At 48.5% G+C, this 115,343-nt stretch carries 86 protein-coding genes (1 of these 86 running past the window's edge); 25 read left to right on the plus strand and 61 right to left on the minus strand.

Annotated features, from left to right (window positions below; all coding sequences use genetic code 11):
- Nucleotides 1–393: 393 nt before the first annotated feature.
- Both C3B51_RS14300 and C3B51_RS14305 read left to right on the plus strand, forming a co-directional pair.
- Nucleotides 394–1,755, plus strand: coding sequence for a hypothetical protein (locus tag C3B51_RS14300; RefSeq protein WP_130245474.1), 1,362 nt, complete (start codon nucleotides 394–396; stop codon nucleotides 1,753–1,755).
- Between the two features lie 276 nt (nucleotides 1,756–2,031).
- Nucleotides 2,032–2,904: a bile acid:sodium symporter family protein gene (locus C3B51_RS14305; protein WP_130245475.1), complete on the plus strand. Its 873-nt coding sequence runs from the start codon at nucleotides 2,032–2,034 to the stop codon at nucleotides 2,902–2,904.
- A gap of 164 nt (nucleotides 2,905–3,068) precedes the next feature.
- Here the strand turns inward: C3B51_RS14305 and C3B51_RS14310 are convergent, their stop codons facing one another.
- From C3B51_RS14310 to C3B51_RS14350, 9 genes are all read right to left on the minus strand, one after another.
- On the minus strand, nucleotides 3,069–3,461 hold the full coding sequence (locus C3B51_RS14310; protein WP_125717234.1) for a hypothetical protein: 393 nt from the start codon (nucleotides 3,459–3,461) through the stop codon (nucleotides 3,069–3,071).
- On the minus strand, nucleotides 3,452–10,600 hold the full coding sequence (locus tag C3B51_RS14315) for an FG-GAP-like repeat-containing protein (RefSeq protein WP_130245476.1): 7,149 nt from the start codon (nucleotides 10,598–10,600) through the stop codon (nucleotides 3,452–3,454). Before C3B51_RS14315 ends, C3B51_RS14310 begins: the two co-directional genes overlap by 10 nt.
- A 230-nt stretch (nucleotides 10,601–10,830) precedes the next feature.
- Complete coding sequence (locus C3B51_RS14320) at nucleotides 10,831–11,181, minus strand: hypothetical protein (RefSeq protein ID WP_125717236.1); 351 nt, start codon at nucleotides 11,179–11,181, stop codon at nucleotides 10,831–10,833.
- Nucleotides 11,182–11,326: 145 nt separating this feature from the next.
- Entirely contained in the window at nucleotides 11,327–11,728 is a 402-nt protein-coding gene (locus C3B51_RS14325; RefSeq protein WP_130245477.1) for a hypothetical protein, read from the minus strand.
- Complete coding sequence (locus C3B51_RS14330; protein ID WP_130245478.1) at nucleotides 11,725–12,039, minus strand: hypothetical protein; 315 nt, start codon at nucleotides 12,037–12,039, stop codon at nucleotides 11,725–11,727. Before C3B51_RS14330 ends, C3B51_RS14325 begins: the two co-directional genes overlap by 4 nt.
- Nucleotides 12,040–12,510: 471 nt before the next feature.
- Nucleotides 12,511–13,272 carry a sel1 repeat family protein gene (locus tag C3B51_RS14335; RefSeq protein ID WP_130245479.1) on the minus strand — a complete coding sequence of 254 codons (762 nt, stop codon included), beginning with the start codon at nucleotides 13,270–13,272 and terminating at the stop codon, nucleotides 12,511–12,513.
- A gap of 3 nt (nucleotides 13,273–13,275) precedes the next feature.
- Nucleotides 13,276–24,207: a PQQ-binding-like beta-propeller repeat protein gene (locus C3B51_RS14340; protein ID WP_130245480.1), complete on the minus strand. Its 10,932-nt coding sequence runs from the start codon at nucleotides 24,205–24,207 to the stop codon at nucleotides 13,276–13,278.
- Nucleotides 24,204–25,580, minus strand: coding sequence for a hypothetical protein (locus C3B51_RS14345; RefSeq protein ID WP_125717241.1), 1,377 nt, complete (start codon nucleotides 25,578–25,580; stop codon nucleotides 24,204–24,206). The genes C3B51_RS14340 and C3B51_RS14345 overlap by 4 nt, the downstream gene beginning before the upstream one ends.
- 506 nt (nucleotides 25,581–26,086) lie before the next feature.
- Entirely contained in the window at nucleotides 26,087–27,529 is a 1,443-nt protein-coding gene (locus tag C3B51_RS14350) for a chitinase (RefSeq protein ID WP_125717242.1), read from the minus strand.
- A 286-nt stretch (nucleotides 27,530–27,815) separates the two neighbouring features.
- Between C3B51_RS14350 and C3B51_RS14355 the strand changes: the two genes are divergently transcribed.
- Nucleotides 27,816–28,373 (plus strand): GNAT family N-acetyltransferase, encoded by a 558-nt coding sequence (locus C3B51_RS14355; RefSeq protein WP_130245578.1) that lies wholly within the window; start codon nucleotides 27,816–27,818, stop codon nucleotides 28,371–28,373.
- On the plus strand, nucleotides 28,373–29,707 hold the full coding sequence (locus C3B51_RS14360) for an NAD(P)/FAD-dependent oxidoreductase (protein ID WP_125717243.1): 1,335 nt from the start codon (nucleotides 28,373–28,375) through the stop codon (nucleotides 29,705–29,707). The genes C3B51_RS14355 and C3B51_RS14360 overlap by 1 nt, the downstream gene beginning before the upstream one ends.
- Nucleotides 29,708–29,748: 41 nt before the next feature.
- Here C3B51_RS14360 and C3B51_RS14365 read toward each other — a convergent pair whose 3' ends face one another.
- The 8 genes from C3B51_RS14365 to C3B51_RS14400 all read right to left on the minus strand — a co-directional run bounded on the left by C3B51_RS14365 (nucleotide 29,749) and on the right by C3B51_RS14400 (nucleotide 38,301).
- Entirely contained in the window at nucleotides 29,749–30,441 is a 693-nt protein-coding gene (locus C3B51_RS14365) for an SDR family oxidoreductase (RefSeq protein ID WP_125717244.1), read from the minus strand.
- Nucleotides 30,442–30,505: 64 nt separating this feature from the next.
- Nucleotides 30,506–30,886: an STAS/SEC14 domain-containing protein gene (locus C3B51_RS14370; RefSeq protein WP_046007260.1), complete on the minus strand. Its 381-nt coding sequence runs from the start codon at nucleotides 30,884–30,886 to the stop codon at nucleotides 30,506–30,508.
- Nucleotides 30,887–30,893: 7 nt separating this feature from the next.
- On the minus strand, nucleotides 30,894–31,499 hold the full coding sequence (locus tag C3B51_RS14375) for a LysE family translocator (protein ID WP_130245481.1): 606 nt from the start codon (nucleotides 31,497–31,499) through the stop codon (nucleotides 30,894–30,896).
- 53 nt (nucleotides 31,500–31,552) lie between these two features.
- Nucleotides 31,553–32,731, minus strand: a complete 1,179-nt coding sequence (prpF, locus tag C3B51_RS14380; RefSeq protein WP_130245482.1) for a 2-methylaconitate cis-trans isomerase PrpF — start codon at nucleotides 32,729–32,731, stop codon at nucleotides 31,553–31,555.
- 92 nt (nucleotides 32,732–32,823) lie between these two features.
- Nucleotides 32,824–35,412: a Fe/S-dependent 2-methylisocitrate dehydratase AcnD gene (acnD, locus tag C3B51_RS14385; protein WP_130245483.1), complete on the minus strand. Its 2,589-nt coding sequence runs from the start codon at nucleotides 35,410–35,412 to the stop codon at nucleotides 32,824–32,826.
- Nucleotides 35,413–35,509: 97 nt separating this feature from the next.
- Nucleotides 35,510–36,631, minus strand: a complete 1,122-nt coding sequence (gene prpC / locus C3B51_RS14390) for a bifunctional 2-methylcitrate synthase/citrate synthase (protein WP_054013548.1) — start codon at nucleotides 36,629–36,631, stop codon at nucleotides 35,510–35,512.
- Between the two features lie 88 nt (nucleotides 36,632–36,719).
- Nucleotides 36,720–37,598, minus strand: coding sequence for a methylisocitrate lyase (prpB, locus tag C3B51_RS14395; RefSeq protein WP_125717407.1), 879 nt, complete (start codon nucleotides 37,596–37,598; stop codon nucleotides 36,720–36,722).
- 31 nt (nucleotides 37,599–37,629) lie between these two features.
- Nucleotides 37,630–38,301, minus strand: a complete 672-nt coding sequence (locus C3B51_RS14400) for a GntR family transcriptional regulator (protein WP_046007265.1) — start codon at nucleotides 38,299–38,301, stop codon at nucleotides 37,630–37,632.
- 227 nt (nucleotides 38,302–38,528) lie between these two features.
- On the opposite strand from C3B51_RS14400, the gene C3B51_RS14405 reads away from it, so the two are divergent.
- Entirely contained in the window at nucleotides 38,529–39,248 is a 720-nt protein-coding gene (locus C3B51_RS14405) for a substrate-binding periplasmic protein (protein WP_125717408.1), read from the plus strand.
- A gap of 168 nt (nucleotides 39,249–39,416) precedes the next feature.
- On the opposite strand, the gene C3B51_RS24085 is transcribed toward C3B51_RS14405, so the two are convergent.
- From C3B51_RS24085 to C3B51_RS14455, 11 genes are all read right to left on the minus strand, one after another.
- Nucleotides 39,417–39,539 (minus strand): hypothetical protein, encoded by a 123-nt coding sequence (locus C3B51_RS24085; RefSeq protein ID WP_276313858.1) that lies wholly within the window; start codon nucleotides 39,537–39,539, stop codon nucleotides 39,417–39,419.
- Between the two features lie 66 nt (nucleotides 39,540–39,605).
- Nucleotides 39,606–39,953 carry a hypothetical protein gene (locus tag C3B51_RS14410; RefSeq protein ID WP_130245484.1) on the minus strand — a complete coding sequence of 116 codons (348 nt, stop codon included), beginning with the start codon at nucleotides 39,951–39,953 and terminating at the stop codon, nucleotides 39,606–39,608.
- 337 nt (nucleotides 39,954–40,290) lie between these two features.
- Entirely contained in the window at nucleotides 40,291–41,124 is an 834-nt protein-coding gene (locus tag C3B51_RS14415) for an ADP-ribosylglycohydrolase family protein (RefSeq protein WP_130245485.1), read from the minus strand.
- A 329-nt stretch (nucleotides 41,125–41,453) separates the two neighbouring features.
- Nucleotides 41,454–42,281, minus strand: a complete 828-nt coding sequence (locus C3B51_RS14420; protein ID WP_165389162.1) for a PKD domain-containing protein — start codon at nucleotides 42,279–42,281, stop codon at nucleotides 41,454–41,456.
- Between the two features lie 242 nt (nucleotides 42,282–42,523).
- Nucleotides 42,524–44,002, minus strand: a complete 1,479-nt coding sequence (locus C3B51_RS14425; protein WP_125717251.1) for an internalin — start codon at nucleotides 44,000–44,002, stop codon at nucleotides 42,524–42,526.
- A gap of 10 nt (nucleotides 44,003–44,012) precedes the next feature.
- Nucleotides 44,013–44,882, minus strand: coding sequence for a GEVED domain-containing protein (locus C3B51_RS14430; protein ID WP_130245487.1), 870 nt, complete (start codon nucleotides 44,880–44,882; stop codon nucleotides 44,013–44,015).
- Between the two features lie 9 nt (nucleotides 44,883–44,891).
- A complete protein-coding gene (locus C3B51_RS14435; protein WP_130245488.1) occupies nucleotides 44,892–46,139 on the minus strand; it encodes a hypothetical protein in 1,248 nt (415 codons plus the stop codon).
- A 53-nt stretch (nucleotides 46,140–46,192) separates the two neighbouring features.
- A complete protein-coding gene (locus tag C3B51_RS14440; RefSeq protein WP_130245489.1) occupies nucleotides 46,193–48,148 on the minus strand; it encodes a Hint domain-containing protein in 1,956 nt (651 codons plus the stop codon).
- A 90-nt stretch (nucleotides 48,149–48,238) separates the two neighbouring features.
- Nucleotides 48,239–51,067: a M4 family metallopeptidase gene (locus tag C3B51_RS14445; protein ID WP_130245490.1), complete on the minus strand. Its 2,829-nt coding sequence runs from the start codon at nucleotides 51,065–51,067 to the stop codon at nucleotides 48,239–48,241.
- Nucleotides 51,068–51,645: 578 nt separating this feature from the next.
- The gene (locus tag C3B51_RS14450; RefSeq protein ID WP_130245491.1) at nucleotides 51,646–52,149 is read right to left on the minus strand and encodes a DUF4240 domain-containing protein; all 504 of its coding nucleotides are present in this window, start codon (nucleotides 52,147–52,149) and stop codon (nucleotides 51,646–51,648) included.
- A 132-nt stretch (nucleotides 52,150–52,281) separates the two neighbouring features.
- The gene (locus C3B51_RS14455; RefSeq protein ID WP_010380108.1) at nucleotides 52,282–52,491 is read right to left on the minus strand and encodes a cold-shock protein; all 210 of its coding nucleotides are present in this window, start codon (nucleotides 52,489–52,491) and stop codon (nucleotides 52,282–52,284) included.
- Nucleotides 52,492–52,959: 468 nt separating this feature from the next.
- Here C3B51_RS14455 and C3B51_RS14460 point away from each other — a divergent pair, with 468 nt between their 5' ends.
- On the plus strand, nucleotides 52,960–53,634 hold the full coding sequence (locus C3B51_RS14460) for a hypothetical protein (RefSeq protein ID WP_125717257.1): 675 nt from the start codon (nucleotides 52,960–52,962) through the stop codon (nucleotides 53,632–53,634).
- Between the two features lie 22 nt (nucleotides 53,635–53,656).
- On the opposite strand, the gene C3B51_RS14465 is transcribed toward C3B51_RS14460, so the two are convergent.
- The 12 genes from C3B51_RS14465 to C3B51_RS14520 all read right to left on the minus strand — a co-directional run bounded on the left by C3B51_RS14465 (nucleotide 53,657) and on the right by C3B51_RS14520 (nucleotide 65,311).
- On the minus strand, nucleotides 53,657–54,883 hold the full coding sequence (locus C3B51_RS14465; protein WP_130245492.1) for a GAF domain-containing sensor histidine kinase: 1,227 nt from the start codon (nucleotides 54,881–54,883) through the stop codon (nucleotides 53,657–53,659).
- A 78-nt stretch (nucleotides 54,884–54,961) separates the two neighbouring features.
- Nucleotides 54,962–55,624 (minus strand): hypothetical protein, encoded by a 663-nt coding sequence (locus C3B51_RS14470; protein ID WP_206076637.1) that lies wholly within the window; start codon nucleotides 55,622–55,624, stop codon nucleotides 54,962–54,964.
- A gap of 46 nt (nucleotides 55,625–55,670) precedes the next feature.
- The gene (locus C3B51_RS14475; RefSeq protein WP_130245494.1) at nucleotides 55,671–56,399 is read right to left on the minus strand and encodes an iron transporter; all 729 of its coding nucleotides are present in this window, start codon (nucleotides 56,397–56,399) and stop codon (nucleotides 55,671–55,673) included.
- Complete coding sequence (locus C3B51_RS14480) at nucleotides 56,389–56,727, minus strand: cupredoxin domain-containing protein (RefSeq protein ID WP_125717261.1); 339 nt, start codon at nucleotides 56,725–56,727, stop codon at nucleotides 56,389–56,391. Before C3B51_RS14480 ends, C3B51_RS14475 begins: the two co-directional genes overlap by 11 nt.
- Nucleotides 56,717–58,027: a sensor histidine kinase gene (locus tag C3B51_RS14485; RefSeq protein WP_130245579.1), complete on the minus strand. Its 1,311-nt coding sequence runs from the start codon at nucleotides 58,025–58,027 to the stop codon at nucleotides 56,717–56,719. The genes C3B51_RS14480 and C3B51_RS14485 overlap by 11 nt, the downstream gene beginning before the upstream one ends.
- A gap of 6 nt (nucleotides 58,028–58,033) precedes the next feature.
- The gene (locus C3B51_RS14490) at nucleotides 58,034–58,690 is read right to left on the minus strand and encodes a response regulator (protein WP_125717262.1); all 657 of its coding nucleotides are present in this window, start codon (nucleotides 58,688–58,690) and stop codon (nucleotides 58,034–58,036) included.
- A complete protein-coding gene (locus C3B51_RS14495) occupies nucleotides 58,687–59,340 on the minus strand; it encodes a tetratricopeptide repeat protein (protein WP_125717263.1) in 654 nt (217 codons plus the stop codon). The genes C3B51_RS14490 and C3B51_RS14495 overlap by 4 nt, the downstream gene beginning before the upstream one ends.
- The gene (locus tag C3B51_RS14500) at nucleotides 59,337–60,152 is read right to left on the minus strand and encodes an SDR family oxidoreductase (RefSeq protein ID WP_130245495.1); all 816 of its coding nucleotides are present in this window, start codon (nucleotides 60,150–60,152) and stop codon (nucleotides 59,337–59,339) included. Before C3B51_RS14500 ends, C3B51_RS14495 begins: the two co-directional genes overlap by 4 nt.
- On the minus strand, nucleotides 60,152–60,832 hold the full coding sequence (locus C3B51_RS14505) for a TenA family transcriptional regulator (protein ID WP_130245496.1): 681 nt from the start codon (nucleotides 60,830–60,832) through the stop codon (nucleotides 60,152–60,154). Before C3B51_RS14505 ends, C3B51_RS14500 begins: the two co-directional genes overlap by 1 nt.
- A complete protein-coding gene (locus C3B51_RS14510; protein WP_165389163.1) occupies nucleotides 60,829–62,319 on the minus strand; it encodes an AMP-binding protein in 1,491 nt (496 codons plus the stop codon). The genes C3B51_RS14505 and C3B51_RS14510 overlap by 4 nt, the downstream gene beginning before the upstream one ends.
- The gene (locus C3B51_RS14515; protein WP_130245498.1) at nucleotides 62,312–62,986 is read right to left on the minus strand and encodes a thermostable hemolysin; all 675 of its coding nucleotides are present in this window, start codon (nucleotides 62,984–62,986) and stop codon (nucleotides 62,312–62,314) included. Before C3B51_RS14515 ends, C3B51_RS14510 begins: the two co-directional genes overlap by 8 nt.
- A gap of 87 nt (nucleotides 62,987–63,073) precedes the next feature.
- Nucleotides 63,074–65,311, minus strand: coding sequence for a putative bifunctional diguanylate cyclase/phosphodiesterase (locus C3B51_RS14520; RefSeq protein WP_130245499.1), 2,238 nt, complete (start codon nucleotides 65,309–65,311; stop codon nucleotides 63,074–63,076).
- 216 nt (nucleotides 65,312–65,527) lie between these two features.
- Between C3B51_RS14520 and C3B51_RS14525 the strand changes: the two genes are divergently transcribed.
- Nucleotides 65,528–66,133, plus strand: a complete 606-nt coding sequence (locus C3B51_RS14525) for a chemotaxis protein (protein ID WP_130245500.1) — start codon at nucleotides 65,528–65,530, stop codon at nucleotides 66,131–66,133.
- Nucleotides 66,130–66,861, plus strand: a complete 732-nt coding sequence (locus C3B51_RS14530; RefSeq protein ID WP_130245501.1) for an MBL fold metallo-hydrolase — start codon at nucleotides 66,130–66,132, stop codon at nucleotides 66,859–66,861. The genes C3B51_RS14525 and C3B51_RS14530 overlap by 4 nt, the downstream gene beginning before the upstream one ends.
- A 3-nt stretch (nucleotides 66,862–66,864) precedes the next feature.
- Here C3B51_RS14530 and C3B51_RS14535 read toward each other — a convergent pair whose 3' ends face one another.
- Complete coding sequence (locus C3B51_RS14535; RefSeq protein WP_130245502.1) at nucleotides 66,865–67,215, minus strand: VOC family protein; 351 nt, start codon at nucleotides 67,213–67,215, stop codon at nucleotides 66,865–66,867.
- Between the two features lie 172 nt (nucleotides 67,216–67,387).
- On the opposite strand from C3B51_RS14535, the gene C3B51_RS14540 reads away from it, so the two are divergent.
- The 4 genes from C3B51_RS14540 to C3B51_RS14555 all read left to right on the plus strand — a co-directional run bounded on the left by C3B51_RS14540 (nucleotide 67,388) and on the right by C3B51_RS14555 (nucleotide 71,398).
- Complete coding sequence (locus C3B51_RS14540) at nucleotides 67,388–69,172, plus strand: glycoside hydrolase family 3 protein (protein WP_130245503.1); 1,785 nt, start codon at nucleotides 67,388–67,390, stop codon at nucleotides 69,170–69,172.
- A gap of 64 nt (nucleotides 69,173–69,236) precedes the next feature.
- Nucleotides 69,237–70,034, plus strand: a complete 798-nt coding sequence (locus C3B51_RS14545) for a D-glutamate cyclase family protein (protein WP_130245504.1) — start codon at nucleotides 69,237–69,239, stop codon at nucleotides 70,032–70,034.
- Nucleotides 70,035–70,119: 85 nt separating this feature from the next.
- Entirely contained in the window at nucleotides 70,120–70,851 is a 732-nt protein-coding gene (locus C3B51_RS14550; RefSeq protein WP_125717273.1) for a 5-oxoprolinase subunit PxpA, read from the plus strand.
- 25 nt (nucleotides 70,852–70,876) lie between these two features.
- Nucleotides 70,877–71,398: a GNAT family N-acetyltransferase gene (locus C3B51_RS14555; RefSeq protein ID WP_206076639.1), complete on the plus strand. Its 522-nt coding sequence runs from the start codon at nucleotides 70,877–70,879 to the stop codon at nucleotides 71,396–71,398.
- A 55-nt stretch (nucleotides 71,399–71,453) separates the two neighbouring features.
- On the opposite strand, the gene C3B51_RS14560 is transcribed toward C3B51_RS14555, so the two are convergent.
- Entirely contained in the window at nucleotides 71,454–73,538 is a 2,085-nt protein-coding gene (locus C3B51_RS14560; RefSeq protein WP_130245506.1) for a beta-propeller domain-containing protein, read from the minus strand.
- A 159-nt stretch (nucleotides 73,539–73,697) separates the two neighbouring features.
- Between C3B51_RS14560 and C3B51_RS14565 the strand changes: the two genes are divergently transcribed.
- Genes C3B51_RS14565 through C3B51_RS14580 form a run of 4 tightly spaced genes read left to right on the plus strand, consistent with a single transcriptional unit; the run spans nucleotide 73,698 to nucleotide 77,021 of the window.
- Nucleotides 73,698–74,672: a MipA/OmpV family protein gene (locus C3B51_RS14565; RefSeq protein WP_125717276.1), complete on the plus strand. Its 975-nt coding sequence runs from the start codon at nucleotides 73,698–73,700 to the stop codon at nucleotides 74,670–74,672.
- Nucleotides 74,662–75,060, plus strand: coding sequence for a DUF3019 domain-containing protein (locus C3B51_RS14570; protein WP_130245507.1), 399 nt, complete (start codon nucleotides 74,662–74,664; stop codon nucleotides 75,058–75,060). Before C3B51_RS14565 ends, C3B51_RS14570 begins: the two co-directional genes overlap by 11 nt.
- A complete protein-coding gene (locus C3B51_RS14575; protein WP_125717278.1) occupies nucleotides 75,060–75,749 on the plus strand; it encodes a response regulator in 690 nt (229 codons plus the stop codon). Before C3B51_RS14570 ends, C3B51_RS14575 begins: the two co-directional genes overlap by 1 nt.
- 6 nt (nucleotides 75,750–75,755) lie before the next feature.
- On the plus strand, nucleotides 75,756–77,021 hold the full coding sequence (locus tag C3B51_RS14580; protein WP_125717279.1) for an ATP-binding protein: 1,266 nt from the start codon (nucleotides 75,756–75,758) through the stop codon (nucleotides 77,019–77,021).
- On the opposite strand, the gene arfB is transcribed toward C3B51_RS14580, so the two are convergent.
- The 5 genes from arfB to C3B51_RS14605 all read right to left on the minus strand — a co-directional run bounded on the left by arfB (nucleotide 77,018) and on the right by C3B51_RS14605 (nucleotide 82,068).
- Nucleotides 77,018–77,431: an alternative ribosome rescue aminoacyl-tRNA hydrolase ArfB gene (gene arfB, locus C3B51_RS14585; RefSeq protein ID WP_130245508.1), complete on the minus strand. Its 414-nt coding sequence runs from the start codon at nucleotides 77,429–77,431 to the stop codon at nucleotides 77,018–77,020. The genes C3B51_RS14580 and arfB overlap by 4 nt on opposite strands.
- Nucleotides 77,432–77,487: 56 nt before the next feature.
- A complete protein-coding gene (locus C3B51_RS14590) occupies nucleotides 77,488–78,699 on the minus strand; it encodes an ABC transporter permease (RefSeq protein WP_130245509.1) in 1,212 nt (403 codons plus the stop codon).
- A 9-nt stretch (nucleotides 78,700–78,708) separates the two neighbouring features.
- The gene (locus C3B51_RS14595) at nucleotides 78,709–80,037 is read right to left on the minus strand and encodes an ABC transporter permease (protein ID WP_130245510.1); all 1,329 of its coding nucleotides are present in this window, start codon (nucleotides 80,035–80,037) and stop codon (nucleotides 78,709–78,711) included.
- Nucleotides 80,038–80,125: 88 nt separating this feature from the next.
- Complete coding sequence (locus C3B51_RS14600) at nucleotides 80,126–81,394, minus strand: efflux RND transporter periplasmic adaptor subunit (protein ID WP_125717283.1); 1,269 nt, start codon at nucleotides 81,392–81,394, stop codon at nucleotides 80,126–80,128.
- Between the two features lie 371 nt (nucleotides 81,395–81,765).
- Nucleotides 81,766–82,068 carry a hypothetical protein gene (locus tag C3B51_RS14605; protein ID WP_125717284.1) on the minus strand — a complete coding sequence of 101 codons (303 nt, stop codon included), beginning with the start codon at nucleotides 82,066–82,068 and terminating at the stop codon, nucleotides 81,766–81,768.
- Nucleotides 82,069–82,206: 138 nt separating this feature from the next.
- On the opposite strand from C3B51_RS14605, the gene nhaR reads away from it, so the two are divergent.
- Complete coding sequence (gene nhaR, locus C3B51_RS14610) at nucleotides 82,207–83,127, plus strand: transcriptional activator NhaR (protein ID WP_125717285.1); 921 nt, start codon at nucleotides 82,207–82,209, stop codon at nucleotides 83,125–83,127.
- Nucleotides 83,120–83,401 (plus strand): SelT/SelW/SelH family protein, encoded by a 282-nt coding sequence (locus C3B51_RS14615; protein WP_125717286.1) that lies wholly within the window; start codon nucleotides 83,120–83,122, stop codon nucleotides 83,399–83,401. The genes nhaR and C3B51_RS14615 overlap by 8 nt, the downstream gene beginning before the upstream one ends.
- A gap of 11 nt (nucleotides 83,402–83,412) precedes the next feature.
- On the opposite strand, the gene C3B51_RS14620 is transcribed toward C3B51_RS14615, so the two are convergent.
- Together C3B51_RS14620 and C3B51_RS14625 are read right to left on the minus strand one after the other, a co-directional pair.
- Entirely contained in the window at nucleotides 83,413–85,440 is a 2,028-nt protein-coding gene (locus C3B51_RS14620; RefSeq protein ID WP_125717287.1) for a methyl-accepting chemotaxis protein, read from the minus strand.
- Nucleotides 85,441–85,602: 162 nt separating this feature from the next.
- Nucleotides 85,603–86,526, minus strand: a complete 924-nt coding sequence (locus tag C3B51_RS14625; RefSeq protein ID WP_130245511.1) for a hypothetical protein — start codon at nucleotides 86,524–86,526, stop codon at nucleotides 85,603–85,605.
- 106 nt (nucleotides 86,527–86,632) lie between these two features.
- Here C3B51_RS14625 and C3B51_RS14630 point away from each other — a divergent pair, with 106 nt between their 5' ends.
- Nucleotides 86,633–87,466: a hypothetical protein gene (locus C3B51_RS14630; RefSeq protein ID WP_130245512.1), complete on the plus strand. Its 834-nt coding sequence runs from the start codon at nucleotides 86,633–86,635 to the stop codon at nucleotides 87,464–87,466.
- Here the strand turns inward: C3B51_RS14630 and C3B51_RS14635 are convergent.
- From C3B51_RS14635 to C3B51_RS14650, 4 genes are all read right to left on the minus strand, one after another.
- Complete coding sequence (locus tag C3B51_RS14635; protein WP_130245513.1) at nucleotides 87,418–89,550, minus strand: EAL domain-containing protein; 2,133 nt, start codon at nucleotides 89,548–89,550, stop codon at nucleotides 87,418–87,420. The genes C3B51_RS14630 and C3B51_RS14635 overlap by 49 nt on opposite strands.
- 101 nt (nucleotides 89,551–89,651) lie before the next feature.
- Nucleotides 89,652–90,536: a CheR family methyltransferase gene (locus C3B51_RS14640; protein WP_130245514.1), complete on the minus strand. Its 885-nt coding sequence runs from the start codon at nucleotides 90,534–90,536 to the stop codon at nucleotides 89,652–89,654.
- Nucleotides 90,514–94,677: a response regulator gene (locus C3B51_RS14645; protein ID WP_130245515.1), complete on the minus strand. Its 4,164-nt coding sequence runs from the start codon at nucleotides 94,675–94,677 to the stop codon at nucleotides 90,514–90,516. Before C3B51_RS14645 ends, C3B51_RS14640 begins: the two co-directional genes overlap by 23 nt.
- Before the next feature lie 93 nt (nucleotides 94,678–94,770).
- Nucleotides 94,771–95,706 (minus strand): LysR family transcriptional regulator, encoded by a 936-nt coding sequence (locus C3B51_RS14650; protein WP_130245516.1) that lies wholly within the window; start codon nucleotides 95,704–95,706, stop codon nucleotides 94,771–94,773.
- Between the two features lie 99 nt (nucleotides 95,707–95,805).
- Between C3B51_RS14650 and C3B51_RS14655 the strand changes: the two genes are divergently transcribed.
- Nucleotides 95,806–96,276 carry an OsmC family protein gene (locus C3B51_RS14655; protein ID WP_130245517.1) on the plus strand — a complete coding sequence of 157 codons (471 nt, stop codon included), beginning with the start codon at nucleotides 95,806–95,808 and terminating at the stop codon, nucleotides 96,274–96,276.
- Here the strand turns inward: C3B51_RS14655 and C3B51_RS14660 are convergent.
- A complete protein-coding gene (locus C3B51_RS14660; RefSeq protein ID WP_130245518.1) occupies nucleotides 96,258–97,442 on the minus strand; it encodes a HAMP domain-containing histidine kinase in 1,185 nt (394 codons plus the stop codon). The two genes, C3B51_RS14655 and C3B51_RS14660, sit on opposite strands and share 19 nt — an antisense overlap.
- Nucleotides 97,442–98,119, minus strand: coding sequence for a response regulator transcription factor (locus C3B51_RS14665; RefSeq protein WP_130245519.1), 678 nt, complete (start codon nucleotides 98,117–98,119; stop codon nucleotides 97,442–97,444). The genes C3B51_RS14660 and C3B51_RS14665 overlap by 1 nt, the downstream gene beginning before the upstream one ends.
- 71 nt (nucleotides 98,120–98,190) lie before the next feature.
- Here C3B51_RS14665 and C3B51_RS14670 point away from each other — a divergent pair, with 71 nt between their 5' ends.
- Nucleotides 98,191–99,930, plus strand: coding sequence for an amidohydrolase (locus C3B51_RS14670; RefSeq protein ID WP_130245520.1), 1,740 nt, complete (start codon nucleotides 98,191–98,193; stop codon nucleotides 99,928–99,930).
- A gap of 43 nt (nucleotides 99,931–99,973) precedes the next feature.
- Here the strand turns inward: C3B51_RS14670 and C3B51_RS14675 are convergent, their stop codons facing one another.
- From C3B51_RS14675 to C3B51_RS14690, 4 genes are all read right to left on the minus strand, one after another.
- Nucleotides 99,974–102,541, minus strand: a complete 2,568-nt coding sequence (locus tag C3B51_RS14675) for a family 20 glycosylhydrolase (protein ID WP_130245521.1) — start codon at nucleotides 102,539–102,541, stop codon at nucleotides 99,974–99,976.
- Nucleotides 102,538–103,413: an ROK family protein gene (locus C3B51_RS14680; protein ID WP_130245522.1), complete on the minus strand. Its 876-nt coding sequence runs from the start codon at nucleotides 103,411–103,413 to the stop codon at nucleotides 102,538–102,540. Before C3B51_RS14680 ends, C3B51_RS14675 begins: the two co-directional genes overlap by 4 nt.
- Entirely contained in the window at nucleotides 103,410–104,672 is a 1,263-nt protein-coding gene (locus C3B51_RS14685; protein WP_130245523.1) for an MFS transporter, read from the minus strand. Before C3B51_RS14685 ends, C3B51_RS14680 begins: the two co-directional genes overlap by 4 nt.
- 568 nt (nucleotides 104,673–105,240) lie before the next feature.
- A complete protein-coding gene (locus C3B51_RS14690) occupies nucleotides 105,241–108,213 on the minus strand; it encodes a TonB-dependent receptor (RefSeq protein ID WP_130245524.1) in 2,973 nt (990 codons plus the stop codon).
- A gap of 376 nt (nucleotides 108,214–108,589) precedes the next feature.
- Between C3B51_RS14690 and C3B51_RS14695 the strand changes: the two genes are divergently transcribed.
- Together C3B51_RS14695 and C3B51_RS14700 are read left to right on the plus strand one after the other, a co-directional pair.
- Nucleotides 108,590–109,456: an AraC family transcriptional regulator gene (locus C3B51_RS14695; protein ID WP_125717302.1), complete on the plus strand. Its 867-nt coding sequence runs from the start codon at nucleotides 108,590–108,592 to the stop codon at nucleotides 109,454–109,456.
- A 76-nt stretch (nucleotides 109,457–109,532) separates the two neighbouring features.
- Complete coding sequence (locus C3B51_RS14700; protein ID WP_130245525.1) at nucleotides 109,533–110,321, plus strand: class D beta-lactamase; 789 nt, start codon at nucleotides 109,533–109,535, stop codon at nucleotides 110,319–110,321.
- Nucleotides 110,322–110,385: 64 nt separating this feature from the next.
- On the opposite strand, the gene C3B51_RS14705 is transcribed toward C3B51_RS14700, so the two are convergent.
- Both C3B51_RS14705 and C3B51_RS14710 read right to left on the minus strand, forming a co-directional pair.
- Nucleotides 110,386–112,887, minus strand: a complete 2,502-nt coding sequence (locus C3B51_RS14705; protein ID WP_130245526.1) for an ABC transporter permease — start codon at nucleotides 112,885–112,887, stop codon at nucleotides 110,386–110,388.
- Nucleotides 112,877–113,596: an ABC transporter ATP-binding protein gene (locus C3B51_RS14710; RefSeq protein WP_125780589.1), complete on the minus strand. Its 720-nt coding sequence runs from the start codon at nucleotides 113,594–113,596 to the stop codon at nucleotides 112,877–112,879. The genes C3B51_RS14705 and C3B51_RS14710 overlap by 11 nt, the downstream gene beginning before the upstream one ends.
- Between C3B51_RS14710 and C3B51_RS14715 the strand changes: the two genes are divergently transcribed.
- Nucleotides 113,595–114,227, plus strand: a complete 633-nt coding sequence (locus C3B51_RS14715; RefSeq protein ID WP_130245527.1) for an arylesterase — start codon at nucleotides 113,595–113,597, stop codon at nucleotides 114,225–114,227. The genes C3B51_RS14710 and C3B51_RS14715 overlap by 2 nt on opposite strands.
- A 364-nt stretch (nucleotides 114,228–114,591) precedes the next feature.
- Nucleotides 114,592–115,343, plus strand: the beginning of a protein-coding gene (locus tag C3B51_RS14720) for a M4 family metallopeptidase (protein WP_130245528.1). The gene runs 2,539 nt beyond the window's last position; the window shows 752 of its 3,291 coding nt (coding positions 1–752); it begins with the start codon at nucleotides 114,592–114,594; its stop codon lies beyond the right edge, outside the window.

The raw sequence follows: 115,343 nt of genomic DNA on the forward strand, positions 1-115,343 counted from the left end.
AAAAATTTTGCTATTTAGTTATTCTAAATGAGAAATTTTTAACACAGTTAGCGTCATATTTGCTCCTTCAAATTGAACAGGTATTCAGTGAAATTGGTATGAATACGTAATTACCTCTCGGTAGGCCGTGCAACAACACCTGAGCAAAGCATAACTTGTGTGAACACGGGTGCATGCGGCGAATGTTAAAAGCAATGAAGATCGCGCTTTTATAGCAATCCGTCTGTTTTGTTTCACATGCTTCATGCTCTGCCTTCACTTACATTTAAAAATAAACCAGCGACTTCGAACACACATTGGCCCTTTTGTACACAAGACAGTGACATCACTCTCTGTTAGAATGCTGTTGGCTTTAATATGTACGGATATAACTATTTATAAATTGGAGAAAATATGAAGTTTAAAGCACTCTGTTTGGCTACCAGTGCCGCACTGGCACTCAGTGCATGTGGTGGTTCATCAAACGATAAACCAGTTACAAGTAAAGAACAACAAACCACAACTACTACTTCCAAGCCTGAGCCAGAAAAACCAACTCCCGTGTTTTCGGTAGCAGCCACACTCATCAACGACTGCAGCGCTGTACCTAACCCTACTGTTGCTGATGTTATTTTCCACAGTGCCAGCGGCCAGGTTATTGCCAGTGCCAAAACGGGTGAAGACGGCAAACTCGCTCAAGCACTACCAGAAAACACACATCACGTTTCTTTAGTTACCAAGGCTATTGGTGGCCAGATACTGGATACACAGCTTTATACCCTGCTGGATGTTACCAACACGGATTATGGCACCATTGAGTTTGACCTGAAGCCAAGCTGTGACTGTGCAATGAAAAACGTAGATCTGAGCGCGCTTTCTGCCAGTCAGCCAGACTACTATATCAGCGGCCTTGTGAGTGAGGAGATATCGTTACGCGATCCTAAAACGGTCGAGCTGTGTGCCGAAAGTAAAAACACCATATTGCATATCAGTAATGAAGACTACAGTGATGTGCGTGGCGGTTTGTTTAATCTCGAAGGAGACGGCCCGCTTGAACTGACCGATGACGCCTTTAATAGCCAGGGTGTAAGGGTAAATATTGCTGCTTTACCATTCTCAAACGAAAATTACCCTAAATCCCGTGTATTTCTGAGATCATTCAATGACAGTGAGGAACTCAGCACTCAGATTATTACAAAACGTTACCTGCGACATAAGTTTATCTTCCCAGATCTTGCTACCACCAGCTATGCATACAACTCAATTACTGAGCATACCGTTTTGCCGGGCTTTGATATGTACACTTCATCGGCAGCTATAAACACCATTGCTGATGACGGTCAGCCAGTCATCACTGAGCCTTTGCTCTTCAACAGCGCTTTTCAAAATGCATTTGAGCAATTTGCCCAGTCTATGGCAGAGCAAAACAGTGGCAACCTGTTCGACTATGATTTTTCGGGCGTGGATCCGCGAGTTAACATGGTCGCCATTACCTTGCTGTGGGAAGACACTGTCAATGGTAATGTCCGATGGGAAGTCATGAGTAAACCTAAGGCAGTCATTCCCGACTTCGAATTTGGTACCAGTGTAAATACCAATATCACTACAGTTGAGGGGATTGAGATAAACCTGGATGTGGCCGCTCTGAACTTTTCGGGTGAATTTGACGCGCTCAGGCAGGAATTTCAAAAAGGGAACGTGGGTAACATATATACCGATACCTCGCTCCTAAAAGGTGCAGCCATTTACAGTTTTGAGATTAAAGAGTCTCAATAATTGCATGGCGGCAACGATATACATGATATTTCCCGGCACCCGTGGCGTTGTTAAACACACAAGCAACACCCACCAGTGACGGTATAAAAACGGCCAATTCGCGCAAAACAGATTGGCCGTTTTACTATATCTACCCCCAACCGCTTCCAGCAAAGCTCAAAATGGCTCATTGCCTCACTTCAAAATATCTCAACGCCAAAGATTTAAAAATCAATGTAACCATGTGCTGTTACGCTTGCTAAGATTAATCGAACCGGGCGCAACAAGGACAAAGACATGCCATCTGCATTAATTGAAATCGGCTTACCTGTCGCACTGATATTTATTATGGCGGGCGTGGGGCTCAGCCTGAAACCAGCAGACTTTCAGCGCGTGTATTTACAGCCCAAGAGCTTTTTTATTGGCGCGCTGTGTCAGTTGATCCTGCTTCCCTTGCTAGCAATGGCTGTCATTGCAGTCACTGGGTTAACGGGGGAACTGGCAACTGGCTTATTTATTTTGGCTTTGTGCCCGGGAGGAACTACCTCCAACCTCTATTCATACCTGGCCAAAGGAGATGTAGGCCTGTCGGTGTCTTTAACTGCCGTAATAGGATTTATCACCCCATTTAGTTTGCCATTTTTGGCCGCATGGGCAATCGGATACTATGGCCAAAATAATACCTTAATCGAGTTTCCTATCTTTAAAGCCTGGTTACAGCTTATTGTGGTCGGTGTTCTGCCAGTTTTGGTTGGCATGGCGATTAATGTCAGGTGGCCCGGCTTTGCTAAAACAGCCAGCCCCTATACCAGCTGGTTCTCAGTCGCAGTATTACTTCTGGTGATAATCAGCATCTGTTTTAAACTGGGCGATAAGTTGGTGAGCTATCTGGTACTGGCTGGGCCCTCAGTTATCACCTTAAACCTGATTTCAATGCTCGTCGGATTTGTGGTGGCGCACACTTTGTTGCACTGCACTACACAGACTCGCACCATTACTCTGGAGGTTGGCCTGCAAAATGGTACGCTCGCTTTGCTGGTGACCACAGGTCTGTTGGGAAATGAAGTAATGTCTATTGCACCGAGTATCTACAGCTTGTTTATGTTTATCAGTGCAGGCTTATTTACTGCCTGGGTGATTAAAGGACCTTCAATGTCCTCAAGCGGATAAGTCGGCTGCTCTGTTTAAATGCATTAAACCAAATTGACCAATTGCAACGAATTCAAGTTTAAACAACCAATGGAACTTACTTTAGGTATCAGGAATGCTCCATCACCGAAGTACAAACCAGAACAAGAACTCGAAGAGTGTCCTTGTTCTGGTTTGAGTGTGCTTTATTTTATTTTCAGCACATTCAGTTTACTCAGTTTCATGTCATTGAATGTTCCCACAGCATAAACATAACGTTCAGTATTAGATTTAGCATATTCCACAAAGGACTGATTACCTTCAAACTCTAACTCTACCGCTTCATAGAAACGGCGGTGCACAAGTGCTTCTTTGTTGTAAAACACGTAAGCTTTTTGTTCAAACTTTCCTTTCCCCATATGCTCTTTGCCTAACCACAGATAACCTTCAATCCAAATTACCTGCCCTTCATAAACAGAGGGCTTTGGTAGCAGTTCAAAAAAGCTTACTTTTTTACCATAGTTCTTACTAGCACTTGAGTCACAAGCAAGCAGTAAAAAGGTTAGGCAAAGTGCCTTAAGAATTATCGTTAATTGCATTTATTACCACATAATTTAGTTGTCGTACCACCAGTCTTGTAAGACCACAATGAAACATCTCCGCCCGAAGGTCCTCGGCTCAGAAAGACGGAACTCATACTACCACTTGTAACTGTTGAAGTGTCAGCCCCAGCTGTAAAACCGACATTTGAAAACCCATGAGAATGCCAGTCAGAGACTGGTTTAAAGTTACCAAATGTCGAATTACTTACAGTCACTGAGTCATGCATAAAATCAGTCACTATAGAACCACCATAGAATTTAGTTTCGACTTGTCCTAGCTTGGGATTGTAAACCATGTCATTTTTAAATATCTCGGCGCCGATTTCCATATCGTATTTTTCGGAGAGCGGGTGGACATTATCATGGAACCACTCAGCCACTTCTTCTGCCGTGTTAAAGCCACCAGAATTATTTTTCTTGTCGAGTTTAGACTGCAAATCCGACAGAGTTTTATTAATGTCGTTTACTTGCTCTTCCGTTAGATCTTTTACAGGTCCAGTAGACGACGCAGAGCGAGTTTCTTTCACTTCAGTTGTTTGTTCATTCTCTCTTTGCTTTGGTGGGTTCGGATTACCATCCGTGTCAGCACTCCCCTGCTGCTTTGTTTCAAGACCGTCAACACAACCACCACCTGCGGCCATATTCAGCATACAGGTTACTGCCTGACCTTTTGCAAACCCTTTGGCCCAGCCACCCGCAAAGTTCGCCAGTGCCGTACCGCCCTGATTGGCTGCCTGGATAATACCCACCGCCAGCTTTGCGTAACCATAATATGAGTAGGCTGTCAGCAACCCGCTGAGCACAGTCGCCGTCACACCCGTAATAATCCCTTGAGTGATTGCCGCATTCAGTGCCCAAATTGCTATCGTCGCAAAGATATAACCACTGGGGTCTGTTTTATTCAGCGGGTTATTTACCACATACGAATAACGGTTCAGGTTCTGAATATTCTCCGGCGCCTGTACCATAGGGTCTGCCTGTAAGAAGCGCCCCAGGATTGGGTCGTAAATACGCCCGCCCATGTGCACCAGGCCCACTTCATCCATTTGCTCATGACCCGTATAACCTCGTAACGTCAGTTTGCTGGTGAACTTATTCTGGTCGCTATAGTCTCTCGCCCAGGTGGTTGCATTTCGGCGTGCTCCAAACACATCAAAGCTCATCACCTGCTCTTTCTTACCACTGGCATCCGCAATCACATGTGTTGAACCCAGATGGTCGTCCAGCATAAAGCGTGTGGTCGCCTGGTTGTTCACTGTGGTGATCAACACCTTGCCTGCAATATAGCGCTTGCTCACCCAGGTACTCTGACCGCCATAGCGAATGAACTCCACATTGCCCACATAACGGGTTTCCTGTGCGATTGGAATAAAGGTCGTGATGTCCTCATGGAGGAGAGGTAGCAGCAGGCCTTTTTCACCGCCAAACTCCGTACGCTTATAACGCTTACCCGAACCTGAGTAGGCAAACTCCATCCAGTAGTCATCTTTTTTGATATAAACCGGCTTATGGAAGGTGTTGTACACCAGCTCACGGGCGTTGTCTTTCACCATATTACCCGCCGTATCGTACTGGTAGGTATTGGCTCTGTCACCCGTAACCTTGGTCACCGCATGCGGACGACTCGACTGATAATGATAGTGACCCACCCCCGTTTTATAGGTGATGTTACCCAGCTCATCGTAGTTGATGGTGGTGCTCGGTCCCCCTGAAATCGCGCTGCTCGTGACCCGGTTCAGGCTGTCGTACCCAAAGGTTTCTTTTTTACCAATTGTATGGTCCTGACGATAATTCAGGTTGCCCAGCTTACTCCAGTTGTAAGTCCAGTTCTGTAACGTGCCGTTACCCGTTGACTTCAGACTGGTCAGTAAGCCTGTGTTCTCATCAAACACTTTAGTGCGGGTAATACGACTGCCCAGCTTCTCAGTGGTGATATTACCAAAGGCATCACTCGCCGTGGCCTGCCAGACCGTACTGTTAGTCTGCAAGTCTTTAAGGTAACTCAGGTGCTTGTGGGCATTATAGTGATACGTCACTGACTTGCCCGAGGCATCCGTTTCCTTAGATAGCTGACCGGCGTTGTTATACGTCCAGATTTCCTTATAGGTGCTGCCATCAATCACCGTGTGTTTTTCACGGGTGCGACCAAAGGCATCGTAATAAAAGCGCTCAGTAAAGCCGCTGACCTTATCTATGGAGCTTGACACTTTCCCCTTGGCGTAACCACCAGAATCATATGTGTAGACCACATGGTGCTCAAGCTTAGTGCCATTTCGCTTGCGCTGCACCTCTGTCGTCCGACCCAGCACATCGTACTGATAGGTGATCACATTACCATTGCTATCTGACTCGCGCGTTAACTGATGGTAGGCATTATAGCTGTAATTGATGGTCCCCTTGTCAGGATCGATAACCCGGGTTTTATTGCCATACTTATCAAAACTGACCTGAATTTTATTGCCCTTAGGATCAGTCAAAAGACGCGTCTTACCCTTTTCATCATACTCGTAGTAAGCTGACTTGCTGTTTGCATCTGTGACTTTGACCAGCAAGCCCATCGTATTTTTCAGCTGAGTATGCTTCTGGTTTGACGGGTTAATCGTTGTGACACTTTCACCGTTGTACTCGGTTTTCCAGATAGAGCCATCGGCCTTAGTGACCTGCACAACCCGGTTTTGCTTATCGTATTTATACACATTCCAAAGTGGTGTACCACCGTGGAAATACGGCATGGACTCTTTGTACTTACGCCCTTTTGTATCGTACACATAGTCAACATTGATAAATGTGCCGCTCAGAGACATACTGGACTCACGCAGCACACGACCGTACTTATCAAAATACTGTCGGCTGGTTGGGCCACTTTCCGAGACATTTTCCTCGTAATAGGCAGCGCCACTGACACAGCCACTGGTGCACCAGTATTTACTCTGACTACTGCTCAGCGCAACCGAGCTGCTTTTACTGGTATTATTCGCCGGGGTCGAAATCTCTCCTGTCAGACGACCTAGTTTATTGTAAGTATAGTAAGTACGCTGACCATTGGTGGACTGGGTGTAAGACTTGCGACCCAGGCTGTCATATCCGATGGTGCTGCGATGCCCCAGACTGTTTTTCTCACCGGTCACCAGGCGATAGTTACTGTCGTAAAAAGTTTCTACCGTTTTAGTCGGCAAACCTGATTTAGAGACTGTTTTCTTGCTAACTAGCCCATATCCATTGAGGGTATAATTTATGACAGCTCCGTTGTCAGCGTTAGACTTGATCAATCGCCCTTTGCTGTCATACGCAAAAGTGGAAGTATGGGTGTTCTGATAGTTCCCTTTATTTGTGCCGTTCAGACGGTTCAGATAACGCTTGGTTTCCACCGTTTTAGTGAGTCGGCCACCATAGTAGCTGTCACTATAAGTATTTGTTGTCTCTGTTTTCGCATAGCCGTTTTTCGTATCAACCACACTACTTTGCTTCAGTGGATTACCAAAACGGTCCACTGAGGACACCGTTTTGGTTTTGGTTGATATGAGCGTCAGGCTGCTAACATCCGTATTATAAGTTTTAGTGATCGTGGTCGATGGATACACCAGGTAAGGTTTCGTGCTGTTGGCGGTCACAAAGCTTGTTTCCTGCTTGCGACCATAACTCGACGTCATATCTGATTTCAGACGCCAGATGCTGGTGTTGACAGACGCCGTACTCATAGTCGCAAACTGGGCGCTGTCCGCACGTACCGGTGACGCCAGCGCACCATTAAAGCCTTCTGCTGCACTGAATGTCTCTATCGGCGCAATTCTTGGTAACTCACAGGCTCGGTCTGCTTCCCAGCGACAGTTACAGGTCTCAGGGAATACTTCACACGGGTCAACAGGCCCGCCACCTGAGCCACCGCCAGAGCCGCCACCTGAACCACCACCGGAAGACGTATCACTGCCATAACGCACATACGTCTGAACCCGCTCCGGACTACCCCGATAGTCGCCATCCTGACGATACGTCGTGACTATCTTTGTGCCGCCATTAACGCTTTCTACTTCTATCTGACGGAAGCCCAGCATACCACGGCCCACCTGCGCCTTCGCACCATGGTACTTGTATTTAATGGTGTCGCCATTTTTAATCAGTGCACTCACAACCCGTGCTCCTGACTTCATGTCCGTTACACGGCCATTGCCCCAGCTCTTGGTGCGGGCATCGCTGTGTGGTGTATAGATATTGCGATTATTCAGCGTCGAGTACGACACCGTCGTATACGCACCAAACCCGTCGCGTACCGATGTGATCAGGTTGGTCGGTGCATCCGAGTTCTGATACAGACCCATACGCCCCTGAAATACCAACTTGTCCGCTGCACCGTCACCGGTGACATCCATAAAGGTCGTAAAATCATAGTTCGACCCATGGGTGGTCAGTTTGCGATACGTGAAGTTTGTTCCATTGTAGAAGTAAAAATGGTCACCATGATCTTCCCGGTATACCTCGGGGATCCCGTCACCATTGATATCAAACACTTTCAGGCTTGGCTTGTCATAGTTAAATAACTTAATCCCGCCAGCAAACCCTGTGCCTGTGTTGATCCGTGCATACCAGTCATTGTTGCTGTTACGGTACAGAATATCTGCCAGACCGTCGCCATTGAGCTCAACCGCCTGGATGTCTTTATACGAGCTGGTACTGCCTAAAGAATAAAGCTCTGTGAAAGTGTCATTCCCGGTTGAAACCAGGATTTTCCAGTAATAACTGTTACGATAGCCCTGAGTGGTAATGGGGCCTGATGTCCGGCTCAACGACTGCATCTGCGCGGCCTGCTGCTGCGCCTGCTTTTCCGCCTGCAATAATGCTGTGGCTGCCGGGCCCCCCACCATATTCACCGGATTAAGCTGACTCATATCAACCGGTGTAATGGGCGCTGACTCACTGCTGGAAGCGACTGTACCACCGCTCAGGCGCTCCACCTTGCCACCAAATCGGTCTGCCAGGCTTGAAGACGCCGTCAAACGGCTGCTACTGGTCGCCATTGGCGTCGGTTCAATCCCCCTCGGATCTTCACAAAATGGCGGCCTTCTACATGGAGGATCAATATCATCGTAATAGGTACTGACTCGCACTTTTGCTAAGAAATCAGCACGACCGTCGCCATTAAAGTCCATCGCCTGAAAGGTGTTGTCTTCTTTATCATACGACATCATGGTCGCCGTTGAGCCACTTGGGGCCGACAAGTTAAACTTCAGCGCTTTTGCAGCCCCACTGGCCAGGCCATTTTTGGTGCCTTTCTGATAAGACAGCTTGTTGCCCACAAAGTGCAGCAGCTCCGGATAACCATCCGCGTCTATATCTAAAAAGCGCGTGTTGTCGTCCGAACTCGGCTTACTGATCCCGGTCAGTTGTGTAAACGTGAAGTTCATTGCTGACGTATGACGCATCAGTTGCCAGTACTGGCTGCTGCCCTTCATATACAGGATGTCGTCTTTGCCATCCTTGTCATAGTCAATCACTTTCCAGGTTTTGCGGAAAGTTTTCGTGGCAATATCATGAAAACGGCGCTCATCGCCAAACCCGCTGCCCGTGTTCGGGATCATGTATAAATGATCTGACGAGCTGCCGCGGTCATTACGCACATAAGCGATATCCGTCAGGCCATCCCCATTGAAGTCCATAAACTGGTGCGCTTTATAACGGCTGTTTCTGGAGTAATCACGACCAATGTCTGACCCCAGACGAATGCTGCCGCGCGTCTTCCAGTTAAATACAGTGGGTGACAGACAGCTGTTGTCCGACGAGCAGGCCTGCACTTTTTGCAGCGCACTTTGTGTGACGCCAGTGCCGATATAGCTGTACGTCAGCTTATACTTACGCAGCAGGTTTCCTGAGTAATAGGAATCGATTTGCTTCAGACGTTTGGTCAGGCCAACCTTGTTTCCTTTCAGATAAGAAACTTTGTGCTTATCGACACGGTCTTCCCAGATAAAGCGAATTTCATTGCGGGTGCCGCCCGTGCCGTGGCCTGAGTACTTCACCGCCGTTGGGTAATATTCCAGGCTGCCACTGACCTTGGTGTAGTGATACGTATAGTAGTTGCCCGAGGCATCCTCAACACGCTTCAATGCCCAGGTAAATGCCTTACCCTGACTTGCGTTAATCAAAGCGTCCGAGGTGCTGCTGTACTTACCATAGGTATATTTATTGCCTTCTACGTCCGTCACCGTGAAGGCATACGGGCCTGTGCTGGTGCTGGAAGTATGGGCAATGATTTTTTGACCACTGTTCTGACGGGTACGGTATTCCGTGTTGTTGGCACCATAAGTCTGACCGGATTTCACAATCAGGCGCTGACCGTCCAGACAAAAGCGGTCATTGGTGTCAAAGTTGACCGCCCCGGCCTTGCCGTCGGTTTCCATGTTCTGCTCACAGCGGGTAATGGCACTGAGCCCGCCAATCGCAAACCCCACGCCCACATGACCATTGTTGGGGTTAGACGCATAACTGAGCGACACTGATGGCTTCAGTCCGCCCGTTGATTCGCCCGTTGTGATGGGAATGGAATAAGTAAACTCACCACTGGGTGACACGTTACTCTCTGCCGGCAGTGAGCCCACATAATCGTTGGTGTTAATGGCCGAACTCAGACCCGTCGCCTGAGCATAATGCACCAGCTCGGCTGACGGGTTAACAAAGTCACTACGAAAATCATAGTTCACATCGCGTACCTGCATCTGTGTACCGATGTCACGCAGGTCAATGCCAATACGGTAAGGGCGCACCTGGCCATTTGAAATGAGCAATTCATGTCCAAGGTCGGACTGCATCAGAATATCGGGCTGACCATCTCCGTCAAAATCGCTGCGCAGACGCTTACCGATCACATCCAGTTCGTTGCGCAGTGCCGTAAAATCTTTTTTTGACAGATATTCCAGTCTGTATCCGTTTGCCGTTTCTACCACTCGCACATAAGGCATGGCGTTGTGGACACGAATACTGACCGGGGCGTCGTCCGCCGTGGTCACCTGTTTAACAGGCTGCTGATAATAGAGATGGCCGTTGCTGTCTCCCCAGACATCACTGCTGGGGGTGACCGGACTGGCCTGTCCCGACACACTAAAAGCCCCTAGCATCAAGGCCAGAGTTCCTTTGTACTTAAACATGTTTGCTCACTTTGATTTTTATTTTTATCTCGCGTTGATACCTGTCTGCACTGGCACACATTCAATTTGAAGCCGCCCTGCAATTAGCGCGAACAAAGTGCGCACTTTTCTCGCCTGAGCCATGACCAGTGTTATAAAAAGACTAACCGAGTCTTACGCACAAATGCCTGAATGCAGTACTCTGAATTGAGCAGATAGGTATAGCCGTATCGACAATTAAGCCGGTGATGTTATTCAACCACCTTCACTTCAACTGCATCGATTTGGCAGCTGGCTGAGGCCTGATTAAAAGTAAGCTTAACGGGCAAGTTAGCAGCAACCGCAGTGAGTAGCATAGACTGCATATTACGGTAATTCTCACTGGTTTTATTCAGTGCCGCCGCTTCATCTTGGTCAAGGTTACATGCCAAAGTGGCATTGGTGCCCTGAGGGAATTTCACTTTTACCTGCGTTGTATTCGCAACCACAGAAGAAAATACGACATTCGACACGCCTTCACAGCTGTATTTGTTGCAGCTTGCCGCCGCCTGTCCTGCGAAAGTGACGAAAAAAGCAGAGAGTGCAAGTGTAGAGAATTTCATTATTATAATGTCCTATTGAGAGTTATCGGTACAATGATACCTAAAAAGGAACATTAAAAAAACTTTAAATTCACATTAACAACAACAAGAAACCAACCTTTCAGCTAACTAAATGGCTTCTTTATCAAATTTAGTAGTAGGTGCCTTACCTTACTTCTTTTTGTAACAAGCACCTTAGTAGTCGTTGTGCTGATTTAGCCATCATTCTGCCACTCGCTGTCATATAAGTGTTACGTGTGGTCTGCTGGATATCTGATGGGCTCAGTAAACGATAAAAAGACGAGCTATGGGAGTGTACATCAGCGACTGCACCGGAAACAACAGACAGGCTAACACTTTCAGATTCAAATTGCGTTTGTAGTTCACCTGTAACAGCTTTACCATTTAACTCCGTAATCATAGCGCCAATTTCAATACTGTTTTCAGCGATAGTATCGATTTCAAGCGCAAAGTCACCTACAGCATCATCTACATTGTACGACTCGGTACTCTCACGTATAGAACCTAAAGCAGATACAGACAACGCGGGGTGTCTGCGCAGCTTCATTGAATAACATATAACGTTGAAGGCTCTACGAAATCATGAAAACAACGAACGGAGCCAACTTCTAATTTTTTCCCCGCCATAAATGCGGCTAAAGCGACAGAAAACTGTCCTTCGGTGCCCGGTTTAGTGGGATCCATACGCAGTTGGCTCTTGTTCGGACAAGTTCCACTTGAAAATGGTTCTTTTAGCTTAACAAAACAAATACCTGAATCAGTATCACAGCCAACCGCTGTAGGCGTTACCTCTTCAGCTACAGCTGAGGAAACAACAAAAATGAATAGTGATACCAAATAAAATTTTAAATTTAACATTTAGACTCCAGTGTTTAGTGAGATTATAACGCACGTCCTGAGACCCAAGCATTTATCTTTAAAATCAATATACTGGACAAAAACAGCATTGTTTTATCCAATTGATTTCGCCAAATACAAACCTGATAACAACACCATGTGTGATGCCTCCATCCTACACGATATGCTCGGAAAAAACGGCTCCCTAATTTATGCTCGGCGTCTTGAATCACTAGGGATAACGCAGGATGTCCGTATTTTTCCCGCTCCCATACACGTAACGAAAACAGATTAAGTTGGGTGTTTTTGCTTGTCAGAGCAACACATTTATAGCAGACTGGACTAAACACCATGCATGGCAAAGCGGATACAAAACAAACGAGATAACGACAACTCGCTATCTCGCAGGCCTACTCGCTGACATCGCTGGAGCGTCCATATATGTCATCTTAATTCTTGGCACTTCAGAGTTGAATTCGGGATCTATTAAATTTACTTATCAACAGGTAAAATTGGTAGCATCCCCATTCCTTTCAATAACTTTTCTGCAGCATCATACCCATTTTCATAAGAGAGCATTAGGTAGTAATCTCTTTTTTCTTCATCGTATAGCGGTGTATTCGAATAACCATAAAACCCGGCCAATACATAATAGTACTCTCCTTCATGCCCTTTAAAGCTGATTCTGCTCAAATTATCCAAAACTTTTAGCATTCTAATTTTATCTTGCTTCTCAATAAGCACATCCATCATCACCTTACCGTATTGCAGTGCGATTTCCTTACTCCCTTTATTATAGTTTCTGGCCAGAATATCCCCAAGTTTATTCTTGTTACTATAACGCCCATGATCATACAAAGAGTATAGATTATATAATGCATCCAGATCCCCTTCCTCAGCAGCTCTCTCTAGCAACACCACTCCTTTTTTAAACTTTTCTGGATTACTGGAGTTAGACCAAAAAGTGCCAGCCACAAAGAAAATATCTCTATACTTCAAATCTAACAAGGGCAAAAAGTAAGATTCTGACTTTTCAATATTTTTCTCTACACCATAAAGTCCATAACCATATACTAAAGATAATAAGTAGTTAGATAAATTCTCGTCCTCATGAGAGTCTGACAACAACAAGTCCATTACGTCATCTTGCTTTAATTTCCCTTCTCTAAAAATATCAACTTCAACATCCTCCAAAGTCAATTCGGCTTTCAAAGAAAAACTAAAAAAAATAAAGAACAACATTATTAATTTCACAACCTACCTCCTCATTGGGGACTGTGACTGCAAAAACATAGCCTCTGCCAAAGAATTTAAATGCACCATCACATTATTATATAAAGAGCTTTCCACTTGAATGTAACTCTCCGTACCATTTATATTCACAGCAGCTTCAACACCTACGCTACCCTGATTATTTAAAAAAGCCTTAGCTCCAGCACCATTGAGATCATTAATATTAACACCATAACCTACCGACGCTTCCACCCCTCCTTGATTATCTACAGAAACCATCAGTGGAGTTCTCACCCCAATAGGTTGGTCATAAGTTATCTTTTTACCTTCAATACTTACATTTGCAATTTTACTTCTCTGCCCAACTTTTATCTCTGCTTCTTTATAATTATCATTAAAGTAGTTTGCTGGTGATTTTCCTTTGGTAAACGAGAACTTATGCTTCATGTTCTGCAACTCATTAACCACAAACTGTATAGCTGCAGTCGTAGCACCATTTGCAAACTTTCCACCAGTCACCTTTGACAAGGTACCACCAGCAACTGCTTGAACGACTGTAGCAGCATAGCCATTCTGAAGCTGTTGAGTAAACTTACCCACACCTTTCATGATACCCGCAGATACAAATCCATGCCCAAAATTACCCCCCTGCACGTCAGCTAAAATACCACCAGCAACACCGTGAATACCCATCTGAGCGACTGGGTTTACAATTTCAGCAGCAAACATAGCTTTACCAATACCACCAAACACTGCACCGGACAAAGCACCTTTCCATGCACCTTTACCTGAACCAGTTGCCACATAACCACCTATGGCACCTGCAATTGCACCGGAGACTGCCCCTACGAAGATACTACCGGCTGTAGATAACATTAAGCTAGAAGCTCCAGCGATAGTAACTGAAGTCGTCATTCCCATGCTTACAGCCCAGCTTGTAGCCCAGCCAGATGCAGCACCTGCGGTAAAGTACGTAATTGCAGCCGCCGCAATGACCCGCCAATACTTTTTAATCCCTTTAAATAGCTTCTTAAAGAAATATCCACTCGGGTCCGTATATGACATCGGATTATTCAGCACATAGCTATATCGGTTATAGTTTTGCAAGTTCGTGGGTACCTGCACCACCGGATCCGCCTGCATAAAGCGGCCGGTGCCTGAGTCGTACAGGCGACCATTCATATGAATAACCCGATTATCATCGCCCAATTTTAACGACTCATGACCTGTGTAACCGCGCACGTTACCAAACAAGTGGCCAAGTAGCGTTGCGCTTTCAGCGAAGTTTATCTGCCGCTCGGTGTCTGAGCCAAACACTTCACTTTGTTTACCAAAGGCGTCATATTTAAACCGCTTGAGCAGTTCAAACTTGCTGTTGGTGATCGCAACTATCGAGCCCTGATAGTTGGTGAATAACCACTTAAGGTTGCCCTGACCTTGTGCGTTATAGGTCTGGATCACATCATTGCCAACATATCGCTTGATGGCTGTGTGCTCACCCGACTTAGGTGTTGTCAGCTCCAGTGCGCCCACATAATAAACAGTTTGTTCATTGTCCGTGCGTTTATAGCGGCGATTATTGGCATCGTATTTAAATGTAACGGTTTCACCATTAGCGCTGATACGGATTGCTTTATTTCTGCCGCTGTATACAACGTCACGATAGCGACTGCCATTTTTGTCAACGCTGGTCTGATTACCATTGGCATCATACCCGAAGGTTTCTTGCTCATACTGGCTGGTCACCGGGTTAACTCTGCTGCGACTGGCAATGGCGTGAAGCGGTTTACCTGCCTTGCCATACTCCTGCACCCAACCGTCTTTAAGGATCAGATTACCATTAGCATCGTAGTCATAGTCATGCGTTACATTTGTGCCGTGAGTGACTTCCTGCAGCCTGTTGAGCGTGTCATAAGTATAAGTCAGGGATTGGTTGTCGTATCCCGTTTGTTTGCTGGTCAGATTGCCCAGTCCGTCAAACGTATACGCCTCGGCCATAATTGCGGCATTGCTGGCACTCTTATTAGTCAACCGGCCTCGCTCATCATAGGCGATGGTCATAGTCTGGCCACCTTTGACATAACGAGTGACCTGACCAAGCGCGTTGGTTGCGGCCACACGGTAGTAAGTACGGCCATATTCACCTTCACGTGCCTCAACCCGGGCGACGGGCCGCCCTTGTTGGAACACAGTCCGGGTACCGCGTGCATCAACATAGTCCCCATTGGCCAGGCGGCGGTAATCGTCAAACTGCTGCACAGCGCGACCATAGCCATCGTAAATGGTTTGCTGGATCACGCAGCTACTGCTGATTGGATCCCTGAGCTCTTGAGCCGTCTCGGTATCCTTAATCCGTAAATCATTGATACCGGGCATCAGCATAACGTGGTCGGTACAATTGAGTGCGCTTTCAAGATCGGTGACAGCACCGATTGCACGACCAAAACCGTCATAATAGTAGGATTTACGCCACTGCCCTATTTGCTCATATTCAAGCTGATGTGGCTTGGCCGTGCTGTAGACAAACTCACTGGTTAGCTCACCGGTGACAGAAGATGATATGCGGCGGCCAAGCTGATCATAAGAAACCTCTGTGATAACGCCCCGAGCATCTTTTTGCCACACCAGCTCACCATAGGCGTTGTACTGATATTCCCATGTACCGGAGTCTTTGTCGATCATTTTGGTTTTACGACCCAGATAGTCGTACTCAATTTTCGATACTATCTGGTTGTTGTCAGCACTGGACTGAACCGTCAGGCGATTACCGCTTATGTCGTAAGTATAAGTAAGCGTGTTACCTTGCGCATCGTCCACCTGCACCACACGACCAAAGTCATCGTAAATGGACTTATTTTTCTGTATGCCGCCAGGCAGGTCGCCACTGAGAGTGACTGTAGCCACATTGCCATCACGCGAGTAGGTGGTTTTAATCCCTGCGTTTTGGTCGTCCGTCATGTGTAGCTGGTCAAACTCATTGTAGCTGTGCACTGTAGGTTTAAGGTTACCCGTTGATGACATCAGCACGCGACCGTGGGCGTCGTAACTTTGGATACTTTCAACGCCCTTACCAAGCACATCGTATTTAATGGTTTTATAAGGTCGACCAAACTTATCAATAAACTGCGTGCCCACCAGAGTGTTGTTCACATACTTTTGTTCACTGTAAGCACAATACCCTTGATCATTGGTACCACACCCAACCCTGAGCGTCTTACTCTGGCTGCCAGTGGCATTGTATTTGCCCACCAGCGCACCCAAAGCGTCATAATAGAAATATGTCGACACGCCATTACTGTCTTTCACATGGCGGGGCTGCCCAAAACTGTTCACCGACACTATGGTTTGCTCGGTAAATACACCGTTTTCAGTTGAAGTTACGTAGCGCCCTTGCGCATCGTAATTGGTGATTGATACGCGTGCAGGGTAATCTTTACACCCCAGCGCATTGCCGCTGCTCAATGTCGGCGCTGTCGACACTTTGGTTTTGTTGCCAAAACCATCATATTCATGCGTGGTGGTGGTTTCTATTGTGCACGCTTCATTCGTATCTTTATATTGCTCTGGTAACACGATTTTTTCGTGCTTTAACATGCCTTTTAACGGTTCCGAACTGTAATATGCAAATTCAGAGCGTTTTGTCAGGCTCTCTTCCTGACTATTGTGACCCTGAGTGGTTGTCACTTCCGTCCACTGTAAGCGGCCTAGCTTTTGCTCTGATACAGTGCCAAAGTTACTGGAGGTTACCACACTCTCCAGCTGTTTCGACGCGTAAGGCGACTTATCTTGAGATTCAACAAACGCGGTTGCTTCAGCGCTATCGGCGAGCAAATAAGTGGTATTGGAGATCGATTTTGCGTTGCCAAATATATCTTGAACCGTCTTAGTGGTGCTACAACGGAACTGAGCAATACTCCATTCGCCAGCGTCGTTATTATCCATCTCTGCCTGGCACTCACTCACGCTATCGTTGTACACCTGATAACTTTTCACGCCTGTAAGCGCAGGTGTGCTGTGATAATAAGTGTTAGATGAGTAGCTAATCAGCGTATCATTAACGTACTTAATTGTGGCACGTGGCATACCTACAAAAGGAAAACCCTGGTTGTACTGAGTCGTGGTAGTAAAAATACTGCCGTCTTTTTCAGTACTCGTTGTTAAATTCGCAAAGCCCAGTGAGCCTCGTCCACCAAACTGGACACGGTTACCCCCATAGTGATAATTCACACTGACTTTGTTGTCAGGCGTCGACATGGTGGGGGCATCGGTTGTGACTTTTCTTACCAAGGGCATCGCCCCAACCAGAGTTTGAATTGATAACCTCGATTCAGGCAAGTCTGAATCACCAGCCTCTTTAGTGTACAGGTTGGTGTCGTTCATCAGGCCATATTCTATCGACGTCGTTATACCAAAGCCCTGTGTCACAGACGTTAGCAGGCCCTGCTGAAAACGTTCAAAGTGGTTAAGCTTAACCTGCAAGCCTTCACTACCATGATGGATTAAGTCGGTAATACCATCAAAATCGTAATCAGCAAAGTAAACCCCTTCTCCCTCTTTGGGGTCAAACTCTGGCAGTTCGAGCGTGTGATCGGTTCGTTCAAAGGTAAGTGCGGCCGGATCCCAGTCATAGCGCTGCCAGCTGGTGCTGCTGCGCTGCTTAAAGTACAACTCCACTCGACCATTCCGGTCCAGGTCAGCTGCCAGCGGGCGAACTTCACCTTTATTGTCGTAAACCTCATGAACTTTGGTAAAGCTCACATTGAGTACATCCTTATCACTTGCACTGGTCGAAGAAGTGTTGATCTCAAGCTGCCAGTACTTGCGTGTGATATCGTAATAAATCAGGTCCACTAAGCCGTCGCCGTTAAAATCTATCGGCATCAGGTGCTTGGCCCGCACTTTGCGCATAACTGCCTGCTCAAAGTAAGTGCTCCCGGTTGAATTGGAATGATTGCTATTCAGATACAATACAAAACCATCAATATCTTCTACATCATCACACTTGCCAAAACATACCATAGACAATAAGTCACTCAGGCCATCAAAGTTGAAGTCCAGTGTGTGGTAAGCGTTGTTGTCCAGTTTTTGATGGATCACGCGCTCGAATGATTCAGAGCCAAAACTATACGAGTCCTCGGTGTTTGGTACCACTATCTGATTAGCACCATCTGTAATGCGCTTTCTGGCAAGAAAACGCTGCGTACTCGTGCTCCAGTATCTGACATAAAAGTCTTTGGATTTGTCACCGCGCTTGTGGATGATGTCCGCATGTCCATCGCCATTGACATCGGCCAGGCGAATATCGGTCATGTATTCATCTGATCGAGAAAAATCAAAACTGGCGCTGCTAGTCAGTGCAGGATCATTGCCGAATAAAAAGTCATCACCGCCGCCGCCGCCGCCACCACTGTGGATGGATTTAGTCAGAGGTAATGAGCGCCACTTAATCGCGCCATGCTCATAGTAGTACTCACGCCAGTAGGTGTCTGTCTCGCTTGTGTAGTCGTCCTTAATGTTCACCCACAGAGACTGCTTACCGTCCTGGTCGTAATCTACTACGGCCATAGGCACATACTCTGCACGATGGCTGCGACGAATACTGGTACACACATGGCCTACCCGCTCAGAATCCAGACACAAGTTGTAAACCTTATCATCAATGATGCTGCGAGAAAGCGTTGCCAGTGCCGGCTTTCCATCTCCCAGTACATCGACAAAGGTGTGACCTACCTTACTTTGCCACGCCAATACGTCACTTGCTGCAAAACTAAGGTTATTATTGCGTGCTTCATAATCAAACACGATAGGTCGACGACATGTACCGGATGAAGTACATTCTTTGACTTCTTTCAGCTGTCTGACCTGATTATTCCGATCGCGCTCAAATGCAAGTTTATATTGCCTCAGCAGCGTACCTTCATGATTTCTCACTTTAATTGCAGTCAGCTCAGCCGACTGCCGTTGCAGGAAGCCTTGGATATACGAGGCATTGCGCACCGGACCACTTTGGTAGTCAAACACAACCTTATTACCGCTGTATTCAATGTGGTGTAAAACCACATCGGTACTGGTGTCGGCAGTTGCATTTTCAAGTGTGCCATACGTGTACTTAATTGCAGTTTTTCCATCTCTATCGCGGATCCCTGTCTCTGAATGACTGACATTGTCATATACACTGCTGAGCATCCAACTGATCACAGGGGAAGTTTTATCATACGGATCGAGATGCCCGAGTGAGTCTTCTGTGCCACCATAGTATCTGGTACTGCCATCTTTACCCCGCACACGGAAAGCCTTTAAACCCGATTCAGGATGACTAACAATTTTGATCTCACTGAAATCTCTAATTTCCGTGACGTACTCAGCCCCTGTCTGCCCTTGCTCACCGGATTGTAGGATCAGTCGCTGCCCGTCCAGACAAAAACGGCTGTGCTCGTCAAAGCTCAAAGCCCTGAACTGTCCATCTTGTGCATAGGTCTGACGACATCGTGAAATACTGGATGTTGCATTAAGTGACCAACCCATACCCAACAATGACTCCGGCGCCTGCGAGCTATATCCCAAGCTCACTTCTGGGGTATTACCAGCAATACCAGCCGGTAGTGCAATAGGCACCTGGTAGGTCGCTGCACCGCTTTCGTTCACCCTAAAGTTGCCAGGCGTACTGGAAAGCAGGACTGACTGCTTTAACTGGTAGTCGCTAACCCTATGGTAATCAGCAATCGCATATCTTTTGTCCTCAGGTTTTATCGGATCGGCATTGCTCTCCTGAAGGCTGTCAGTGATATGAACGGTGACACTGTCAGATAGCGCAGTACAAGCTGTATATTCTTGCCCCTCAATGGTGGCAGAGAAACACCCCTGAGCCTGGTAAGTATAGATACCGTTTGGTCGTGTCAATGCTACCTGTTGTTTATCAAGCTTAAACTCTTTGCGTTGATTATCAGGTGAAGTTTGCTCAAACAGCTGATAAGTAAGCTTGTTGTTGAAGTTGTCTAGCGACAGATTAAATGAGCCAGCTAGGTTATTGTCTGATTTAACCAAATAAGGCTTGCGAATGCCGTCTGCTGGATCCTGCGGATCTGAGCCGACATGAATTTCAATGTAGTCACTCACACCATCCAGATCACTGTCTGCCACTTTGTTCTGATCACAATCAGAATCCGCTAAGCAATGGCCATAAAAATAGTACAATACGCTGTGTGTAAAAGGGGTTAGCCTGTTTGTTACCTGAGCCGTTGTAACCCACTTTTCGATCAGGTCTGCTCTTTTACCGCCCTGTGACAAGTAAGCGGCCCACTGAGCTACAGTCTTGCCTGCTATAATTTGTGGTGCGCCAGCCGGGAAAAACCTGGAAAGCATTAAGTCAACAAACTGCTGACTGGTCAACGTACCAGGAAGTTCAGCAATCAGGTGTTCACTGGTCAGAAGCGCATTAATAATTTCCTTCAGCGGGATCTGATTGCTATACGCAAACGCCATGAAGGTGAGTTCTTCTTTGCTCGGCGCACGCTTAAACAGAATATAAAAAAGCCGGGTTAAGGTTTGAACACCACTATGACTTTCATTGGGTTGCCAGCCAACGGATGACCCTTCTAGTAGTTCTCGAAGTTTAGAGGTCGCAGTGCCATCAATATCGTCCCAGCGCAGTGCATTTAAACCAATGGTTTCTCTGTCTAGTACATATACAATGGTAGAGCCAATATCACTAGGATCCTGCTTATCGGCCTCAATGGTGACATAAACATCCTCACCGACCAGCGTTACCTGCTCTTTTACAGGGTAAGGGAATTCATAGCTCCACAACACCGCCCCAGACTCGGCGTCAACAGAGTACAGCGCTTTGTCTGTAGAGCCAATGTATAAGTCACCTTCCCTCGATACTAAGGGAGTTGCTTCAATTGGACCCCGCGTTTGCATTTGCCATATTTGCTGACCTGCGTGATTCACCGCATAGGCAGAGTGATCGCTGGAGCCAATATACAAAGTGTCTTTAAAAACATTTGGAGACTGTTCGTGATCCAATAGTGCAGGCGTCGTCACTGTGCCACCCGCTTTAAACTCCCAATAATCATCACCCAGCGCAATCAATTTGTCTGACTGCGTTGTGTAGGTACGCCCAGAGCGAGAAGTCACAATGGGATTATCAATGAGAGCCGTAGAGGAATTAGGTGTATCAGCATGAGTATGGAAGAGCTGTGTAAATTCACTTTTCACCCCATTAGTCGCACTGAGTGTCAGGCCGCCAGCTTCAAAGTTGCTTATTACAGACTCGTTCACGTTTATCGCCAGCGTATAATTATCCAGGCGCTGCGCCGTAGTTGCGCTGTAACTGAATACTGTGGCATCAAGTTTAGCCCTAATACTGAAACGACCAGCTTCAGTGCTCAGGCCACTCCCCTGGACCTCAAGGCAGTTCCTGGTTTTGCAATAACCTGTGCGAGTTACATTGGAGATCAGTGCCCTGTTGTGACTAACCGTTTGATATGCTCCATCCACACAGGTCCCATGTGAATTACATGCGGCTATCTGGTAGGTGTATTGCCCAAGCTCCGGCTGATTCATTCTGAAATGATTTGCAGCCCCATCATATAGCTTTACGGGAGAAGCTGGCTTATGAGCGGCCGTTCCCGCCCAGCCATACAAGATATAACGCACAGTATGCGCATCTGAATTAGCCTGCCAGGTGACATCATAAGGTGCTGAAAAGCCAAATCCAAAAGCACTGCTGAATAACGGCTTATTCGGGGTCGGCTCTGGGTTGTCAACGGTGCGCTCAACACTGCAGGTTTCACCGCTATCTCCCTGCGCATTGTATGCCACAACACAAACTTTGACTTTTGAACCATGATCACTATAACCGTAGCTATAGGTGTTATTGAGAACGGTTGCACCTTGGGGAAACTCATTACGAAGGGTAAAGGTGCCGCTACCCGGCGTCTTCACATACTCACGCCAGCGATATCCCGTTGCATACTCAGCTGGGGTTGTTGATGCCAGATAAGCTCCTTGACTCTTTGGATCCAGAGAAACGGATGAAACAGCCTCAGGGGCAGGCGGTATCACACGCGTAGAGAACAGTTCTGACGTGGAAGTTTTACCTTTGCTGGTACGCCCATACAGACGTAGCCCCACATCTCCGGTCAGGCTTGCAGACCAACTGGCATTAACTGTTATGGTGCCGCCAGTCGCATTGTCGTGCACTGTCGGCAGCGCCAGCGGCGAAGACAGAAGCCCATCGCTTGCAACGTGGTAGGTCTTTCCTCCAACATTAAACTGGTAGGATTGAGCGACTTCATTCGTCTTAAGTTGCAGGTGCGTTAACGTGTGTGCGGTGCTACTAAATCCACCGAGCACAATTCTAAAATTGACATTTCCTCCGAAAGGAACATTTTGACTTACGCCCGACCCAACCCGAATACCATATGGCGGGCGAGTGACAATCATTATTTTATCTGCATCGGCCAGCCCCATGGTATCTTCGATGTAAGCATAATATGTGCTCGTATCCTGATGCTCGGGTGCAGTGAGTGCCCAACTACAGCCACTGGTAACATTCGTACAGGTTTTGTAGCTTATGTGCCGGTTCAAATTGCCATTATTATCCAAAGCACAATCACGCGGTACATCGGTATTTACGTCACCACGTGCTATTTTACAAATTCTGGCGTACTTGATGTCATTTGACTGAGTTTCCAGGTAAACAGTGAATGCTTCCCCGGCAAAAACATGACTACCTGGTTGCACCTTAATTGCAACGTGAGGTTTAACATTCACCGTGATATCAACGCTTTTTTGCTCGGACTCCAGGTTGCCACCGTCTTTTGCATAGGCTGTGAATTTAGTGTTGTTTTCGACAGTTCTTTTAATGTTACAGGTATATTGTTTGCCACTCAGGCTACAGATATTTGTGTCTTTGAAGGGGATATCTGAACAGCTATTAGCGGCACAGAAAACCAATTTACTCAGCTTGTTGCCTGAAACATTGTCATTGTCTTTTGCTGTGAGCGTAAAAGATGCCTCACTATTTTGGTTAACAATGTTACTTGCGGCAGAAAGAGAGACTACAGGGGCCGTGTTTCTCTCCAACGTTCTGATATATATGCTCGATGAACCAGTCAACCCATGTGCATCTGTAGCACTAAACACAATAGCCTGTGTCCCTGTCCAGTCAGAGGGCGCTGTATATTTAACCTCACAAGAGGTCTTTGACTGACACGCATGAGTTGAGTTGCCAATTTTATAGGTGAATGACGCGATGTCATTAGCAGCGTCTGTCGCAGTGAACTTTATGTTTACCACGTCACCCTGATATACGTTATGCGGGTTATTCGTTGGGATGACCCGGGAGATCACGGGTCGAGTGCGCTCTATAACAGTCACTTTCCGCTCGCAGGTATCCGTCTGTTTGTACTCCCAACTGCCATTGTTCCATTTAGAAATGGTGTGTTTCATATAAGCTGTGAATGTACCGGTCCGTGGCGGCAAAATAACGGCATTAGAGATCACGCTCGCTCTGGTTGCAGTACGTATACTTGTCTTTATTTCCTGACCATTGAATCCTATTGACAATTTACTCCAATAGATAGGTTCTTTACCTCTCATTTGCCTGACAATATTCCACGCATCCGAATGAAAACGAACACGCGCTTCCTCATTTCGGAACAGTGTAATTGGAGCTTTGATATCACAAGAGATATACGGTACGGTTGCGACTAGGCCACCTCCACCACCGCCACATCCTCCCTGAGGAGTGAGCTGTGAAGGCTGATCCAGCCCTGCTCCATGGACATCACATGGTCGTTCGCTGTATAACGACTGTAAGGTAACCCCTTGGTTTTCCAGATAGTTGGTACCCGTAACCCCTTCCAACTCATCAGCTTTAGGAACCGTTGCATCGGCATTGGCCTGAGCCATACCCCCAAATAACAAACCTATTAGAAGTAACTTCTTCATCGCGCAACCTCCTTGAACCACTCCAGTTTTATGACAGGCTCCGCGGGCTCGTCGTCTTCCATTCCAAACACCGACATCACAGAGCGGGTGCAAGTTGATAAGTTGTGACAGCCATCATCGGGTGGATTAATTGACAATGCCGCATACTGGTTATTTGATACCCGCATCACAAACCGCGAAGTGCCATATTCCGCTGCAATATTGGCAGTGATCTTCTGCTGTCTGACCTCTGCGGGCAGTAAGGCTGAATGTTTAACGTTCAGGGTGTCTTTGTCTGCCAGATATAGCCGACCATTCATATCTACAACAGCAATAACTTTTTGCGTAGGCTCTGTACCACTAGCGGCGCTTTGGTTTTCTCTGCTAGCGAAGCTGCTGCTCGCCACATCGAGCATAAAGGGTTTGGCAATGGCAGGTGACTCGGTAGCGATGCACTTAAAGTTATTACCCGTATTAACATCTAATGAACAAAGCCGCCCGGTTCCATCAAGCTTGCTCACACTGAAGCTCAACACTCCATCAGACACGTTAAAATGACCTTGGTTTGCCACAACACCGTCGACCTCCCTACGCCAAACAATATCTCCCGACTTGTTGACTAAGGCAACGTGCTCATCATGCGTGCTAAACACCACCCCTAAAGGGAGCTCCAATAAGGTTCTGCCGATAACATCAAACCCCTTATTACGCAATGGCTCAAGGTATGCCGTTTGTGGCGTGCTTACCAACGCCCTTGGCTTTTCTACAACAACAGTCGCACTGACCGACACACTGCTGCCAAACCCGTTGGCATTCAGAGTATAAATGCCAAAGTCATGTGGGCTTACCCGCATAGAGCCGACAGCTGGCAAACCTCGGTAGACCTGACCAAAATTCGTTGTAATGTACACGTTACTTGCATTGCTGGTATGCCAGCTAAGCGTTGTCTGCTCACCCTGCAAAACCTGATCTGATGATGAACTAAAGCGTTTCACAGCAACAGGCCCATCAACAATGCTGTTGCGGATCGCCGCGCTTCCACAACCATAACGACCACATGCCGTTACTCTGAAATTGCTGCCTAGTTTATTTGTTACTGTAAGCCTGGTCGCCGTAATGTCGCCTCCAACCTGCTGCCAGTGACCATTGACCAACTGCTCTACAATATAAAACTCAGTGCTGTCGATTGGAGACCATTCTAGCTCATACCCAGACTCAGTCTCGCGCAAAGTAACCAATTTTGAGCTGGCCGGCAAAATTGTAACTGGAATAGGGACTTGAATTTTACCAACACTGACAAGAATATATGCCTGTTCAAAATCCCGGGCGTAAGAATTTGAGATAGAATGAAAAAAGACAAACAATAGGGCTGCCAGTCGCACTGAGTTGCTCATAAGCCAACTTCCATAAAAAAATTTGCGCGATTATCGATCAAACTCATTTTCAAAACAACAAGCCGTATACAAACTTTCACATAACGTTAAGCATTTGGTACCAATACAGGGAAATAACTACCAAGACCAAATAAGAATTACGATTGAGCGGGATATTGGGTCAGTAATTTAAAGCCAATCCAGATATGATAACTTGCGCTGTTCGCATGGCTCTAAGTGTTAGGAGGACAGAAGAATGAATAATCAAAATGTATATCTGTCGTGATACAGGAATAGTACAACCAGAGTTTCAGCCAAAGCCGATTATGGAGTAGGAAAGAACCATAAAGGGAGTTAAGCTCTGATTATAATTTAGCTTTTGCAGCCAATATGTATCTCAATAGGTAATACCGGAGTTATTTATTGAGATACATGGTCATAGTTGACTATAAAGCCTCTGGAGCGGCATACTGTCTTTCGCTACATTACGCGTCAGACAGTAAACCTGATACCCGACCGACAAGACATTATTGTGCCGCCGTCACCAACTCCCAGGGTCCGGTGCCGTTTGGCTCATCACCGCGAGTCCACCACTTTGCTACATAGACTTTGCCATTAAAGCTGGCTTTATCGCCCTTAAGATAAACCTTATTTGCCTCCCATGCAGCCACGTTATCAACAGGTGGTTTGTCATCCGGCGGCGGTAGGTTATCAACCACAGTCACAGCGGGCCATCCAGTGTGAGAGCCATAGAAGTTAGTGACACATTTTTCGTAATCACCTTCGACAAGCGCAGAGTAAGCCGTTTGATAACCCACAAGTTTACATTCAAACGAAAAGCCACCGGGACGGTCTGCGTAATACTCCCAGTTTGCTTCCCAGTTGGTGTAAAGCACTTCACCGGCGCCATCCAGATTCAAGCTACCAAATGGCGTTTGCTGCCAGCAGGTGTTTTCCTCATCGCTTTCTACCGGAATATTGTAATAGTGAGATAAGCCCTCCCAGTAACGAATACGATTAACCGGTTGGCCTTTATTTTTGTTGTGCTCACCACATTCAATACCGCCATTAATGACGTTGATTGTGGTGCCAAAGCCGTAGCCAATTCCGGCGTTCAGCTCAGTCTGAGAAGGCACCCAGGTACGATCGATCACGTGCAGCATGGCCGGCTTTGGTGCCTGTGGTGTCAGGAAAAACCAGATTGCAGAGGCCAGGTTAAGCCAGGAGTCGGCAACCAGTGCTGGATTGTTTAACAGCACGGTCGCATCACCGTCAAACATGGCTTCAGAAAACATGCCATAGTTAAAGTGGTAAGACAGCTGTTTGGCACCACGCCCAAAATACCCTTGCCCGTCGGCACACGGCCAGCGACGGTTTTGCCAGTCATTCTGGCCACAGCCTGTGGTATAGCCAGGTTGCCCTTCAGACCAGCCCATTTCGCGCACATGAACCAAGGCTTGTTGCCACTCTTCTAATCTCAGCGGGTTATCCGACACATTGTCTTTCGCAATGTGACCGCCGGTTTCCTGTGCAAAATGAGCAAACGCGGTGACGATAGACTTTTTACAAATGGCGTCTGCATTGCGGCCATCTGTATACTCTCCACAAAACGCCGGAAACTTACCTATTGCACGCAAAAAGCGCGTATAAGTGTATTCTGGCGCAGCCATTTGAGTCAGAAAATCCCATTCGCTTTGGCCAAATACCCGCTCTACGCGTTTCACATTGTCCGGGTTACTGGCCGCGCCCGGAACAATCGCGTCCACCACGGTATTACTGCGAGTTTGTAACGCTTTTGCCCAAACCGCATACATAGGGTCGGCAGTCAGCGCAGCCTCGGCAGCATCAAGACCCGCCCGATCGATAAGATACGCTCCGGTATTATTCGGGTCAGGTTGTACATTCAGCGCCAGTGCCGGGGCACTCAGGCACCCAGCCACTGCCAGGCTGACAAAGTTAAGTTTATTCATAGGACATCCTTTACATGTTGTTGTGTTTTGGGTGCATCATACGCCCCCAGATTTAGGTTGTTATCGTTATGTTGCACAGCCTGCCTTCTAAGATCACCGTAATAACCTCATTCGACACACTGCTGTCACAATTATTACCAAGATGACATCGCTGTCAACAACACCTGGGCATAAAACGAACTAATTTCGTACCGATTTTGTTCAGTTTTTTTGCAACGACTTTGTTTTAATTTGAGAAATGCTGCAAAATGGTGTTTCTGTAAATGACTATTGGCGGTAGCGTATGATCTCAATTCTCCCTCTCGACACATCTCATTACCCGGCAGTTATCGAGCTTGGCAACCTGGTACATGGCGAGAACTACCTGGATCTGGACGGCATCAAAATGATGCATAACTTAGGCACTCAGCATGGGCTCAATGCCTCATTTGTTGCCATTGATGAATCAAATCAGGTGGTCGGGTTCAGAACGTCATACAGTGCCGGTCAATGGCCTATTGATAAATGGTGCACCCCGACATTGTGGCCAGTGGATGAGCAGCATATGGCGTACTTTAAATGTATTGCGATCCACCCGGATGCGCAGGGACAGGGGATTGGACCCAGATTGCTTAAAGCGTCTGTCGAAGTGCTGAAACAACAAGGCGCAAAAGCAGGTGTATCGCACCTTTGGCAGCAAAGCCCCGGTAATGGTGCCGTGAAGTACTTCACCAAAGCGGGGGGTAAACTAATCAAGCTGCACAACGATCGCTGGTTAGATCTTACCTTGTATCAAGGGTATCGATGTCCTCTTTGCGACACAGAATGTCATTGTCAGGCCGCTGAAATGGTACTGGAGTTCTGATGCACGCTTTTGATCCACTCCACGCCCCCCATTGTCAGGGCCAGCCGTTTGCCCCCAGTTACTGGGCTGCCACACAGCCTTTACCTGAGGCCCTGAGCGCCCCACAAACATCAGAGCACTTTGATGTTGCCATTATAGGTGGTGGTTTTACAGGGTTACTGAGTGCTTACTATCTCGCTCAAAACTATCAGCAAAAGGTGTGTGTACTTGAAGCCAATCAGGTGGGCTTTGGCGCCAGTGCCCGCAATGCCGGTTTTGCTTTGCCGGGCTCAGGAAGGCTTGGTTATGGCGATTATGCAAAACGATGGGGACTGGACGTTAGCCGTGGCATTTACGATGAGTTTCACGGTGGCGTCGACCGAGTCAGGTCACTCATTGATGAACACAAAATCGACTGTGATGCACAGGCATCGGGTTATCTGAAAATAGCGCATAATGCTCAGGCTTATGCCAACTTGCAAAGTGCAGCGCAGTTTATCTCAGATAATTTTGGCGGTGAAAGCAGCCAATTGCTCAGCAAGGCAGAACTTGACGCGCAGTTTATGTTGAATCACCACGCCCATGGTGCCATGCGCTACGAGAATGGCTTTGGTTTGCACCCGCTCAAACTCCTGCTCGGCTATCGTGACATGGCTATTAAAGCCGGTGTTACCTTGTTTGAACAGAGCCTGGTCAGCCAGGTTAAACACGGTCAGCGCCACACGCTGAGTGTAAACGATCAGCAAATCAGTGCAGATAAGCTGCTTTATACTGGAAATGCTTATAACAACAAACACAGCCATCCTTTAATCGATAACCGCTACCTGCCTATCCTCAGCAGTATCTTTGTTACCCGCCCGCTCAGCGAGGATGAGCTGACACAAACAGGCCTGAGGACGCATCAGGTAGTAATGGATACGCGCAGGCTAAAGTACTACTACCGACTGCTGCCAGATAACCGCCTGCTGTTTGGTGGACGAGGCGCAGTTTTTGCCAAAGATCAGCACAAAACCAAGTACCTGGCTCACCTCAAAACAGCACTTGCAGAGTGTTTTCCATGCCTCGAAGGTATAGCACATGATTATTACTGGCACGGTTATATTGCCGCAGCTCTGGACGATATGCCCCATGTCTTTTTTGAGGACAATGTTGGATATATTTTAGGTTACTGTGGCTCAGGCGTATCGTTTAGCTCCCAGGCGGCCTATCGACTAGCGCAACTGGCAATGAAAGACACCGTGCCTGATTTACCCCTGTTCCAGCGCCCTTTGCCCAAGATCCCCTTTCCTCAGCTTCGCCGCTTCGGGCAGTTGGGTTACTATCATTTGGCGCAAGTACAGGATAAGTTCTCCTGAGCAAGTTGGCTGGCAAAACTTTGTATTCAGGCTTGTTAACATTACCAGGGAATAGCCAGTCCCTGGTAATCATAGAACCCGCCGCTTTGCGCTTCATGTAGCTCATCCAGCACCTGTTTTAGGCCTTGTGCAGATTCTTCGGCAGAGATCAGGGCATTAGGGCCACCCATATCGGTTTTAACCCAGCCCGGATGCAGCGCCACGGTTTTTATTCCTTCAGGTAACAGGTCATTGGAAAGGCTCTTGATCACCGAATTTAACGCCGCTTTTGAGCTACGATAGATATACCCGCCACCTTTGGTGTTGTTGGTCATGCTGCCAACTTTAGATGACAGCACCGCAAAGGTCTTTAACTTACCCAGTCTTAGTTGCGGGGTGAATGCCTCTGCCAATTTTAGCGGTGCAATCACATTGACTTCCATAACACGCTTCCATTGCTCCACATCACAGTCGCCAAATGCATAGCCTTTTGGGCCATAGACACCAGCATTGTTTATCACCAAATCAATGGGCACATCAATAAGCGATGCGGCGAGTTTTGTCATTTGCGCATAGTTAGTGATATCCAGCGCGACTATCTGTAAATGGCTAAACTGCTGCTCCAGCTGCCACAACGCGTCGGCAGATTGCGGCGCTCTGCAACTTGCTAATACTCTCCAGCCCTGCTCAAGATACAGTTTAACGAGCGCAAGCCCAATGCCACGATTTGCACCTGTGATAAAAAGTGTGTTCATAAATTTATATCAGCCTTTTCTTAGCACCCCAGTGATTATTATATACGTTTAAATCTTGCCGGGATCACTCACTTTGCAGCCAGGACAGGGCATGAGCTTTGTCCTCAAAATAGCGAGATTCCCCATCTACAAACCAGTTTCCAACCATAGCAGCCAGTTTTTGCCAACGACTGTTGCCTAATACCGCTATTTTATAAAAGTCATGGCTGTGGCGCAGTGCCAGTGCTACATCGTCCCAGGCTGCATGCAGCTCCCAGCCCTCAAATTCAGTAACGTCGACCAGTACTCTGATTTGCTGCCCGGCGGCCGCTCTCAGCGCGCTGTCAATCACGGCCTTAATAGCCATATAATCTGCATGACTAACCTTGCCAAGCGCTTTAAAACTCATTAACAGACCGCCATTCAGGCGTTCGGTATCAACAGAGATAGAATGAAAGCGCTCCATGGCAGCCTCAGTTCTGGATATAGGTGGTACTTATCCAAACTAGCAGAGAGGTTAACAAAAAGGCAAAAAATAAACGCAAAATACGCAACTGTTTGGGGGTTTTAATAAAACGGTGTAATACCCCACCAAACACCAGCCACAGGCTATCCACCAAAATGGCAATTGCAAAACACGTTAGCGCAGCCAACACGGCTCCCATCACAGGGCTCGCATCAGGCACACTGTTGTTGGCAAAAATGGCAATACAGGCTGCGTATGCCTTTGGGTTAAGCAAATTCAGAATAAAACCATCCCGAAAACCCACTTCTCCCCCAGACACGTCAGATAAACCACTGCGATTGGTCGCAATTTTATAGGCGACATAAAACAGGTAAGCGATGGCCACGCCCTGACACACAGCACTGAGATTCGGATAGCTTAACAACAGCGCCCCCAGCCCCGTAGCAGCCGCAATAATTGCCACTAACAAGCCCAGCAGAATACCGGATAAAAATGGCACTCCACGGCGCACACCTGAGCTGGCACCAACAGCGGCCAATGCTAAGGGTGCCGGACCTGGCGAGCCAAGCAACAATGCTGTGGTCAGGGCAATAGAAAATAACGCTTCGTACATCTTTTTCGTTCCTTAAAAAACAAGGCCCGGATTAACCGGGCCAATTTTCATCACTAAATTTGTTCTTGCGGGACTCGAACATGTCCCTCCATCACCACTCGGGCGCTGCGGCTCATCACCGCTTTTTTTGCCAGCCAGCGGCCATTTGCCAGTTCGGCTTCTGCGCCCACTTTCAAAGTGCCCGAAGGATGGCCAAAAGTAACGCTGTTGCGCTCACCACCGCCTGCCGCCAGGTTCACCAATGTACCGGGGATAGCAGCAGCCGTGGCAATCGCCACTGCGGCCGTGCCCATCATGGCATGGTGCAGCTTACCCATAGACAGCGCTCGAACAGACAAGTCAATGTCCTGCTGCGAAATAGCCTTGCCACTGGAGGCGGTATACGCCTTAGCACCGCATACAAAAGCAATTTTAGGGGTGTGCTGACGCACCTTGGCTTCGTCAATGTGCTCAATCAGGCCCATTTTTACAGCACCGTAAGCGCGGATCTGCTCAAATCGGGCCAATGCCGCGTCGTCACTATTGATCGCTTCTTGCAGTTCCACACCTGTGTAACCTAAGTCCTCGGCGCGGAAAAACAAGGTTGGGATCCCGGCATTGATCATAGTTACATCAAACGTGCCAATCTCTGGCACTTCCAGTTGGTCGACCAGGTTGCCACTTGGGAACATATCTGCATCGCCGTCGGCTGGATCTATAAATTCCACCACCACTTCAGCGGCAGGAAAGGTCACGCCATCAAGCTCAAAGTCGCCACTTTCCTGCACTTCGCCATTTGCCATAGGCACATGAGCGATAATGGTTTTCTCAATGTTTGCCTGCCAGATCCGTACGACGGCAATGCCGTTTTCGGGTATTCTGCTGGCATCTACCAGGCCATTGCTAATGGCAAAGGCACCTACCGCTGCGGTCAGATTGCCACAGTTGCCACTCCAGTCGATAAAAGGCTTGTCTATCGCGACCTGACCAAATAGATAATCCACATCATGGTCCGCTTTTTCACTTTTCGACAGGATCACGGTTTTGCTGGTACTGGAAGTCGCACCGCCCATACCATCGGTTTGCTTGGCATAAGGATCCGGGCTGCCAATCACTCGCAGTAGCAGTCTGTCGCGTGCTTCCCCAGGCACTTGTGCCGCCTCGGGAAGATCGCTGAGATTAAAAAACACGCCTTTGGAAGTGCCACCGCGCATATAGGTCGCTGGCACACGTAGTTGAGGTTTGAAAGTCATAGTTTTCATCCTAAGTAGCAGAGTGAACACCCTTTGTGGGTGCACTCTGCTCAGACAGGCTCCACAGTTAGTGCGGAGCAAGAATGCAGTGGTTAAGCGTTTGCTTCCAAAAAGTCTTTGGCAAAGCGCTGTAGCACGCCACCGGCTTCGTAAATAGACACTTCTTCTTCTGTGTCCAGACGACACAACACCGGCACTTCAAGCTGCACGCCATTACTGCGGTGGATGATCAGATTCAGCGTTGCGCCTGGTGTGCGTGTGCCTTCGACATCGTAGGTTTCAGTGCCATCCAGCTCCAGCGTTTTACGCGTTGTACCATTTTGGAATTCCAGCGGTAACACGCCCATTCCAATCAGATTGGTACGGTGGATACGCTCAAAGCCTTCAGCCACAATCACTTCTACACCCGCTAAACGCACGCCTTTGGCTGCCCAGTCGCGAGACGAGCCCTGGCCATAATCCGCACCGGCTACGATGATCAGCGGTTGCTTGCGCTCCATATAGGTTTCGATGGCTTCCCACATGCGAGTGACTTTGCCTTCTGGCTCAAGACGCGCCAGTGAGCCCTGCTTCACTTCGCCGTTTTCCAACACCATTTCATTCAGGAGTTTGGGGTTAGCAAAGGTAGCACGCTGTGCCGTTAAATGGTCGCCACGGTGGGTTGCATACGAGTTAAAGTCTTCTTCAGGCAAACCCATTTTCGCCAGATATTCACCAGCGGCACTGGAAGCAAGAATCGCATTCGACGGAGACAAGTGATCTGTGGTGATGTTGTCACCCAGAATCGCCAGTGGTCGCATGCCCTTCATGGTACGCTCACCTGCTAACGCGCCTTCCCAGTAAGGCGGACGGCGGATGTAGGTACTCATCTCACGCCACTGATAGAGCGGGTCGTTGTCTTCACCATAGTCAACGCTCAGGTCAAACATAGGTTCGTAAACGGCACGGAATTGCTCCGGTTTCACGCTCTGCGCGATGACTGCATCAATCTCTTCATCGCTTGGCCAGATGTCTTTTAACGTTACCGGGTTGCCAGCCTGGTCATGACCCAGCACGCCATTTTCGATATCAAAACGCACTGATCCGGCAATCGCATATGCCACAACCAAAGGCGGTGATGCCAGGAAAGCCTGCTTAGCGTAAGGGTGTATGCGACCATCAAAGTTGCGGTTGCCCGATAGGACGGCTGTAGCGTATAGGTCGCGGTCGATCACTTCTTGCTGAATTTTTGGATCTAGTGCCCCACTCATGCCGTTACAGGTGGTACAGGCAAATGCCACGATACCAAAGCCCAGTTGCTCAAGCTCAGGCAATAACTGCGCTTCTTCCATATAAGAACGCACCGCTTTAGAACCCGGCGCAAATGAGGTTTTAACCCACGGCTTGCGGCTCAGGCCCAGTTTGTTGGCATTACGTGCCAGCAAACCAGCGGCCACCACATTACGCGGATTACTGGTGTTGGTACAGCTGGTGATGGCTGCGATGATCACCGCACCGTCTGGCATTTCTCCATCACGCTGCTCGTAATCTGCCACAATGCCTTGCTTGGCCAAGTCTGCCGTTGCAACACGGCGATGCGGGTTTGACGGACCGGCCAGGTTACGGCCAACCGAAGATAAATCAAATTTCAGCACACGCTCGTACTGCGCACCAGTCATGGCATCGGCCCATAAACCAGTGTGCTTAGCATATTGCTCAACCAGCTTGATTTGCTCATCATCACGACCGGTCAGGCGCAGATAATCAATGGTTTGCTGGTCAATATAGAACATGGCAGCCGTGGCGCCATACTCAGGTGTCATGTTCGAAATGGTTGCCCGGTCACCTAAAGACAAGCCCTCGCAGCCTTCGCCGAAGAACTCAAGGTACGAAGAAACCACGCGCTCCTGACGTAAAAATTCCGTGATGGCCAGCACTATGTCTGTGGCGGTGATCCCTGGCTGACGTTTGCCAACCAGCTCTACACCCACAATATCCGGCAGGCGCATATAAGAAGCACGACCCAGCATTACGCTCTCGGCTTCAAGACCCCCTACACCCACGGCAATTACGCCCAGTGCATCCACATGCGGGGTATGGCTGTCGGTTCCAACCAGGGTATCCGGGAATGCCACGCCATCACGCGCCTGGATAACCGGCGACATTTTCTCCAGATTGATCTGGTGCAAAATACCATTGCCCGGCGGGATCACATCAACGTTTTTAAAGGCCGTTTTGGTCCAGTTAATAAAGTGGAAGCGGTCGTCGTTACGGCGGTCTTCAATCGCCCGATTTTTCTCAAAGGCGTTCTCTTCATAACCGGCGTGCTCTACTGCCAGGCTGTGATCAACGATCAGCTGAGTTGGCACCACCGGGTTTACTTTGGCAGGGTCGCCGCCTTTTTCAGCAATGGCATCACGCAAACCGGCAAGGTCTACCAGCGCCGTCTGGCCTAAAATATCATGACAGACCACACGCGCCGGAAACCAGGGGAAATCCAAGTCACGACGACGCTCGATAATTTGGCTCAGATAATCGTTGAGTTTTTCAGGCTCGGCGCGGCGCACCAGGTTTTCTGCTAACACTTTAGAGGTATAAGGTAAGCCATCATACGCACCGGGCTTGATGGCTTCGACCGCTTCGCGCGTGTCGTAATAACACAGCGAAGAGTCAGGTAATTTTTTGCGAAATTGGCTGTTCATAACTACTTCCAGGATTGCTCATTGGCTCAACGGCACAGATCTTTATGATTATTGTCGGTGATCTGTGCCATACAGTGACGAATGTTAAGTTGGGGGATTAACGCTCAGACATAGCTGGAACCGGACGCAGTTCCTCACCCGTATATTCCGCTGACGGACGGATAATACGGTTGTCTGCTCTTTGCTCCATCACGTGACCTGCCCAGCCTGTCAGACGCGACATTACGAAGATAGGCGTAAACAGCTTAGTTGGGATCTTCATAAAGTGATAAGCCGATGCGTGGAAGAAATCCGCATTACAGAACAGCTTCTTCTCGCGCCACATCACCGCTTCGCAACGTACAGAAACCGGATAAAGCACGGTATCACCCACATCAGCTGCCAGCTTTTCAGACCAGCCTTTGATGATTTCGTTACGCGGATCAGACTCAGAGTAGATAGCGTGACCAAAGCCCATGATCTTTTCTTTACGCTCCAGCATGCCCATCATTTCCTGCTCTGCGTGATCGGCCGACTCAAAACGCTCAATCATTTCCATTGCCGCTTCGTTCGCACCACCGTGCAGAGGACCACGTAGCGAGCCGATAGCACCTGTGATACATGAATGCATGTCAGACAGGGTAGAAGCACACACACGTGCAGTGAAGGTAGAGGCGTTAAACTCATGCTCTGCATACAGAATAAGTGAAACGTGCATTACGCGCTCATGCAACTCGCTTGGCTTTTCGCCATGCAACATATGCAGGAAGTGTGCGCCGATTGAATCGTCGTCTGTTTCAACATCAACACGTACACCATCATGGCTAAAGCGATACCAGTAACAGATGATGCTTGGGAAACATGCCAGCATACGATCTGTGATGGCCTGCTGTTGTTCAAAGTCGTGCTCACCTTCCAGGTTACCCAGCATAGAACAACCGGTGCGCAGTACGTCCATTGGGTGTGCGTCGGCCGGAATGCGCTCCAACACTTCTTTTAGTGCCTGTGGCAGACCGCGCTGAGATTTTAGTAGTGCCTTGTAGCTGTCCAGCTCCTGCTGGTTAGGCAATTTACCTTTTAGGATCAGATATGCGACTTCCTCAAACTGACAGTGTTCAGCCAGGTCTTTTACGTCGTAGCCACGATAAGTCAGGCCTGAGCCTGATTTACCCACTGTTGAAAGTGCTGTTTTACCCGCAACCTGACCGCGAAGGCCTGCACCGCTTAATACTTTAGCCATTTTGTTGTCTCCTGAATTTTACCTGCTGGTTAATTTCATTGTGATAAAAGCCGCAGGAACGCGGCTTTATCTTTATCCTTTAAACTTTTTATTTGTTCTTACCTTGCGCAAACAATGCGTCGAGTTTTTGCTCGTACTCGTGATAGCCAAGATAATCATACAAGTCCATACGAGTTTGCATGCTGTCGATGACGGCTTTCTGATCGCCGTTTTCTAAAATTGATTGATACACCATCTCTGCGGCTTTGTTCATTGCGCGGAACGCACTCAGCGGGTAAAGCACCATATCGACGCCCCACTCACCCAGCTCTTTTTTGTTCCACAGCTCTGTTTTACCGAACTCGGTGATATTCGCCAGAATGGGCACATCCAGCGCTTCGGCAAATGCACGATAATGTTCTTCTGTCTGCACAGCTTCTGCGAAAATACCGTCTGCACCGGCTGCAACATAGGCTTTGGCACGCTCAATGGCCGCTTCAAGGCCTTCCTGTGCAAACGCGTCGGTACGCGCCATGATGAAGAAGTCTGGATCGGTACGCGCATCGACTGCTGCTTTGATGCGGTCGACCATTTCGTCTGTCGACACTATCTCTTTGTTAGGACGGTGACCACAGCGCTTTTGCGCAACCTGATCTTCCATATGCACAGCAGCGGCACCCGCTTTTTGCATTTCCTGAATGGTTTTAGCAATGTTAAATGCTCCACCCCAGCCCGTGTCGATATCGACCATCAGAGGCAGGTCACAAGCAGACGTAATACGCTGGACATCCGCAATGACATCGTTTAAAGAGGTGATGCCTAAGTCCGGCAGACCATAAGAGGCATTCGCAACGCCACCGCCTGAAAGGTAGATAGCCTGATGACCGATTTTTTTCGCCATGATGGCGCTGTAAGCATTAATGGTGCCCACAATCTGTAGTGGCTGATTGGCTTTGAGCGCGTCACGAAATCTTTTACCTGCGCTGATGATCCCTGTACTCATAAGTGTGTCTCCCCGATTATGACTGATGCTGTTTGGTTAACTTGGTGGCAATATTATTTTTAGAATATTGAATATGGCGGCGCATCAGCATTTCTGCCAACTCGGCATCTCGATTTGCGATGGCACGCACTATGTGTTTGTGTTCGTCGTAGGCCGTTGTAACGCGTGGCCCGGCCATGCCGAGTTGCACCCGATACATACGCGCCAGGTGATAAATGCCATTGCTCAGCATGGCAATAAGCTGCTGATTCTGACTGCCGACAATAATGCGGTAATGAAAGTCCAGATCGCCTGCTTCCTGATAATAAGATTCGCCGCCTTTGACTTCGTCAAACTGCTCGTTCAACAAGCTGTTGAGCTTAGCAATTTCTTCGTCAGGCATATGCTGTGCTGCCAGACGCGCAGCCATGCCTTCGAGGGCTTCGCGCACCTGATACAACTCCATCAGGCCTTCTTCGCTCAGCGAGACCACTCTGGCCCCCACATTCGGACGACGTTCAACCAGATGGCAGGCCTCAAGGCGGTTTATCGCTTCCCGAACAACCGCTCGACTTACCTCATACTTTGTCGACAATTCCATTTCGCTCAGCTTGGAGCCAGCCGGAATATCACCTTCAACAATCTCTTTTCTAAGCCGGAAAAATGCTTTATCAGAAGCAGTTACGGCACTTTCATGCATAAAGCTCATTATGTCTTTGCCTTCCGGTCTTGTTAAAAGTTGTAGACAATATAGTGCTGCTTTACGTGTACGTCAACCCGATCTGGACCAGATTGTCGACAATTTACAATATAGGGGGTATTCATGAAATTTATAGCTATTCAGCGCCACACTGGCTGACACCTTGAATAATAAGGGCAAGATGACCTGACCCTGCTACACTTTTATCCGTATGCAGATTAAAAGGTATGTTTTTGATGGTAAAAACAGTCGTTACCCTGATGCTGGTCACGCTGCTGAGTAGCTTTCACAGCTGGGCTAAGTTCACCGTAGTCACGGAATTATCTCCGCCCAATCAAACCTGGGTTAACAACCAGGTTGCCGGTGTAAGCACCGAACTGGTTAAAGCCATTTTAGACATAGCTGCACTTGAGGGGGAGTTTTACATGTATCCCTGGGCACGCGCTTTAAATACAGCGAAAGATAAGCCAAACACCCTAATCTACAGTATGGCAAAAACCCCGCAACGAGAAGCCTTGTTTCACTGGATTGGCCCTGTGGCGCTCTTTCACCTCGGTTTTGTAACAAACCAATCGCCCCGAAACATCCAAATTGAAACACTGCAAGACGCCAGGCAATATCGGCTTGCCGTACAAAGAGATGATGTGGCTGCCCAGGTATTGCATAGACTGGGCTTTGAATTTATCGAGACCGCAGATATTCAACAATCCTACCACTTACTGGCGGCTAACAAAGTAGACCTGGTTGTGGACGACCCACGCTATATCAGCGCCATGGCGCAAGCAATGAGGTTACCCGACGGTCACTTTCGCTATGTGCTGGATATTGAACCGCTCAGTGTCAGGGGCTATCTGGCGGCCAGCTTAGCCACTAGCCCGGAGCGGGTTGCTCAACTGCGCGCCGCCTACCAGCAGTTGGTTGATACGCCCTTATATCGCAGAGCGCTTTTTGAGTAGGAGAAGCTGAATTGTAACTCCACCCAAAATAGCAACGGCAAATACCTACGATGAAAACGCCCATTTACCATAAAACAAGATTGAGCTAGTAAAATAGAAGAATACACAGTGAAAATGACAAGACCAGCTAAAAGGCTGGCCTTGTCAAAATGCAAGATGGCTCCTGCATTATTTCATCACACTGTAATCCAGTAGCGATAAATCACCCGATGTGGGCTCTTTATAGCCTGGCAGGGTCTCACCGGGAAATAGTACATCCCACATGCAGCGTTTCACCATGAGTTTTAGCATATCGATGTGGTACTCTTCTTCCGGGTCAATACTATTGTTTTCAATTTCATCGAAAAATACTTCTTCTCAAACACTTACTGCGTAAGGTTGAATGCCATTGTAGTCAGGATCTTCCTGCTTTTTATCTCCAATCAACCCAGAGTCGGAATTCATCCCCAGCCAATGTACCTTATCCGCATTGAACAGCTTAATAAGCTCCTGTCTAAGACGTCCTCTATCTTCATCACTGCGATAATGTTGGTAGCATAATTCCTGCATTTCATAGATACACAAAGACAGCTCACCTAAGAAAGCCTTAGATGGGAATTGGCTCTTAAATTCACCTTCATAGCATATCCCAGGACCCCACTCACCTCTAAACGGTTTGGAGATATGTTTTGTAATAGGATAAATTTCTGAAAAATATACATGCATATTAAAACCTAAACTATTTAGTCTGTCTTTGTTGGGAACATGGTGTCAATGTACCAAGATTTAGTTGAACTATCATAGGCATAGCTGACCTGTACTTTATCCAAATAATGTCGGTTTGCCGGAGTAGCGGCTGGTGCAGGTTTAGTTTGGCCAGCTACTGGTGTATGTCATTTCCCAATACGTTTCATCAATACCTTGTACGGAAAGACGCAACGCACCTGTGCCGAATCCCTGAGACCCAGCAGCTTATTCACAAATGCTTAGGGCTCACCCATTTACCATGTTGCCTTTCAACACAACCCTGTAGCGATGTTATTTTTCTTCTACGCCAATAAACTCATCGCTTCAATGCTTCGAGGCGCAAATCAATATTGGCCAGGTATTCAAGGCCGTAATGAGGATGATCAAACTGAGCAATTAATCCCTGGGGCAGATCTTTTTCGACCTTGTCATAGCAGCTTGCTATACCACAACTGATTGCCGCTACACTGTCTGTGTCTCCGCCTAAGTTTACAGATAGTTCGAGTATATGACTCAGACTACGCGACTGGCTCAGCACCATCAAAACCGCGCTCAGTGTGTCTTCTGAAATAGCTCGGACTGGCCCTTCCCACTGAGCATCAAACACACAACCGAAATCAGTAAGATAATCAGGCAAAGTATCTAGCGTTGCCTTTTTATATAAGCCCGCATGAGTCGCCAGAGCAATACACCTGGCCGCGTTGACCGCAATATCGTGGTCGTGTGTTACCCGGGCTTGCAGCTCAGCTCTACTCATAATTTTTTGCTCATCAGCCAGATAACCCAATGGCAGAGCACGCATCATAGCGCCATTACCAAAGCTATCGGTCTTAACCAGCCAGGCAAACGCTTTAGCATTAGGCGCCTCGGCAAAAGCCTGTTGCAATCGCTTGGCATAGCCATGAACCGGATCTCTGTGGTACGTATCGTAAAAAGCAGCGGCAATCGTTTCGCTGTCCCAGGGTTTATCACTTACCATCAGCTCAGCCAATGCCAGGGACATTTGCGTGTCGTCAGTGTAGCAGGCTGACTCACCAGATAATGCATGTGCCCGGTAGCCACTAAGATCATTGTGTGTACGAATAATATCTTTTGCAACAAACTCAAATCCGGCACCGTATGCATCAGCAATTGCCATTTCAACCAACATCTGGCCTCCTTGTATATTCAAAACAGCTCTGTTTTAGACCCATTCTACTATGTCTAACAAACTCTGCTGCCTCTGGGCTCGACTAAAATGACAGTCTCAAATCACAATATGCTACGTATGAATGCTATTTACAGACAATATGGCGAAATTGACGCTTAAATTCCGATGAGAGAACCTACCGGCTTATTACTTGGTATGAACTTCGTTTTTAATCCTCTCAGCAGGCTACGAAAAACCTCGTCTGCAGAGTTGTATCTAGATGGTGTATTGGAGCTGAAGCATATAGCTGCCAATGGCTGGCAGCTATATGTGTAGGTAGGGCTACTTAACTAGCGACGCCTGCGTATGACACAGGCACCAGCGAGCAATAAGCTCAGGAAATGAAGGCTACCGCCGGATCCTCCTTCATCAGACTTGCCGGTGCCTGGTGTTTTATTGTCGCTTCCTTTGTCGCTACCGGGGTTGTCACCGCCGTCACCTGGGTTATCACCACCGTCACCTGGGTTATCACCACCGTCACCTGGGTTATCACCACCGTCACCTGGGTTGTCACCACCCTCGCCTTGGTTGTCATCACCATCACCTGGGTTGTCATCACCATCACCTGGGTTGTTATCACCATCACCAGGGTTGTCATCACCATCGTCCGGCTTATCACCGTCGTTATCAGCTTCGATGACTTCTATCTGAGCGCTGGCACTCGAGACCACGATTTGCTGCCACAGTGCATCAACCGACAACTCTACAATACCAGATTCTGCAAATTTAGTTGTAAATTTGACGTGGTCTGCTTCTACATTGACAGGTTCACCAGCAACGTACCATTGGTAGTGCAAATCAAGTGGCTCGCTGGACGTCAGGTTTGCCAGAAATTCTACATTTTGCCCCTGTACCACTTCACCGGGCTGTAAGATAACCAGTCCAACAATTTTTGGAGAAATAAGATCAATTTGCTTTTCAGAGGACTCCAGTAGCTTTCCATCCTGATAGACTTCTCGAGTCACGGTATAAATACCAGGTTGTGCGTACTCATGTTCAGGTTCTGCTTCATGAGAAACAGAACCGTCACCAAATCGCCAAAAATACTGCGCATCATTGGCAGACGCTGATACAGTGCAAGTCAGTATGAATAATAGGCTGGTCATTAATTTGTACATAGTCACTCCCTGATAGTGATATTGGACCATACGTGATACCCAAGCTTCATTGATGAAGCCAACGTATGACGGCTCTCATTGTAACATAATCGTTAAAAAATAAAATATAATACGCTAACTAATCCATCTGATAGTACTACTTCAAATGCGTAAATGTACTCACTTGTATTAGGCAATAATTCGGTGCCAGACAGTAATTTTGCGATAGGGCGTATGCCTGCAATCAGACATACGCGTTGATACTACTGCTGAAATGCCACACCGTAAGTGCTTAAAGCAGCCTCACACAATCGCCAGTTCAATATCCCACGGGCAGGCGCACTTGCATCAATAAAAGTGGGCGCCCATCTTAGGTTGCGAAACAGAACACTGTGTGCTTGTGAAACAACCCCTGAGCGAACAGCCTCTTGGCGGGCTAACTCACATTGTTTCCAATCCTGACCATCACTCGAAGGCAATTGCAAATCCGTTATGTCGTAACTGGCAGGACAAGACTTGCCTCGCTGAACACACGCATTTTTCATTTCCTGTACCTTATTTTCACAGGCATAACCAAAAGGGTTATCACGGCAAAACTGGGCAGCGTTGAAAGAAAACCAGGCATTATCGTAGGCAAGCGTTTTGATACGTTTTACAGCCAGGCGCTGCGTCTCAGGTAAGTATGCGTAATAGCTGTTAAGCAGGTTGGCTGCTCTTTGCTCGTCCAGAATAGCTTGTTTAAAGTCATCCTCAAGTTCAGTGATCAGCCACTTAGTCGCATTTCTGACTACCTGATAGTCGGGTACCAATGCGCGCAGTGCCAGAGAGGATTTGTCGTAACGGGTTGTATAATAACGCACAACATTGTAATCACTCAGCGATGACAGCTGGCTATTAAAACCCGTTTTTGCGTACTTAACCGCCTCATAAAACATATCAAAACAAGGTTTTGGGTTATCCAAAGAGCAAGTGATAATATTGTTGGGTATGACCGACAACAATTGTTTTGGGTCGCCGCCCTGTTGCACTGCTCTTACCGTTATTTTGACCGACGATTTTGTGTCATTCTGCAAGTACTTGAGCTGCCCGCCTACATTGAATACACCACCATACAAGTCCACATCCAGATAACCGCCTATATCTGACTTGTCTTTATTACTACCATAATCAATTTTCAAATTAACCAGTACGTTTGCGCCATACTCGATTCCTGTCACAAATTCATCGCCCACCAAAGCCTGCAATTGAGTCTGGTGATTGTTGGCAATACTATCGCCAACTTGTGACAAGGTATATCCCTTGTTTTGGTCCACAGGTAGAAATAGACGCTTTTTCGGAGTACTGGACGCACTAAAAGTATAGGAGCTTGAATAAGTGCTGGATGCCATTTCCTTAGCAAGCGAAGCCCCGGCAGATACGCGTACCACGGGAAAGTTAACATCGGTATCCACGCTGCCATTGAGAATACTCAACATGTCGTCATAACCCATGTCGATACCCGTTTTGAACTGCAACTCAGTGTTACCAAAGCTTTCATCAATAACACCGCTTATTGGCTGAACATTTAGAAAGCGTTTCTTTTGGCTGTCGTAAGCCGTTCCGACTTCGATATGGTCATTAATCAGCCCTGAAACAACCGAGCCAGTCAATACGCTATTGCTCAACTGTGGATCTGCACTTTGTGCATAACCACTTACCAGAGTGAGCTGCATCATTAATAATGTAGAGTAAATTGGATTCATATCATCTTCCTTAACGAACAGTGACCAAGTAATCTTCTACTTCACCGTAGTGGACACGAGTACACGCATTATTTGACCCACCACCGGCGTCCGTTGCAACGCGCATCAACGTCAAACCTTCGGGCACTGTTGCCGGTACGTCTAATAAAAATTGGAAAACACCCATTGATGCAGAACGATACACCATTTCCGAAGACTCAAACTGACCATTGTGATTCCAGTCAACCCATACGCGTGCGGCAACATATGATGGGAACTCCGGATCTTTGTTACCCGGCTTAATCGTGACTTTCGATGCCTGATTCGCTCGCAGCACAAACACTTTGCCCGAAATCATGCTGTGCCCGTGCTTTCCAGATTGGTGCGTGAAATCATCCACTGTGACTTCTGAGATCCACTCCCACTCATGTTCATAGCTACGATTCTCACAATAGGATCTTGGTAGCACGGTGGTTTTAAGCGCTACTGGCTCATATTCCGCTGGCATAATAGAACATGCTTCATCCGCACTGATCCCCGCATACCACTGATATGGGTTGGTAAAATCGGTATTTGCAAAAGTCACGTACTGAGCTTTACCTGCAGCCAACGCAGTATCGGAAAGCCACAAGGCTTTGAGTTGTCGAAGCTTTTCCTCTTTATCGACAATATCGGTTGATGCATGCATCCGCTCCCACAGTTCAACCAGTACATCATCGTAACACTTACTTAGCCAGGCAAATCGGCCTTGAGCTTGTTCAACCGTGAGTAAATCACCTAATTCACTGTATCTGGCTTGTTGGTGATTATCATTGTTTTGCTCTGATACCGAAGCGACGGCCTTTATACCAAAAGCCATCATCAGTACTAGTAAGACTAATAAAAATCTGAGTATGTTCATGAGATATCCTTATCTGAGTACGTCACTGATGGCGCTGTAATCATGGAAGTAAATCAGATTATCTGCCTCGTAATTAATACAGTGATTGCCTTCCGGGTTGCGCTCACAATAGTCGACCAAATCAGCAAACAAGTTCGCGTTAGCCCGGCTTTTGCGCTCAATATCCTGCAACTGTAAAAGTTGCTCTGCAGAAAACTGGGCCGCATAGTAGCGCTGCAAATTTTTGGCACGTCGATACACCAGCCTTTCCTCTATCCAGCGCGCAGTCAGCTCCTTTATAACTAAGCGCGTCAGATAATTTACCGGTGTATAACCATTGTCAGGGATAAGCTGCTGAAGATCAGCACCAGAATCCAGATAGCTGGCAGTATAAACATCGGTAATGTTGTAATCCGCCAATGAGTCAAACTGGTTGATGTAGTCCGTTTTTAGGTAATGTATCGCTGCCTCAAATAAGTTGAAACAGGGCTGAGGGTTGAGTAATGTGCACTGCATGATACCATCAGGTATGACTTGAAATAACCTATTTGGATCTCCCCCACTTTGCATACCACTTATCGTGATATTCACTGAGTTTCGCTTTTCTTCACTTATCTTCTGAAGTTCGCCGTCGACTTTAACTTTGCCTATCCAGTCAACACTCAGGTATCCGCCTATTGCGCGTTTGTCTGTTTCATTTCTGTACTCAATTTTCATGTTAATAACTACATTCGAACCATAGGCAAAGCCCTGAACAAACCCATCTCCCAGGTTGCTCGCTTTATTGCCGGGATACGCAGTCGCCAGCTCCTTCGCGGCCAATGTCGGCTGATAGCCGATATCATCGCTGGGAACCAATATCCTGGATTTAGGTTTGATAGAAGAATAAACCGTGTATGTACCTGTATACCTGTCTGCACTGATGTCTTTGGCATAGTTCGAGCCAGCATCAACACGCACTGCTGGCAGTTCAAAACCAGCATCTACCTTACCATCAATCAACTTAAGGGCTTGCTGATAGCTCAGGTCAACACCTACTCTGAAATCAATGTGCGTATTACCCAAGTGCTCAACTTGTTTATCAAGTACTGATTGCAGCCCCAAAAATAGTTTACCTTTGCTTTGGTAGGCTGTGCCAAGCGGGACAAGATCTGTACTCTGACCAATGGACGTTCGTTCTTCTACTTCATGGACAGCTAAAGTGTGGGCATGTGCCTTGACCAATAGAAAGAGCGCCCCCAATACCAACATAAACGAAACCACATTACGTATTTTCATTATCATATCTCCATGAAAGGCCCGTCTGGGCCTTTAGGTTTGTCAATCCATGACTACTGCTTAATGCTATTCAGATAATCCTGATGCCAGGCCTGAGGCAAGCGATTAAGCACATCTTCTGTCGTTTCCACCTTGTTGTTAAACTCATGCTCACTTTGCATTGCCAGGTCACCCACTTGCAGGCCATTGGCAAACATACTGAAAGACTCTCCTGGTTGATAATCCGGGTCATCTTTACCGCGGCCCAAACGGAGATTGTATACCTTATCGGTAAACTCAACCTCCTCAATAAGAGTAATCATTTCTAGTCCGCTTGCGGTTAAAATCTGCGCTCCTTGCTCAACCTTGCTAGCCCATACCGCTTTGCCTGATTGCATCACAACAGGGTGAGATTCAGTTAACAACAGTGTTTTGCCCGACTTGGTCGTGAGCTGAACCATGGGAATGGTTTCAACACCCACGGATATATCCTCAATCGTCAGGGCTATATGATTAGCGGGTGTAAACTCACTGGCACCCAGCACCTGATCGCCCACTTCAAGCTGCTCTATAGGAAGTTGCTTACCGTTTGGTAGCGTGATTAAAGAGCCTTCGGCCAGACAACTGTAGACAATTTGCAATGTCGGGTGGCCTATATCAGACCAGCTACTACTGTCCATTTCGGTAGAGCCAATCACATAAGAAGTCGTTGATGGCGCTCTGCCTGGACGTACTACATGATCAAGCGCAAAATGCATTATCCAGTGGGAATCCTGGTATCTGCCAAATAAAGTGGCATCTCCGAACACCCCTTGACGCTGCGGGATATCCCAGGATATTTTTGTCATATCCATGACACCAGAATTGCTATAGGTAAGTGTTAAGCTTTTCGCAAAGATGTCGCTGATATCCTGATAACCAGACCCGCCAATAGGTACCGCCCCCCCACCCTCTTTAGTCTGAATAAAAATATTCGTGCCATGGTTCACGAAAACTGGTTTATCAATCACAGGATTCTCGACTAGCGTAACTTTTCCGTTTTCTTCTACCGTCTCTAGTGTGGTAAAATCAGGAAGGTAAATACGTGTTACTTTCCCCACCACGTCAAAGCTCCCTTTGAACGGCACTTTTAGTTTGGTTTCACTATTGGGCGTTCCTGTTGGGTAAATGTTTTCATAGTCACAATTTCCATAATTCCGATTCAAGCACATAACAATCCTGCCATCAGGCACGTCTGCACCGGCTTCAGAGCGGTTGTCTCTTGGCATCTCAACCTCTGTCTCGAATCCAACTCGTCCGGCTAAAGGCAGTAATGTGCTAATTACCTCACCGGAGACACCCGATTTCGACTGAGAAAAATAACCTAGTTTAGCAAGCAAAGTATCCTTTGAATATTCCACTACAACATTTCGATCTTCCAAAACCTGCTTGTTGTTGGAATCCTTGTATACTACGGTAATCCAGCCATCTGCAAAGATACGATCTGAAGCTGCAAGTCTGGAAAGAACATCTTGTGCCTTTGCGAAGGAATATACAGATTTGCGTTTAGCCTCCTGCCCGTCGCCAAAATATTCATTGTATGCAGACAAGGTCAACTGCTCGCCTTTTTCATTGATCAGACGAAGGTCTATCAATGTATAGTCGGTCGACACAGTTTTACTGTTTAACGCAGATAACACAACATAGGGCTCACCAGTAGCACTACTAGTTGCAACTTCAACCCCCATATGTTTAAAAAAAGAGCACAGTTCAGGCCTGCCGCTTAAACAGTTTTGTAGTGAACTGGAACCCGAATTGCCCGCTACTGATACTTCTTGATTCAGCCTTTGTTCAATCAGTGAATACAAGTGAGGTCGATTGCTTTTACTCAACCCATGCTGTGCCAGTCGTGCTTTTAAACGCTCATTTTTAATCTGTATATCTTGTTGGTAGGCAACATTGCTATCGGCTTTTAGTGGATCCGCAAAGGCATCAGGCATAACGACAGCCGTCCCCAATGCAAGTGCAATGGATAAATACAGAGGTTTCATATTTTATTCCCTTAATATGGAGAGTTATTTGAGCAAACGCTCAGGTCCCGCCCGCGATATGCTGGCGAAACCCTACAGCAATTCATTCAATTAAGTCGGGTGGAGCACGTTGTAGGTTGTAGGTGTGGCTATTTTTGTTTGACATGCTAATAAATTTGATAATTCTCTATATGTATAGAGCTGCGAACTCGTTTCAGGTACTGATTCTAAGCAAGTCGGAATATCAAAAGGATACAAGATGCCGTTTGAGAGTGGTACATGCACTGCACTATCTGCGTTCACCGGTTGCTCAAAGTCACCCGAGGACTGCACATTGTCTGGCATAGGGCTGTTAGTGAATTTAACTTTGTTACCGCTTTGAATTTCCAGGCTGAAATCAGTGCGCGACCACTGGCTTGTGCCTAAGGTGTCGACTTTAACATCGAAAACTTGGCCTTCATCTAAATTGCCGCATGAAAAGAAAAAACCATATCTGGAACCGACAACCACTCGCATCATGATTTTGCCCGGCAGGAAACCCTCGGGCAAAGAAAAAGTGACCTGCCCAGTACTTGTAATCTTCTCTTCGAGATACACTTCTTGTTCTTCGTACGCACCATTGCGGTTAGTATCCAGTAATACAGTCACATTTTGACCGACAACATCAGTGTCTAACTCAATCGAGTTCTCCTGATTAAGATACATATCTAGGGGCTGGTCCAATATCTCCTGATAGTTCTGTGGTAGTAACGGCAAATTGTGACCATTAATCAACAAATGATTCATCAGGCCTGCATTTTCTTCTCTAAATAACGGTGGACAAACCACACCCAGAGAGCGCGAATAATAATCTCTGTAAGCAAACAACTCTTCACCATCAGTTTTGACTACGTTGAGCTTAAAACGCGTCAGCAAATCAGGTTCAATAACATGGGTCCTTTGTAAAAACGGGTAAATAGCGGTACCTGAATTACGCGACCAGTCTTCAGTGAGCCCATTCCCCCAATCAACAGCAATACGCTCTATTTCACCAATAGGTAAGGTCCCGATTAAATACCTGAACTCGTCATACTGCGGTACCGCCGTGACTGCCAGACTGGAAATCTCCGATGATTGCGCCACCAACCCCACGAGGTGCAGCGCACCATCGACATTACTCTGCGCTTCCTGTACCGACTTATTCACAACATCTGAATCTGCAACCAATATCAAGCAGGCTGCTGCATCATCAAAGCTGGCATTGGTCGGCAGGCAGGATACATTCGCTTTCAGAAATAACTTAAACGCCTCTTTAATTGTCCAGTCGTAGGTTTTCACTAGCTCATAAAACGCTTTTCTGAAAATACCACCCGCGTTGTAGCTTGACATATTCGCGCGATACATGCTCAGGTGGTCAATGCCACGGCCATCCATTGACGGAAGTGCAAAATAGCGATGCCCTATGTCCTGGGTTTTAACATCCCAGCCAAGCCACCACTTTTTATCGTCTTGCGGGCGCCCTGTACCATCCAATATTTGCGTTAAAAATGGCTCTGAGGTGCTAAAACTGCCAAATACTCTGCGCTGTAAGTAATCCAGTACGGCAAGGCTCGCAATATCAGAAAATGCTTGATAAAATGCACCTCCCTTCTTACGACTTTTCAGCTGACTATTCCAGTGTGTCAATGCATACGCAGCTTCGTGGGCGACTACGCTTGATACAGTTAGCGAATAACTAGAATAGCTGTCGCCACTTCCAAAATTAGTATAGGTACCATCCCAATAAGCATTGTTCATACCAAGAAAATTATGATGTACCCTCTGTTTTAGTATATGGAGACAGTAACCGTTTTCCGAGCAATGAGTGTCCTGTTCAGGAAATAGCTCACCCAGCTGTTTGTGAAAAAACTGCATTGTCAACCCGCCATAAAAGTGGGCTTCATTCACAGGGCCGTAACTAAACCGGTGGTAGTACAACTTATCGACCATAGTTCGATCAAAATTTTCAAGCTTATCATTGCAGTCAAATTCACTAGGCTTTGTTTCATGAATTAGATTGTCAATTGTCTGCACATATGGATTTTCTAAAAAACAACGTCCCCCCTCTTTTCTGACAACAAAAGGGTAGCCATTAAACTCGGAAAAGATAAGAGGGCGATCCGTGCCGCTGGTATCATTAAAAAGTAGTTCCGTTGAGGGGCTGGTCGTTTCATCATATTGATACCTGAGGCAAGCCTCCATTGTTGAAGGCTGTGGTGAATAACATATAGCCCCCATTTTCTCGTTGCCACCGATGCCACCAGCAGCAACGTATTGCCCGTCATCTGAAAGACGTTTTGCATCTTGCTCATCACTAGCAGAGTGAATAACACCTTGCTCAGATTTTAGGATGTTTAGTGTATCCGCGTCGATGGTAAGTAAGCGTATACCCTCTTTCGAAGTGGTGGTGACCTGAAACACGCCAATTAAGCGGCCTTGCCAAGTCAAATAACCACGCTTAAGATCTTGCAACTTTGTCTCGGACGTTAAGCCCGAACCTGCCGCCAGTTGTTGCTCTATGTCAGCCGGGGGTAGATGAAAAAAACGTCCATCAGCTGCACTAGTTACCTCTTGTGCTCTCAAAGTTGCACCCAGCCCCTGCAAGACTTTACCGTTACTGTCTCTGACGAGTACAAACTGGCCTTCAATTACTGGTATACCACGATAATAGACTTGGTAATGTTCAAAACGCTTGGTTTTTCCTATCGTTTTTATCCGCTGATAACGTATTCCGTTATCCGTGAGCGCACTGCCCATTGCTGCGGGTAAAGCTCGAGGCTGTTTCTTGAGCTGCGCCTCAACTTCGTGCCACAGGTGCTTTTGGTTTAATAATGAATGTGTGTCAACCCACTGTGTTTCGGCGTTGCTCAGACAGCTGACCCCGAACAGAAAGGCCGCTAAAGAGGCATTTTTTATAGGCATTCACTCTCTCCCTGAATACTTAGAATCTAAAAATTAGGCATTTTCCTTTTAGGTTTGATACTTTTCTCTCATTAACACCTTGGAGATACAGTTGCCTTTACTCAAGCGATACAAACCTAACGTATTGCGTAATAAAAGCGTAATTGACTAACGACCAAATTGAAACAAAAAACAAACAACCTGTTAAATTTTCATATTCACTTCTGAACTCTCAACACTATCTGATGATGCAGACAAGCATAATACGAAAGAACCATGTGATACGGTACTTTTTGTATATAAATAAGATTATCTCTGATATTTAAATATTAGATATTAAGGAAATGGTAATTTATATAATATTTCAATAGGTTAAAAAGAGCCTGTATGATTTTTCTGAAAGTCTATTTGCTTTTTCTGCACGCTGGTACAAGCAAAGGCCTATGCGAGGTTGCAAAAAAGCGCATTTAGTCACGTGCGCTTTTAATCACAGCGACCGGCTTGCAGTTAATAATCCGCTTGTACCAGCGCTTTACACATCACATTCGACTGGCCCACAACTAAAAATACAGTGTCAGACCCTTTAAGGCCAAGGTAAATTACCCCTGCCAGTACTTAGCAAACAACTGTGGGTAAGTTTGCTTTAACACTTTGGGTTTATTTTTAAACTGTTTGCCCTGTGGCGCATAGTTCACTGTGTTGTGATAGGGCAGCTCCTGCTCCGTTTTTTGCTCGTAGAGCAGCCCGGCTGTCAGGTCCAGTTCGTCGCAATAAGGATAAGGCAGGCTGTCGCGCAGGGGCATATCTTCAATGCTTGCCAGGGTATCTGGCTGGGCCAGCACCTGCTCTACCACAGCTTCGCCTTGAGTCAGCAACCAGTTGCAGAAATCCAGAAAGTCATACTCACTATTACAGCCACAAGTAACATAAGCTGCGCCCCAAAGATCCCAGTGCCATAAACGTCTGAGTTGCTTGCTGTAGTGGCTGTCAAACTCGGCCAGTTCGTTATCAGGCAGTGCTTCTAGCCTGGTTTTTAATAGCGCCGCTTTATCTTTAGTTTGGTTGTCGATGGCAATGAGCTGCCAGAATTGAGTCAGGTCCATGGAATAAAACACATCAGGGGATAATGATGCGATCTTACCACAGCCAGCTAAATGAAAGGTATGTTGTGCCGGGTTACAGACACAAAAAAAGCAAGCCTTAGCTTGCTTTTTCTCTTAAGCAAAAACCGTCAATTATAGCTTAACGATTTCTTCTGCCTGAGGACCTTTCTGGCCTTGAGTCAGTTTAAACTCAACGCGCTCGCCTTCAGCTAGTGTGCGGAAGCCATCGCCTTTGATTGCACTGAAGTGTGCGAATACATCTGGGCCATTTTCCTGAGCGATGAAACCAAAACCTTTTGATTCGTTAAACCACTTTACGGTACCTGTTAAAGTATTAGACATAATAGTAAATCCTGAATATTAAAATGATGCCAATCCTTAAAAGCTAACCTCTGCCCTGATGCAAAGGATCCTTCTATACAAAAAACTGGCAAACCTATGCCCATGTGGGCGCATAGACCTAAATTTTGCCGGTGATAAAACTTCAGGACGGTACTACTACAAGCAAAAACTTATACAACAACGTAATGGAGATTTATAAACACTGACCCAAATTCTGTCTACGTTCATCTTATCGGGCTGCCCCTCTAAGTCAACTAATTTTTAATCATATTTGTTAATTCTTAATGACACTAACAAGTCGCTTTCAAGGCAGAGCTGGTAAGGGTGTACCTTTTTTAATTTGTCTATTTAGCAGGATTATGATCGAGGGCAAATTGTGGTTAATTTAACCGAATATAACACCTTTGGAGACTATGCTTTGCAACTAAACTGGGTATAATTCGGCGCAGATCCACTAAGGCGCTTTTTATGCTCAAAGATATTTTTCTGCGATTGACCCAGGTTGTTGTATTGTGCGCTATCAGTGCGCCGCTGAGTGCAGCCCCATTAACCATATCTTATCTGCAACATCCCAGCGTCCGCGATCAGGCCCTGCCATTAGTTCAGGCTGCGTACGCCCAGGCAGGCATTAAAGCGAACTTTATCGCGATGCCCGCGCACCGGGTGTTACACGAAATTACCGCAGAGCATACCGATGGCGACGTTATTCTGGCACAGGAGATATTTGCTCCCTTCAAGGATGTTATTTCTGTGGGTCCGGCGTTAACGGAGGTGGAGTTTGTGCTTTTGTGTGTGGCAAATGTGCCTTGCGATAACTCTGTGCTGGTAGCAACACCCAGTACCATAGTCGCGACCGATCAGTCCAAACGCGTGCTGCTCACTAAGTACCCGCAGGCGCAGCGAAACCACTTTTATCAGATCAACAATTTAGGCAAGTTACCTGAGCTGCTAAATGTAAACCGCTTTGATTATGCTATTTTTGTCGTCTCAACTCAGTGGCCGCTGCCCGACTCGCTCGCGCATTTGAATGTACATCACTTATTTAGCTCTAAAGCCTATCATGTGCTGCATAAAAAGCATGCATCAATGGCTGCACAACTGTCACTGTCTATTGCAACGGTCAAGGCACAAAAAGGGCTTTAACAAAGTATCGTAGGCTATCCGCTTACGGTTGCGCGATTGGCCCGGACACGGGAAAACGTAGTACTATACTCAAACCATTTTCATAGCGGCTAACATACACAGTGCCAGCTAAGTCATTCAGGGCAATGCGTTTAACATGTGCCAGACCTAGCCCCGACCCTGCAATTTGCTTTTTAGTTGAGTAAAAGGGTGCAAAAATATCTTCCGGATGTATTAGGTTTACACCTGCACCATTGTCACTCACTCTGAGTTTAAGCTCCTGATTTTTTACCTTAGCAGCAATTCTGATGGTCGGCTGCTCAACGCCCTCGAATGCGTGCTCAATGGCGTTGGTGATCAGGTGGTTAAGCGCTTCAATCAAACTGGCGGGTTTCAGGTGGAGTAAAACGTCTGCACTTGGATCAGTATCGATTTTAAGCGCTACCTTCTTCTGGGCTAAAGACGGCACCCATACCTCTGCCAGCGAATTAAAAACGTCTGAAATACGGCACACCGTTGAAACCCCGTTGTGACACTGCACAATAGACTGCTTAAGCCGGTCAATTTTGTCGTCCATCTGATAAAGATTGCGCGACAGCAGAGCTGCCGCCTGACCAATACAACCAGCCTGTTTACGAACCTCCTCCATACCCTCTGGTCCCTCATCCAGTGCACGCAAAAGCAGACTGGCCGACTCGACCAGCATAGAGGCAGAAGTTACACTCACACCCAGCGGCGTATTCAGTTCATGAGCCAGCCCCATGGTCATTAAAGTCTGCTCTTTGAATGCTTCTTTGTGGTCCTGCTCCTTTTGCTCAGCCAGCATTCTCAGTTGTAACTCAAACAAATGCTTTAGTGAGCTAAGCATGGCTCTGGTTTTGCCATCAAAGGTATTTTCTTTGTCATCCAGCACACACACAGTGCCAAACACAGAGTCGTCGACATTTTTAATAGGCAGGCCAAGGTAGGCAATCATGCCCAGTTTAATATCCGGATTATGATCCCAGACTGGGTCTTTGAGTGCATTAGGAACAAACAGCGCTTGTTGGGTTTTGATCACGGTTTCACAATACAGCCCTGACTGATCCCAGCATTCACTTTCGCCAATCTCGTAGGGGTTTTGACTGTTGAGGCTTTTATTAAACACACTCAGGTGGGCACCATTGAGTTTCATGATCAGGGCCACAGGCACCTCCAGTAACTCCGCCACCCGAGTGAGTAGTTCATTCCATTGTGTAACCAGTTCGTCTGATAAAGTGTTGGTGTTCACGTGCCAGCTCCTAACAAGCCCTCTATTAGCAACATACCTTGCAGGCCTGCTCTTTGAGTATAGCCTGAACGCACCAATTTAAAATTCAAACTCCAGAGCCAATCGCACGCTGTGATCTTTGCTTACCTGACTTAACTCAGTCACAAAGCCCACTTCCCATTTCAGTTGTTTCTGACCCTGAAACCGATGCAACCCTATCACCGCAGGGCCTACTCCCACAAAGTCTTCCCCTGTATACACTTCAAACGCGGGCTGAAAAGCACTCATCCAGCGATAACGATACTGGGCACGAAATTCAGACTCCCACTCGTTGCTGATCATTTTCCCCCATTCTCTGACGATAAAGGCGTTCAGCGTCAGGCTATTGCGGCCAAACTCTTTTTCGAATAACAGGCCAATCGTTGCTTCATAAGCAGACTCTTTGTGGCGTTTTTCATATTCAAATAACAAACCCCAGTCAGCCCAGTAGCGACCTTGTTCGACCAACTGCCAGCGTACCTCGGCTTCATAAGCTGCCATATCAAAGTTATCATCCTGGTCACGCTCACCAATGGCGTAGCCCTCAACAGTCATGGTTTCAGTAAGGCTCCATCCCAACCCCAGTCTCTGAGCCAGGATATTGCCTTGATCACTTTGTCTGGATAGTAATCGCCACTCGACCTCGCGCTCTAAAGGCAACACGTAGGGGTGGTAAACTTTATCAACCACCATGCCATCGGCCATCGCAACAGATGGCATCATCACTAGCCAGGCAAGGCACCCTGTCAAAACTGTATTCAAGACTAAGTTATGCCTCACGCCCGCGCCTCCAGTTGTCCGCAATCCAAAAAATTCCTGTACCCACTGCCAGCGCCAGAATAGACCATACGCTAGGCGTTGCTTCATAGCCGAACAAGACCTTCAGGATCCGACCGCCGACACTGTCCTCACTTACCCAGTTACGCAGATCAAACAGCGCGGGATATGCTGGCATAATGTCGATTTGTGCGGCCAAATCGCTGGCAAAAACCAGTTTGCTGGCACTGTGCAACGCGACAAACATACTTACTAAAGCCATCGCATTCCTCGTCGCCCAGAGCAGTGAAAAATAGAGCAATATGGCAAAGCTGGCACAAATACTAAGACCAAGACCGGCTCCCAAGGCCAGCGCAAATGCGCCATCAGCCTGCCAGTAGCCGCCAAAATAAGTAAAAAAGTTACTCAGATATAAGGTCAGTGCCGCCGCCAGGCTAAGCACCCGGGCCTTATCACTTCCCTGAATGTAATGACCTGATAAACCAGCAAACAGTGCCATCAGGAGCATTATCTGGACCAGCTCCAGCCCCCGGTAATCCCACCAGGCGGAGATATCCGCAGCCATTAGCAGTAGCGCAATACAGCCTAAAGCACCCAACGTAATGCCCAGCACAGCTTGTTTTGTGGTTAACACGGTTTTACCTGTTGCACATAGCAGTACGCATACAACTGCTACCGGTAAACACTGGTTAAGTGTGATCACAACCGAATTAAGGAGCATGTATTTCCTCCCTGGCAATCACCACACCTCGCGCCGTGTTGGGAGAAAACTCGCCAAAAAAACTGTACTCTCCGGGTTCAAGCGGGCCGATATAAATGACGCTTTTTCGCCCCGGGAATAACACCTTCTCGCGATTCAGATCGAAGCTATCAAACTCTTCTGCTGCAGGGTCTTGATTTTCAATCACCAAACGGATTTTTTGTCTTGCAGGAACGACTATCGACTGAGGACTAAACAAATGGTTTTTCAGCACTATGCTGCGCGTTTCCAGCGCTATCGCGGGTGCACAGGCCAGACATAAAGCCAACGCCAGACGATTACGACTCATCCTGCACTCCGTTGAATGCGACGCATACCCGTAACCCTCCCAACTCGGCGCGCGATAAGGTTAGTCTGGCAGCGTAAATGTCACAGATCTGCCGCGCTATCGCCATACCCAGTCCGGCCCCTTTTTCCCCACTGGGGTGGGAGTCGCCACCAACCCGATAAAATCGGTCAAACACACGTTCTATCTGAGTTTGTGTCATTCCCGGGCCTGAGTCTTGTATTTGCCACAAGACTTGTGTTGAATCACGCGTGATGTCAATACGGATCTCACCATGAGCAGGCGTATATTTTATGGCATTACTCAACAGGTTGCCCAGCAAGGTTGTAAGCGTAAACTGACATCCCAATACTGAAGAGGGCTCACAGTGCAGGCTTATCTGCTGGTCTTTGTCTGCAATCTTGCCGTACATTTCTGCCACCAGCTGCTGGGTCACCACCTCAATATCCAGCACTTCAAACTGCTTACGCCAAACTTGCGGCTCAGTTCGGGCCAGTATCAGCATTTGCTCTACAATGTGATTAAGTTGATCGGCACTTTGCTCTATGCCCTGAATACTGCTTTTAGAAGGACTGGATTTGAGGTTATGCAAGTGAATTTTTAGCGCAGCAATAGGGGTTTTTAATTCATGTGCCGCATCTGAGGCAAAATAACGCTCACGCAAATAAGCCGCTTCTACTTTGGCAAACAGCGCATTCATCATGGTAATCACGGGGGCAACTTCTTTATCCTGGCTGTGCGTTGTTAATGCCGTAAAATCGTCCGCCCGGCGTACTTTTAACTCAGCACTCAGCTGAGTCAGCGGGCGCAGTGCACGGTAGATATACCAGGCGATGAATGCCGCGAGCAAAGGCATGATGATTACCAAAGGCAGCATCGCCGATAACACCAGACTTTCAGCAAGAGCAAAGCGCTTACTGACTGGCTCTGCCACCAATACCAATCGGGTGTCTTGTTTGTCGGTGTAGGTGCGCAGCCGCATTGCTGCAATATTTTGCGTTTGCCAGCCAGGAGATAAATCCAGTGGTGCAACCGTATTACTGAGTCGCTTGCTGGCCGCGACCAACACACCATCTTGCCAAATCTGAAAGTACAAGTCATGAGTCGTAATAGTGTGTGTTAGCTGTGTTTTCATCAGCAACCCGGCCATTTCCCTGAGCTGTTCATCAAGCTGTTGCTCTGCCTTGGTCATGCTAGCCTGATACCCATTCAGCAAAGCCCAGAAAGTTGACAGTATCAGGCATGAAACCAGGATCAGCGTCAGTTTTCGATTAATTGAAACAGGGCGCAGGGCAGGATGCATCGTCAATCAATTACCTACTACATAGCCAATACCGCGCAGGGTTTTGATAAACCCATTCGGTAACTTTTTACGCAAGTGATGGATATGCACTTCAATGGCATTGGAACCTAGCTCTTCCCCCCAATGGTACAGCTTGTCTTCAAGCTGACTTTTAGACAAGACTCGCCCTTTGTTCTCCATCAGGGCCTTAAGCAACATATATTCTTTTCGTGGCAACTGTAACGTGTTTTGTTCAAATTCCACCTGGTGACTGGCGAGATCCAGAGTAACCGGTTCAACATTCAGGCGGCTGTCTTGCTGCTTACCAAAACGCCGTGCCACGACCCGCAAGCGGGCAAACAATTCAAGTGGTTCAAATGGTTTTGCCAGATAATCATCGGCGCCGTGATCCAATCCGATGATTTTATCATCCAATTCATCGCGTGCAGTCAGGATGAGTACACCAACCTGCGCTTTTTGCTGTTTAAGCGCTTTGAGCACAGTCAACCCATCACCATCGGGCAGCCCCAAATCCAACACCACTAACTCAGGGGGCATGGTTTCGATGGCTAGCAGTGCACTGGCACAAGTATCAGCATGCTCAACCGCATAGCCTTCCTTTTTTAATGACTGGATGAGACCCTGTGCAAGCAGGGCATCATCTTCTACTAATAATAATCTCATTTTTTACGTTTAAGCTTTTTCTCAATCCGAGCTAACAGCTCTGTGACTTCAGCCTGGCGATATTGATCCGCTTTTTCGCGGCCTGGACGCTTGGGTGCAGCTTGTGCCTGCTTTAAGTGTATCAGAGCCTTGCCGTATTCGCGCTCATCATATAGAAATTGCGCGTAAAAGTAATTAATATCAAGGCCCTCAGGGTTGATTGCCAGCGACTGCTCAAACAGAGTTCGTGCTTTCTTATCACTGCCAAAACCGATTGGCCAGCCCGGAACCTGACTATACAAGGTACCCAGACTGGTTAAAGCCGAGCCATTCAGTGCTTCTTTATCAATTTCAATTGCCCGTTCAAACTCGGCTTTAGCTTCCTTCGCCAGCCCTAATGCGCCCAGTCCGCCTTTCGCGCCCGCATAGCTGGACTTGATAATGCCATGCCAGATATGGCTCTGCGCACTGTCTGGGTAGCGTTCAACTACGCTCTGGCTGTCATTTATCAGAGCCTGAAAAGCTTTTTCCTGCGCATCGTCTTTCAGCTCATAATTTACTTTGGCCCAGGACTGTTGCAACGACGCAATGTCATCTTTCAATGCAGCCTGGCAAGTGGCACTAAATACAAGACCAACCGACAAACTCAATGCGATATATATTGATTTCATACTGAATCCTCCGAAGATGAAGAAAATTTTGCACACTGCGCGGCAAAATGAGCCCGAATAGTGGCACACTGCTTAATGATGCTACCATCCACTAGTTCGGGCAGCAGACCATTTAGTCTGGCGAAAAACTTTTCAGGGAAGCCAACCCCCTTACGTATGGCTTTGCTCTTTAGTAAGTCCATAAATTCATCGGCAACAACTTGAGGGCTATCCATTTGATTGCCCAGCTTCTGATTCAGCTGACGAATCGACTCATCATTGATGGCGGTGTCCGCAGCGCGCGGAGCAAGATATTTCACCGCCACTGTGCCACTGAACTCACGCGCTAACGCCTCGCTGAAACCTCGTAAACCAAACTTACTGGCACAATAAGCGCTTTGATATGGAAACCCGATGGCGCCGAGCGCGGAACCTATATTCACAACAGTGCCCCGATTAGATTCAAGCTGATTTAACAAGGCATGGGTAAGGCAGGCTGGTGACACCAGGTTCACTTGTAACATCTGAGTGAGTTCATCCTGCGCCATCTCTGCAAAGGCCACCATTCGATTAATCCCGGCATTATTGACCAGCAGACTGGCACCTCCCATCATCGCAGCCTGATGCGCGATCTGAGCAGGTGCTTTATCATCACTTAAATCCACTGCTATGGCCTGATGTTCAGGCCCAAACTGCGTGACCATGGTCTGTAGCACCGACCGATCCCGGGCTACTAAAAGTAAACGCCAACCATCCTGAAGCAATCGATGTGCAAACACTCGCCCAAGCCCTCCGGTAGCGCCTGTCAGCACCGCTAGTTTTTGCTTGCTCATTAGCTTGCCTCCCGAGTGAATGACCCCTGCTGCGTGTCCATCTCGTGAAATATGGCACCATAAAGACGATAAAAGCATCTGGCAGCATGAATGATGATCTGCTGCTCTTGTGGGTCTTCAATGCGATTCATTAACCCGGCAAAGAAGTCAATATGCTCCAGGTCGAGTGCTCCGTGTGATGTCAGATAGCTGAAGGCATTTTTAGGTAATCCCAGCTTAGTACGTATGGCCGTAGCCGCCTTGTCTGCCAGCACAATAGAAGTCCCTTCCAGCACATTCACCATGCCAAAGAAGCTCAAGGGAGAAACACGTTGAATGCTGTCATAGGCATAACTAACCATCATTTCGGTCTCAAAGCCGGGCTGACTGCGTCGCACTGCTTCTTTGTCGAACCCACATGCAGCAATATCATTGAGGATCCACTCCTGGTGTCCCAGCTCTTCTTCAATGTAATGCGCAATGGCTTCACGCAGCCATTCTTTTTCCTCGTTTAACTGGCTACCGCATGCCATCAATAGCGGCACGGTGTGCTTCACATGATGATAAGCCTGGGTTAAAAACCCAACATACTGCTCAATACAGATCTCCTCTTCAAAGACGGCTTTGAAAATTGGTGCACTTAAAAGGTATTCACGTTCAGTCTGGGTCGCGTCTTGTAATGCCTGATAGAAATTGTTCATATGCTTTTCTCCAATAATATCTGCGGCTGCAAAGCCTGCGCCTCTGTGCCAGTGCGGTAGAGCGCGTTTAATTCAGTTTGATAGTGGCGGGCAATGGCATCACGCCTGGGCCGACCGTTTGATGTCATTAACTCGGCTTCTGCCGACAAGGGTTGAGTCAGTCGATGCCAGGATGCAACTCTGGCGTAGTCCGGTAACAGGTCATTGGTCTGGGAGATCAGCTTCGTCAGCTGATTGTCACTGAGCTGCGAAGCGGCATAGATCAATGCAACCAGATGCGCCCTGGCATCACCAAAAACGACGACCTGTAATACACCTGTTTGCGCTAGCAGCATCGATTCGGGCCACTCTGGTGACACATTTCGCCCGTTACTCAGGATCAGCTGGTTTTTAAGCCGTCCATTAATGACCAAGCCACGACCGTCTTGCCTGGCTAAGTCTTCAGTCGCCAGCCAACTGTCGGCTCTGTGTTCAGGTCCGTTGAGGTAACCCAAAAAGAGTGGGCCTTTGAGATAAAGCTGTCCTTGTTCAATTTTGTACTCCAGATGCGGTAACACCTCTCCGACACCTGTGAGCTGTCCGTCTACATTGTTCAGCGCCACCACAGATCCGGCTTCCGACAGCCCATAGCCCTGAAAAACCGGCAGCCCGAACGCGATGGCCTGAGCGAGTAAATGGCTATCAACCCGGGCGCCACCGACAGCGATAAAGCGCAAACTCTTCGGAGCTTGCCACCCCTGCATGCAGGCATGTACTAGCAGCTGCAGTAATTCGGGGACCAGGATCAGCGTATTCGGCTCGAATTGACTGATACAGGCTAATAGTTTGTCGGGGGCCTGTAACTGACTCCCCAGATATCCCAGGCTCTTCAAAGAAGGCACAATGATCTGGCCATCACTCAGTAACGGGGCGTACACACCAGCGACATTTTCAAGCAGCACGGCCAGAGGTAACAAGCATAGGTGTCTGGGCTTTTCGAGGCTCAAACGCTGACCGAGACTTCGGGCCACCTGCATCATACTGGTTTGCGACAGGCAAACTCCTTTGGGTAACCCCGTGGAGCCCGATGTAAAAGTGATCTTACGCGTACCAGCAAAGTAGTGCGTCGCTTTACTATTTATTCGGTAAACATAGAGTGTGCACTCACATACGGTGATGGTTCTGAACGGTGTATCATTCCTAAGCTCCGTGTCGCTGAATAACCAGCTTGCGCCTGACTCACTCAATGCATGCTCACACTGAGCCGGGGTAAAAAACAAAGGTAAGGGCAGCGCAACTTTGTTGCACTGCGACAGTACCAGGTCAACGGAAATCCAGGCTGGCGAATTATCCATTTGAAAAGCAATACAGGCTCCGTCAAGCTCACTCACAAGCGCTGCCAGCGCATCGCATTGCTGTTGAAATGCGTGCTTGGTCCAGCGAGCCTGTTCGCTTGCTAAAACAACCTCGTGCAGCTTATGTGATATACGACTGAGAAGTTCACGCATAACGCAGTCCCTCCAGCAAGTATTCTGTCTCACTGCGATAGTCCTGTGCATAGCGTCTGAACAATGCCGTTGCGCGGATCAGCTGAGTCGCATCCAACAAGTCAACCACACAGACCTTAGGTTGTCGCTGGTAATAAGACCCGTAATCTGCGGCATCTTCAATATTATTAGCAGCGTCCGCGAGAATGTGGACCGGCACCTGCAGTAAAGACAACAGCGCCCTGACCTGGCTGGTTGCCGAAAAGGTCAGATATCGAATGCCGTAAGCGGTCAGTGCCTGCGTCACGATTACAAAATGCAATAAGCTGGCTTTGCGATGCGTCGATACCAGATTGCCCAGCTCAGCGATTTCAAAGCGCCCATACTGGTCTGATAGATGAGCGCCAGCTTGATGTGCCACGATAGCCTGCTCAATATTTTGTTGCAGGTATTGTTCAACAAACAGCTCGTGCTTGCCAGCCAGTCGCAATCCGAGGCAACACTGGCCGCACGTCAGCTTCAGCGCACTCAGTAACGGGTAAAAATGCTTGATCTCAGCATCAAATGCTCTGCGAAAGCCGCTGCGAATGTCTTCTTCCAGCATGGCGCGTAATTCAGAGTGATTATCTGCCCAACTCAACTGCCGGGGAGAAATCGCGGTTCCTTGTGTTTGAACTAGGGCGGTCATACGCTGCTCCGTATTGTTAACTTAGGTGCAGAGTAGAACTGGAATATTAAGACAACCTTAAGGTTTTAAAATGCGGCATTTTAGCCATTATGACTTGAGGTGGTGCGCCAGGTGGATTTCTATTTCTTTTGCACTGAGTGGCTCGCCAAGATGGTAGCCTTGTAACAAAGGGCACCCCATTTGGGTGAGTAAGCGGGCCTGTTCAGCCGTTTCTACGCCCTCTGCGCAGCAAACAACACCGAGGTTATTGGCCAGGGTGAGCACCGAACTCACCACACCCGCGGCCTCAACTTCTGTTAGTCCGTCCAGGAGCCCGGGGTCCAGTTTTAGGGTATCAAAATTGAACGCATGAAGCTGCCCGATGCTGGTGTGACTGGCATCAAAATCATCGATGGCCAGAGTAAATCCCGCCTCGCGCCAGGCTCCAATCACTGAGTTTAACTCGCTGCCCAATATCGATAGCTGTTTTTCAGTCACTTCCAGTTCGATATGCTGAGGCTGGAGCCCGTGCCCGGATATACTGTGTTTCAGTGCGTTCAGTGCTTCTTCTTGCTGTAGTGTTTTAACCGCCAGGTTCAGGCTCAACCTGAGTTTTGGGTGTTGCGATTGCCACCTGGCAAAATGGCTTAATGCTTGCTCCCACAATTTAACCTGCAAAGTCATTAGCGCTTTCACATCATTTATCTCGGCGATAAAACGACTGGCTTCGATCAAACCGTCCTCTTTGTGCCAGCGCGCTAACATTTCGAGCTTAGCAATTCGCCCATCCATCGCGTTTACAACGGGCTGAAAATGAGGCACAAACTGGTCCTGCGATATGGCCTCTAAAATGGCTTGCTCCAGTGCCTGATTCTGTTCGACCTCATCATCCAGTTGTGCGCAGTAGAACTGCATGCCGCCTTTGCCGGATTTTTTTGCCCGATACATCGCGCTGTCTGCTCGCTTCATTAATACCTCAGCGTTATCACCATCATCTGGATACAAAGCCACACCGGCACTCAATGTCGCCTGTACTTCAACACCTTTGATTTCATACTGTCCGCACACCCTGTCGAGTACTTTCTTGATAACGCTGCCAACATGCCGTTTGTCTTCAATAGCATCGAGCAACAAAACAAACTCGTCGCCGCCCATCCGGGACACGGTGTCACAGGCTCGGATAGCGTCCGTTAGCCGGTGCGCAATCTGCTTCAATAACAAATCTCCAAAGTCATGTCCCAATGAATCATTGATTTTTTTGAATTTATTAAGGTCCATAAACACCACCGCAAACTGGTGGCGGTTACGCAGCGCCCGTTTGCAGGCCTGGATCAGCCTATCCTGTAGCAATAACCGATTCGGTAGGCCAGTCAAGGCATCGTGGTGGGCCAGGTGGTTCATTTTGCGCTTGAGTGCGCGGGATTCGGTCACATCCTGAAAAATCATCACAGCGCCTATCACTTTGCCCGCATTGTTGTATACCGGCGAGCAGGAATCATCAATTGCAAACTCCAATCCGAGATGATTCCGAAAACAGGTCGAATCCGGCAAACTAACCGTTTGCTGGCTGCGCATGCACACCGCCATCTGATCTTCTATGGGCCGATCGCTGCCTTCATGGTATAGAGGCATCACCTCGCTGATGGGCTGCCCTTTCACTTCTTCAGTAAGCAGCGCTAAAACGGCCTCGGCAACCGGGTTCATAAAGATCACCCGGCTATCCACATCGCAACAGATAACGCCATCACCAATCGAACTCAGGGTGACTGCCAATAGCTCACTGTCGGTGTCTGCCTGACCAAGATGAGGGGACAGCGGCAGATAGCGGGCAAGGTGGAGATTGCGGTGCTCAGAACTCTGCAGTTCAAATAAGCCTGTCACTCGCTCGCTAAGCGCACTGACCAGCGTCAATTTAACCACCTGACCTGCTTTTGGTTGCTCCAGCCACGCCGCAAGCCTTGCCCAACTATCTGGCTCAAGTAATTCGTGCAGGTTATAAGCAAACAATTCGGTGTGACTCTTGTTCAATGCTTTAGTCAAGCCGTCACTCATACTCACTAGACTGGCATCTGAGCTAAACACAAACTGATACCCGGCGCTTGCCTGAAATGCCTCCAGGTAAAAATGATGTGCCTCGTGATGTTTATTGCTGCGGATAACGCCTTGTTTGCGACTTAACCCCCACACGACCAGACCTGCCATCAAAGCAAATACGCCCCCCATGACCAGCGCAAACACCATAGGGTTGGCCAGAAAACTAGCAGACGATTGAGTTGCCGCACTTACCGGCCAGCCAACGGCCGAAAAACACAGACAAACGATTGATTGCAACGCAGAGGGTTTCATCAGACTCCCGGTTATTTTTTATGTCGCACCTGACAAGCTTAGTCGTTATCCAGTTACTTTGGTAATGCCGAGTAGTACTTTTGAAGCCGTTGTTAATGAAAGAGTTTAAGGTTATCGGATTATTTGCCATGCGCCTGCAATTATGCCGATTTCTGGAATTTCAGCGAATTTTATTCTAGTGTCTTGAAAGCAGCCCGTTGACAGTGGAGTTTCGCATTGAGCGACAAAAATATCGTAGACAGCTTCATTCGCGTTGCGCGCATTATTGCCAACCTCGATGCAATCCTGGCCGAAGCGAAAAACCTCTCATTAACCGCTAAAAATGCCCGTGTTGTTGCACTTCGAGCCGGGGATTCGGCGTCAGGCTTTAAGCCCATTACTAATTTCATTGATGAGTTTTCAGAGCAAACCATCAAAACCACAACCCATATCTCCGCCTTATCCAATCAGTTGTTCAAAATTGCCCTTGAAGCGGTCAGAAGCACTCAGTTCGATGTGCATGTCGGCAAAGCCGCCACCTTAGTATCTACCCCGCAACTGATAACCTTGCAGCATAAGGCCAAACTGGATAGACAACAGCAGACCAAAAAGCTGGAAATTGCCCTGCTGGAGCTGGAAAGTTTTTTTGAAGAAATCAATAAGCAAATGCGCAGTGCCGAATACATTGCGGTCACAAGCCGGGTCGAAGCATCCAATGCCGGTGAGTTCAGTGATAGTTTGCAATCGGTCTCTGATTTTATTGCTACTGCAGCTAAAACCATTAAGCAATCGGTCACCGTCAATCTAAACGAAATCCATACTCTGAGAGGCACCTTGCATTGAAAGCAACACCATTATACCAGGCTGCCAGTCACAGCTGGCTCATGTTCGGCCGCGACGAAGGCAAGCCGGAAAAAATCATTGATACCAACCAATATCTGGTCAAGGGTAAAGGGCAGGCCGTGCTGCTAGACCCCGGCGGTACTGAGCTTTTTTCACCTATGCTGGCAGCTATATTGCAGCATATTGACCTGCAAGAACTCACCACCCTGTTCGCCTCACATCAGGACCCGGATATTATTTCTTCACTTGGGCTGTGGGATAAGGCCTTACCCGGCGCCACACTGCACGCCCCCTGGTTATGGGAAGGGTTTATTCGCCATTTTGGTATGAGCAACATAAAATACCAAGGGATCAAAGATGAAGGCGGCGAGATCCGGCTCAATGATATCAGCCTTAAACTTGTGCCCGCCCACTACCTGCACTCCTCTGGCAACTTTCATGTGTATGATCCTCAGGCGAAGATACTGATGAGTGGCGACGTGGGTGCGGCACTGGAAAAAGCCGGTGCGCCAATATTTGTCGATGACTTTGGCGCACATATTAAGCATATGGAATATTTCCATCGCCGCTGGATGCCATCCAATCGGGCCAAAGCCAACTGGATTGCCCGGGTAAAAGAACTCAACATAGAGATCATGGCGCCTCAGCACGGCCGCTTATTCAAAGGAGAGGCCGTGGCTGAATTCCTTGAGTGGTTTGCAAAGCTGGATGTCGGTATCGCTACCTGAGGCTCACTTATCGCTCCACACCGCTAATTCATTGCCGCTGGGCTCAATAAAATGAAACCGTCTGCCACCGGGAAAGCTGAATATTGCTTTGTTAATGGTGGCACCGGCCTGCTCTATGGCCTGTTGTGTTTGCTCCAGGTCGTCACTGTAGAGCACCAGCAATGGCGCACCTTGTGCCTGACTGGCCGCTACATCGCCTAGAAAAAAGCCGCCTTCCAGGCCTGATTCGCTGAACGCCACATATTCGGGGCCATATGACTGAAACTGCCAACCAAACACAGATTCAAAGAAAGTTTGTGTCGCCGCTAAATCTGCTGCGGCAAATTCCACATAGTTCAGAGTGTGATGTGTCATAGTCTCTCCTTTTCGTTTTTATATTCAACAGGTGTTCATCGGGTATTGCTATAACCGACAACCGTTTGAACTGAATTGGCTCCATCTTAGCGCTGTGGCATGATAGAGTGCCAGAAAAAATAGCATATTTATAATGAATACCTTGTTTCGCTTCACGTTAATAGGTTTGCTCATGACCCTCACAACCCCGAGTATCAATGCTCAGCCTGTCGCTGATTTGCGCGCCCTGATAGGGCAAAAACTGATGCTCGATTTACGATATTTTTGTCAGCAAGGCACAGGCGCTCAGTGCCGCACGCCCATGACGACTCTGCCGCCGGAATTAAAAGCGCTGCTACACGAATACCAGATTGGCGGTGTGATCTTATTTGCTGAAAACGTTCAGGACGTTGAGCAAATTGTGACACTAACCGAACAATTGCATAGCGCAACGGCGCAACCGCCGTTTATTGCCATTGATCAGGAAGGTGGCCGGGTTGCCCGAATTAATCGCTCAGAAGCGACTTCCTTCACCGGTAATATGAGTATTGGCGCCAGCTATGCCCAACATGGCACGCACTATGCGCATCAGGTCGCGTCAGTCATAGGCAAAGAGCTGGCGGTACTTGGGATCAATGTCAACTTTGCTCCTACCGTTGATGTTAATGCCAATCCGGATAACCCGGTTATTAATGTCCGCTCTTTTGGTGAAGATCCGCATATGGTTGCAAAACTGGGCGCTGCCCAAGTTAAAGCCTTCGAGCAACAGGGAGTGATCTCTGCCATAAAGCACTTCCCAGGCCACGGCGATACCAATGTTGACAGCCACACCGGTTTACCACGTGTAAACCATACTTTGAGCCAAATCCGCCAGCAGGACATCGCGCCCTTTGCCACCATCATCAAGCAACAGGCGCCGGGCATGATAATGACCGCACACATCCAGTACCCTGCGCTCGACGAGACCCAGATAGTCAACAAACACGGCGAAAAAATGCTGCGCCCGGCCACGATGTCACGCAAAATTATGCACGACTTACTCAGAGGTGAACTAGGATATCAGGGTGTCACCATCACAGATGCACTGGATATGGCCGGGATCAGCGACTTTTTTGAGCCCGAGCAGGCCGTCATTGAAACCTTTGCAGCAGGCGTAGACATTGCTCTGATGCCCTTCGCTGTTCGCAGCACGCAAGATATCCAGGCATTCAGAGCGTTTATGACGAAGCTGTACCAGCAAGCCTCAAGCCAGCTTGATGTCACCGAGCTGCGAACATCAGCGCAGAGAATACAGGCGCTCAAGGCTCGCTTTTTGCCGCCAAAACGCCACCTGTCTGTAGCGATTGCGCAATCTGTGTTGGGTAACCCTCAGCACCGCAAACTGGAAGCTGAGCTGGCGCTGGCAGCCATCACTGAGGTGAAAAATGATAACCTGCTGCCACTGGCAATTCGCGCCAATCAGCGCATTCACCTGATCATGCCGGACAAACAAAAAGCCATGGCACTTAAGCAAGCTTTGCAGGCTCACACTGCTCACCCGCTCACCATCACGCTGTCGAGTTTGCAAGGTTTTAACCCCGCGCAGGCCAGGGCCAACATAAAAAAAGCGGACTGGATCATTGCCGGTCACGCGACGCCTGCACAAAGCGCGGTAGAAATCGGCGGTATGGAGGATGTTGCAACGCTGGCGCAATTCTCGTTGGCAGCCCGTGCCCAGCCTGATGCCCTGGAGGAGCTGCTGAGCTTTGCGCAATCGCAACATAAATCCACCCTGTTCATTAGCTTGCGTGCCCCTTATGAAACAACCCGGTTTGCGCCCTACAGCCAGGCAGTGCTGGCAAGCTATGCCTATAATGTTGATGTTGAAACGACACAGGAAGTGAGTGGGCCTGCCTACACCGCACTTGCCAAAGTCATTTTGGGCCTGGAAAAAGCCAAGGGGAAACTGCCTGTCAGCGTAAACAAACAGGCAGAATAGCACCAGCGGCCTATAATATTGGTGAGGTGTTGTTGAATCCGCCTGTTACCTGATGAGGACATGTATGGACCCAAAGGCATCACTCACTGCTCCCAACGCCATTCGCGCCATGATCCGGGCCGGAGATTATTCCGGCCCCACCAACGGCTTTGTACCCGGCTTTGCCCAATGTGATATTTTAATCCTGCCCGAGGCCAATGCATTTGAATTTCAGACTTATTGTCAACACAACGCAGACTGCTGTCCTTTGCTTGCCACCAGCATCGCGCCGGGGAGCTATCACCTGGATCAACTGGGCCAGAATATAGATATACGCACAGATCTGCCCCGTTACCGCATTCTCAAACACGGCCAGCTCACAGAAGAAGTGTCTGATATCACCCATTTGTGGCGTGACGACTTTGTTATCTTTGCGCTGGCCAGTCATCTGGCCTTTGATACCGTGCTCAACTCCTTTGGTATTCCAAGTCCGCTGACTAATCCCACACACTCATTGCCTATGTATATCAGTCACCTCGAAAGCAATCAGGTCGGTCCGTTTGGTGGCAATAAAGTGGTTTGCATGCGCCCAATGCAAAAACAGGAGTTAATCAAAGCCATTCAGGCCGGTTCAGTAAGCCGGGTGCCACACGGTATCCCGGTCCATTTCGGCGAGCCGGGCGAGATAGGAATAAAAAACCTCGGCAAGCCAAACTTTGGCGAGCCTCTTGCTTTGGCCGCGCCTAAACTCCCGGTATTTTGGACGACCAGTTTAACGGCTCATCTGGCCATCACCCGTGCTGCGCCGGAGTTGTGTATAATCAATAGTCCGCAACATTTGCTGGTCACCGACAAAGCTGACCTCAGCCTGGTGATTGACTGAGGCCTGCTTTCACTGAACATGTCGTTCTAACCCTTGCGCTTCAATCCGTGTTAAGGTCTGAGAAAAACCAACAGAAGGGCAGTCTATGCTGTTAAATTGTGACCTTGGCGAGAGCTTTGGTGCCTGGAAAATGGGCCTGGACAGTCAGGTAATGCCCCATATTGACCTGGCTAACATTGCCTGCGGCTTTCATGCCGGCGACCCCACCGTTATGGCAAGCACACTCTCGCTAGCCAAAGCACATGAAGTCGGCATTGGTGCGCATCCCGGCTACCCCGACCTGCAAGGGTTTGGACGCCGCTCCATAACTTTGAGCGACACCGAGCTTAGAAACACCCTGCATTACCAAATTGCCGCACTGGATGGCATGGCGCGGGTACAGGGTATGGCGCTGGGCTATGTAAAACCCCACGGCGCACTGTATAACGACATGATGCGTGATGAAGCAATCCTCCTTCAGGTGCTCAAAACCCTGTCTGACTATCCGGCTCCGCTAAAACTCATGTTGCTGGCAACGGCTCAGCAAGCAGAGCATGCACGCCTTGCGTCACAGTTCGGAGTCGAGCTACTGTTTGAAGCCTTTGCAGACAGGCTGTATACAGACGAAGGGCACCTCTGTGCGCGAAGCCAGCCAAATGCCGTTCACAACGAGGCCAATGTACTGGCACAGGTAAAGCAATTGCTGGCGCACGGTACAGTCACTACGGCCAGTGGCCAGGCTTTGCCACTAAAAGCAGATACACTCTGTGTCCATGGCGACAACATGGACAGCATTAAGCAAATTGTTGCCATTAAAGCCTTACTCAAAACCCAATAGCACCTAGTATTAAAAGGATTGCATTATGATTGAAACCTCCCGACTGCGCCTCAGGCCGCTCACCCAACAGGACTGGCCGTTTTTTCTTCGCCTCCATCAGCACACTGAGGTCATGCGTTTTATCAGCGACCTCTGTGAGCAAAGCCAAATCCGTGCGCAATTTGACGGTCGCCTTATCGACTGGAATAAAGAGTGTGGTGCATGGCTGACTTTGCTTATTGAAGAAAAAGACTCGGGGGAGCCCGTCGGTTTGCATGGTTTTTTGTCGAGCTGGTTGCCTTACCAACAGGCAGAGCTTGGCTTTATGCTCACCCCTGAGCATCAGGGTAAAGGATACGCCAAAGAATCAACCCGCGCAGTGATTGATTTTGCGTTTAATCAGTGTGGTTACCACAAACTGACTGCCACCGTAACAGAGGGCAATGAGGCGTCTTTCAACTTGCTAACCAGGCTTGGATTTGAGCATGAAGGCACGCTCAGGGATAATTACCAGCTTGGCGGGCAATGGTGCCATGACCAAAAGCTCGGCTTAATCAGCTCCCGTTGAGCGAGGTAACGCAGCCAGCGCTCAATGCCAGCTGCGTGACCGTCACTAACTCATCTTAGAAAGGCCCGCTGGTATCCTGTGGCGATTGCCAAAGGCTTGACCAGACAAAGTTACCGTGCACGTAGTAAATGTGTTCATCATGCAAAATACCTCTGTCGTCGCCGGCCCAGATATATTGCGATGTGTCTGCGTCTGGTTGCTGTTCAGCCGTACTGCTACCCATATACAGTAACTTGGGCGTTTCGCCTGTATGTACTTCAAATGAGGCCAGCTCATTGCGCTTGTACCAGCTCACGCTGTTTTCACTGTCGTTCTCAGTCAGCCAGCTTTCCACGGACAATGTCATTCTGAACACCTCATCGCTGTGTTTGATGTAGCTAAATGCGTGATAGTCAAATTCAACCGGGCTAAACCCGCCACTAAACACTTTTTCATCAACCAGTAAAGGCGCACTGATATCACTGACATCGAACAAACTCACTTTGGCACCAAAGTCATCTTCGCTTTCCAAAGGCCCGTCGAGAAACCAGTTTTGCACGTTCTGACCAATACCTATGAGTAACTGTTCAGACACAGGATGAAGATACGCAGAATAACCCGGGATCTCCAGTGCCCCGGTGATCTTAGGGTCGCTCTTGTCACTCAGGTCCAATACATACAAAGGATCTATCTGGCGGAACGTTACGATGTAAGCTTTGTCAGCAAAAAAACGTACCGCATAGATGTCTTCCTCTACCAGTCCATTGTCAGATACTTTTCCGATTGGCGTGGTGCGCGTCTGATTAGGTAACTGGGCCACCACCGCAAGGCTATCATCTTGCTTTTCCAGCAGATAAAGCTTATGAAGCATACCCTTGGTCTCAGTAAAACGAGACGTCACCACACGCAATATCCCTGCATGCTCACTGAATCTCAGGTTCTGGTTGCTGCGCCCCAAATGACCGGCCACTTTGCCAGATACAGTGTAACTGACCGCCTGTTCACCCAAATTAAACTGGTGGATCACCGTCTGAGTTGCGTCATCAAACGAGGCTTCCTCAGAGTCATAATAATAACCATAAAGATAGACATTATTTTCTGACATGTAGATCCCTTCGGTCCGACTGGCGATACAGGTCGTGGTCAATGAATCGGGGTCGTTGAGTGACACACGAGTCACAGATGTAATGTGATGATACCCATTCAAATTGGATGCATTCTCCGGCATATAGCAAGTTGCCGGGTCGACCAGTAAGCGCTCGGTGCCGGTTTTAATGTTGGTCACTTTAGGCAGCAGTTCAGTGACATCTGTCGCTGTTATCTTTTGGTAATTAACGACATCCAGGTCCTCACCTTCTTGTTCAAACCCGGTAAAACTGGCCGAGAATTCGCTGATCAAATAAAGTGAGTTACCGATAACGCGTGAGTCAACCAACTCGCCGTCAAAACGAAACTGATGGGTGACTTGAGCCTGTGACGGGTCTTTGACATCAGCCAGGGTCAGCGCAAAGTCTTGGGAACCCGAGAAGGGCATAGATGTTGCATCTACGGCTATCTCAGCCGTTAGTAAGGGCTCTACCATAAACCCACCCCGGTCATTACTGAGCAGGGCGGCCAGATTATTCTCCTGCAGGTACAATTGCTGTCTAGCGTAAAAATCTGAACTGGTGACCAAAGTGGTTAATGGTCCAAGCGCGCCATTTTCTTCACGCTTCAAGATGCGAACAGACTGCTTGTGCTCATCCTGTGCAGCCTGAAAATCAGCGGTATTAGCAATATATAAGTGCGCACCGTCGTATTTCACTCTGTCACTTTCATCCACCGCTTGTTCCTGCACATTGGTGCTGGAATACGCCGGTATAGCAGCATCAGAATTCGGCGCGCTTACCTGCTCACCGCTATCCTGAGGAGTCGTCACACCTTGTGCCAGGTAAATGCCATTTTTGAGATACGTTGCAAAATCCGCGGCACTTGCCTTACGCAGTTTTTGCGCGCTTGCCTCACCCGTCGACAAATCTGGCACTTTATCGGGCGGCGTTTGCGTCCCGCCATTACCCGGGTTCTGGGTAGACGTATCGGTATCACTCCCAGTGCCACATGCACCGAGTAGCGATAAAGTAAGCGCCGCTGCACATAGCTTCAGCTGGGTAGAATATAACATTGGCAGTCTCCTTAGGATTAAGTATGTATCTAACTTTACCCAATTACCAAAGCGTTGCTGTTATTCCAGCCAATGGAAATGTTATTTAATGTAACTCTTTCTGGTAATTAGTAATTTTATTGGTAAAGTACACCTGTTCTAAATAGGGAGTGGGTAAAAGTGAAACGTCTGTCTGGTGTGATTGGCTCAGTATTATTTAGCAGTCTGGCAGTGGCCAACTGTGAAACACAACCGGAGAATTGCATAGAGGTGTCACAATGGGAGTTTTCAGTGGCACTGGGTGCCGGTGTTGCAACTAATCCCTTGAAAGAAGGCGATCACTCACCACTAATTGTATTGCCTTATGTACGTTATTACGGCGATCGCTTTTTTCTCGATAACACGGCGATTGGTTACACATTCTATGACCATCAAGCATTTGATATCAGCTGGATTGCAGAGCTTAATTCGGAGCAAGCTTTCTTTAGCCGCTCCCGACCAGGCACGGTACTACGCGCCAACACGCTATCCCCGGACCTCAATGAGCGGGTCAACTTACCGCAGATAAAGACGCCTACCGAAGGCAATGTCAGTGGCGGTGATAATGTCAATTTGCCTAATGACATCAGTGTACAAGTAACGGTCACAGATTTAGATCAAGAGCAGCAAGAGATAAAGCCCCCTTCCTTAACCTTTGATGATCTTGCCAAGCGTAAATGGGCTATCGATAGCGGCATACTGGCCCATTGGTATATCTCTGAACAACACAAATTGAGGGTGCGGTTACTCCATGATGTGCGTGGCATCTATAAGGGCTTCCACAGCTCCGTGGAGTACAGCTACAAGCTGCCTTTTGGAAACCCTAAATTTGCTCAGTTCCAATTCAAGCTTGGGGTCGATTATAAAGATGCCAAGCTGGGAAGCTATTACTATGGTATTACACAAAGAGACACTGAACTCACACATTATCGCTATGAGGTAGATAGTACTTTTAACCCTTATGTGGGCGTAGCTTATAATCACAAGCTAAGCGAAAGCTGGCAATTTAAATTCACGGCGAAGCATCAATGGCTCGGCTCGAGCATCGCAAACAGCCCAATTGTCGACGAAGGCTACACAACCTCCGTCTTCATCGGAGGCTTGTATGCGTTTTAATCTTGCCCTGTACAGCCTATCTGCGGGGACACTATTGTGGTGCTCACAGACAGTCCAGGCCAATTCTGAGCCGCCACCGCTCTTTGAGATAAAACCTCAGGTCTGTATGGTGAAAACGCAGGGACAAACCTGTCAGATGACCATCCGGGTGAACTGGCATCACAGTGCATCGGAAAACCTTTGCCTGTACCAGTCTGAAACTCAATTACATTGCTGGAAAGACAGTCAGCAGGGAAGCGTCAAACTGGCAGTCAAGCTTGCACAAAATATGGAATTTAGTCTCAAAGATCCACACCAAAACACGCTTGCTAGAAAAACCGTAAAAGTCAATGCAGTCGTCAGCACTAAGTATCGCAGGAAACTTAAAACAGATTGGAGTTTATTCTAATGATCAAAGTCATATTGGTAGAAGATGATGAGAGGCTGGCGCAACTCACCGGCCAGTTTTTACAAAGCAACAATTACGATGTGACCCTGATCCATGATGGCGCACTGGCACCGGAAAAAATCACCCGAGAACAACCCGATGTGGTGATCCTGGACATTATGTTACCAAACCTGGATGGCTTTGAGATCTGCCGCCGAATTAGACCTGATTACCAGGGACCTGTGCTATTTTTAACAGCCAAAGACAGTGATTTTGACCATGTCAGAGGCTTGGAAATTGGCGCTGATGACTATGTTATCAAGCCTGTAGAGCCTTATGTGTTACTAGCCAGACTTAACGCACTGTTGCGCCGTCAGGGCAAACAAACAGACAGCACAGATCAACTGACACTTGGCCAATTACGGATAGATAAAGCAGCCCGCAAGACCTATCTCAGCGAGCAAGAAATCGATCTGACGAGTTACGAGTTTGATTTGCTGTGGGAGCTTGCCAGACACGCAGGTGATACCCTCAGCCGCGAGCATATTTATAACCAGGTTGTTGGCAGACCTTATGATGGACTGGACCGTAGCGTAGATGTTCGGATCTCGCGGTTACGTAAAAAGCTCAATGACAACCTTGAACAGCCCTACAGACTGATCACAGTTTGGGGTAAAGGGTATTTGTGCTCAAAATCCGCCTGGGACTAATACATTATGCTGCGATTGCTTGTCAGCCTTTATATTGTGGTGTTCGCCAGTATTATTGCGATAAATTTAGGCAGCGAGGCAATCTGGCGAAACTGGGTCGAGCAAGCCCCCGACGACTTACGACACGCAACTTTGGTTGCCGGGCAATATAAGCAAGCACTCAGCTATATTAAAGAAGATGAGTTTGAATCGTTTCTCAGTGCGCAAACACAGTTGACCGTGTTCCCCTACGAAGACGTCGCCTGGCTACCCGAGCAACTGACCGCGCTCAGGCAAGGTAAGATCATCACCTCTTTTGATGATACAGGAAATGCCCTGCTGCTATTTATGACCAACAATGGCGCGTCTGTCGCCCAGCTTGGCCCGTTTGCACCGGCGCAATCTGCCGAAGTAAAACAGTATACCATCAAGTTTCTTTCCTACTCCGTGCTGGCATTGTTGCTGGTCATTTGGTTAAGACCACTCTGGATTGACCTGGTCCAACTAAAACGTACATCCGAGAAGCTGGCGTCGGGATCACTTGATCTGACAACAAATCGATCTCGCTTTTCAGCCATTTATACACTGACTCAGCAAATTGAACGCATGGCGCTGAAAACAGCCAGTCTGATGAGCAACCAAAAACAGCTGGTTAATGCAGTCTCGCACGAGCTCAGAACGCCGCTCGCGCGTTTAAAGTTTGCGCTGGCTATGTTGGCACCCAAAGCGCCTGAACAGGTGGCGGCAATGGAAGAAGATGTGACGGAAATGGAGGTGCTGATTGATGAGATGCTCAGCTATGCCCGACTTGAGTTTGCCAATCAGCAGTTACATATGCAGCAATGTGATCTGGCCCCATTGGTACTGGACCAGATTGACAAACTGACACGCACAACCGATAAGCAACTGATAACCAACATCATCAGCGATATCCCGGTTATGTGTGACCCTCACCAGTTAACTCGGGTCATACAAAACCTGCTGCAAAACGCCGACAAGTACGGCCATAGCACAATCCGCATCAGCCTCGAAAAGCAACAGAATATGGCGGTATTTATCGTAGAAGACGACGGCCCTGGCATTCCACAATCAAAACGTGACCAGGTATTTCAGCCATTTTCCAGACTGGATAAAAGCCGCAATAAAGAAACCGGCGGATTTGGTTTAGGTTTGGCAATCGTCAGTAAAATTCTCTCCTGGCATAAAACCAGTTGCGAGATTGACGACTCTGAGCTGGGTGGTGCCCGCTTTACTGTGCTGCTGCCGTTTATATCGCAAAGCGCGCCAGGTTAAAACTTAACGGCACCGCGCATTGCTTTAGTCTGAGCCCGTTTATTTTTACTGTCGAGACGTTTGCGCTGTGAGCTACGAGTGGGCTTAGTTGCCCGACGCGCTTTTTCTACTTTTATTGCACTGAGGATCAAGCCCTTCAACCGGGCCAACGCATCTTCACGATTTTGCTCCTGAGTGCGAAAGCTCTGTGCCTTAATCACTATCACACCGTCTTTGCTGATACGACTGTCTTGCAGCGCCAGCAAACGTTCTTTATAAAATGGGGGTAAAGTGGAGCGTTGGATATCAAATCTCAGATGAATGGCAGAAGCCACCTTGTTAACATTCTGGCCACCCGCGCCTTGCGAACGGATCGCCGACAGTTCAATTTCCCATGCCGCTAGTTCGACATTGTTTGATAGCTTTAACATAGTGACTACGATTTGCCTTTCTCAGTGCTATCATAGCAAGTCGAGTGTACACTCGTCTATCTGACCTCTCCCAGGCGACTTGCAATCGCCGGAGACATCTTGGCAGCCCGACATGCCGGCGCCAGGGTAGCAGCCTGCCCTAACAGCACCATACACACACCACCGATGACAAAAAAGTCCATTGGCACGGTGGCCAACTCAAACCAGTTGCTAAATTGTACGTTCAGTAGAATAGCCGCGACACAGCCCACCGCTACACCAACCATGGTTAGTAGCGCGTTTTCGAGCATAAAGTAGCCCACAATTTGCCCTTGCTGTGCGCCAAGTGCACGGCGGATCCCAATTTGCCGACGCCGCCGGATCACCGCAAAACGTGCCTGACCAAATATTCCCAAAGCCGTCACTAAAGACAGGCAAGCAACAACCCATAATAAGGTCATGCTCGCGGCATACTCAGCCTGATAACTTTGCGCTTTGACTTGTTCAAACGACATTAATTCTTCAATTTTGCGTCCATGCAGACGCATCAGATAATCCAGCGTATTGGCCGTCGCCTGAGCTTGCTGACCCGGAACATGACGCACCAGATAATACACATATTCACTGGTCTCTATCACAGGCGCCAGCACACTGTGTTCGACAACTACCCAAAAACTCCAGGCAGCCTGCAAGGTTTTAACCACACCACGCACTTGCTGAGGGCGCTTGTCGATATAAATTGTTTTGCCCACAACCTGACGCCAGTCATCAGGATAAAGTGACTGGGCAAGCGCTTGTGTAATGATGATCTCATTCGCCACTCGAAACCCGTCTGTTTCGGCATATTGCGGTGTCTGGTCAAAACGTTCGCCTGCGATCAGCTCCAGCCCCATGGTTTCGAGCAGCGCCGTGTCACCGCCGTAGTAGCCGCTAAAGGTGTCGTAATCTCCCTCAGCCTGAGTCGCAACTTCCAGGAAGTTGCCCCAACCACTCAGTGGCACCCCAGAAGTAACGGAGGCATTCTCAACACCTGATAACCCCTTTAGTGCCAGCAAGTCTTGTTCAATTTGCGATGCTCTGGCTTGTGTATCAACCGGTAAATTAGTAAGGACGAAAAACGTGTTCTGCTCATCCAGGCCACTGGGACGGGATAACAAGCTTTGCTTTTCAACCGCCAGATAGGCCGCATTGACTAAAATCATAAAAGTCACGGCGATTTGCAGGATAAACAACACAGGCGCTGTACGACTGTGGTTCAACGTTTTAAGAATGGGTAACAAATCTCGCATAATTGCCCCTTACACACCGTTAAGCTGGCTGGCAGGCTCTATCCGACTGGCACGAAAGACGGGAAACAGCCCAAAAAGTACACTAACGGAAACCGCCACCAATGGCGTCATAACCAGGATATATATATCCATGTGCATTAAATCACTACTCAGGTGCTGGTAAACCCGGCTACACAAAGTTAGTCCCAGCTGAGCCAGTAACAGGCCTAACATCCCACCAAACAGGCCCATCAGCACAGTTTCTACACTAAACTGGATAAATACCTGCTGTTTGCTCGCACCAACCGCGCGGCGCAAGCCTATTTCACTGGCTTTGCCATGAAACTTGGCCATCATCAGATTGGTGCTGTTTAGTAAGCACAGTAATAAGAAACACAGTGATAAGCCCAGTGCCACCAGATTGTCATCAGAAATAGCTTCGCGATCGGCAAGATACTCACCAGGTGTGCTCAGCTTGTTGAGAATCTTACGCTGAAACCGCCCCAGAGCTCGCTGCTCCTGGACATAGGTATAGAGGAAATCCTCGTAAGCACGGCGCTGACTGGCATCTTTTAACTCAACCCAAAAATAAACCCAAACACATTCCGACGCTAACAGGGCTTCAAACGAGCTGTCTTGTGGGTCTTGCCAGCATTCAAAAGGCTGCAAATTTGACGACCACAGGGCGTGACGTACTTGGGTCTCAAACGGGATAAAGACATCTCTGGGTTTGCGAAATGCATGCATAGCCTCGCCATAAAAACGTGGCAAGATAGGCCAGTTATCCATGACCCCGATAATGCGATACTCCAGTGTACCCAGTGTAATATGCTGGCCCACTGAGTTCTCACCATTGAACAGTCGCTGATTCGTGTCTGCACTGATCACCGCCACTCGCTCTCCCTGCTGATCGGCATCTTCAGACCAGGCACTGCCAAATTTGATGGGTGCATTAAAAGCGCTAAAGAAGTCGCGACTGGTGGAACGCACCAGCGCCGTTTTTGCTTCAGAGTCTGGCTGAGTCGGCAGCTTCAGTTGGTCGCGATAACCACTGATAGGAATGTGGGACTCGGCACGGTTCGCGCGCCACAAGTTTTGCATGTCCTGAAAGGTCAGATAAGGCGGCACCCGCTCTTCATCGCCCTGGCTATAATAGGCTTTTTGTGGGCCCCAGCTATTAAGCTGGACTAAAAACAACGAGTCTGCTTTGCCGGGGACTGGTTCCTGATTCATCATGTAATTGATGGTGTAAGTGGTCATAGTGGCCGCAATGCCCACCGCTATTGTGACCACAATTAAGGAACTTAATAATGGAGTTTGTTTGAAGCTTATCCAGGCCAGTTTGAAATAATATCTCATCAGCTTGCTTCCTCCACCTTGTTATTTCCCGGAAATAGCGCCGGGTCAGCACGATCAACCTTAAGATCGTGCTATCGCATTGATTGAATTACTGAACCACTCGCACGCGTTCAGCACTATTGAACATGCGTGTGTCCGATATAATCACCGTATCGCCAACCGCCAGCCCGGAAAGTACCTCTACCTGGCCTAAGCTTTTCGATCCCAGGCTGATCGGCTTTTTCACTGCGCTACCTTCATCCAGGACATAAGCATACTTACCACTATATGCATCAACAAACTGGCCTCTGGGCAGATAGGTAACGCCCGACTTTTCTTCCAGTACAATGCGGCTGGTCAGACGCTGGTTTTGTCTCAGTCCAGTGATGTCTGTTTCCTTAAAGCGGATTTTGCCTTCCACCTGACCACGGACTATCTCCGGGGAAATGGCGGTCAGTTCACCCTCATAGGCACGGCCATTTAAGGTAATTTGAGCAGGCATACCCAATGCCAAATCATCGGCATAGTTTTCAGGAATATTGACCTCAACCTCGTAATGCGACAAGTCGACGACGCTGAGCAACGGTTGATTCTTCGCCACCGTGTTTTTTTGATCAACACTGAGGTTACCAACAATACCATTAACCGGGGAGCGGATCTCCAATGACGCCACACGACGCTGCAGTTCATCAACCAGCACCTGCTGTGCCTGCAATTCGATTGCCCGCGTCTGGATCTCAAACTTCTGGCTCTCTTTAAGCAATGCGACCTCTTTGACCGCCAGACGATGCTCACGCTGTGCGTTTTCCAGATCATCTTTGGCTTTTTGGTAGTCTATGTCGCTCACAACCTGATTTTTCTTACCTTCTTCGTTTCGGCGCATTTCTCGTTTAGCAGCGTTCAGAGCGACTATCGCTTGACCCAGGTAGTTTTCCTGCGCCAGGTCCTGCTTCTTTGCCTGAATTTTTTCTCGTTCAAGTTGCGTTTTTAGACGTGTTAGTTCTGCCTGCTCCTGTGCCAGCAAGCTTTTCAGCTCAGGGCTGTCTATCTGAGCCAGAGGCTGGTTAATCTCAACCGAATCACCTGCTGTTACCAGATAAGTTACTGTGCCTTCTGCCGGGCTATAAAGAGTTGGCCGGCGCGAGGCGATCACGCGTCCCTGTACAGAAATGTCCCGGATAAATTCACCACGGCGTACTTCGGCGACATGTATGTTGTCCATTCTGACCGCACTCTCGCCGCTTGCCCAGGCAAGCACCTGAGGAACAACAAAATATAGTGAAATAAATACACCAGCGATGATCAGGAAGTACAATTTGTAGTTGTGTTTTTTCTCTAGCTGGCTGTCCTGAGCGCTGGTATCATCGATATACTGCATGCACTACGTCCTTGAATATAAAAATGTTGATCAATACCAGTGCCTGAAAATAGCAAAATTCAATCTAAATGTCACCATCAATAAACATTTTATTAATACTTTAATCAGTTCCAAATTAGATTTGGGTACATTATTTACCTTAACAGGCTAATTATTGAGCCTCATAACTTGATTTGTGGGTGAACTGGTAAGGGAATAAAGGAGGAAAAACGAGGGTAAAGCGCGGCCTCCATGCCGCCGCAAGTGCTTGGGAATAACTGTAAATACTGCATAATCATATTCTAACCTGGACGCCACCTCCTATTTCGCTTTGTTTGGTCGAATAATTTATCTACTTGTCGAAAAGGCTTGTAACAGCGCTTGGGGAATCGCTACGCTGCCCTGTTAAACTGACGCGCAAGCAGTAACTCGCTGTCACGCAGTGCACGTTTGATCACCTGCATCATATTCTTGCCTTTGGCCCGAACAGACACACTGGGTAATCCCGGCAATAACACTTCCACTTTACAGATAGTCAAAACGCCGTGACGCTGACACGGTTGCTCATCCACATCAATGCGTACTTTGCGAATGTGGGCCGCATAACGCATAAATTTGTTGGTCGCTAATTTTGAGAGTTGCGACTTGGTCGCCTCTGCAATGCGCTTGCCCGTTGCTCTGAAGTTTAGTTTCATAATGCTATCAACCTCTTGTACAAAGCCAGTTAATTACTGGAAATTGAACTTATATTGTTGCGTCGATGAGGCTAATCTACTAATGTATTTAAAAAGAAAAAAGCTGATTAATTCTTAGCAAAACCTCGAATATTACGAATGATAACGAACATAAATTATAATCACCTGTACTACTTCTGGCAGGTAAGCCGCCACGGCAGTATTGCCGCAGCGAGCAAAATATTACACCTGACACCACAAACCATCAGTGCGCAGATCACCAGTCTGGAGCAGCGCCTTGGTAAGCCTTTGTTTTTAAGGGAAGGCAGAGGGCTAAGGCTGACGGAATATGGACAACTCACGCAGCAGTATGCCGATGATATGTTTGCCATTGCAGAGGAGTGGCTCGAAACCACTAAAGGTGACCTGGCCTCAATCAACCGTACCCTGAAGGTGGGTATTTCTGATGCCTTGCCAAAGTCTCTGGTATCAAAATGGCTGGCTCCGTTGATAGATAACGAGCGCATCTCAAACCTGCACTGTATCGATGGCCAGCAAGCCGAGCTCCTGGCACAAATGGCAACGCACAAGCTAGACCTGGTGTTAGCGGATAAACCCTTAGATAGTGATACCCCGTTTAAGCTCTTCTGCCACGAAATTGGCAAGAGCCAGATTGGTTTTTACGGTAACAAACAAGATCAGTCCCTGACCTGCGATAACTTCCCGGCAGCGCTGGCCGATACCCCCATCATATTGCCAGCCAAAAATAGTCCGGTGACAAGTGCCATTCAATATTGGCTCAATGAGCTCAAAATCGAGATCTCCGTTGCAGGTCATGTGGACGACAGCGCTTTGATGAAAGCGCTTGGGCAACAAGGGTTTGGCGTATTCCCTGCGCCTTTGTCTGTACGTGAGGAAATCGAGCGCCATTATGATGTGAACTTTATCGGAGCCATCGAAAACGTCTATCAGAATTATTACGCTTTTACCCCCGACAGACTGATCAAAGACTCCATTTACTCAGAGTTTGTCCAGCACGCTCGCAGCATAGATGACACAACAGGGAACCGATATGAGTAAACCCAGAATAACAATCCAGTATTGTGTTTTGTGCCAGTGGTTGCTGCGCAGTGGCTGGCTGGCACAGGAGTTACTGTCTACCTTTGCGGATGACCTAACAGAAGTGGCGCTGGCACCTGCCAATAAAGGGGTGTTTAAGATCTATTATAACGATACCCTGATCTGGTGCCGTGAGCGCGATGGCGGCTTTCCAGAAGCTAAGATATTGAAACGCCTGGTGCGCGATCAACTAGACCCAGGGCGTTCCCTCGGCCACATTGATAGTGGCCACTAGCCCGATGGCGTCTAGAGCTTAAAGCGTTCAATGAGCTGGGTCAGGCGCGCAGCAAACCCGCTAAGTGACTCACTGTCTTTGGCCATAAAGCCCATTTCCTGTGAGTTGCGAGCGGCTGTTTCCTGCACCTCTTTCATCAAACCTGCAATACTTTCACAATGCGTTGCCTGATGATTTGCCGCGTCGAGCACCCGCTCACTTAACGTGGTGGCCTGCTCTATGGCCTCACTCACCTGAGCCATATTATTCGCTAACTCTTCGCTTTGCTCAGCACATTCCCGTACATCCTGTTCGCCATTTTGGATCAGGGTTGCCGTTGCATGAGTATCGGCTTGCAAGGCCGCAATCATTTTATTGATCTCCTGGGTCGCATTTTGGGTGCGAATAGCAAGTTGCCGAACTTCGTCAGCCACCACCGCAAAGCCGCGACCTTGCTCACCCGCTCTGGCAGCCTCAATGGCCGCATTCAGCGCCAGCAGGTTGGTTTGCTCCGCAATCGCAACAATGGTATCGAGTATTTTGCCAATCCGCTCACTGTGCGATCTGAGTCCTTCCATTGCCCCCACAGACTCCACCATCGTGCCGCTCAGCGACATGATTTTCTGTTTATTTTGCATAACACTGTGCGCTGTTTCCTGGTTCAACTGCTGCGCATGCTTCAGCCCGGACACACCATGTTGGGACTGCTTCGACACATCAACAGCACTGCTGGCGATGGTGGATGCAATACGCAGTGCGTTGTCTGTGCGCTCGACCTGACCCGTTGCCCGGCGAGTCAGAGTCTGACTGCGCTCCAGCGACGAGCCAGCCTGACTTTTCAATTCCTGTACCTGTGTATCGATCTCTTCCAGCAAGCTACTGAGGTTTTGTTTTACCTGATTAATGTTGTCGGTCAGCGTGCCAAATTCATCATCCTGGCGTTTGACAATTTGCCTCGAAAAATCGCCACTGGCGATATGTCTGAGCATTTTGTTGACGGCTGCCAATGGGTTGAGCATGGCACGGCTGGTAGAAATGGCAATCCCCACTGCCAGAGCGGCAAATATCAGGACTAGCATCAGCGCGGCACTTTGCGCTCGTTCGATAAGCTGATCAGACTCTTGCTGATACAGGTCAAACTGGCTCTGAGCCTGATTTTGAATAGTGTCAATTTGCGTAAACAATGCTGCAAAAGCCTGCTCTGCACTTTGATAACTCTGCATAGCCGTTTTCTGCCCAGCATGACGACGTGCCAAAGCCTGATACAAAGTGCCGGGCGTTTTAAGCTGACGCGTTATGTTCGCCCAGGCAGGTTCAAATTGCTGCAACAGGGGAGCCATTGGCAAGCCAGCCGATTGGCGTTTCAAATAGGCCAGATTGTCACTGATGTTATCTACAATAAAGCCCACATCTTCGCGGTGAGTGGCCAGTTTATCTGGTCCCACCTGCGCAAGAGATTGGACATTATTTTCCAACGTAAATAGCAAATCATCAATTCGGATCCCGGTACCTGCCACCTCATCTCTTAGTCGACTATCTGGGGTTTCAATAAGCTCAATATCCAACATCGCACCACCGGCGGCATTTCGGTCTTCAAAGAATGCGTTAATCCCTTCGTGAATACTGGTAACTGCCTGAAACTGCTCTAGGCGTGCTGTAAATAAGGCCTCTGAAAATGCCCGTAACGATGTACGGACCTGAGCAACTTGCTGTAGCGGCTGTATTAACCCCGGATTTTCTGCTGCGCGATTCTCCAGATCTGCCAGCAGCTGCTGAGCGCGGGATTCGGCCTGATTAAACGCCTGCTGGATTTGTCGTACACTGGCTTCGTCGTCTGCACTGTATGCCTTGGAGATCCAATTACTGATCCTCAGCTGTTGCTGCTGAAATTGCTCGGCGGCATGCAAAATAGGCTGGGCGGTGTCAGTTACTTTATGATTTGCGCGTTGGATTTCCAACAGTGCCCAGTAAGCAAGGGCGCTGGCAATGACCAGCAACATGCCGATCCCACCAAAGCCCAGGGTAATTTTGTGTTTTATGGAAAGCCGCAACGGCAACATGGCTATACCTTCCTTTGCTGCCGCCTAAACCCAACTCGACGACAGCACTAATTTTTAGAGTTATTTTCTAATATGTATAACACAAAAATAGTCTAATTTAAGGTATTTAGAAACAAATTTGCAGATTTTCGGAGCAGAAAAGGTGCCGTTAACGGCACCCGGTTATTTATTGGCATCTTTGCGGATCTGCTCCAACAGCTCTTCATCCCCTATCATCCGCTGCATCAGGTTATATACCTGATTATCAACATCATTGTTGTAGAGCTTCAGAATATCATTCGCAAGTTGACGTTTAAGACCCGGATATTGCTCATCATTGGCTTGATAATATTGCGACATCAAACCTTCCGCCGCCGTTGCTCGCATATAGTCGTTGCTTTCCTTTTCTACAATATCCAGCAATGAACGCGCGATCCGCGCATCTACCACAGGCGTTTGCGCCACCACATCCAACGCCTGAACACGTAACTTATCCTCGTACTGACCGCGACTGATTTTTATAACAGCGTCTACCGTATCGTAGCTCATGGTGTCCATTTGGGTGCGATTGAGTACATACATATTCATCTGCAACTGGCCCATAGCCGACAGACGATCAATCACAGGTAAGCTCTCATTCAACACGGTTTGCTGTAACTGCCTGCTGAGTTTATCCGCATATTCCGGGTCGGTTTTCAGGCGCATCTCATAGTCGTCGGGCAAGTCTTCATAAAACCCGTAGACAGGGTTGCTTTCTCTGTGCGCAGCACGTTCTTGTTGCTCTTTTTCTTCCAAAATTGCCAGCACAGACTCTTCAAGAGACTCTGGCGACATGGGATTTACAAACGCGCGGTTTTCAAGCTCAAGTACGCGCTCCTGAAGATAGTGAATTTGCTCAGTTAACTGCTTCACATCAGTCTGTCCAGGGCTATTTTCGCCCTGATGACTAACAACATGAGAGCCATTTTGAGTCGACTGAGATGCAGGTGACTCAGGATAACCAGGTCCAGTGGCCAGCGCGGGTGGCCGAGCAACTTGACTGTAAATAGCGATACCCAGGGCACAGACTGAAAAAGTCAAAGACAATGTGGTTTTTATTTGTGACATAATTTTCCTCTCAACCCTAGCAATCTACACAAAAAGCATTGCTTTTGCATCGAGAATCCTGTTAAAAGTTGTACCTTCAGCTTTGGTAATTGAACAAGGACTCAGGATGAAACCCCGCTGGAATACAGTCAAAATCAGCGTTTTGATCATCGCCTGTGCGGTGCTCGACTTGCTGTTAACCCTGCTCGGTGTGTGGTCTGTGGAAGGCGTAACCCGCGCCTGGGTGCTCAGCTTCGAAGCAATGACTCTGACTATCTTGTTCATCAACAGCCTAATGATAAGGCACTCCGTCTACCAGTATCAAGATGGGCACCCAGGCCAGGTCCTTGCCAATCTGATGGTTTTTTCCATGCTCCTTTGCCTGACAGGCGACGTAATTAATTTCAACCTGACACAGAGCTACTTTCAACATGGCGAGGTAGTGAAACATGACTACCTGGCAGACTCAGTGTGGTTTTTTATGCCCGGTTATACTCTGATGTTTATCGCTTGCTGGCGTCTGCTGGGCTATTCTGCTCGCCAGACTCGCTATTTTGTTATTGCTATGCTGATCACAGCCGCGATGGGGTTGCTCAGCTATTTAAACATGCACATCCCCGGCAGTGGTTGGTACGTCTCCCTGATGACTGGCATCTACGCCGTATTTATTGCACAAGCCGCACTGCTGGGCTTATGCTTTCTGATCAATACAAATCTGCCTGTAAGGTCCCGATGTTTAATGGCAACCGCTATGATACTGGCAACATTTGCAGATGCGCTCATCGGGCAATTTTGGATCTTTGGCAATGAGGGCCAGGGCTACTACCCACAGATCAGAGCAATCAACTGGGTGGTTTACATTACCTCACAAGCTATCGTGATCCATTTACCCGAAGTTACGCTTAGCAAGGATCATGGCTCGAGCCGCACCTGTGCCGCAGAGGCTGGTTTTGCAAAATAATAACCCTGAATGTAGTCACATTTTTGTTCTAGCAGAAACGTCAGTTGCTGCTCTGTTTCGACCCCTTCTGCCACCACTTTCAAATGCATATTATGTGCAAGGCTAATTATGGCCCGCACCACCATCTCACACTTTTCATCTTCTCCCAGTTTACGGATAAACTCTCGATCAATTTTTAATGTGTTTATCGGCAGATGGACCAGATAACTAAACGACGAGTAACCCGTACCAAAATCGTCAATCGCCACCGCAATCCCCAGCCGCTGAAAGGCATTGAGAATTTCAATTGCCTGCTGCGGATTTTGCATCATCATGCCCTCCGTTACCTCAACTTCTATGGCATCGGCTGGTAACTGATACTTTTGCAACAAGTAAAACACCATTTCGGGCAACTCCTCGCGGCGTAATTGCTCCATCGACAGGTTGACCGCAATACAAGGTGGGTTGGCATATTCAGTTCGCCATTTCCTGGCCTGCCGGCAGGCCTGATCGACCACCCACTCACCAACTTTATTGATCAGGCCCATTTCTTCCAGCTTAGGTATAAACACGCCAGGACCCAGGCTGCTACCATCCGCGGGAAACCAGCGCAACAGCGCTTCAACCTTATTAACCCGGTTATTATTGATGTCCCACTGCGGCTGATAGAACAAGGTAAACTCTTCGTGCTCAATCGCCGCGCGGAGTTTTTGCTCCAGCTCAAGCGATGCCATAGCCTGTAAGTGCAATTCTTCGGTGAAAAACTGAAAGTTCTGCCCGCCCTGCTTTTTTGCCCGATACATCGCCAGCTCTACCGCTCTTAATACGCTGACGCTATCTTCACCGGCGCCCGGGAAGCGCGCAATACCAATGCTGGGCCCAATGTAAATCTCGTGACCGCGAATGAGATAAGCGCTCGACAAATGGCTTAATAAATGCTCGGCAAGCGCCGCCTCATTTCTGACATGTTGCTCGATAAAGTTCTCGAGCAATATCACAAACTCATCGCCACCTATGCGGGCGACAATGTCACCGTCACTGACCGTTTTTACAATCCTGTGCCCCACCTCCTGAAGTAAAATATCGCCCACCTCATGACCAAACTGGTCGTTAACCTGTTTGAAATGATCCAGGTCGAGATGCAGTAGCGAAAACTCTCGATTATGCCTGAGGCTGCGCTTGATAGCTTGCTGCAAGTGCTTCTCAAAGGTGCTGCGATTAACCAGGCCAGTTAAGGTATCAAACTGCGATAAACGGCTCAGTTGCTCCTCGATACTGCGCTTCTGGCTGATGTCCTGAAAAGCAATAACGACGCCAAATAAAGTGTTGTTTTCATAGATAGGGGTAGCAATAAACTCTGCCGGAAACATACGTTTATCATTGTCTTTAAACAATCCATAAGAATCGCGATAGGTATAACCCTTTGCACAATGCTCGAAGATCCTGCAGTTTTCCCATCCTGCATTACCCGCACTAGAGGTCGACAGACAAATAAATTCCGCCACATCTGCGCCGACTAAGGTGTTTTCACTCAGGCCGAGAATTTTCTCGGTTGCGGGGTTGGTGTAAGTGATACACCCTTGGGTGTCAACGCCTAAAATACCTTCACCAATAGATTTGAGCAAAAGCCGATTTTTGTTTTCAAGCTCCTGAATATCCTGAAAAGATTGTAAGAGCTTCGTTCTTTGCTGTTCCAATTCCAGAAAAACTTGCACCTTGCTGTACAGCGTATGTGCGTTGATGGGTTTAAACAAGTAGTCGACTGCACCGACTTCATAGCCTTTGAACTCCAGTGCTTCGGTGTGATCTGCTGCGGTAATAAATATAATGGGTGTATGCTTGGTCTCGTCATTCATACGCAGCAAAGAGGCTGTTTCAAAGCCATCAATACCGGGCATCATTACATCCAACAGGATCACGGCATACTTGTGCCGCAAAACCAGTGACAACACTTCATGCCCCGACTCGGCAGAGTGGAAATTGGCACGCATATCCGCGAGGATTTTTCTCACCACCCGATGGTTTTCTGGCCTGTCATCAACAATCAAAATCGTCGGTTTGGTGCGTTCGTCTTCTTGTACCGCACTTTGCTTCATCGCTTCCATAAATCATCCTGGTTTATTGCTTTCCAGCTTCTTCAAGCTTAGTACAAAAATCGCAGCGTCCCGCCCAAAACAAACAAATTATGCTAAGCCTTTAGTCCTAGTTAAATACCAGGCACTTTACGATAAAGCGTCGCTGCGTTGTCCAGCAAATGCCATCGTGCACTGGTGTCCAGATAATCAAGGTTCTCAAGCCGCCCCAACCCCAAAAAGCCACTGTGATGCAGGCTTTGATCAAACAAATCAATCACCCGCTTTTTTAATGTATTATCGAAGTAAATCATTACATTGCGGCAAAGTATCAGCTGCATCTCACCAAAGACCCCGTCGCAAACCAAATTATGATTGGCAAACACTATGTTTCTGGCCAGCTCCATACGGACTTTGCTACTGTGATATTGGGTCGAGAAATACTCCTGAAATGGGGAGCCCTGAGATATTGCCAGTTGGTTGTAATTCAACTCTCCCTGGCGCATCGTCTCTTCCGAAAAAATACCCGCTTTGGCTTTATCCAAAATGCGGTCATTAAAGTCGGTTGCATAAATCTTAGCCCGGTCATATAAGCCATGCGCCTTTAACAGCATCGCAAGAGAATATACTTCTTCACCAGTGGCGCACCCGGCGTGCCAAATTTTAAAGAAGGGAAAGGTATTTAAAACCGGCAGGACATGCTGCTCCAGAGACTGAAAAAAGGCCGGATCACGAAAAAACTCGGTGACGCTAACCGACAGTTCCTGCAACAGTTTGTGCATGTAACCTTTTTCGTACAGTACTTTGGGGATCAGGTACGAAAAGTGCGGCAAATCTTCCATGAGCAAACAGTTTTGCAAACGCCTGACCAGTGTACTGCGGGCATACTGAGAAAAATCGTAGCCGCTGCGCTGATACAAAACATCCAGTAAAATGTCTACTTCCAGCGCCTGTTCAGCGGTGAGTTTGGTTTCACGGCCCGATAGCGCTGCCGTATCAATGGAGTCTGTCACTTGCATTTTGGGTTTCGTATAACCAGATTTTCATCATAGAGATCAATACATTGATATCAACGGGCTTTGCAAGGTAGTCACTGGCTCCAGCCTCAAGACATTTTTGCTTATCTTCACTCATCGCCTTTGCCGTTAGGGCGATAATTGGCAGGTTTTGTGAAATGTCTGCACGAATATGTTTCATGGCTTCAAACCCATCCATCACAGGCATCATGATATCCATCAGCACCAGATCAAACTGCTCATTCTGCTGAAGTTTTTCCAGCGCCAGCTGACCATTATCGGCCATAGTGACAGCAAGCCCTTGCTCCTTCAGTAACTTGGATAAAGCATAGGTATTGCGCAGATCATCATCAACCAAAAGCACATGAAAGCCAGACAGATCAACAGGTTGACTACTCATATCTTCGCGTTTGGAAGCGACTACGCTAGGTGGTAAGCGCTGCTCCACCGAATGCAAAAAGAGCTCCACTTCATCTTGCAAACGCACCGGCGCATGGTCGGTTTTCAGTACAATTTTGTCGGTAAAGCGCAACAATTGGTGATATTCATCCCGGCTTAGCTCCTGCGCGGTATAAACAATGATCGGCGGTAACGCCAGTTCCGCCTCCGCGTCCATTCTTTCAAGCAATTCAAAACCCGATATGTCCGGCAGATTCAAATCAACAATACAGCAGTCTATCTGATGTTGCTTCAGAAGCTCCATGGCTGCGGCGCCATCGTTGGCAATATGCAACACTAACCCCTTTTGCTGTAAAACCTGTTTAATCACTTTACAGGCGTGGGTGTCATCTTCCACCAACAGCAAATGCTTAATGTGCTTTTGCAGCAAGACCTCAAACTTAGCGAAAACCTGCTCCATCTGCTCCAAGGACACGGGCTTAGTTAAAAAGTCGATAGCCCCTTTTTGTAGTGCTTTCGGGTCTTTGTTTTTTCCCGACACAATATGAACCGGGATCTGGCGTGTTTTAGGCTCCGACTTTAGGGTGTCCAGCAATGTCATGCCGTCCATATCCGGCAGCCCAATATCCAGTATCACCGCACTGGGCTGCGCTTGCTGTATCATGTTTAATGCCTGCTCGGCCCGAGAGCACACAAGCGGGTCAAACTGATGTTTGCGAGCAATATCAGATAAAATGCTGGCAAACTGGCTGTCGTCCTCCACAATCAGAACCGTACTATTTTGCTCGGTAGCCAAGTCTGATGCCGCGTCTGTGGTGACCATTGTATTGCTGAGTGTTGTATCGGCTGGTTGCCGCTCGGCCAGTAAAGCATCATCATGCACTTTGACAAAGTCGCTTTGCTGAATCGCCTGGTTTGTGTGCACCTCTGGTTGTGGCTGCGGCTCGTCCTGCTGCTCGTTTTCCGGCTGTTTGTGACGCGGAATATATAAAGCAAAGGCACTGCCCTTATCCACCTCACTGGTCAGCTGAATTTCTCCGCCCAGCAAGTGGCTAAACTCCCGCGATATCGTCAACCCAAGGCCAGTCCCACCAAAAGCCCGGCTGGTTGACCCGTCGGCTTGCTGGAAGGCTTCAAAAATCGCCTGTTGTTTATCTTGCGCTATACCAATGCCAGTATCTTTCACCACAAAGCTTAAACAGCTCTCTGCGCTCAGCGCCGGATTGTTAAACTTAACGCTCCCGTCAACCGGCTCGATACATAATTCTACGTATCCCTGCTCCGTAAACTTAAAAGCATTCGAGAGTAGATTACGCAGCACTTGCTCCAGCCTGAGCTCGTCTGTTTCTATATCCTGAGGTGCTAACGGGGAAATCGTGATTTTAAACTCAAGGTTTTTTTCTTTTGCGATCGGATCAAACTGTTTCTTCAGCCGCGCTACAAAGCCGTGTAAATTCACCCGATCTGAGATCAGCTTAAGTTTGCCAGCCTCAACTTTCGACAAATCCAGAATTTCATTAATAAGCGTAAGTAAGGACTGGCCACCATTGTAAATAACCTCAATATCTTCAAGCTGATCTTCCGTTAAATTGCCGTCGGCGTTGCGAGCCAAAGACTGCGACAATAACAGCAAGCTATTAAGCGGCGTTCTTAGCTCGTGCGACATGTTGGCCAAAAACTCAGACTTATATTTGCTCGATACCGCTAATTGTTCTGCGCGATGTTGCAGCTCAATACGCGCGTTTTCAATTTCGACTTTTTGCTTTTGTAACGTATCTGTACGCTCGGTGAGCTGAGTATTGGTCTGAGTAAGCTGGCTTCTTTGCTCTCTTAACTCTTCCTCCGATCGTTTAAGCTCCTGCGTTTGCTGCTCCAGCTCTTCGTTGGCCGCTTTTAAATCCTGTTGCTGAGACTCAAGCTCCTCTGCCTGCTGTTGCGACTCATCCAGCAGCTCCTGTAACCTGCCCCGTGACAGCGCTGATGCCAAAGCTTGGGCAATACCATCGGAAGACAGCTCAAGTAGCTCCAAGCTGATGTCTGAGAACGGTTTAACACTTGCGATAACCAGTACTGCTAACACCACTTCATTTTGCCGCTTGTCTTTGATCGGAGCCGCGACCACATATCTCGCAGCCGATTGCCCCAAACCAGAATCCACCGACATCGATACATGCTCTTCTGGCAAACCATTAAAGTACAATAGTTTACCTTCTAAAGCTGCTTGGCCAACCAGGCCTTCACCTTGCTTAAACTCGGTATTTTCTGTGCTTCGGTACTTATAGGCATAGCTGGTTTTCAGCTTATAAAGATCCCCCTCCAACGCATATAAAGCACCGACCTCAGCCTCCAGATAGCTACTACAGAAATCACAGGAAATTTTATAGATTTGCTCGACAGACTGAGTCCCCGTCAAACGCTCTGCAATGTCCGCCTGGCCGGCTTTTAGCCAAGTCTGATACTGTGAAAGCTGATGGGTATTTCGCAAGTTTTTTGTCATGGCATTCAACGCCATGCCCAATAAGTCTTGCTCACCTTTGGGCGTAAAGTCTTGCGTGTAATTCCCTTTTTCTATCTCTTTGGCATGTTGAGTTATGGCCCGTAAGGTCTCTGTCATTTTTGCCAGCGACTGAGATAACTGCTTAATTTCCTTACTGCCCTGAAGCTGCACATTAGCACTAAAGTCACCATCCGCAACCTTATCAGCCACCGAAATAGCCTGTGATAGCGACTGACCGACTTGCCGGTTAATTAAATAGGCGATACACCCTGTGAGCAATGCGGCGACGAGTATGGCGAGAGATGCCAGACGGGTTAAATCTGCAAGACTACTCTGACTGGTTGTCAGGCTTTGGTCCGCAAGTTGTTGTTGCGCCAGTTCGATTTCTATCAGCTGGTTCTTAAGAGCTCTGGTTAGCGGCCCCAACAGCTCACGCCAGGTATTCTCAGCTTTATTCCAGCTATTGCTTCTTCTGAGTTCAAAAATTTGTGGCAGAAGCTGCCAGAACTCCTGTCTTAATCGAGTCACTTTCTGGATCTGAATGGCTTGCTGAGCACTCAGTAATGCCTGCTGCTGTTGTATATTCAGCCAGGCATCTTCATGCCAGGAGCGATGACGTTCAAACTCCAGGAAGTAGGTTTCCTGATTACTGAGCAAAAATGCCTGAACCGATGCCAACGCACTGGTAAAGCCGCCACGAAAATCGGCCAGGTTTTTTAGTAGTTCTTTGCGCGACGGTTCGGCCGCCAGTTCGTTCTCCCACTCTATGGTGAGCGTCACTGCATTGATAATTTGCTGCGCACGGGGCATGGCCTGATTAAAAAATACCTGCAAACCCGGAAAATTTGCCTCCGACTGAGCGATTTCTTCAATTTTTTGCTGTATTAGCCTGGCTTCGTTGAGTTTATTCTCAAGCATAGAGATCTGTGTCTGGCTCAACGCAGACTGGGGCAGTCGCTTAATTTTAAAAAGTGACTCGTCAATGTTTTGCCATGCCTCACGTCGACCTTGCAAGTGTTGCTGGCCGCCCCCAGCCATCCAGGATTTCAGCTCGAGTTTAGAGTCCTCGAAGTTAGATCTCAGTGCCTGCATATGCTTAACACTGGCCAGTTCATTGGTACTAAACTGAGTGCTACTTTGCTCCAGCTCAGCTAACTGAAAAAGCGCCGCAATAACAATTGCAGCGGGGATCAAAAAAGCCAGTACAAACCCTGCGCTGATGCGCGTGCTTAACGTATTTAACTCCATTATTCCTTCACTCTGATAGAAAGCCAGTCCATTTATTCTGGAAATGTTCACTCAGAGTATAGTCACGCCCCATCAATGTGGGTAAAAATTTGACTAAAAATCCACCTCCCCTGACGAGGTTGCAAATTCAGTATTAAGCCACTCAAATAAAGCCATGAACTCAGCTCTGAGCCAATGCTGCTCGGGCGCAACCAGGTAATATGAAAAAGCGAGTTTGATGGATTCTGTACCTATTGATTCCAGCACGCCGTCATTCAGAGCCTGTTGCGCGATATGGTGCCAGCCAAGGGCTATTCCCTGGCCGTATTTGGCTGCGCCCATAGCCAGGCCCACATGGCTGAAAGTATCCACACGTAACGCATCCCCAGCTGAGACTTGAAAGCGGCTCAACCAGGTCTCCCAACCCAGATTGGCAGGTGCATCCTCGAGGCCACTGCGATAAGCAAGCAGCGGCACTTGTCTCATCCAGTCAGCCAGTGACAACACCTCAGGGAATTGCTTGCGCAGTGCGGACGATATCACCGGATAAGTATGCTCATCCGCCAACCAACGGCTAGTCAGATTGGCAAATTCACCTCGGCCAAAGTGCAGATGGCCATGCACCCGGTTGCTGGCAAAATCGGCCAGCTGGTCCATGGCTATCAGCTCTAGCTGTATATGGGGTAAAGCCTGATATAAACGCGTGAGCCTGGGTAACAGCCAGTGTTCCAGTAGTGAGGGGATCACAGCCAGCACTATGGTGTGTTTGTCTGTTTGCGCTTTCAGCCTGGCCCGGCGAACGCCTGCGTTGAGCTGCGACAGCCCATTATGCACATCTTTCAGCAGCAGCTCAGCAGCCGGTGTCAGCACCACCCCTTTCGACTTTCGGTAAAACAGTTGTACATCCAGCTGTTGTTCAAGCAACTTCATTTGGTGACTTATCGCACTAGGAGTTTTATGCAGGATCTGCCCCGCTTTGGTGAAACTCAGCTCGGCCGCAACCACAGCAAAACTCTGCAGCGCTGAGAGCGATATATTTGCTTCTATCATGATGTGAAAAAAATTAACAGCAGATTGAGTTATTATCGCTTTTACTCATAGCATTTCAACTCCATACTGACCCCAGTCATCGCAATCAGGAGTAATAAGATGTCCCGGTACTTTGCAACCATTCGCTGGCAGCTAGACCAGCATGATAATTTTACGGAACAAAAATACAGCCGCGCACACCAGTGGCAATTCGGTGATGGTGCTGAAATACCCGCCTCTGCATCACCGAATATCGTGCCCCAACCCTACTCAGTCCCTGAATATGCCGATCCGGAAGAAGCGTTTGTTGCGTCACTTTCCAGCTGCCACATGTTGTTTTTCCTCCACCTGGCTGCTAAAGCCGGCATCGTAGTAAAAAGTTACGTTGATGAGGCGGTCGGTGTACTCAGTGAAGACACAAGCGGAAGAAAAGCGATGACACAAGTGTGCCTGAGACCCAAAGTCACCCTGGCCGGACAGCATGCCAACGAGCAAATCGATCTGGATCCCCTACATCATGAGGCTCATGCGCTGTGTTTTATCGCCAATTCTGTTAAAACAGAGGTGCTGATTCAACCGCTATTATCATAAAAGCGAATAGTCTGTATAAATAGCGAGCCAGCATTACGCTGCTCCCGCCAGCCAAAACACGCACACACGCGCTCAATGATCCGGGTGCCTAGCCCCTGGCCATGGTGCACTTGCTTACCACACACACGATTGGTGAAGGTCATTTCTTTATCGCTCAGCATGACAGTAAGTGCTCCCTCACCATGTTGCAGTGCGTTTTTGGCCAGCTGCTCCAGGAGCAGCATCAGCAGGCGCAACTGCACTGGTTGGTTGACCGGGTGTGCAGGTAAGTTCAACTCAATAACCAACCCCTGCCGCTGCCAAGTCTGTTGCCAGCTTGTCAGACACGCCCGCAGATCAGCCACATCCAGACGCGCCTGATCGGCTCGGCACAATAACAAAATAGCCTCGCTCAGCGACCTAAGGTCCTGACCCGATTGTTCAAGTTGCGCCAGCAGAGGGAGTGCATCCAACGGCAGCTCATCCAGCTGCTCAAAGCGGGCAAGCGTATTTTGGATTTGTGCCAGCGGGGTATTGAGTTCATGACTTAAAAAAGCGGAATACAGGCGTTCCTGCTGTTGCGTATACTGCTGCGCATACGCATCGGTCGCAGCCAGGATAGACTGAGAAGAAAACTCTTCAAACTCTGCGCCTGGCGAGTTTTCTGGGGCCCCTAAATTGGCTGTCAGGCGCTCAGACTCTCGCGCAATACGCCGGTGAGCAGGCCACCAGCTCAGCACACCGAGCACAAACAAAGCCAGGGTCAAGGCAATAAACACCGCCAGCAGGCTGGGGGAATCTTGCTGTGCAATACGATGCACAATATAAAGTGGCTCATAAGGTACCTCGGCATAGCGCAAGATATACACGTAATCATCGCCCAGCATCAGCAACTGAGTGACTTCACGGGCTTGCTCGTCTGGCCCAAGCCCGTTGTGTTTAAAAACACGCTGATAGTCTGCGGGCAGGTCTTGCCAGTTGCCCATCAGCTTAGTGCTATCCTGATAAGGTAAGCTCAACTGGCCTGAGAGCGCCACCTCAAGGTCCTGATAAAGGTAATAGTCTGATGTCCCATCCCAGGCGTAGTGATACACCTGGCTGGCCACCCAAATCCAGATCAGAGAAAACACCCCAAACAACAAAAATAGCCGCCTGGCTAAATACCCTCTGAGCGTTTTTTGTCTCATCAACTCGATTCTCGCAGTGCCACGCCCTGCCCCTTAAGTGTCTGTATCACAGAGGGCTCATTATCGCGGCTCAGATTATACCGAAGCCTGGTTAACAAAGACTTATACATGTTGTTGTTCACCTCACTGTCGGGCCAGATGTGGCGCAGGATCTGAGCCTTACTAACCGGCGCCGGTGCCTGCTCTGCCAACAGGGTAAGCAGCAGCCATTGCTGAGGGGATAACACGATAGTGCGGTTACCCCGTCTGACAATTTTTGCCGAAAAATCCACATGCAGACTACCCAATTCAAACACCTGGTTGCACTTAGACACTTTACCCGCCAACAGCTTGACCCGTACGGCCAGCTCAGGCAGCGCAAAGGGCTTAGTGATATAATCCAGGGCACCGGCCGCAAACGCGGCAAGTTTATCGTCAAGGTATGTTGCCGCAGTACAAAACAATACAGGGGCATCAAACCCGGCCAGCGATTGCTGCAGCAAACTCAGCGCGTTGCCATCGGGCAAGCTCATATCTAAAATAATCGCATCATATTTATCAAAACTGGCGGTTTGCGCCGCAATCTCTCTTGCACGACCCAAAGTTGCGGCATAATCGACTTCAATGCCCTCTGCATTGAGAAAGTCTATCGTCTGGGCGGCCAACACCGCGTCGTCTTCAACCAATAAGATCAGCATTTAACCTCTATACTGTTACCTTGTGGTTACCATGCTACTGATAGTGTATCGGCATCAACGAGGAGTCAACAATGCGAGCAACAAAGATGATCACCAGCAGTTTTCTGATAGCCGGTTTAGCCCTCAGTGGCTGTAACTCTGACAATCAAACCAGCAGCCAAAGTACCAATCCAACCACCCCGACATCCAGTATGCAGCAGCCCAGTGCAGCGCAAAGTGCAACTATGGTATTTACTCACGGCCGCATTTATACGGTAAACGCTGAGCAACCCTGGGCTCAAGCCGTGGTAGTTAAAGACAATAAGATTATTCTGGTCGGTAGCAATGAAGAAGCCCAGGACTATATCAGCGAAACAACCCAGCACATTAACCTGCAAGGTAAGATGATGCTGCCCGGGTTTCACGATGTACACATGCACCCGCTTGAATCAGCCTCCGAGGCCACCCAATTTACCGTGCCAGCCCTGGCTACTGCGGGAGAATACATAGACGAAGTGGCTTATGCTGCCAGCCAACACCCCACAGCCACCTGGCTCATTGGCTACGGCCATGAAATATCGACGCTGCTGGAGATGGCAGACTCGCCACTGACGGTGCTGGATGAGGCAGTACCAGAGAGGCCAGTGATCATCATGGAACAAACCTCTCATTCGATGTGGGTCAATAGCAAAGCACTCGCATTAGCGGGTCTGTCGGACAACAGTATCGATCCGATCGGCGGTGTGTTGGGTCGCGATGAACAAGGTAAGCTCAATGGCATTTTGTACGACAATGCAGGTAATCAGGTTATGGAACTGGCGATGCAGTCTCTGCCCGACGCCGCTCAGAGCGATTACCTTGGCCTGATAGAATATACTATGCCCGAGTTGAACAAAGCCGGGATCACCTCCATCAGTGACGCCCGTACTTACTGGCAACGAGGCCACATCGAAACCTGGCAACGGGTTGCAAATGAAGACAAACTGACATTGCGGGTTAGTCTGGGGTTATGGGCTTATCCGCACATGAACGACAACACCCAGCTGGCTAAGCTCAAATCCTTGTATCAAAACAACCCTGCCGAACTATTACAGGTGAACCAGGTCAAGTTTTATATGGATGGTATTTTGGTCAATACCACCGCTGCGATGCATGAACCCTACCTGGAAAACTGGTTGGAACTGGATGGCAACCGCGGGTTGAATTACTTTACCCAGGCACGGCTGGAGAAGTACCTTAAGGCGCTGGAACCAACAGGCTTTGACTTTAATATCCATGGCATTGGCGACCGCGGTATTCACGAAGCCCTGAATGCCATTGAAAATGCCTCCAATGGCCAGAGTCGTCACCGTATCACCCATCTGGAGGTTATCGACCCGCTCGATCTGCCACGCTTTGCCAAACTGGGGGTTATTGCCGACGCTCAGGTCGCCGGAGACTTCACCAAACCGAGCCACTGGCCAGAAACCATTCCCCTGATTGGGAGTGAACGTGCCCAAGATCTGGTGCCTATTCGCAGCCTGACGGATAACAAGGCCACGCTCACACTCTCAAGTGACTGGAATGTCAGCCCGTTTAATCCGTTTATCGGATTAAGTAACGCGGTGTCGCGGCAACCACAGGCCATTTCGCTGGCACAAGCTATTGAGGCCTATACCCTTAACAGCGCCTATGCAATGCGCCAGGAGCAGCGTGTTGGCAGTATTGAAGTGGGTAAACTGGCGGATCTGGTAGTGATTGACCGCGACTTATTTGAAGCCAGCGCCAGTGAGATCCGAGGCGCCCAAGTGGTAATGACACTGCTTGATGGCGAGATTGTTTACCAGCGTTAAATCAGGCAGGGGGCCGACTTGGCCCCCTGAGGTATCTGGTAAATTACTGGCTATCCTGCTCAACCGGGGCCGGTATAGGCAAAGCCCGCCCGGCACGTGTGTTATCCGGTAACACAGCGCGCACCGCATCCACCGAGTCAAAATCCAGCTTGGGATGATAACTAACCCAGCGCCCGTTGATGTGCGCTTCTAATTCAAATCCGGGGATCTCACTGAACAGCTTCAGTGTGCCATCCTCACGACGGCTTGCGGCCACTGTCGGGATACGAAAAAAGCGCCCCTGACGGGTTAATTTAGGTAGCTCCCGGTAGCCCAGCAAGGCGACAAATCGGTGCCAGTCCTGCTCACGCAGCTGCTGACTTTGAGCACTGAAGTAGCCGCTTTTATCGTTGTAAATCCTGCCGGCCTGATAGGGCACGGCCCAGCCAGGCTTATGCCAGGCTCGCTCTGCCAGTGCCAGCAAACGCGGATACAACATGTATTCGGCCTGCACGTCATCCCGGATCATTTCGCTCCACAGGTGCCCCTGCATACCGGTATAACCAACGCCCGGCTTCAGGCCGGAATCTTTATCATCGGCACTGTAGTTGTGATGCAACACATCGCGCCAGAACTCCGCATGGACTGGCAGGTTATCGGGCATAAACTCAAACACTTTGCGGGTATCTAGCGCCCGGCTCGCCCAGTGGTTGCCGCGCTCCTGTGGGTGAGACTGATACGGAAAATCAAAGTAAGTTACATCTGGCAAAGACAATACCACTTTCCAGCCCAAATTGGCCTGCTGGTGCGCCACTTTGTGCCCTTGCTCACTGAGCGTACTCCAAACATTGGTTTGCACCTGTTTGGGCATTTTCTGCGGGTCTACGTCGCCCAGACCATCACTCCAGCCGGCCACCGTGATGCCTTTTTCTGCCACCATGGCCGCTACTTGCTCGATAAAATAACCATTCATCGACGTAATGGTCTGCTTCTTGTTGAGCGCCTGACAGACAGGAGAATCCAGCCAGGCACCAGCGGTTTCGTCGGCCCCTATGTGATACGTTTTTAAAGGTACACCAGCACGTTCATGCATACGTTGTAGCTCACTCAGCACCTTACCAACAAAGCGATAGGTAGCGGGCAGACAAACATTTAAGGTGTTGTCATGGTAGTGCTGAATAGAGGAATAGCGGGTTTTGTCCGCTTCTTCTACCAAGCGATATTCACCGGCCGCCTCTTTTTTACCTTTCGCCATCAACGCCCGGTAACGCGCCTCCATAGCAATGATGGCCGCACGGGAATGACCCGGCATATCCAGTGACGGGATCACTTCGATATGATGCGCTTTGGCAAAACGCAAGATGTCACTGTAATCCTGCTGTGAATAGTGCCCGTTGCGTGGTGCCCCAGTGCCCGTCCCGGCACCCAGTTGCGGCAACACACAGCGCGTTTCACTGAAGTCCAGACAACGCAGCCCGCCAATTTTAGTCAGCTCCGGCAGACCTGCGATGGCAAGACGCCAGCCTTCATCATCGGCCAGGTGCAGATGCAGTTTATTCAATTTGTATGCACCCATTTGCGCTATGGTATCCAGTATAAACTGCTTGGAGCGGAAGTTGCGGGCACTGTCGATATGCAGCCCCCGGAAGGCGTAACGGGGCGCATCCGCAATGGCGACACTGGGAATACTGCGGGTTTTAAGGTCCATCAAACCCGCCAGAGTTTGTACGCCGTAGAAGGCACCGGCAGCATCCGACGCTTTAATATCAATGCGATTGGTGGAGCTGTTAAACTCATACCCCTGCGCTTCAATCGGCAATGAAGGGTCCACCGTAACGCTAACCGGCAACCCCTTTGGCGTTTGCTCTACTCCCAGCTGCGCAAGACGCCTGGCAGCCATTTCAATGTCGGCCAGATTGAGGCCCGTTAGCTCAAAATGCACACCTTTATCCAGGTTGATCCGCCCCTGAGACACCACTTTGAACGCTCGGGGGGTTGGGATCACGCCTTCAGGGGCACGGCTGAATACCGGCTCAGACTGATGCCGGGCCAGATAAGCCGTCCCCATCCAGGGAGTGTGATCTTTATCGCTGACACGTAACTGATGGTATGACTCAAATGGGGCCAGATAAGGCTGTTGCTCAAGTTGTGTTTGCTCATCGCGCACCGTGCGTGTACTGGCAATGACTCTGGGAAGCAGACGCTGCGCCTGATCGGCCAGTATATAGTTAGGCATAAACTCCGAGCGGGTGATCTGTGAGTTTTTGGTATAAAAGCGAATGGTATATTCATCATCAGCAGAAAAGCCACCAAACTGCTCCGTTGGGGTCAGTCGGTGCAGGTCGCCATTGAGGTGCTCTATTTTAAACAACCCACTGTCGACCTGATAAATTGGCATCAGCTGGCTGAAATAAATGGCCCAGTCACTACCGTCATAAGGCATGGGTGAGCGCAAACGCAGTTCAGACAAATAGCATTGCTTAGCAGGCGCCGGACACGACTTTGGCATGGAGTCAATCAGGTGATAGCGGATCTCCAGGTTATCGGCCACCTCATTTAACTCGCCCTGTGTTAATGCAAGTGCCGTCTGAGCCCCCATTAGTGCCAAAAGCCAGCAAACAAACTTCTTCATATTCCCTCCGAAAACTGTTGCCGGAACAACTGATAAGCGCCGCGCAGCGCAGCATATTCCAGCTTACCCACTTCTATTTCAAGCCGCTTAAATAATGCCGGATGGGTTTGCCCGGCAAGACTTTTCCACATCGACCGTTCAAACAAGTTGTAGGACTTACTGACCGAGCCACCCAGCACAATTTTATCCGGATCAAAGGCCAACAGAGTTTGTGACAGGGCATACCCCAGATGACAGCCAAACTCATCAAACAGGGATTGCGCATAACTGTCTCCGCGCAATGCCAGCGCTGCCTGCTCGGCGCCATTGGTGCCTCGATCCAAAAAAAACTGCCCACTGGTGTAGCGCTCCAAAATCCCATCACGATAAGGAAAGCTGCCAAACTCACCCGCTGCACAATGCCTGCCACTATAAAGCCGACCCTCAAAAATCAACCCGGCGCCTAACCCGGTCCCCAAACAAACCCCCAGCAGGTTAGGCACAGGTTCGTAATGCGGGGCGCCTGGCTGGTAATGCTGACCATAACAATATTCACCCATAGTAAAACAGTTAACATCGTTGTTAACAACTACAGGCAAAGAAAAATAGCCATTTAATTGTTCAGCCAGTGGAACATCCTGCCAAGCCGGAATATTGACCGTCTCCAGCACAGTGCCGCTGCGCAGGTCAACCATACCTGGCACGCCGATGGCGATACCACAACAGCTTGCACTCAGCTGCTGTGCAATGATGCCCCGGATAAACTCATTAACCTGAGTCTTGGTCGCGGACGCTGGCACGCTATAACGTCGCGCGTCGTAGACCCCTTGTTCATCAACTCGGGCAACCTGTGCTTTGGTGCCACCCAGATCAACACACACTATTGTACTCATTGTCCTGCTGCTTCCTGTGTTTCTTCGCGTTGAACTTGCTTTTGCCAAAACGGACGGATGGTATGATTGCGCACCAAAGGTTGCGCCCACCAAGCTATCCAGGCGATGTAGCCAAGTGGTAAAAGCAGTACCAGACAGGCCAGCTGCAATGAGCCAGTCAGCTGCGTAAGAAGACCTATTGCAGGAGAGGCCAATGCACCACCAACAATGCCGGTACATAGCACCCCGGATATTGCACCATGGCCGCTGGGCACAGAGTTGAGTGCCAGTGAAAATAGCACTGACCACATCACAGATAAGAAAAACCCGGATAAAGGGAAAGCCAGCAAGGCAATCTCGACGCTGCCAGTCAGCGCCGCAATGAGGCTCAGTGCGGCCCCCAGACAAAACACCATCAGCACCTGTTTGGCATCGAACAATTTAAGCAACAGCAGGCCCAGCACACACCCGAGCGTGAGCATCATCCAGAATTGGCTAATGACCTGGGCACTATGCTGTGGTTCGATTTGATGATAATTTTGCAAAAACACCGCGATAGAATTGGCAATGCCCTGCTCCAGTGCCACGTAGGCGACGATGGCAAAAAAGAAGCGGATCACCGTGGGATGGCGAAAATAGCCCACACAGGCCTGCCAGCTTAGTGTTTCCTCCTCCTGCCGCTGCACATTGGTGAACTGACTCAGGCCAATCCAGAAAAGCATCAGCACACTTAAAAGCGCAAACAGCCAGTACATACTCAACCAGGGCATATTGGCAGGGATCCAGCTAAATTCAGCGGGCTGCGCCTGTACCAGGCCAGCCAATGTGACATAGACCCAGGGCGACAAACTGGCTGCCGCACCAAACAATAACTGAGCAAGCACGGAGAACGCCGCAAAGTGAGCACTACCGCCGCTGCGCCGCAGTAACGGATTAATGGCAACCTGTAGCATGGCCATAGCCGTTCCAATCAAAAACAGCGCCAGCATGGCTACTATAAATACCGGTGCCACGGCAAAGAGCAACGCCCCCAGCCCCGCAAGCGTAAACGCCCCCAGCATTACCCGTTTTTCACCAAAGCGCTGCACCAGCAGCCCGACGGGGATCGACATCACCCCATAGGCGATGAAAAAAGCAAAAGGAAACAAGCCCGCCAGAGTCAGACCAATATCAAAACTTGTGATCAGCTCTGGAAACAATGGACCGAGGATATTGGTGAAAAAGGACACCATAAAGAAGGTTACCAGCACCAGGGCAACCACGAGGTAGTTAGGTTTCATGTGTCTTACCTTGTTATCGACTGAGAGATAAAAAGGCGGTGGCGTAATTGGAGCCAGTTTGTGGGCAGACAAACTCAATGATCCAAGGGGATCCTGTTAGGGATTGCCACCGCCTTAACTCGTTGGTAAGACTAGTTTGCCGCCATTGCCAGCACTGTAGCGGCACATTTCTAACAATTGCTAATACTTTTCTAGTTAGCTGAAGAAGCGTTTATCGCAGCAAAAACCGGATAACTATCAGTAAGCTTAGTCCTCCCACCCGACAATCGGTGTTTGCTTTGTATCATTGCAGATAAGACTAAAATATTATTCAACTTGCCATATGAAAAAGTTAATAAATTCTGTTTGATTTGCTGTTGTCAGTGAGGGAAATGCATCATAAACCGATATCTCACAGATGAATCTAGCTCGCGATTGCTATGCCTTCATTCACACAGCCAGAGTGAATAACAATACTCGGATTGAATACGGAAGTAGCATGAGAAAACATCAGGTGTTTTGGTTCATCTTTGACGCTGATGCTCGGGAGAAAAAAGGCCTGAACCACTTACTCAGGCCTGAAGGAGAATTACCAGCGACCGCGAACACCCAGTGTCAGACGGCGCTCATAAACGTTTTGTGAAATACGATTGTCTTTCCACTGTGCGTAGTTCGTTTCGTACTCTTCTGTCAGGTTACTGCCCGACATATACACGGTCAGGTAATCCGTGACATCATAGCTGGCTGAAACATCAAGATAAGTGGTCGGTTCGGTCCAGATAGCCGTATCACCCATGCCACCTGTGGTCGTAACCTGGGCCAGGCGCTTAGAGCGATGGTTTGCAGCTAAACGGAACTGGAAGCCATCTTTTTCATACCAAAGCACGGCGTTGGATGATTCCTTGGAATTGTCAACCAATGGCAAGGCATCGCCATAGAAGTCCACCCGACCACTTTCACTGTCTGAATAGGTGTAGTTAAATGCTGCACCAAATCCGCTCCAGAAGCCTGGCAGGAAGTCGAATGCCTGTTGATAGGTAAACTCGGCACCATTCATTGTGCCGCCCTGACCATTAACCTGGCCGGTTACACTCACCTCACGGCGCACAACGCCATCGGCATCTGCCAGTGGCATTGTCCAGGTGCTGGTTTCAATGAAGGATTTCAGCTGAATGTTGAATACACCAACACTGACTAAGGCACTGGGTGAGAAGTACCATTCCAGCGCCAGGTCGGTGTTGGTTGCACGCCATGGTTCAAGTTCCGGGTTACCCTGCATGTTAGCATTGGTGGCAATCAACAGATCCGGAGAAATGCCTTCCCGGGCTGCCAGGTCGTCCCCCGCACGTGAACGGCTCACCTGCAAACCACCGGCAATCGCCCCAAGATCCAGACGCGTCATGGTCTTACCCCAGGCTGAGCGGAAGATCAGGTCATCGCTCAGATTAACCGCGAGATTCAGTGAAGGCAGGAAGTCACTGAACGACTTGCTGGTATTGATGTCACCACCATCCGATGCCACTGAGCCCGGACAGTTCACACAAATAGAGTCACCAACGACATTTTGTAGTATCTCAAGATCGGTCTTGATGTACTGGAAACCGACATTAGCGGTATACAAATCGCTGGAGAAATCGGCACGCCAGTAAAGCGTTTGTGTTTCTTCTTCAACCTCATAAGTACTGCCCGGAACGCCACCTTTTTTGTTGCCAGGGTAAAGCTGATCCTGGAAGGCGAATGGGTCGTCAAGCTGGCGTGGGTCGATAAAGTAATAGCTCCCTCCATTCACCGGACCAAAGTCAGAAACTTGCTGGATCCAGCCTTGAGGCAGTTTATCGAACGTGTAAGGGGTGTCATAGCCCATGGTCAGGTCACCGTCAGAAGCACTGGGTACACCACCACTGCCATCGGTATCAAATGCGGCCAGACCCTGATCTTTCCACATCACATCTACACTGCCCTCACCCACCGGGTTACTAAAGGGTGCCAGCAAAACATACTGCTCACGCGACACATCGCGATTACCCAAACGCGCACCAAAGCTCATCTTAGTCAGTGAGCCCATATCTTCAAACAGGTACTCTCCGTCAAGGCGCAAAATATCCAGACTGGCATCTTCATTAAAGTTGTTCTCTGAATAAGTAGACACCACAGAATAACGGTTCATGTTAGAGCCAAATACTTCTCCCTGCATTTCGCTGGGCGGCAGTAACACCGGGTGGTCGCCCTGGTAATTCAGCCTGACGGGTACCGTGCCCGGACCATAGCCGCCGGGGTTAACGGCAATCGGACCATTGCCTTCATTGCGGCGCAGATTGTGTGCCAGACCACTGGTCATATAGCCCTGAGCAACGTTTTCTGTGTGCATGCGCTCAGCATCGGCCGTGATCAGGCGCATTTTGCCCGAAAAATTGCCGTCGCCTTTGTAGGTCAGCTCAAAGTTATAGTTGGTCGATTCACGCTCATTGGTGTGGCTTTCTGAGTGCGCTACCACCCGGGGAGCGTGCAGGGTGATATCCTGAGCGGTATACAGGTTATATCCGCCAGCAGTTTTACCCCGATCGGTTGCATCATGCTGTTCCTGCCAGTCCCAGTGACCACCCCAGGCGTTATCAGCCATCAAACCACGCTGGCGATCGGCGTCATCCATTTTGGTGTAAAAAACATCAGCACTCAGTTCGAAGTTATCGTTCAGCTGCGCCTGAAAGCTCAGGCTTCCACCGGTACGCTCACGCTCGGTAAAGCGGTTCACCATGCCGTAGCTAACATAGGTGAATTCGGCATCATCAGTATCACCGTCACCATTGATATCACCCGCAGGACAGTACCAGCATCCGCCGTCCTCTTGTGGTGCATAACCCCAGCCGTGATTGGTTGAACCAAAGCGGTAGTTTGCCAGGTTCACTTCATCTCTGGTCAGCGTTGCCAGTACCGCAAAGCGCTCGGCGTTGTAGCCTGCAGCAATCATTGTTTTGGGGTCAGTTTCTTTTGAATAAGAGCCACGAGATGCTTCTACCAATGCCGCACCGCTAAACCCTTCTTCAAGATCAAAAGGTTTGCGGGTCTTCAAATCAACGGTACCCGAGATACCACCGGCCAGCGTATCCGCCGTCGGCGATTTCATCACATCCATGGCACCCACCAGGCTCGATGGAATATCAGTAAAGTCTGGCTGAACCGTCGTCAGGGAGCCTGCACTGAGAAATTGCTCGCCATTAAGTAACGTGGTTACCTGAGGCATGCCCCGTACGTTAATGGTTGAACCTTCACCGGCACTACGGCGAATTTGGATTCCCGGAACCCGCTGTAGTGAATCCGCAATCGTCACGTCCGGCAGCTTACCTATGTCTTCTGCGGTGATAGAGTCAACAACACCATCCGCAAAGCGCTTGGTGTTAAGACTTTTTTCAGTCGAAGCACGGATCCCTCGCACTTCGATGACTTCGACTGACTCTGCTTGCTCGGCCTGAACCGGCGCAACAAAGGCGGTGCTCGAGATCACGGCGGCAGTCACCGCAAATGAAATGCGAGACAATCTGAATGCTGCATTGCTGTGTTTCATCTTCTTCCTCTTATTCTGCATTATTAAGATGGTCACCTGGCGAAATAATCATCAGGCACTTTCCCTATTTGAACAGGCTTGTAACTTATAAGTTTGCATTTTCAAACTCATATCGGTACAAACCTATCAGATAACAGCGCTGTCATTTTCAGATTCAAACTTTAATGACCAGCTATGTGCAAGCATTATGCATGCTTTCCAACCATTAATGTTAATGACTTGTACCTTTTTGTTTATATTGGATAGGATAGTATTACAAGATACGTGAAATACATCACTGTTAATGAATGAAGGCGCGAAGATAGCAAAACAAACCTAGTTTGGCACAAAAAACGTGCACCAAGCCATCAGCTAGCTAACGTTAAGGAGCGATAAAATGAAAGCAATGTGTGAAAAAATCATTCCGTCGCAAAATTGTTCATGGCGATACTGGCTTTACCAGCTCGAGGAAATTCCTTTTAACTGGCACTATCACCCCGAGTATGAAATTTGCCTGACACTCAATAGTCAGGGTATGTGTCATATTGGCGACTATATCGCTTCCTATGGTGACTATGATCTCGTGTTACTTGGTCCGGAGCTTCCCCACACCTGGCAGTCTCGCGATAACACCGATGGCAGCAAGCACCTAGTGCATGTGGCACAGATCCCCGCGCAGTGGCTGCAACAACAGCTGCAACAAAACCCCGAATTACAAGGCCTACATACCTTGTTAGAGCATGCCCGATGTGGACTCAGCTTTAATCACAAAACAGCCAAAAAAAGCGAAAAACTGTTCAAGAAGATGGAAAGTGCCACGCCGCTGGAGCGCTATATTTTATTGTTCCAGCTGCTCAACCTGATGGCGAACAGTCCTTACCAGACGCTTTCGACCATGGAGTTCAGCTACGCTAAACAGTTGGACCCCGCAAAGGATAAGTTTGATCATGTCATCAACTATATCTACGACAATTACACCGAGTCACTCAGCGCAGAGCTGCTCGCCAGGCAAGCCCACATGAGTACCAACCACTTTCACCGCTTCTTTAAAAAGCGCACAGAGTGCACAGTCACTGAGTTCATCAATCAGCTCAGAATAGCCAAAGCTTGTAAATTGCTACTCAAAACCAAGGCCCCCATCACAGTGATAAGCGATCAGTGTGGCTTCAATAACCTGTCTAATTTTAATCGTCGTTTCCTGGCTATCAAACAGTGTACGCCCAGCCAGTTTCGCGCCCGGGTGCAACAAAAGGCTCTGATCTGAAGTCACAATTCAGGTTAAAGTAAGGGAGCGTTCATACCATAGGCACAACCTAACGATAATAACTAAGGACAACCCCATGCCACTGATTACCTCTCTTTCGTTAACGCCTTTACTTGCTGCCGGTGTTCTTTCCACGCCCGCAACACAGCCTGCCTGTGAGGATGGGCAAGCCTGTACCATGGCAGTTTACAGCGAACGCACGCAACAATGGCAATTTGTCAATCAGCCCAGGGCACAGCAAGCTTATACCCCTTTCTCTACCTATAAAATTCCCAATACCCTGATCTTGCTGGATACCGAAACCATCAAACCCGGGCAGGGTTATCAGATAGACTTGCAGGCCTATCCGGCAAAAAGTTGGTGGTTTGACGCCTGGCGCGCCGACTCAATCACACCTCAGACCGCGTTTAAATATTCCGCTTTGCCGCTGTATCAAACCTGGACCAAGCTGCTGGATAAACCCACCATGCAAAAGTACCTGGATGACTTTAACTATGGTAATCGCGATATCAGTGGACCACACGACAAATTCTGGCTAAACAGCAGCATTAAAATCAGTGCCGTTGAACAGGTTGAATTTTTACGCCGTTTACAGGCACAAACTTTCAAGTTAAAACCCGCCACCTATCAGGCATTCAGCAAGATTTTCTTACAAGAACAAACGGCCGACAGCAAGCTGTATGCTAAAACGGGCACGGGCCCGGTGGCCAAGGGTAAGTACGTAGGCTGGTATGTGGGCATGGTCGAGAACCCACAAGGTCGTCATTACTTTGCCTTCAACATGGATGCCAAAAACTTTAAAGAAGTCGCTGCGACCCGGGTAGAAATCGCCAAAGCAACGTTAAATAAGATGGGCATTATCTAAACATTAAAAAGATAAACGGCTTGTGCCGGTAACAGCACAAGCCGCAACGTTTCAATCATGGTTATCAGGCTACCTTGCGCAATAACCCCTGAGTGTTTTGCCGCATCGTATGGGCCACCATAAAATAGCCGATAAAGGCGACAAACGCGGCACCCGAAGCCGGGCCCAGCAGCCAGACATACGGGTGTAACCGCCCGTCAACACCAAACAACTGCTGCTGAATAACAAACAAGGTGACATCACTGACCAAAGCTGCCACAAAACCGGCTAGCGCCCCCAGTAACAAAAACTCATACAGGGTTGCCAGTTTAATCAATCTTCCCCTTGCTCCCAGAGTGCGCAGGATCACCACTTCCTGCATGCGCTCGGCCAGACTTGCCTGGACCTGAGATATCAGCACTAGCGCACCACTGATAAGTACAATGGACAGCACAAAGCCAATTGCCAGAGACACCTGCGCTATCATTGATTGCACCTGAGCAATGTTGTTCTTTATGTCTATCATACTGACAGTCGGGTACTGCAATAACTTACGGCTGATAGGGCGAACATGGCTATCTTCCAGTTTAGCTGCCGTAAAATAGGTCACTGGCAGACGCTGTGCCATCGCAGAGTTAAAAATCATCACGAAGTTGGGCTTGAGTGTGCCCCAGTCCACACTGCGAATACTGGTTACTTTCGCTTCAAAAGTCTGGGTATTGACCAAAAAGGTCAGGGTGTCGCCCAGCTCAATGCCAACCCGCTCGGCAGTGCCTTCAAACACCGACACCTGTAACTCATCCGTTTGTTCAAACCATTGCCCTTCAAGAATTTCGTTGCCATCCGGTAAAGTGTCAGTCCAGGTCAAATTAAGCTCACGGCCAACGCCACTGCGGGCATCTTCTTGCTGCTCCTCGCCCTCCTGTTTGGACAACCGACGTGCAAACGCTTCCCCATTCAGGGCATTGACCCGCCCCCGGAAGACCGGATAAAACGCCTCGTGGTGAATGTTCTGCTCAGCAAAGAATTGCTTAAACTGGTCAACATCACGCTCACCAATGTTGATCAAAAACGCGTTGGGCGCATCCTCAGGTACTTGCATTTGCCAGTCGGAGATCATGTCGTTTTTAAGTACAAACAAAAACAACATCAGCTTGATGGCAAGCGCAAAGCTGATCAGCTGAACGGCATTCGCGTTGGCCCGCTTTTGCAAGGTTGCAATCGCCAGCGACCAGCTGTTACCCGGGCTCAGGCCCAGCTTACGGCCCGCGCTGAAAAACAGCCGGGATAACCCAAACAGCACGCCCATTAGTGTCGCGGTACCTGCGAACAGCAGTAGCGTGGTCTTAATGTCGCCACTGAACAGCCACATCAGCATAAAGATGGTGCCTACCGACAGCGCCATATGCACCCGGCTTACGGCCAGCTTGTCACCCAGGCTTCTTCTGAGTACCCGCAAAGGTGGGATATCAAACAAGTCCAGCAAAGGCTTGAGTGAGAACATCAGAGCGCATACAACACCAATGGCAATCGACAGCAACCAGGGTCTTGGCCCGGCCGCGGGCAACTCATTGGCGACAAACTGGGTGAGATAATCAACCGCGACTTCCTGAAGCCCATAACCAATCGCCAGGCCAATCAACAGCGAGCTGACGGTCACAAGCGACAGGTGCATCAGGAAAATACGTTTGATGGTACGACGACTGCCGCCCAGCGTTTTCATCATGGCAACCGGGTCGTACTGACGTTCACAATAACGTTTTGCAGATACCGCCATGGCCACGGCGGCCAGCATAATGCCAAACAAACCAGCCAGTAGTAAGAACCGCTCTGAGCGCTCCAGATTTTCTCCCAAAGGAGACTGGCGGTCTTTGATCCCTTGCCAGCTTTGGTTTTCTCTGAGCTGAGGCTTTAGCCACACATAATAGTCTTTGAGCAGCTGCTCATCCCCTGCAAACAGCAGCCGGTAAAACACGTCACTGCCGGGCTGTATAGCTTGTGTCGCAGGAATATCCGCAATGTTTAATAACACGCGTTTGTTACCTGCCAGGGAGAAAAACGCGGCATCGGGCTCTTGCACCAGCACTTTAGTGACGCTAAACATGCCCGCGCCAATTTCAACCTGATCACCGACTGTGAGCCCAAGCGTATAAAACAGTCCCTCACTGAGCCAGGCTTCCCCCTGAGCGGGCGCCGCTGCAACCTCGTATTGCTCCCCCTCAAGAGCGTCTTTAAGGGTGATTTTACCGCGCAACGGGTGACTGTCGCTGACCGCTTTAATTGACCCCAAAACCAGCTCATCGCCTGCGAACAACATAGAGTCAAAATAGATGTTTTGCGCCGTTCTGAGACCCAAGTCCTGCGCTACTTTAAGATAGTTTTCATCCAGTTCATGGTTACTGGACAGACGACGATCTGCCGCGATGAAGTCCGCAGACTTTTGTTCGATATTGAGTCGGATCCGCTCGGTCACTGAGCTTAAACTAAACACTGTCAGTACCGCCAATGAGATGGCTGCAAAAATGATGGTCAGCTCACCTCGACGCAACTCGCGAAAAAATAACCTCAGCGCCAGTTTAGCCCACATGTACTGCTACTCCTTCTCCGTCACGGATCTTTGCCAGCTGACCACCCTCGATATGAATGATACGATCACATTGTTTCGCCAGATCCTCATCATGCGTCACCAAAATGAGCGTAGTGCCGTGCTGCTTGTTCAGATCAAACAACAAGCTTTCAATTAAATGACCGTTTTTAGAGTCCAGATTGGCCGAAGGCTCATCGGCAAAGAGGATTTTTGGCGTACCGATGAATGCACGCGCAATAGCCACACGTTGCTGTTCGCCGCCGGAAAGCTGTGAGGGATAATGCCCTACCCGGTGTGCTAACCCGACTTTTTCAAGCAGAGCCTGGGCCTGCTCTTTGGCATTTTTTTCACCAGCCAGTTCTGCAGGTAGCATCACATTTTCCAGCGCAGTCAGACTTTGTACCAACATAAATGACTGAAATACAAAGCCGACTTTTTCAGCTCTGAGGCGCGCTCGCTGCTCTTCATTGAGACGGTGAAGCGCTTCACCATCGAGATAGACTTCTCCCTTACTGGCAATGTCGAGCCCAGCCAGCAAGCTGAGTAAGGTTGATTTACCCGAGCCAGAAGTGCCAACCACTGCCACCGACTCCCCTGACTTGACAGAAAAATTGATATCGCTAAGGATAGTGAGGTCACCCTCAAAGGTACTGACGGTTTTACCCAACTCCTTAACCTGAATGATATTTAACTGAGAAAGCACTGACATGATGCGATTTTTCCTACAACTGGTGGTATTGATCTTCGGCACACTTTGCGTATTAAAAGCAAGCGCCAACGATACCAAAATTATGATCATTGGTGATAGCTTAAGCGCCGGTTATGGTCTCAAACAAGCACCGTCCTGGGTTAATTTGTTACAAAATAAATACGAGACAGAGCAAAAAGCGATCACTTTGGTCAATACCAGTGTCTCGGGACAAACCACAGATAATGCGCTGCTGACCATAGACAAACAACTTGAAAGCCACCGGCCAAGCCATGTACTCATAGAGCTGGGCGCCAACGATGGCCTGCGCGGGTTTCCACCTAAGCTGATCCGCAAACATTTACGCGAGCTGGTCGAAAAAAGCCAGGCCAGTGGTGCCCACGTCGCGCTGATGCAGATCCAGATCCCACCCAACTATGGCAAACGCTACAGCACTTTGTTTGCCGACAGTTACCCGCTGGTGTCTCAGCAAACTGAGGCTTATCTGATGGATTACTTTATGCTGCCCGTCGCGGCAGATCGCAGTCTGATGCAAAACGACAACCTGCACCCCAATGCCAAAGCCCAGCCCGTTATCCGCGATTTTATGTATGAGCGCATCGCCAGGTGGCTTGCACACACCGCAAAGTAGCCAACTTCTTTGCCTTCATAATGGTGAGCTTGATCTACATTACATCGAAAAAGTAGGTCAAGCCTGCCTGCCGTCGCTGACTTTATCCGAATTATGACCCTTCGAAAGCAACCTATCTCAGAAATATTTCTTTCATTTAACGCAACTCTCACTTCGTCATTTTTTTCACTGAAATAGCAAAAACAATAACTTGGGAAGACACCTTCCAAGTGGTTATTGCAAACTAAAAATAATAATTTAATAAACCCAAAAGATACCCCAAATAAACATTTGCAACAATTTATTAAAAAAATTATCATAAGCCATCGGTTAAGAGCTTAGACTCTTTAATCTAAATAATACTGTAATAGATAAGGATCATTGTATGAAACGCCTTGGCACTTTACTTGGCGCGGGTTCACTGGTACTGAGCTGTACGCAGGCCTCAGCCACCATCGAATCCCATCCGCTTCTGAATCAACAGCACCTGTGGGGTCAGTTACCAACAGCAAACTCAGCGAGCATTCAGGAAACTTCCAACTTAGCGCGACATGCAGATGCCGGGCTGTCTTATCGACTAGAGAAAGTGGTCGGTGCACAGCCTCAATATGAGCACTACCAAGCTTATTTTCAGGGCAAACCGGTGCTGGACAGCACTCTGGTGATTGCGCGCAACGCCAAAGGCGAAATAGTCCAGAGTATGGGGAAATTACTCAGTGGCAGTATAGAACTGGCGAACAAAGCCTCGGCACTTCAACAGGACCCTCTATTACATATCTCAGCACTGTATGAGGGGAAGCAACCACAAATAGAAAAATCGGCCCAGGCTTACGTCCTTAATCAAGGTCAGTTGTTGAGCGTCACTGTTTTAGACATAAACCATGAAGGTCATCGAGAACAACTGGTGTTGGATAATGCCAACGGTAACTTGATGCAACGCCGGTCGTCCAATTCATTTTTCTCACCAACGCTCACAAACGACTACGTGGCTGGCGGCGCAATAGGCGGTAACGAAAAACTGGGCGCCATTTGCTACTCGCCGCAGCCGGACAGCATGCAGGCGTGTACAGAATATCGCTTTGATGAATATACCCCGATGGGCGCTCGATTGCAGTTTTCAGACACAGATCCCAATGC

It is taken from the genome of Pseudoalteromonas rubra, assembly GCF_004212645.1.
Lineage (GTDB): Bacteria > Pseudomonadota > Gammaproteobacteria > Enterobacterales > Alteromonadaceae > Pseudoalteromonas > Pseudoalteromonas rubra_G.

Coding starts and splice junctions, on each gene's coding strand:
- C3B51_RS14300 (WP_130245474.1), top strand. CDS start 394: ATGAAGTTTAAAGCACTCTGTTTGGCTACCAGTGCCGCACTGGCACTC.
- C3B51_RS14305 (WP_130245475.1), top strand. CDS start 2,032: ATGCCATCTGCATTAATTGAAATCGGCTTACCTGTCGCACTGATATTT.
- C3B51_RS14310 (WP_125717234.1), bottom strand. CDS start 3,461: ATGCAATTAACGATAATTCTTAAGGCACTTTGCCTAACCTTTTTACTG.
- C3B51_RS14315 (WP_130245476.1), bottom strand. CDS start 10,600: ATGTTTAAGTACAAAGGAACTCTGGCCTTGATGCTAGGGGCTTTTAGT.
- C3B51_RS14320 (WP_125717236.1), bottom strand. CDS start 11,181: ATGAAATTCTCTACACTTGCACTCTCTGCTTTTTTCGTCACTTTCGCA.
- C3B51_RS14325 (WP_130245477.1), bottom strand. CDS start 11,728: ATGAAGCTGCGCAGACACCCCGCGTTGTCTGTATCTGCTTTAGGTTCT.
- C3B51_RS14330 (WP_130245478.1), bottom strand. CDS start 12,039: ATGTTAAATTTAAAATTTTATTTGGTATCACTATTCATTTTTGTTGTT.
- C3B51_RS14340 (WP_130245480.1), bottom strand. CDS start 24,207: ATGAAGAAGTTACTTCTAATAGGTTTGTTATTTGGGGGTATGGCTCAG.
- C3B51_RS14345 (WP_125717241.1), bottom strand. CDS start 25,580: ATGAGCAACTCAGTGCGACTGGCAGCCCTATTGTTTGTCTTTTTTCAT.
- C3B51_RS14350 (WP_125717242.1), bottom strand. CDS start 27,529: ATGAATAAACTTAACTTTGTCAGCCTGGCAGTGGCTGGGTGCCTGAGT.
- C3B51_RS14360 (WP_125717243.1), top strand. CDS start 28,373: ATGCACGCTTTTGATCCACTCCACGCCCCCCATTGTCAGGGCCAGCCG.
- C3B51_RS14365 (WP_125717244.1), bottom strand. CDS start 30,441: ATGAACACACTTTTTATCACAGGTGCAAATCGTGGCATTGGGCTTGCG.
- C3B51_RS14370 (WP_046007260.1), bottom strand. CDS start 30,886: ATGGAGCGCTTTCATTCTATCTCTGTTGATACCGAACGCCTGAATGGC.
- C3B51_RS14375 (WP_130245481.1), bottom strand. CDS start 31,499: ATGTACGAAGCGTTATTTTCTATTGCCCTGACCACAGCATTGTTGCTT.
- prpF (WP_130245482.1), bottom strand. CDS start 32,731: ATGACTTTCAAACCTCAACTACGTGTGCCAGCGACCTATATGCGCGGT.
- acnD (WP_130245483.1), bottom strand. CDS start 35,412: ATGAACAGCCAATTTCGCAAAAAATTACCTGACTCTTCGCTGTGTTAT.
- prpC (WP_054013548.1), bottom strand. CDS start 36,631: ATGGCTAAAGTATTAAGCGGTGCAGGCCTTCGCGGTCAGGTTGCGGGT.
- C3B51_RS14400 (WP_046007265.1), bottom strand. CDS start 38,301: ATGAGCTTTATGCATGAAAGTGCCGTAACTGCTTCTGATAAAGCATTT.
- C3B51_RS14405 (WP_125717408.1), top strand. CDS start 38,529: ATGGTAAAAACAGTCGTTACCCTGATGCTGGTCACGCTGCTGAGTAGC.
- C3B51_RS24085 (WP_276313858.1), bottom strand. CDS start 39,539: ATGCTAAAACTCATGGTGAAACGCTGCATGTGGGATGTACTATTTCCC.
- C3B51_RS14410 (WP_130245484.1), bottom strand. CDS start 39,953: ATGCATGTATATTTTTCAGAAATTTATCCTATTACAAAACATATCTCC.
- C3B51_RS14415 (WP_130245485.1), bottom strand. CDS start 41,124: ATGTTGGTTGAAATGGCAATTGCTGATGCATACGGTGCCGGATTTGAG.
- C3B51_RS14420 (WP_165389162.1), bottom strand. CDS start 42,281: ATGTACAAATTAATGACCAGCCTATTATTCATACTGACTTGCACTGTA.
- C3B51_RS14425 (WP_125717251.1), bottom strand. CDS start 44,002: ATGAATCCAATTTACTCTACATTATTAATGATGCAGCTCACTCTGGTA.
- C3B51_RS14430 (WP_130245487.1), bottom strand. CDS start 44,882: ATGAACATACTCAGATTTTTATTAGTCTTACTAGTACTGATGATGGCT.
- C3B51_RS14435 (WP_130245488.1), bottom strand. CDS start 46,139: ATGAAAATACGTAATGTGGTTTCGTTTATGTTGGTATTGGGGGCGCTC.
- C3B51_RS14440 (WP_130245489.1), bottom strand. CDS start 48,148: ATGAAACCTCTGTATTTATCCATTGCACTTGCATTGGGGACGGCTGTC.
- C3B51_RS14445 (WP_130245490.1), bottom strand. CDS start 51,067: ATGCCTATAAAAAATGCCTCTTTAGCGGCCTTTCTGTTCGGGGTCAGC.
- C3B51_RS14450 (WP_130245491.1), bottom strand. CDS start 52,149: ATGGACCTGACTCAATTCTGGCAGCTCATTGCCATCGACAACCAAACT.
- C3B51_RS14455 (WP_010380108.1), bottom strand. CDS start 52,491: ATGTCTAATACTTTAACAGGTACCGTAAAGTGGTTTAACGAATCAAAA.
- C3B51_RS14460 (WP_125717257.1), top strand. CDS start 52,960: ATGCTCAAAGATATTTTTCTGCGATTGACCCAGGTTGTTGTATTGTGC.
- C3B51_RS14470 (WP_206076637.1), bottom strand. CDS start 55,624: ATGATGCCATCTGTTGCGATGGCCGATGGCATGGTGGTTGATAAAGTT.
- C3B51_RS14475 (WP_130245494.1), bottom strand. CDS start 56,399: ATGCTCCTTAATTCGGTTGTGATCACACTTAACCAGTGTTTACCGGTA.
- C3B51_RS14480 (WP_125717261.1), bottom strand. CDS start 56,727: ATGAGTCGTAATCGTCTGGCGTTGGCTTTATGTCTGGCCTGTGCACCC.
- C3B51_RS14485 (WP_130245579.1), bottom strand. CDS start 58,027: ATGCATCCTGCCCTGCGCCCTGTTTCAATTAATCGAAAACTGACGCTG.
- C3B51_RS14490 (WP_125717262.1), bottom strand. CDS start 58,690: ATGAGATTATTATTAGTAGAAGATGATGCCCTGCTTGCACAGGGTCTC.
- C3B51_RS14495 (WP_125717263.1), bottom strand. CDS start 59,340: ATGAAATCAATATATATCGCATTGAGTTTGTCGGTTGGTCTTGTATTT.
- C3B51_RS14500 (WP_130245495.1), bottom strand. CDS start 60,152: ATGAGCAAGCAAAAACTAGCGGTGCTGACAGGCGCTACCGGAGGGCTT.
- C3B51_RS14505 (WP_130245496.1), bottom strand. CDS start 60,832: ATGAACAATTTCTATCAGGCATTACAAGACGCGACCCAGACTGAACGT.
- C3B51_RS14510 (WP_165389163.1), bottom strand. CDS start 62,319: ATGCGTGAACTTCTCAGTCGTATATCACATAAGCTGCACGAGGTTGTT.
- C3B51_RS14515 (WP_130245498.1), bottom strand. CDS start 62,986: ATGACCGCCCTAGTTCAAACACAAGGAACCGCGATTTCTCCCCGGCAG.
- C3B51_RS14520 (WP_130245499.1), bottom strand. CDS start 65,311: ATGAAACCCTCTGCGTTGCAATCAATCGTTTGTCTGTGTTTTTCGGCC.
- C3B51_RS14535 (WP_130245502.1), bottom strand. CDS start 67,215: ATGACACATCACACTCTGAACTATGTGGAATTTGCCGCAGCAGATTTA.
- C3B51_RS14540 (WP_130245503.1), top strand. CDS start 67,388: ATGACCCTCACAACCCCGAGTATCAATGCTCAGCCTGTCGCTGATTTG.
- C3B51_RS14545 (WP_130245504.1), top strand. CDS start 69,237: ATGGACCCAAAGGCATCACTCACTGCTCCCAACGCCATTCGCGCCATG.
- C3B51_RS14550 (WP_125717273.1), top strand. CDS start 70,120: ATGCTGTTAAATTGTGACCTTGGCGAGAGCTTTGGTGCCTGGAAAATG.
- C3B51_RS14555 (WP_206076639.1), top strand. CDS start 70,877: ATGATTGAAACCTCCCGACTGCGCCTCAGGCCGCTCACCCAACAGGAC.
- C3B51_RS14560 (WP_130245506.1), bottom strand. CDS start 73,538: ATGTTATATTCTACCCAGCTGAAGCTATGTGCAGCGGCGCTTACTTTA.
- C3B51_RS14570 (WP_130245507.1), top strand. CDS start 74,662: ATGCGTTTTAATCTTGCCCTGTACAGCCTATCTGCGGGGACACTATTG.
- C3B51_RS14575 (WP_125717278.1), top strand. CDS start 75,060: ATGATCAAAGTCATATTGGTAGAAGATGATGAGAGGCTGGCGCAACTC.
- C3B51_RS14580 (WP_125717279.1), top strand. CDS start 75,756: ATGCTGCGATTGCTTGTCAGCCTTTATATTGTGGTGTTCGCCAGTATT.
- arfB (WP_130245508.1), bottom strand. CDS start 77,431: ATGTTAAAGCTATCAAACAATGTCGAACTAGCGGCATGGGAAATTGAA.
- C3B51_RS14590 (WP_130245509.1), bottom strand. CDS start 78,699: ATGCGAGATTTGTTACCCATTCTTAAAACGTTGAACCACAGTCGTACA.
- C3B51_RS14595 (WP_130245510.1), bottom strand. CDS start 80,037: ATGAGATATTATTTCAAACTGGCCTGGATAAGCTTCAAACAAACTCCA.
- C3B51_RS14600 (WP_125717283.1), bottom strand. CDS start 81,394: ATGCAGTATATCGATGATACCAGCGCTCAGGACAGCCAGCTAGAGAAA.
- C3B51_RS14605 (WP_125717284.1), bottom strand. CDS start 82,068: ATGAAACTAAACTTCAGAGCAACGGGCAAGCGCATTGCAGAGGCGACC.
- nhaR (WP_125717285.1), top strand. CDS start 82,207: ATGATAACGAACATAAATTATAATCACCTGTACTACTTCTGGCAGGTA.
- C3B51_RS14615 (WP_125717286.1), top strand. CDS start 83,120: ATGAGTAAACCCAGAATAACAATCCAGTATTGTGTTTTGTGCCAGTGG.
- C3B51_RS14620 (WP_125717287.1), bottom strand. CDS start 85,440: ATGTTGCCGTTGCGGCTTTCCATAAAACACAAAATTACCCTGGGCTTT.
- C3B51_RS14625 (WP_130245511.1), bottom strand. CDS start 86,526: ATGTCACAAATAAAAACCACATTGTCTTTGACTTTTTCAGTCTGTGCC.
- C3B51_RS14630 (WP_130245512.1), top strand. CDS start 86,633: ATGAAACCCCGCTGGAATACAGTCAAAATCAGCGTTTTGATCATCGCC.
- C3B51_RS14635 (WP_130245513.1), bottom strand. CDS start 89,550: ATGGAAGCGATGAAGCAAAGTGCGGTACAAGAAGACGAACGCACCAAA.
- C3B51_RS14640 (WP_130245514.1), bottom strand. CDS start 90,536: ATGCAAGTGACAGACTCCATTGATACGGCAGCGCTATCGGGCCGTGAA.
- C3B51_RS14645 (WP_130245515.1), bottom strand. CDS start 94,677: ATGGAGTTAAATACGTTAAGCACGCGCATCAGCGCAGGGTTTGTACTG.
- C3B51_RS14650 (WP_130245516.1), bottom strand. CDS start 95,706: ATGATAGAAGCAAATATATCGCTCTCAGCGCTGCAGAGTTTTGCTGTG.
- C3B51_RS14655 (WP_130245517.1), top strand. CDS start 95,806: ATGTCCCGGTACTTTGCAACCATTCGCTGGCAGCTAGACCAGCATGAT.
- C3B51_RS14660 (WP_130245518.1), bottom strand. CDS start 97,442: ATGAGACAAAAAACGCTCAGAGGGTATTTAGCCAGGCGGCTATTTTTG.
- C3B51_RS14665 (WP_130245519.1), bottom strand. CDS start 98,119: ATGCTGATCTTATTGGTTGAAGACGACGCGGTGTTGGCCGCCCAGACG.
- C3B51_RS14670 (WP_130245520.1), top strand. CDS start 98,191: ATGCGAGCAACAAAGATGATCACCAGCAGTTTTCTGATAGCCGGTTTA.
- C3B51_RS14675 (WP_130245521.1), bottom strand. CDS start 102,541: ATGAAGAAGTTTGTTTGCTGGCTTTTGGCACTAATGGGGGCTCAGACG.
- C3B51_RS14680 (WP_130245522.1), bottom strand. CDS start 103,413: ATGAGTACAATAGTGTGTGTTGATCTGGGTGGCACCAAAGCACAGGTT.
- C3B51_RS14685 (WP_130245523.1), bottom strand. CDS start 104,672: ATGAAACCTAACTACCTCGTGGTTGCCCTGGTGCTGGTAACCTTCTTT.
- C3B51_RS14690 (WP_130245524.1), bottom strand. CDS start 108,213: ATGAAACACAGCAATGCAGCATTCAGATTGTCTCGCATTTCATTTGCG.
- C3B51_RS14695 (WP_125717302.1), top strand. CDS start 108,590: ATGAAAGCAATGTGTGAAAAAATCATTCCGTCGCAAAATTGTTCATGG.
- C3B51_RS14700 (WP_130245525.1), top strand. CDS start 109,533: ATGCCACTGATTACCTCTCTTTCGTTAACGCCTTTACTTGCTGCCGGT.
- C3B51_RS14705 (WP_130245526.1), bottom strand. CDS start 112,887: ATGTGGGCTAAACTGGCGCTGAGGTTATTTTTTCGCGAGTTGCGTCGA.
- C3B51_RS14715 (WP_130245527.1), top strand. CDS start 113,595: ATGATGCGATTTTTCCTACAACTGGTGGTATTGATCTTCGGCACACTT.
- C3B51_RS14710 (WP_125780589.1), bottom strand. CDS start 113,596: ATGTCAGTGCTTTCTCAGTTAAATATCATTCAGGTTAAGGAGTTGGGT.